At 52.4% G+C, this 115,343-nt stretch carries 102 protein-coding genes, 1 rRNA gene and 3 pseudogenes (1 of these 106 running past the window's edge); 60 read left to right on the plus strand and 46 right to left on the minus strand.

What is annotated here, in order from left to right; genetic code table 11:
• Nucleotides 1–9: 9 nt before the first annotated feature.
• Nucleotides 10–125 (plus strand): 5S ribosomal RNA (gene rrf, locus BZK41_RS16955).
• Nucleotides 126–347: 222 nt separating this feature from the next.
• Here the strand turns inward: rrf and BZK41_RS16960 are convergent.
• The gene (locus BZK41_RS16960; protein WP_003826501.1) at nt 348–785 is read right to left on the minus strand and encodes an acetyltransferase; all 438 of its coding nucleotides are present in this window, start codon (nt 783–785) and stop codon (nt 348–350) included.
• 158 nt (nt 786–943) lie between these two features.
• Between BZK41_RS16960 and metA the strand changes: the two genes are divergently transcribed.
• A complete protein-coding gene (gene metA, locus BZK41_RS16965) occupies nt 944–1,873 on the plus strand; it encodes a homoserine O-succinyltransferase (RefSeq protein WP_079938928.1) in 930 nt (309 codons plus the stop codon).
• 44 nt (nt 1,874–1,917) lie between these two features.
• On the opposite strand, the gene BZK41_RS16970 is transcribed toward metA, so the two are convergent.
• The 6 genes from BZK41_RS16970 to BZK41_RS16995 all read right to left on the minus strand — a co-directional run bounded on the left by BZK41_RS16970 (nt 1,918) and on the right by BZK41_RS16995 (nt 7,341).
• The gene (locus BZK41_RS16970) at nt 1,918–3,105 is read right to left on the minus strand and encodes a UxaA family hydrolase (protein ID WP_172313221.1); all 1,188 of its coding nucleotides are present in this window, start codon (nt 3,103–3,105) and stop codon (nt 1,918–1,920) included.
• Nucleotides 3,105–3,422 (minus strand): UxaA family hydrolase, encoded by a 318-nt coding sequence (locus BZK41_RS16975; protein ID WP_253193773.1) that lies wholly within the window; start codon nt 3,420–3,422, stop codon nt 3,105–3,107. Before BZK41_RS16975 ends, BZK41_RS16970 begins: the two co-directional genes overlap by 1 nt.
• A 49-nt stretch (nt 3,423–3,471) precedes the next feature.
• Nucleotides 3,472–4,236: an SDR family NAD(P)-dependent oxidoreductase gene (locus BZK41_RS16980; RefSeq protein WP_079938930.1), complete on the minus strand. Its 765-nt coding sequence runs from the start codon at nt 4,234–4,236 to the stop codon at nt 3,472–3,474.
• Between the two features lie 18 nt (nt 4,237–4,254).
• Nucleotides 4,255–5,268 carry a zinc-binding alcohol dehydrogenase family protein gene (locus BZK41_RS16985; RefSeq protein ID WP_079938931.1) on the minus strand — a complete coding sequence of 338 codons (1,014 nt, stop codon included), beginning with the start codon at nt 5,266–5,268 and terminating at the stop codon, nt 4,255–4,257.
• Between the two features lie 21 nt (nt 5,269–5,289).
• Nucleotides 5,290–6,588 carry an MFS transporter gene (locus tag BZK41_RS16990; RefSeq protein ID WP_079938932.1) on the minus strand — a complete coding sequence of 433 codons (1,299 nt, stop codon included), beginning with the start codon at nt 6,586–6,588 and terminating at the stop codon, nt 5,290–5,292.
• 66 nt (nt 6,589–6,654) lie between these two features.
• Nucleotides 6,655–7,341 carry an RraA family protein gene (locus tag BZK41_RS16995; protein ID WP_079938933.1) on the minus strand — a complete coding sequence of 229 codons (687 nt, stop codon included), beginning with the start codon at nt 7,339–7,341 and terminating at the stop codon, nt 6,655–6,657.
• Nucleotides 7,342–7,648: 307 nt separating this feature from the next.
• Here BZK41_RS16995 and BZK41_RS17000 point away from each other — a divergent pair, with 307 nt between their 5' ends.
• The 4 genes from BZK41_RS17000 to aceK all read left to right on the plus strand — a co-directional run bounded on the left by BZK41_RS17000 (nt 7,649) and on the right by aceK (nt 13,435).
• The gene (locus BZK41_RS17000) at nt 7,649–8,365 is read left to right on the plus strand and encodes a FadR/GntR family transcriptional regulator (RefSeq protein WP_228100536.1); all 717 of its coding nucleotides are present in this window, start codon (nt 7,649–7,651) and stop codon (nt 8,363–8,365) included.
• 248 nt (nt 8,366–8,613) lie between these two features.
• Nucleotides 8,614–10,215 (plus strand): malate synthase A, encoded by a 1,602-nt coding sequence (gene aceB, locus BZK41_RS17005; RefSeq protein WP_032948287.1) that lies wholly within the window; start codon nt 8,614–8,616, stop codon nt 10,213–10,215.
• A gap of 31 nt (nt 10,216–10,246) precedes the next feature.
• Nucleotides 10,247–11,551, plus strand: coding sequence for an isocitrate lyase (gene aceA / locus BZK41_RS17010; RefSeq protein WP_003826506.1), 1,305 nt, complete (start codon nt 10,247–10,249; stop codon nt 11,549–11,551).
• Nucleotides 11,552–11,653: 102 nt separating this feature from the next.
• Entirely contained in the window at nt 11,654–13,435 is a 1,782-nt protein-coding gene (gene aceK / locus BZK41_RS17015) for a bifunctional isocitrate dehydrogenase kinase/phosphatase (RefSeq protein ID WP_079938934.1), read from the plus strand.
• An 86-nt stretch (nt 13,436–13,521) separates the two neighbouring features.
• On the opposite strand, the gene iclR is transcribed toward aceK, so the two are convergent.
• On the minus strand, nt 13,522–14,346 hold the full coding sequence (gene iclR, locus BZK41_RS17020) for a glyoxylate bypass operon transcriptional repressor IclR (protein WP_079938935.1): 825 nt from the start codon (nt 14,344–14,346) through the stop codon (nt 13,522–13,524).
• A 195-nt stretch (nt 14,347–14,541) separates the two neighbouring features.
• Here iclR and metH point away from each other — a divergent pair, with 195 nt between their 5' ends.
• Nucleotides 14,542–18,225, plus strand: a complete 3,684-nt coding sequence (gene metH / locus BZK41_RS17025) for a methionine synthase (RefSeq protein ID WP_079938936.1) — start codon at nt 14,542–14,544, stop codon at nt 18,223–18,225.
• Nucleotides 18,226–18,438: 213 nt separating this feature from the next.
• Entirely contained in the window at nt 18,439–20,070 is a 1,632-nt protein-coding gene (locus BZK41_RS17030; RefSeq protein WP_079938937.1) for a Na/Pi cotransporter family protein, read from the plus strand.
• A 114-nt stretch (nt 20,071–20,184) separates the two neighbouring features.
• Here the strand turns inward: BZK41_RS17030 and pepE are convergent, their stop codons facing one another.
• Complete coding sequence (pepE, locus tag BZK41_RS17035) at nt 20,185–20,874, minus strand: dipeptidase PepE (protein ID WP_048236375.1); 690 nt, start codon at nt 20,872–20,874, stop codon at nt 20,185–20,187.
• A 213-nt stretch (nt 20,875–21,087) separates the two neighbouring features.
• On the opposite strand from pepE, the pseudogene BZK41_RS17040 reads away from it, so the two are divergent.
• Both BZK41_RS17040 and BZK41_RS17045 read left to right on the plus strand, forming a co-directional pair.
• Nucleotides 21,088–21,448, plus strand: a pseudogene (locus tag BZK41_RS17040) (type II toxin-antitoxin system RelE/ParE family toxin).
• On the plus strand, nt 21,438–21,755 hold the full coding sequence (locus BZK41_RS17045) for a helix-turn-helix transcriptional regulator (RefSeq protein ID WP_079938938.1): 318 nt from the start codon (nt 21,438–21,440) through the stop codon (nt 21,753–21,755). Before BZK41_RS17040 ends, BZK41_RS17045 begins: the two are co-directional and overlap by 11 nt.
• 163 nt (nt 21,756–21,918) lie before the next feature.
• Here BZK41_RS17045 and BZK41_RS17050 read toward each other — a convergent pair whose 3' ends face one another.
• The 10 genes and pseudogenes from BZK41_RS17050 to BZK41_RS17090 form a co-directional block, all read right to left on the minus strand.
• Nucleotides 21,919–22,467, minus strand: a complete 549-nt coding sequence (locus BZK41_RS17050) for an AAA family ATPase (RefSeq protein WP_079938939.1) — start codon at nt 22,465–22,467, stop codon at nt 21,919–21,921.
• A 171-nt stretch (nt 22,468–22,638) separates the two neighbouring features.
• Nucleotides 22,639–22,800, minus strand: a complete 162-nt coding sequence (locus BZK41_RS26975) for a hypothetical protein (RefSeq protein ID WP_139762616.1) — start codon at nt 22,798–22,800, stop codon at nt 22,639–22,641.
• 249 nt (nt 22,801–23,049) lie between these two features.
• Entirely contained in the window at nt 23,050–23,862 is an 813-nt protein-coding gene (locus BZK41_RS17055) for a shikimate 5-dehydrogenase (RefSeq protein ID WP_079938940.1), read from the minus strand.
• Nucleotide 23,863: 1 nt separating this feature from the next.
• Nucleotides 23,864–25,087 carry an L-sorbose 1-phosphate reductase gene (sorE, locus tag BZK41_RS17060; RefSeq protein WP_079938941.1) on the minus strand — a complete coding sequence of 408 codons (1,224 nt, stop codon included), beginning with the start codon at nt 25,085–25,087 and terminating at the stop codon, nt 23,864–23,866.
• A gap of 69 nt (nt 25,088–25,156) precedes the next feature.
• A complete protein-coding gene (locus BZK41_RS17065; protein ID WP_079938942.1) occupies nt 25,157–25,981 on the minus strand; it encodes a PTS system mannose/fructose/sorbose family transporter subunit IID in 825 nt (274 codons plus the stop codon).
• A gap of 11 nt (nt 25,982–25,992) precedes the next feature.
• Nucleotides 25,993–26,790: pseudogene (locus BZK41_RS17070) on the minus strand (PTS mannose/fructose/sorbose transporter subunit IIC).
• A 65-nt stretch (nt 26,791–26,855) separates the two neighbouring features.
• A complete protein-coding gene (locus BZK41_RS17075) occupies nt 26,856–27,350 on the minus strand; it encodes a mannose/fructose/sorbose PTS transporter subunit IIB (RefSeq protein ID WP_079938943.1) in 495 nt (164 codons plus the stop codon).
• A complete protein-coding gene (locus BZK41_RS17080; RefSeq protein ID WP_079938944.1) occupies nt 27,350–27,757 on the minus strand; it encodes a mannose/fructose/sorbose PTS transporter subunit IIA in 408 nt (135 codons plus the stop codon). The genes BZK41_RS17075 and BZK41_RS17080 overlap by 1 nt, the downstream gene beginning before the upstream one ends.
• Before the next feature lie 9 nt (nt 27,758–27,766).
• On the minus strand, nt 27,767–28,573 hold the full coding sequence (locus BZK41_RS17085) for an SDR family oxidoreductase (RefSeq protein ID WP_079938945.1): 807 nt from the start codon (nt 28,571–28,573) through the stop codon (nt 27,767–27,769).
• 70 nt (nt 28,574–28,643) lie between these two features.
• The gene (locus BZK41_RS17090) at nt 28,644–29,597 is read right to left on the minus strand and encodes a sugar-binding transcriptional regulator (RefSeq protein WP_032942077.1); all 954 of its coding nucleotides are present in this window, start codon (nt 29,595–29,597) and stop codon (nt 28,644–28,646) included.
• A gap of 469 nt (nt 29,598–30,066) precedes the next feature.
• Here BZK41_RS17090 and rluF point away from each other — a divergent pair, with 469 nt between their 5' ends.
• Nucleotides 30,067–30,942 (plus strand): 23S rRNA pseudouridine(2604) synthase RluF, encoded by an 876-nt coding sequence (gene rluF / locus BZK41_RS17095; RefSeq protein WP_079938946.1) that lies wholly within the window; start codon nt 30,067–30,069, stop codon nt 30,940–30,942.
• Here rluF and BZK41_RS17100 read toward each other — a convergent pair.
• Nucleotides 30,939–31,211 (minus strand): DUF3811 domain-containing protein, encoded by a 273-nt coding sequence (locus BZK41_RS17100; RefSeq protein WP_003826541.1) that lies wholly within the window; start codon nt 31,209–31,211, stop codon nt 30,939–30,941. The genes rluF and BZK41_RS17100 overlap by 4 nt on opposite strands.
• A 191-nt stretch (nt 31,212–31,402) precedes the next feature.
• On the opposite strand from BZK41_RS17100, the gene BZK41_RS17105 reads away from it, so the two are divergent.
• On the plus strand, nt 31,403–31,759 hold the full coding sequence (locus BZK41_RS17105; protein WP_016149391.1) for a type II toxin-antitoxin system RelE/ParE family toxin: 357 nt from the start codon (nt 31,403–31,405) through the stop codon (nt 31,757–31,759).
• Nucleotides 31,756–32,094, plus strand: coding sequence for an XRE family transcriptional regulator (locus tag BZK41_RS17110; protein ID WP_079938947.1), 339 nt, complete (start codon nt 31,756–31,758; stop codon nt 32,092–32,094). The genes BZK41_RS17105 and BZK41_RS17110 overlap by 4 nt, the downstream gene beginning before the upstream one ends.
• A 12-nt stretch (nt 32,095–32,106) precedes the next feature.
• Here BZK41_RS17110 and rtcR read toward each other — a convergent pair whose 3' ends face one another.
• Nucleotides 32,107–33,693: an RNA repair transcriptional activator RtcR gene (gene rtcR, locus BZK41_RS17115; protein WP_079938948.1), complete on the minus strand. Its 1,587-nt coding sequence runs from the start codon at nt 33,691–33,693 to the stop codon at nt 32,107–32,109.
• A 450-nt stretch (nt 33,694–34,143) separates the two neighbouring features.
• Between rtcR and BZK41_RS17120 the strand changes: the two genes are divergently transcribed.
• Both BZK41_RS17120 and BZK41_RS17125 read left to right on the plus strand, forming a co-directional pair.
• Nucleotides 34,144–35,271 carry a slipin family protein gene (locus BZK41_RS17120; RefSeq protein ID WP_079938949.1) on the plus strand — a complete coding sequence of 376 codons (1,128 nt, stop codon included), beginning with the start codon at nt 34,144–34,146 and terminating at the stop codon, nt 35,269–35,271.
• A gap of 5 nt (nt 35,272–35,276) precedes the next feature.
• Nucleotides 35,277–36,062 (plus strand): nucleotidyltransferase domain-containing protein, encoded by a 786-nt coding sequence (locus BZK41_RS17125; RefSeq protein WP_079938950.1) that lies wholly within the window; start codon nt 35,277–35,279, stop codon nt 36,060–36,062.
• A gap of 42 nt (nt 36,063–36,104) precedes the next feature.
• On the opposite strand, the gene lysC is transcribed toward BZK41_RS17125, so the two are convergent.
• Nucleotides 36,105–37,454 (minus strand): lysine-sensitive aspartokinase 3, encoded by a 1,350-nt coding sequence (gene lysC / locus BZK41_RS17130; RefSeq protein WP_079938951.1) that lies wholly within the window; start codon nt 37,452–37,454, stop codon nt 36,105–36,107.
• Nucleotides 37,455–37,768: 314 nt separating this feature from the next.
• On the opposite strand from lysC, the gene pgi reads away from it, so the two are divergent.
• The 5 genes from pgi to BZK41_RS17160 all read left to right on the plus strand — a co-directional run bounded on the left by pgi (nt 37,769) and on the right by BZK41_RS17160 (nt 43,664).
• Nucleotides 37,769–39,418 carry a glucose-6-phosphate isomerase gene (pgi, locus tag BZK41_RS17140; RefSeq protein WP_079938952.1) on the plus strand — a complete coding sequence of 550 codons (1,650 nt, stop codon included), beginning with the start codon at nt 37,769–37,771 and terminating at the stop codon, nt 39,416–39,418.
• Between the two features lie 416 nt (nt 39,419–39,834).
• Complete coding sequence (yjbE, locus tag BZK41_RS17145; protein ID WP_003826562.1) at nt 39,835–40,077, plus strand: exopolysaccharide production protein YjbE; 243 nt, start codon at nt 39,835–39,837, stop codon at nt 40,075–40,077.
• A gap of 118 nt (nt 40,078–40,195) precedes the next feature.
• On the plus strand, nt 40,196–40,834 hold the full coding sequence (locus BZK41_RS17150; RefSeq protein ID WP_079938953.1) for a YjbF family lipoprotein: 639 nt from the start codon (nt 40,196–40,198) through the stop codon (nt 40,832–40,834).
• The gene (locus BZK41_RS17155; protein ID WP_079938954.1) at nt 40,831–41,568 is read left to right on the plus strand and encodes a capsule biosynthesis GfcC family protein; all 738 of its coding nucleotides are present in this window, start codon (nt 40,831–40,833) and stop codon (nt 41,566–41,568) included. The genes BZK41_RS17150 and BZK41_RS17155 overlap by 4 nt, the downstream gene beginning before the upstream one ends.
• Complete coding sequence (locus BZK41_RS17160) at nt 41,568–43,664, plus strand: YjbH domain-containing protein (RefSeq protein ID WP_079938955.1); 2,097 nt, start codon at nt 41,568–41,570, stop codon at nt 43,662–43,664. The genes BZK41_RS17155 and BZK41_RS17160 overlap by 1 nt, the downstream gene beginning before the upstream one ends.
• A 17-nt stretch (nt 43,665–43,681) precedes the next feature.
• Here the strand turns inward: BZK41_RS17160 and BZK41_RS17165 are convergent, their stop codons facing one another.
• The gene (locus tag BZK41_RS17165; RefSeq protein WP_079938956.1) at nt 43,682–44,134 is read right to left on the minus strand and encodes an acyltransferase; all 453 of its coding nucleotides are present in this window, start codon (nt 44,132–44,134) and stop codon (nt 43,682–43,684) included.
• 138 nt (nt 44,135–44,272) lie between these two features.
• Here BZK41_RS17165 and psiE point away from each other — a divergent pair, with 138 nt between their 5' ends.
• Nucleotides 44,273–44,683, plus strand: a complete 411-nt coding sequence (gene psiE / locus BZK41_RS17170; protein ID WP_003031674.1) for a phosphate-starvation-inducible protein PsiE — start codon at nt 44,273–44,275, stop codon at nt 44,681–44,683.
• Between the two features lie 75 nt (nt 44,684–44,758).
• On the opposite strand, the gene nhaC is transcribed toward psiE, so the two are convergent.
• From nhaC to malE, 5 genes are all read right to left on the minus strand, one after another.
• Nucleotides 44,759–46,210 carry a Na+/H+ antiporter NhaC gene (nhaC, locus tag BZK41_RS17175; RefSeq protein WP_043018068.1) on the minus strand — a complete coding sequence of 484 codons (1,452 nt, stop codon included), beginning with the start codon at nt 46,208–46,210 and terminating at the stop codon, nt 44,759–44,761.
• Nucleotides 46,203–47,381 (minus strand): MalY/PatB family protein, encoded by a 1,179-nt coding sequence (locus BZK41_RS17180; protein WP_079939022.1) that lies wholly within the window; start codon nt 47,379–47,381, stop codon nt 46,203–46,205. The genes nhaC and BZK41_RS17180 overlap by 8 nt, the downstream gene beginning before the upstream one ends.
• Nucleotides 47,382–47,683: 302 nt before the next feature.
• On the minus strand, nt 47,684–48,574 hold the full coding sequence (malG, locus tag BZK41_RS17185; RefSeq protein WP_079938957.1) for a maltose ABC transporter permease MalG: 891 nt from the start codon (nt 48,572–48,574) through the stop codon (nt 47,684–47,686).
• Between the two features lie 156 nt (nt 48,575–48,730).
• Nucleotides 48,731–50,275, minus strand: coding sequence for a maltose ABC transporter permease MalF (gene malF, locus BZK41_RS17195; RefSeq protein ID WP_079938959.1), 1,545 nt, complete (start codon nt 50,273–50,275; stop codon nt 48,731–48,733).
• Between the two features lie 130 nt (nt 50,276–50,405).
• Complete coding sequence (gene malE, locus BZK41_RS17200) at nt 50,406–51,596, minus strand: maltose/maltodextrin ABC transporter substrate-binding protein MalE (RefSeq protein ID WP_057102302.1); 1,191 nt, start codon at nt 51,594–51,596, stop codon at nt 50,406–50,408.
• Nucleotides 51,597–51,956: 360 nt separating this feature from the next.
• On the opposite strand from malE, the gene malK reads away from it, so the two are divergent.
• From malK to ubiA, 5 genes are all read left to right on the plus strand, one after another.
• Complete coding sequence (gene malK / locus BZK41_RS17205) at nt 51,957–53,066, plus strand: maltose/maltodextrin ABC transporter ATP-binding protein MalK (protein ID WP_048215134.1); 1,110 nt, start codon at nt 51,957–51,959, stop codon at nt 53,064–53,066.
• A gap of 77 nt (nt 53,067–53,143) precedes the next feature.
• Entirely contained in the window at nt 53,144–54,484 is a 1,341-nt protein-coding gene (locus tag BZK41_RS17210) for a maltoporin (protein WP_079938960.1), read from the plus strand.
• A 113-nt stretch (nt 54,485–54,597) separates the two neighbouring features.
• Entirely contained in the window at nt 54,598–55,545 is a 948-nt protein-coding gene (malM, locus tag BZK41_RS17215; RefSeq protein WP_079938961.1) for a maltose operon protein MalM, read from the plus strand.
• 180 nt (nt 55,546–55,725) lie between these two features.
• Entirely contained in the window at nt 55,726–56,223 is a 498-nt protein-coding gene (ubiC, locus tag BZK41_RS17220; RefSeq protein WP_003826587.1) for a chorismate lyase, read from the plus strand.
• A 13-nt stretch (nt 56,224–56,236) separates the two neighbouring features.
• A complete protein-coding gene (gene ubiA / locus BZK41_RS17225; RefSeq protein ID WP_003826589.1) occupies nt 56,237–57,109 on the plus strand; it encodes a 4-hydroxybenzoate octaprenyltransferase in 873 nt (290 codons plus the stop codon).
• Nucleotides 57,110–57,164: 55 nt separating this feature from the next.
• On the opposite strand, the gene plsB is transcribed toward ubiA, so the two are convergent.
• A complete protein-coding gene (plsB, locus tag BZK41_RS17230; protein WP_079938962.1) occupies nt 57,165–59,585 on the minus strand; it encodes a glycerol-3-phosphate 1-O-acyltransferase PlsB in 2,421 nt (806 codons plus the stop codon).
• Nucleotides 59,586–59,755: 170 nt separating this feature from the next.
• On the opposite strand from plsB, the gene BZK41_RS17235 reads away from it, so the two are divergent.
• The 4 genes from BZK41_RS17235 to BZK41_RS17250 all read left to right on the plus strand — a co-directional run bounded on the left by BZK41_RS17235 (nt 59,756) and on the right by BZK41_RS17250 (nt 62,639).
• A complete protein-coding gene (locus BZK41_RS17235; protein WP_003826594.1) occupies nt 59,756–60,124 on the plus strand; it encodes a diacylglycerol kinase in 369 nt (122 codons plus the stop codon).
• A gap of 109 nt (nt 60,125–60,233) precedes the next feature.
• Nucleotides 60,234–60,842 (plus strand): transcriptional repressor LexA, encoded by a 609-nt coding sequence (gene lexA / locus BZK41_RS17240; RefSeq protein WP_003826596.1) that lies wholly within the window; start codon nt 60,234–60,236, stop codon nt 60,840–60,842.
• Between the two features lie 131 nt (nt 60,843–60,973).
• Nucleotides 60,974–62,293: an MATE family efflux transporter DinF gene (gene dinF / locus BZK41_RS17245; RefSeq protein ID WP_079938963.1), complete on the plus strand. Its 1,320-nt coding sequence runs from the start codon at nt 60,974–60,976 to the stop codon at nt 62,291–62,293.
• 136 nt (nt 62,294–62,429) lie between these two features.
• Nucleotides 62,430–62,639 carry a CsbD family protein gene (locus tag BZK41_RS17250; protein ID WP_003031706.1) on the plus strand — a complete coding sequence of 70 codons (210 nt, stop codon included), beginning with the start codon at nt 62,430–62,432 and terminating at the stop codon, nt 62,637–62,639.
• 48 nt (nt 62,640–62,687) lie between these two features.
• Here the strand turns inward: BZK41_RS17250 and zur are convergent, their stop codons facing one another.
• Nucleotides 62,688–63,206 carry a zinc uptake transcriptional repressor Zur gene (zur, locus tag BZK41_RS17255; RefSeq protein ID WP_003031709.1) on the minus strand — a complete coding sequence of 173 codons (519 nt, stop codon included), beginning with the start codon at nt 63,204–63,206 and terminating at the stop codon, nt 62,688–62,690.
• A gap of 115 nt (nt 63,207–63,321) precedes the next feature.
• On the opposite strand from zur, the gene BZK41_RS17260 reads away from it, so the two are divergent.
• The 3 genes from BZK41_RS17260 (at nt 63,322) to pspG (ending at nt 65,292) form a co-directional block, all read left to right on the plus strand.
• A complete protein-coding gene (locus BZK41_RS17260; protein WP_079938964.1) occupies nt 63,322–63,810 on the plus strand; it encodes a cupin domain-containing protein in 489 nt (162 codons plus the stop codon).
• 107 nt (nt 63,811–63,917) lie between these two features.
• Nucleotides 63,918–64,916 carry a tRNA dihydrouridine(20/20a) synthase DusA gene (gene dusA, locus BZK41_RS17265; protein WP_020996089.1) on the plus strand — a complete coding sequence of 333 codons (999 nt, stop codon included), beginning with the start codon at nt 63,918–63,920 and terminating at the stop codon, nt 64,914–64,916.
• A gap of 133 nt (nt 64,917–65,049) precedes the next feature.
• Entirely contained in the window at nt 65,050–65,292 is a 243-nt protein-coding gene (gene pspG / locus BZK41_RS17270; protein ID WP_003031713.1) for an envelope stress response protein PspG, read from the plus strand.
• A 179-nt stretch (nt 65,293–65,471) separates the two neighbouring features.
• Here pspG and BZK41_RS17275 read toward each other — a convergent pair whose 3' ends face one another.
• Entirely contained in the window at nt 65,472–66,455 is a 984-nt protein-coding gene (locus BZK41_RS17275; protein ID WP_003826608.1) for a quinone oxidoreductase, read from the minus strand.
• Between the two features lie 64 nt (nt 66,456–66,519).
• Between BZK41_RS17275 and dnaB the strand changes: the two genes are divergently transcribed.
• The 5 genes from dnaB (at nt 66,520) to BZK41_RS17300 (ending at nt 71,864) form a co-directional block, all read left to right on the plus strand.
• Entirely contained in the window at nt 66,520–67,935 is a 1,416-nt protein-coding gene (gene dnaB, locus BZK41_RS17280; RefSeq protein ID WP_003826610.1) for a replicative DNA helicase, read from the plus strand.
• A 145-nt stretch (nt 67,936–68,080) separates the two neighbouring features.
• Nucleotides 68,081–69,160: an alanine racemase gene (alr, locus tag BZK41_RS17285; protein WP_079938965.1), complete on the plus strand. Its 1,080-nt coding sequence runs from the start codon at nt 68,081–68,083 to the stop codon at nt 69,158–69,160.
• Between the two features lie 128 nt (nt 69,161–69,288).
• The gene (gene tyrB / locus BZK41_RS17290; RefSeq protein ID WP_079938966.1) at nt 69,289–70,482 is read left to right on the plus strand and encodes an aromatic amino acid transaminase; all 1,194 of its coding nucleotides are present in this window, start codon (nt 69,289–69,291) and stop codon (nt 70,480–70,482) included.
• A gap of 184 nt (nt 70,483–70,666) precedes the next feature.
• Complete coding sequence (gene aphA, locus BZK41_RS17295) at nt 70,667–71,380, plus strand: acid phosphatase AphA (RefSeq protein WP_079938967.1); 714 nt, start codon at nt 70,667–70,669, stop codon at nt 71,378–71,380.
• Between the two features lie 127 nt (nt 71,381–71,507).
• Entirely contained in the window at nt 71,508–71,864 is a 357-nt protein-coding gene (locus BZK41_RS17300; protein WP_008786927.1) for an MmcQ/YjbR family DNA-binding protein, read from the plus strand.
• Between the two features lie 84 nt (nt 71,865–71,948).
• On the opposite strand, the gene uvrA is transcribed toward BZK41_RS17300, so the two are convergent.
• Nucleotides 71,949–74,771, minus strand: a complete 2,823-nt coding sequence (uvrA, locus tag BZK41_RS17305; RefSeq protein WP_079938968.1) for an excinuclease ABC subunit UvrA — start codon at nt 74,769–74,771, stop codon at nt 71,949–71,951.
• Nucleotides 74,772–75,022: 251 nt separating this feature from the next.
• Here uvrA and ssb1 point away from each other — a divergent pair, with 251 nt between their 5' ends.
• On the plus strand, nt 75,023–75,547 hold the full coding sequence (gene ssb1, locus BZK41_RS17315) for a single-stranded DNA-binding protein SSB1 (protein WP_079938969.1): 525 nt from the start codon (nt 75,023–75,025) through the stop codon (nt 75,545–75,547).
• Between the two features lie 66 nt (nt 75,548–75,613).
• Here ssb1 and BZK41_RS17320 read toward each other — a convergent pair whose 3' ends face one another.
• Nucleotides 75,614–75,895, minus strand: coding sequence for a YjcB family protein (locus BZK41_RS17320; protein ID WP_003826625.1), 282 nt, complete (start codon nt 75,893–75,895; stop codon nt 75,614–75,616).
• 552 nt (nt 75,896–76,447) lie between these two features.
• Here BZK41_RS17320 and BZK41_RS17325 point away from each other — a divergent pair.
• The gene (locus BZK41_RS17325) at nt 76,448–78,034 is read left to right on the plus strand and encodes an EAL domain-containing protein (protein WP_079938970.1); all 1,587 of its coding nucleotides are present in this window, start codon (nt 76,448–76,450) and stop codon (nt 78,032–78,034) included.
• Nucleotides 78,035–78,036: 2 nt separating this feature from the next.
• Here the strand turns inward: BZK41_RS17325 and soxS are convergent, their stop codons facing one another.
• Nucleotides 78,037–78,360, minus strand: a complete 324-nt coding sequence (soxS, locus tag BZK41_RS17330; RefSeq protein WP_079938971.1) for a superoxide response transcriptional regulator SoxS — start codon at nt 78,358–78,360, stop codon at nt 78,037–78,039.
• Between the two features lie 86 nt (nt 78,361–78,446).
• Between soxS and soxR the strand changes: the two genes are divergently transcribed.
• The 3 genes from soxR (at nt 78,447) to BZK41_RS17350 (ending at nt 82,667) form a co-directional block, all read left to right on the plus strand.
• Entirely contained in the window at nt 78,447–78,905 is a 459-nt protein-coding gene (soxR, locus tag BZK41_RS17335) for a redox-sensitive transcriptional activator SoxR (protein WP_003826630.1), read from the plus strand.
• A 608-nt stretch (nt 78,906–79,513) separates the two neighbouring features.
• A complete protein-coding gene (ghxP, locus tag BZK41_RS17340; protein ID WP_079938972.1) occupies nt 79,514–80,863 on the plus strand; it encodes a guanine/hypoxanthine transporter GhxP in 1,350 nt (449 codons plus the stop codon).
• A gap of 157 nt (nt 80,864–81,020) precedes the next feature.
• Nucleotides 81,021–82,667, plus strand: coding sequence for a Na+/H+ antiporter (locus BZK41_RS17350; protein WP_079938973.1), 1,647 nt, complete (start codon nt 81,021–81,023; stop codon nt 82,665–82,667).
• A gap of 46 nt (nt 82,668–82,713) precedes the next feature.
• Here BZK41_RS17350 and BZK41_RS26980 read toward each other — a convergent pair whose 3' ends face one another.
• Nucleotides 82,714–83,097: a hypothetical protein gene (locus tag BZK41_RS26980; RefSeq protein WP_139762617.1), complete on the minus strand. Its 384-nt coding sequence runs from the start codon at nt 83,095–83,097 to the stop codon at nt 82,714–82,716.
• Between the two features lie 129 nt (nt 83,098–83,226).
• On the opposite strand from BZK41_RS26980, the gene BZK41_RS17355 reads away from it, so the two are divergent.
• Complete coding sequence (locus tag BZK41_RS17355; protein ID WP_079938974.1) at nt 83,227–83,718, plus strand: hypothetical protein; 492 nt, start codon at nt 83,227–83,229, stop codon at nt 83,716–83,718.
• Nucleotides 83,719–83,777: 59 nt separating this feature from the next.
• On the opposite strand, the gene BZK41_RS17360 is transcribed toward BZK41_RS17355, so the two are convergent.
• The gene (locus tag BZK41_RS17360; protein WP_003826636.1) at nt 83,778–84,668 is read right to left on the minus strand and encodes a LysR family transcriptional regulator; all 891 of its coding nucleotides are present in this window, start codon (nt 84,666–84,668) and stop codon (nt 83,778–83,780) included.
• 101 nt (nt 84,669–84,769) lie between these two features.
• On the opposite strand from BZK41_RS17360, the gene BZK41_RS17365 reads away from it, so the two are divergent.
• Nucleotides 84,770–85,180: a CidA/LrgA family protein gene (locus BZK41_RS17365; RefSeq protein WP_003031742.1), complete on the plus strand. Its 411-nt coding sequence runs from the start codon at nt 84,770–84,772 to the stop codon at nt 85,178–85,180.
• Nucleotides 85,173–85,862, plus strand: a complete 690-nt coding sequence (locus tag BZK41_RS17370) for an LrgB family protein (RefSeq protein ID WP_003031745.1) — start codon at nt 85,173–85,175, stop codon at nt 85,860–85,862. The genes BZK41_RS17365 and BZK41_RS17370 overlap by 8 nt, the downstream gene beginning before the upstream one ends.
• A 45-nt stretch (nt 85,863–85,907) precedes the next feature.
• Here the strand turns inward: BZK41_RS17370 and actP are convergent, their stop codons facing one another.
• From actP to acs, 3 genes are all read right to left on the minus strand, one after another.
• On the minus strand, nt 85,908–87,557 hold the full coding sequence (gene actP / locus BZK41_RS17375) for a cation/acetate symporter ActP (RefSeq protein ID WP_003826641.1): 1,650 nt from the start codon (nt 87,555–87,557) through the stop codon (nt 85,908–85,910).
• Nucleotides 87,554–87,868, minus strand: a complete 315-nt coding sequence (locus tag BZK41_RS17380) for a DUF485 domain-containing protein (RefSeq protein ID WP_006688274.1) — start codon at nt 87,866–87,868, stop codon at nt 87,554–87,556. The genes actP and BZK41_RS17380 overlap by 4 nt, the downstream gene beginning before the upstream one ends.
• A gap of 192 nt (nt 87,869–88,060) precedes the next feature.
• Nucleotides 88,061–90,019: an acetate--CoA ligase gene (gene acs / locus BZK41_RS17385; protein WP_003826645.1), complete on the minus strand. Its 1,959-nt coding sequence runs from the start codon at nt 90,017–90,019 to the stop codon at nt 88,061–88,063.
• Between the two features lie 434 nt (nt 90,020–90,453).
• On the opposite strand from acs, the gene nrfA reads away from it, so the two are divergent.
• From nrfA to gltP, 7 genes and pseudogenes are all read left to right on the plus strand, one after another.
• Nucleotides 90,454–91,890: an ammonia-forming nitrite reductase cytochrome c552 subunit gene (nrfA, locus tag BZK41_RS17395; protein ID WP_048227482.1), complete on the plus strand. Its 1,437-nt coding sequence runs from the start codon at nt 90,454–90,456 to the stop codon at nt 91,888–91,890.
• 44 nt (nt 91,891–91,934) lie between these two features.
• Complete coding sequence (gene nrfB, locus BZK41_RS17400) at nt 91,935–92,501, plus strand: cytochrome c nitrite reductase pentaheme subunit (RefSeq protein WP_043018095.1); 567 nt, start codon at nt 91,935–91,937, stop codon at nt 92,499–92,501.
• Nucleotides 92,498–93,169, plus strand: a complete 672-nt coding sequence (gene nrfC / locus BZK41_RS17405) for a cytochrome c nitrite reductase Fe-S protein (protein ID WP_003031761.1) — start codon at nt 92,498–92,500, stop codon at nt 93,167–93,169. Before nrfB ends, nrfC begins: the two co-directional genes overlap by 4 nt.
• Nucleotides 93,166–94,122 (plus strand): cytochrome c nitrite reductase subunit NrfD, encoded by a 957-nt coding sequence (gene nrfD / locus BZK41_RS17410; RefSeq protein ID WP_032942109.1) that lies wholly within the window; start codon nt 93,166–93,168, stop codon nt 94,120–94,122. The genes nrfC and nrfD overlap by 4 nt, the downstream gene beginning before the upstream one ends.
• 8 nt (nt 94,123–94,130) lie before the next feature.
• A pseudogene (gene nrfF, locus BZK41_RS17415) lies at nt 94,131–96,360 on the plus strand (heme lyase NrfEFG subunit NrfF).
• Nucleotides 96,357–96,968 carry a heme lyase NrfEFG subunit NrfG gene (nrfG, locus tag BZK41_RS17425; protein WP_079938977.1) on the plus strand — a complete coding sequence of 204 codons (612 nt, stop codon included), beginning with the start codon at nt 96,357–96,359 and terminating at the stop codon, nt 96,966–96,968. Before nrfF ends, nrfG begins: the two are co-directional and overlap by 4 nt.
• Before the next feature lie 344 nt (nt 96,969–97,312).
• Nucleotides 97,313–98,623 (plus strand): glutamate/aspartate:proton symporter GltP, encoded by a 1,311-nt coding sequence (gltP, locus tag BZK41_RS17430; RefSeq protein WP_079938978.1) that lies wholly within the window; start codon nt 97,313–97,315, stop codon nt 98,621–98,623.
• A gap of 50 nt (nt 98,624–98,673) precedes the next feature.
• On the opposite strand, the gene yjcO is transcribed toward gltP, so the two are convergent.
• Entirely contained in the window at nt 98,674–99,357 is a 684-nt protein-coding gene (gene yjcO, locus BZK41_RS17435; RefSeq protein ID WP_079938979.1) for a Sel1 family TPR-like repeat protein YjcO, read from the minus strand.
• Between the two features lie 91 nt (nt 99,358–99,448).
• A complete protein-coding gene (gene fdhF / locus BZK41_RS17440; protein ID WP_079938980.1) occupies nt 99,449–101,596 on the minus strand; it encodes a formate dehydrogenase subunit alpha in 2,148 nt (715 codons plus the stop codon).
• Nucleotides 101,597–101,884: 288 nt separating this feature from the next.
• Here fdhF and BZK41_RS17445 point away from each other — a divergent pair, with 288 nt between their 5' ends.
• The gene (locus tag BZK41_RS17445; RefSeq protein ID WP_079938981.1) at nt 101,885–102,616 is read left to right on the plus strand and encodes a response regulator transcription factor; all 732 of its coding nucleotides are present in this window, start codon (nt 101,885–101,887) and stop codon (nt 102,614–102,616) included.
• Between the two features lie 59 nt (nt 102,617–102,675).
• On the opposite strand, the gene BZK41_RS17450 is transcribed toward BZK41_RS17445, so the two are convergent.
• Genes BZK41_RS17450 through BZK41_RS17460 form a run of 3 tightly spaced genes read right to left on the minus strand, consistent with a single transcriptional unit; the run spans nt 102,676 to nt 105,235 of the window.
• Complete coding sequence (locus BZK41_RS17450; RefSeq protein WP_139762619.1) at nt 102,676–103,680, minus strand: carbohydrate kinase family protein; 1,005 nt, start codon at nt 103,678–103,680, stop codon at nt 102,676–102,678.
• Nucleotides 103,677–104,537: a ketose 1,6-bisphosphate aldolase gene (locus BZK41_RS17455; RefSeq protein ID WP_079938983.1), complete on the minus strand. Its 861-nt coding sequence runs from the start codon at nt 104,535–104,537 to the stop codon at nt 103,677–103,679. Before BZK41_RS17455 ends, BZK41_RS17450 begins: the two co-directional genes overlap by 4 nt.
• Before the next feature lie 14 nt (nt 104,538–104,551).
• Nucleotides 104,552–105,235 carry a D-lyxose/D-mannose family sugar isomerase gene (locus BZK41_RS17460; RefSeq protein ID WP_079938984.1) on the minus strand — a complete coding sequence of 228 codons (684 nt, stop codon included), beginning with the start codon at nt 105,233–105,235 and terminating at the stop codon, nt 104,552–104,554.
• A gap of 550 nt (nt 105,236–105,785) precedes the next feature.
• On the opposite strand from BZK41_RS17460, the gene vgrG reads away from it, so the two are divergent.
• From vgrG to BZK41_RS17490, 6 genes are read left to right on the plus strand one after another with little or no spacing between them, the layout of a single operon-like run.
• On the plus strand, nt 105,786–108,326 hold the full coding sequence (gene vgrG, locus BZK41_RS17465; protein ID WP_079938985.1) for a type VI secretion system Vgr family protein: 2,541 nt from the start codon (nt 105,786–105,788) through the stop codon (nt 108,324–108,326).
• The gene (locus BZK41_RS17470) at nt 108,319–110,415 is read left to right on the plus strand and encodes an alpha/beta hydrolase (RefSeq protein WP_079938986.1); all 2,097 of its coding nucleotides are present in this window, start codon (nt 108,319–108,321) and stop codon (nt 110,413–110,415) included. Before vgrG ends, BZK41_RS17470 begins: the two co-directional genes overlap by 8 nt.
• A gap of 9 nt (nt 110,416–110,424) precedes the next feature.
• A complete protein-coding gene (locus tag BZK41_RS17475) occupies nt 110,425–111,198 on the plus strand; it encodes a hypothetical protein (protein ID WP_079938987.1) in 774 nt (257 codons plus the stop codon).
• 46 nt (nt 111,199–111,244) lie between these two features.
• The gene (locus tag BZK41_RS17480; protein ID WP_079938988.1) at nt 111,245–112,024 is read left to right on the plus strand and encodes a hypothetical protein; all 780 of its coding nucleotides are present in this window, start codon (nt 111,245–111,247) and stop codon (nt 112,022–112,024) included.
• 1 nt (nt 112,025) lies between these two features.
• The gene (locus BZK41_RS17485; RefSeq protein WP_079938989.1) at nt 112,026–112,286 is read left to right on the plus strand and encodes a PAAR domain-containing protein; all 261 of its coding nucleotides are present in this window, start codon (nt 112,026–112,028) and stop codon (nt 112,284–112,286) included.
• A complete protein-coding gene (locus tag BZK41_RS17490) occupies nt 112,283–113,689 on the plus strand; it encodes a hypothetical protein (RefSeq protein WP_079938990.1) in 1,407 nt (468 codons plus the stop codon). Before BZK41_RS17485 ends, BZK41_RS17490 begins: the two co-directional genes overlap by 4 nt.
• Before the next feature lie 73 nt (nt 113,690–113,762).
• On the opposite strand, the gene BZK41_RS17495 is transcribed toward BZK41_RS17490, so the two are convergent.
• A complete protein-coding gene (locus BZK41_RS17495) occupies nt 113,763–114,704 on the minus strand; it encodes an ABC transporter substrate-binding protein (protein ID WP_003826688.1) in 942 nt (313 codons plus the stop codon).
• An 88-nt stretch (nt 114,705–114,792) separates the two neighbouring features.
• Nucleotides 114,793–115,343: the 3' portion of a ribose ABC transporter permease gene (locus tag BZK41_RS17500; protein ID WP_079938991.1), read on the minus strand. Its footprint extends 445 nt past the window's final position; 551 of the gene's 996 nt are visible here — the last part of the coding sequence; its start codon lies beyond the right edge, outside the window; its stop codon occupies nt 114,793–114,795.

Raw genomic sequence — 115,343 nt, forward strand, 5'->3', positions numbered from 1 at the left:
CAGAATTTGCCTGGCGGCTGTAGCGCGGTGGTCCCACCTGACCCCATGCCGAACTCAGAAGTGAAACGCCGTAGCGCCGATGGTAGTGTGGGGTCTCCCCATGCGAGAGTAGGGAACTGCCAGGCATCAAATAAAAGCGAAAGGCTCAGTCGAAAGACTGGGCCTTTTGTTTTATCTGTTGTCTGTCGGTGAGCGCTCTCCTGAGCAGGACAAATTTGCCATAAACTGCCAGACATCAAATAAAATGAAGAAGCCCATCCTGACGGATGGGCTTTTTTGCGTCTGTGCGGGATGAAAACTGCCGGATGCGGCGCATCGCCTTATCCGGCCTACAAAAGCGAGTCCTGCTACCCGCGTACGAGGTTGAGTAACGGATACGGTCGTCCGAGATCGTCCACCTCTGTACGTCCCGTCACGCTAAATCCCATCTTCTTATAGAATCCAACCGCCTGCTCATTCTGCTCGTTAACGTTGGTTGTTAGCGTTGAACTCATTGATAAAGCATGTTCAATCAGCAGTTTACCAACGCCACTACCACGCACATCCGGATCGACAAACAGGGCATCTATATGCTGGTCGGTCAGGAGCATAAAGGCGACGGGCTCATCCTGTTCTGTCACTGCAACCCACAGAGGGGCTTCTGGTAAAAATGAACGTACCAGCTCCTCCAGCTCAATCCGATAATCCGCAGAGAGGAAATGGTGCGTGGCGTCTACTGAGCGACACCAAATAGAAACTAACTTATCTCCTTCGTCCTGACGCGAACGACGAATGGTAAGGTTCATAGCATTCTCCTTTTTTTCTTTACTGCACTATTCTACAGCAAGGAGCCGTGAAACTTTCTCAACTTGAGGATGCAGGCTCGACATTCGCATGATTCCTGGGTATCTTCAGCTATCTGGATGTCTAAACGTTTAAACGTATGTTGTGAGGTTATCAGGTTATGCCAATTCGCGTGCAGGACGAGCTACCCGCCGTCAATTTCTTGCGTGAGGAAAACGTCTTCGTGATGACGACATCCCGCGCTTCCGGTCAGGAAATTCGTCCACTGAAGGTGCTCATCCTTAACCTGATGCCCAAGAAGATTGAAACGGAAAACCAGTTCCTGCGCTTATTGTCTAACTCACCGCTGCAGGTAGATGTTCAGCTATTGCGCATCGATGCCCGCGAGTCACGCAACACCCCAACGGAGCATCTGAATAACTTCTACTGTAATTTCGAGGATATCTGCAATCAGAACTTTGACGGACTAATTGTTACCGGCGCACCGTTGGGCCTGGTTGAATTTAATGATGTGGCTTACTGGCCGCAGATTAAGCAAGTACTTGAATGGGCGAAAGATCATGTTACCTCGACGCTATTTGTCTGTTGGGCGGTGCAAGCCGCGTTGAATATTCTGTACGGAATTCCCAAGCAAACCCGTACGGATAAACTCTCAGGTGTCTATGAGCACCACATTCTGCACCCTCATGCGCTGCTGACGCGTGGATTCGATGATGCGTTCCTGGCCCCGCATTCGCGCTATGCTGATTTCCCTGCTGCGCTTATCCGCGACTACACCGATCTCGAGATTTTTGCTGAAACCGAAGGGGGAGATGCCTATCTGTTTGCCAGCAAAGATAAACGTATTGCTTTTGTGACAGGTCATCCTGAGTATGACGACCACACACTCGGCAGCGAATATTTTCGTGATGTTGAAGCGGGCTTATCGCCGGAAGTACCCTATAACTATTTCCCGAAAGATGACCCGCAAAACAAACCGCGGGCGACCTGGCGTAGCCACGGTAATCTGTTGTTTACCAACTGGCTTAACTATTACGTCTACCAGATCACGCCATATGATCTACGACATATGAATCCAACGCTGGATTGATGATTTATTTACCGCTCCCGAATGCTCTTCGGGAGCGGGGCGTTTCAGGCTATTCGGCAGGGCGTTTGCGTGTAATCAAACGCTTTATAGGTTAGAACGAATTCTTTGTGGCCCAGACGTTCCGCGCTACAGAGTTTTCCATTGCTGGTTGCCGCAATACAGTCGAGAATCTCCGTCGCTACATCATCGAGAGATGCCCCTTCGCTAATAATTCGCCCGGCATTGACGTCCATATCATCAGCCATATTGGCCCAGGTCTGCGGGTTGTTGCAGACTTTAATCACTGGCGCAATGACTGAACCTATGACAGAACCCCGTCCGGTGGTAAATAAAATCATATGGCAGCCGGTGGCAATGAGTTCCATCGCTTCCGAAGAGTCATTGATATTAGGATAACCGAAACGGGCTTCGCCATCGGGAACCACATCCATCAGATACAGACCCGGATAAGGGGCGCGCTCTGTCGGCAGCAGTACCCCCTGAATTGGGCTATCGCCTGACTTGGTATAGGCGCCGAGTGATTTTTCTTCTTGCGTGGTTAACCCCCCCACGGCATTACCGTTGGAAAAACTCCCCAGACCCATTGTTGCGTAATAGCGCTTGGCTTTCTCCATTGCGGCGTCAATGGCTTCTCTGGCGGCGGGCGTAGCTGCACGCGCCATCATATGCCCTTCGCAACCGATAAGTTCACCGCTCTCCTCAAAGATACAGGTCGCTCCTTGAGCGAGAAGACGATCAAATGCCCGGCCCACGGCGGGATTGCCGGTGATCCCACTGGTGCCATCTGATCCACCGCAGATAGTGCCAATCACCAAATCTTTGAAAGCCAGCGGGCGCACCGGCGTTTGCGCAATTTGCGCCAACATCTCTGTCACGCAGTTTTTCCCACGGCGAATAGTTTCTGCTGTTCCGCGATTTTCCTGAATGACCAGCTTATGACATGGACGACCGCTGGCGATAACATCATCATAGAGTTTATCGCGATCGAAGTTCTCGCAGCCCAGGGCGATAATCAACACTGCACCAACGTTGGGATGCGTCGCCAGCCCTTTTACCAGGCGGTAGCCATAGTCGGTCGGATAGCATCCGGAGAAGCCAAAATACTGCACATCGTCATCAGGGAAGGATTCGGCAATGACTTTGGCGACATGACTGGCGCACTCCACCATAAAGATGACCTGGACGCTGTTACGAATACCTGTGCTACCATCTTGTCTGATATAACCACGCATCAGGCATCTCCTGCCGGCTCATAGCCCGCGTTATCATGGTGGAATACGGCGATATAATCACTGCTCAGGTTATGCGAGTGGATATGCTCGCCGATGGCAATAGCCTGACTGGCGGAGCCAATCTCTGCGCCATATTTACGCACTTTATCGCCTGCACTTAGCGCTTCAATTGCCAGCTTATGCCCCAGTGCGACAGAACTTATTGCCGAAAATTCGCCACCGTCGTAGTGGATGCAATCGCCGCTCTGAATGTCCTCCAGCGCGACAACGCAGTTATCCTGTTTATGTAATAGCAGAGCGCGTTTATTCATTTGCATCAGCTCTATCTGTAGTCAATATTTAGGCGGCCCGAAGACCGCCTGATCATTAAAAGCCAATCAGCGCACCGCCGTCGACAACCAATACCTGCCCGCTAACGAACCCGGCGGCGTCAGAAGCCAGATAGGTCGCCGCCCAGCCGATATCTTCTGGCTTACCGAATTTTTTCATCGGCGTGCGGCCAAGGATTTTGTTTTTACGCTCATCGTCGCCTTCAATGGCTTTGCGCAGCATAGGCGTATCAATCCAGCCAGGTGCGACGCCGTTGACGCGAATACCTGCACCGGACAACTCAGTTGCCATGCCGTGAATGAGTCCCAGATAAGCTGATTTCGCCGCGGCATAGCCGGTCACGTAAGGCTGTCCGAGGAAAGAGGTCATTGAAGCGGTAAACAGTACGCAGGCGTTACCGTGCTGCTTCATATGCGGAACCAGGGCGCGGGTCAGAGCGAAAGCGCCAACAACATGGACATCCAGCACGGATTCGAAATCTGCGACGCTCATCTCTTCGATTGGTTTTTTGCAGTGATTTCCTGCGTTATTGACCAGAATATCAATCTGCCCATGCTGACTGAGCAGGCCGTCGACCCAGCTTTCCGTTTCGCCCGTGTTGGCAACATTAAATTGGCTCCAGGAGGCTTTTGCTCCCAGTTCTTCGGCAGCTTTTTTGGCCGCTTCGCCGTTCAGATCGGCAATAATGACCTTTGCGCCGCAGGCGATCATACATTTCGCCATGGCATAGCCCAGACCGCTGGCGGAACCAGTAATAAGCGCCGTTTTGTTTTCCAGTGAAAAAGGATTATTCATTGTCATGATAGTTTTCTCGTCAAATTAGAGATCGATTAAAATTTTGGTGAATGCGCCCGGATCGGCTGCCCAGTCTTGAAACGCTTTATCAGCGGAATCGATTGGGTAGTGCGCAGAAATAATGTGCTCGATGGGGTAGCTGTGCTTTTCCATCAATGACAGCACCGCACGGAAGTCCGCAACGGTGGCATTGCGCGAGCCGCGGATATCCAACTCTTTCATCAGGAAGCGTGCACTTTCGTAATTCACTGGCTTTTTGGCATAACCGACATACACCACGCGCCCACAAAATGCGGCCAGTTCAACGGCCTGTTCGATGGTCTTATCAAGGCCGATGGCTTCAATCACCACTGTCGGGCCGCGGCCTTCATTCAGTTGTCCTAGTATCTCCGCGACGTCTTCACGAGTACTGTTGAGATATCTTTCCGCGCCACAGGCGGTTGCCACGGCCTGTTTGCGATCGTCGATATCAATTGCTATCACGCGACCGCCCATCGCGTTGGCTGCAGCTATTGCGCCTAGCCCGATCACGCCGCAGCCCATAACGGCAACCCACTCACCGACGATGATTTGCGCGCGGCGCGCGGCGTGAAGGCCGACCGCCAGGGGTTCAACCAGCGCCAGCTCGTTGCTGCTCAGCGTATTGCAGACGATAACTTTATTGGCTGGGATCGCCAGCAGCGGTACCATACCGCCCTGCCGCTGAACGCCGAGGGTCTGGTTATTTTGGCAGGCATTCGGACGCCCGCTCAGACAGGAGCTACAATGGCCGCATTCTGTACAGGGGAGGACAACGACTTTATCACCTTCATGGATATGCTTGGCATTACTACCCACTTTCAGGATCGTACCGCCTATTTCATGTCCCGGAATGCAAGGATATTGCGTGAGTGGATTCAGCCCACGCCAGGTGTTTAAATCTGAGCCACATAGACCTACGCGCTCAACGCGAATTAATACATGGTCGGATGGGCAATCTGGTTCGGCGATATCAATAAATCGCGTTACGGAACCTTTATCAATGGCTAATGCTTTCATATAAGAGCCTTATTTATCGGGTTACTGTAATTCGGAGGTGATAACGCTTTCTGCGTTTTTATTTTTTCTCTTAATGGGTTTGACCCCAAATGCCACACCGAGGGCACCGATTACGCCAATAGCACCAGCCAGAATAAAGGCTGCGATAAAACTATTGGTATACTGCACAATAAATCCGGTTAAGATGGGTGCAATAATTCCTGAAGTGTTTGCCAGTAAATGGACAAAACCACCGACGCCACCAACCTTATCGGGTGAAATATTATCGGATACGATTGCCCACGGAGCAGCAGCGGCGAGATACATAAAAAATATCCCCATTGCCATTAACATGACGGCATGAGTAACGGAAACAACCTGACCGGCAAAGCTGATGCAAATGGCAGAGAGAATCAAACCGCCGACGATGATGAGTTTTCTGGCAAGTAGCAGGTTTTTCGTTTTACGATATAACCAGTCGGAAAAAATTCCTCCGATGGCAATACCTACGCTGCCAATAATCCAAGGGATAGCAGAGGCAATACTCATCTCCTGAATATTAAGTCCTTTTTCCATCGATAAATAACTTGGGAACCAGGTTAGAAAGAAATAGAGAATATAGTTGATGGAAAAAAAAGCTAATCCGGTAAACAAAACAATTGGTTGGGTGAGATAAAAGACAAAAGGTACTTTTTCTCCATCACCACCATAGTCTGGCGCTCCTTTTTGTGCCTCATCGTATTCAGCAATCTCTACTTCTGAAGTGTGAGGATTGTTATGAGGACGATCGGTAAAGGCTTTCAGCCAGAAAAAGGTCCAGATAAACCCGAGCGACATCAGAATAATAAATGCAATCCGCCAGTTCCACATGACGACAATAGCGCCGACAATTGGCCCGGCAATCGCACCGCCCAGAGGATTGCCCGCGTTGGCGATACCGACGGCCCTGGCGCGCTGGTCAAGTGGCACCCAGTTGCTGATGCATTTGTTGATAGTGGTACTGATAGGTCCCTCACTCATACCGAATAACACACGGACTATGAACAGAGAAATGTAGCCAAAGGCAAGACCGGTCAGCCCGCAAAACAGTGACCAGGAGAGCATTGCAATGGCGAAAACCTTGCGTGGACCGTAAAGATCGGAGAGATAGCCACCAACAAAGTTAAACAGGGCGTAACCAAAGAAAAAACTACTCAGCATAATTCCGACTTCCGCCGGATTTAAGCCAAAATGGTCTTTGATATAGGGCATCGCCACAGAAAATGCCGCACGATCGAGGTAATTAATTACTCCTGCGATAAACAGCAAGAATAATATTTTTGAATGCTGTCGTTTGAACATAGCGAGTCCTGCATAAATAATTTATGTGAATTGTTGTAGGGTACGATTTGTATAGTGAATAAGTATTTACATCACGCCAAATTTTTCAAAGGCATCAACAGTGCTCATGCCGTTCTTTATTGCGATACGTACATCGCTTTCGGTTGCTACTTTTTCCAGTGCTTCTGTGATAACGTCTTTTTCTATCGATTTAGGAATAATTAACAGACCATCACTGTCTCCGTAGATAATATCTCCGGGGTTAATCGTAATCCCGCAGACTTCAACGGGAACGTTATAATCAATGACTTTTCCCCGCGGTCCCTGATCCTGAGCGTAAGTACCATAGCTGAACGTTGGAAAATTAATATCGAGGATCTCTTTAGAATCACGGACATATCCATCAAGTACTGCGCCTGCTGCTTTCAAATGCAGGGCGCGGGTTGACATTAATCCCCCCCATAATGCATAGCGAAGTGAACTTCCCGTGGCAATATAAACATCATTTTCTTTTAACGAATCCAGGGCCTCAAACATAATACCGAAGGGCTTTTTACCGATCTCAGTATTTCCGGATGACGAATGAAGCTCATAAACATCAGCTTCAAGAACGGGCATTGCCCGACCTGCAATAACCATACTGGAATGTAGTGGTTTAATGGAGGGGGAAACAAATTGATGCAGATACCCTTTAGTATCAAGAATATCACCGACGACGGCAGTGAATAGCTGCGTCCGCATTAACTGAAAAAGTTCCTTGTCGTTTTTCCACATAATTAAACATCCTGATGTACTGGTGAGAAGATATGCATTGAGACTAAAATACAACCTATAAACCTGTCAAACAGGTTTATAGGTTGAGAAGGGTAAACAGCTATACTCTGCGAAGCTCCTCACAGTTCTGCCAACATGGAAGGCGATCGATTTTCAGCCAGGCGTGTCCTATCCCTGGTGAGGCTTTTTCGGTAACATACGACTCAAGTGCGGAAGGAAATTACCTATAACACTATGATTTTTAATATTTAGACATGAATTTTACGGCTGACACAGGCATTACCCGCTCAGTAAATTGATGATAAAAATGATGACAACGAAAATTCAGCTTGAAAGCAATACTCTCTCGGCTCAGGTGCGGGATTACATACTGTCGTTAATTGCCCGGCAGAAATTGACCGTGGGCATGCCCGTGCCCAGTGAAATGCAGCTCACCCAGGAACTTGGCGTCAGTAAAGGAGTGGTACGAGAAGCCTATCGTTCCCTGGCGGCTCTTGGGATCCTTGAAACGAAAAGCGGCAAAGTTCCGCGCATTAAAGCGTTTGATTCCAGCGTATTGCAGCTTATCTTCTCTTTTGCCACGGTAACCGAGCAGGTCACTTCGTCCCAAATCCTCGCTGCCCGACGCTGGCTGGAAGCGGGTTGCGTACAAATGGCGGCACTCAATGGGGATGAAAGCGACTTTGCGGCACTAAAACAAGAAATGTTGCTGATTCGTGAAGAGTTTTCCGATGCTGAACGTTTTTTGCAGCACGATCTGAATTTCCATCTGCTGTTATCACGGGCATCGAAAAATCCATTGTTCAGCATTCTTCTGCAAGCTCTTCATGAGCAGTTGACCCACTCTATGCGTGCCGGTCTGGAAGCGCAAAAAGATCACTATGAATATGAACGCGGAATTATTGCACTACACCAGCGAGTTTGCGATTGCGTCTGTCTCCGGGATGCGGAAGGTGCGATGAAAGCCATGGATGATCACTTCAACCTCGCGTCCACCGCTTTGAACAATCTTTCCTCTCTTTAATTAAGCGTTTCAGCATATTGAATCAGGCACCTTCGGGTGCCTTTTTTATTTCCGAAACGCACCTCACCGTGTAATTAAATTTTATTTATATTGTTATCAACAAGTTAATTGATAATTAAATTAAAAATGGAAATTGTTTTTGATTTTGGAATTTAAATGAGTAGTCTTAGTTGTGCTGAACGAAAAGCGCACAACGATCCTTCGTTCGCATTGGGGATGTGTTTGGATCAATGACGAGGAACTACGCAATGAATCAACAGGCAACGACAACCGATGAACTGGTCTTCACCAGGCCGCGTGGCGAACAGGAACAGCAAATTCTGACCGCTGAAGCGGTGGAGTTTCTGACTGAACTGGTGACAAGATTTACGCCAAAGCGGAATAAACTTCTGGCTGCACGTATCCAGCAACAGCAGGATATTGATGACGGTAAGTTGCCTGATTTTATTTCGGAAACAGCTTCCATTCGAGAAGGTGACTGGAAAATTCGCGGAATTCCTGATGATTTATTGGATCGCCGCGTAGAGATCACCGGACCCGTTGAGCGCAAGATGGTCATCAACGCGCTGAACGCGAACGTCAAAGTCTTTATGGCTGACTTCGAAGATTCACTGGCTCCTGAGTGGAGCAAAGTTATCGACGGGCAGATCAACCTGCGCGATGCGGTCAATGGCACCATTAGCTACACCAACGAAGCGGGTAAAATTTATCAGCTCAAACCTAATCCGGCTCTGTTAGTGTGTCGCGTTCGTGGTCTGCACCTGCCGGAAAAACACGTCACCTGGCGTGGCGAATCTATCCCGGGCAGCCTGTTCGATTTTGCCCTCTACTTCTTCCATAACTACAAAACATTGCTGGCAAAAGGCAGCGGTCCTTATTTCTATCTGCCAAAAACACAGGCCTGGCAAGAAGCGGCATGGTGGAGCGAAGTGTTCAGCTATGCAGAGGATCGTTTTAATCTGCCGCGCGGCACCATTAAAGCGACCCTGCTGATTGAAACGCTGCCAGCCGTCTTCCAGATGGACGAAATTCTGCACGCCCTGCGTGATCACATTGTGGGTCTGAACTGCGGTCGTTGGGATTACATTTTTAGCTATATCAAAACGCTGAAGAACCACCCGGATCGCGTGCTGCCGGACCGTCAGGTGGTGACGATGGATAAGCCATTCCTCAGCGCCTATTCGCGTCTGCTGATTAAAACCTGTCATAAACGTGGCGCGTTCGCGATGGGCGGCATGGCGGCGTTCATTCCCAGCAAAGATGCGGAACGTAACAACCAGGTTTTGACCAAGGTAAAAGCGGACAAAGCACTGGAAGCAAATAACGGTCATGACGGCACCTGGATTGCCCATCCGGGGCTGGCAGATACCGCTATGGCGGTGTTCAACGACGTACTCGGTGAAAACAAAAATCAGCTGTTCGTGACCCGTGAAGAAGATGCCCCGATTACCGCAGAGCAACTGCTGGCACCTTGTGAAGGTGAGCGTACTGAAGAAGGCATGCGCGCCAATATCCGTGTCGCGGTGCAGTACATCGAAGCGTGGATCTCCGGTAACGGCTGCGTACCGATTTACGGTCTGATGGAAGATGCGGCTACCGCAGAAATCTCCCGTACCTCCATCTGGCAGTGGATCCACCATCAGAAGACGCTCAGTAACGGCAAGCCGGTTACCAAACCGCTGTTCCGTCAGATGCTGGCCGAAGAGATGCTGGTGATTCAGGACGAGCTGGGCGAACACCGCTACAGCAGCGGGCGTTTTGACGATGCCGCACGCCTGATGGAGCAAATCACTACCTCTGATGAATTGATCGATTTCTTGACCCTGCCAGGCTACCGCCTGCTGGCGTAATCCACCACATAACAATATGGAGCATCTGCACATGAAAACCCGTACTCAACAAATCGAAGAATTACAGAAAGAATGGACTCAACCGCGCTGGGAAGGCATCACCCGTCCATATAGCGCGGAGGAAGTGGTGAAATTACGTGGCTCGGTCAACCCGGAATGTACGCTGGCGCAGCTTGGCGCGGCGAAAATGTGGCGTCTGCTGCACGGTGAATCGAAGAAAGGTTATATCAACAGCCTCGGTGCGCTGACCGGCGGTCAGGCGCTGCAGCAGGCGAAAGCCGGTATTGAAGCGGTCTACCTTTCAGGCTGGCAGGTGGCGGCAGATGCCAACCTGGCATCCAGCATGTACCCGGACCAGTCGCTGTATCCGGCGAACTCGGTCCCGGCGGTGGTGGATCGGATCAATAACACATTCCGTCGCGCCGATCAGATCCAATGGTCAACCGGTATTGAGCCGAACGATCCGCGCTATGTAGATTACTTCCTGCCGATCGTTGCCGATGCGGAAGCAGGCTTTGGCGGCGTACTGAACGCGTTCGAACTGATGAAATCGATGATTGAGGCTGGTGCAGCGGCCGTTCACTTCGAAGATCAGCTCGCATCGGTGAAAAAATGTGGTCACATGGGCGGTAAAGTGCTGGTGCCGACGCAGGAAGCTATCCAGAAACTGGTGGCAGCCCGTCTGGCGGCTGATGTGATGGGCGTGCCGACGCTGGTGATTGCACGTACCGATGCTGACGCAGCCGATCTGATTACGTCTGATTGCGACCCGTACGACAGCGAGTTCATCACTGGCGAACGTACCAGCGAAGGGTTCTACCGTACGCATGCGGGTATTGAGCAGGCGATCAGTCGTGGCCTGGCCTATGCACCGTATGCGGATCTGGTGTGGTGTGAAACCTCCACGCCGGATCTCGAACTGGCGAAGCGTTTTGCCGATGCAATCCACGCTAAATACCCTGGCAAACTGCTGGCCTACAACTGTTCGCCGTCGTTTAACTGGCAGAAAAACCTGGATGACAAAACTATCGCCAGCTTCCAGCAGCAGCTGTCGGATATGGGTTACAAATACCAGTTCATTACCCTGGCGGGTATCCACAGCATGTGGTTCAACATGTTCGACCTCGCGCACTCTTATGCGCAGGGTGAAGGCATGCGCCACTATGTTGAGAAGGTTCAGCAGCCAGAATTTGCGGCGGCTAAAGACGGTTACACCTTCGTGTCCCATCAGCAGGAAGTGGGTACAGGCTACTTCGACAAAGTTACTACCATCATTCAGGGCGGCGCTTCCTCGGTGACCGCGCTGACCGGCTCGACCGAAGAATCGCAGTTTTGATGAATGCCCGGTGGCGCTACGCTTACCGGGCCTACGAAGGGATGTAGGCCGGACAAGCAAACGCGCCATCCGGCATGACGTTATGCCGGATGGGAGACATTGATGACGCGTGGCCTGGAATTACTGATTGCTCAGACTATCTTGCAGGGTTTCGACGCCCAGTACGGGCGTTTTCTGGAAGTCACCTCCGGCGCGCAGCAGCGTTTTGAACATGCCGACTGGCATGCGGTTCAGCAGGCGATGAAAAGCCGTATTCACCTCTACGACCATCACGTGGGTCTGGTGGTGGAACAGTTGCGCTGCATTACTGACGGCAAAAGTACCGACGCGGATTTTTTACTTCGCGTGAAAGAGCATTACACCCGGCTACTGCCGGATTACCCGCGCTTCGAGATTGCGGAGAGCTTTTTTAACTCCGTTTACTGTCGGTTATTTGACCACCGCTCGCTGACTCCCGAGCGGCTGTTTATTTTCAGTTCTCAGCCAGAGCGCCGTTTTCGCACGATCCCACGCCCATTGGCGAAAGACTTTTTTCCTGATACCGGCTGGGAGTGGCTTCTGACGCGCGTCCTTAGCGATCTGCCCCTGCGTCTGCCGTGGCAGAACAAACATCGTGATATCCACTACATCATCGAACACCTGACCGAAACCCTGGGAGCGGATGTGCTGCCGGGCTGCCATTTACAGGTGGCGAACGAACTGTTTTATCGCAATAAGGCCGCCTGGCTGGTCGGGAAGTTGATTACCCCTTCCGGGACGCTGCCGTTTTTACTGCCAATCCACCGGACTGACGAAGGCGAATTGTTTGTCGATACCTGTCTGACCACGACAGCAGAGGCGAGCATTGTGTTTGGCTTTGCCCGCTCTTACTTTATGGTGTATGCCCCGCTGCCCGCGGCATTAGTGGAGTGGCTGCGCGAGATCCTGCCCGGGAAAACCACCGCCGAACTGTATATGGCGATTGGCTGTCAGAAACACGCGAAGACCGAAAGCTACCGCGAATATCTGCTCTATCTTGCCCATTGCGATGAGCAATTTATTGAAGCGCCGGGGATCCGCGGCATGGTGATGCTGGTGTTTACCCTGCCGGGTTTTGACCGGGTGTTTAAAATCATCAAAGACAAATTTGCCCCGCAAAAAGAGATGTCTGCTGCCCACGTCCGCGCCTGCTATCAACTGGTCAAAGAACACGATCGTGTTGGGCGGATGGCTGACACCCAGGAGTTCGAGAACTTTGTGCTGGAGAAACGGCAAATCGATCCGGCGTTGATGGCGCTGTTATTGCAGGAAGCCCCGGAAAAAATTACCGATCTTGGCGATCAGATTGTCATTCGCCATCTGTATATCGAACGGCGGATGGTGCCGCTGAATATCTGGCTGGAGCAGGTCGAAGGTCAGCAACTGCGCGATGCCATTGAAGAGTACGGTAACGCCATTCGTCAGCTGGCCGCCGCCAATATTTTCCCCGGCGATATGCTGTTTAAGAACTTCGGCGTGACCCGCCACGGGCGCGTGGTGTTCTACGATTACGATGAAATTTGCTATATGACGGAGGTGAATTTCCGCCATATCCCGCCGCCACGTTACCCGGAAGATGAGATGAGCGCTGAGCCGTGGTACAGCGTATCGCCGGGAGATGTCTTCCCGGAAGAGTTTCGTCACTGGCTATGTGCCGACCCGCGTATCGGGCCGCTATTTGAAGAGATGCACGCTGACCTGTTCAGCGCCGACTACTGGCGCGGCCTACAGACGCGGATTAAAAACGGGCATGTGGAAGATGTTTACGCCTACCGGCGTCGACAGCGGTTCAGCGTACGTTATGAAACCGACCGTAGGCCGGATAAGGCGCTTGCGCCGCCATCCGGCAATGTGCGCCGTGCCTGATACGCTACGCTTATCAGGCCTACAAATCTGCCTTAACCTTGGACAGTAGGCCCGGTAAGGCGTAGCCGCCACCCGGCAACCCCATCTTAGCGAAATCCGCCGTATGCCAGCGTCACTTCTTTCGCCGCTTTGATCGCCATGGCGCCAAACTCGGTCACGCGGTCATCAGTAATGCGTGAGATTGGCCCGGAAATGGAAATCGCAGCGAACGGCTCGCGGTGCTCGTCATAAATGCACGACGCCACGCAGCGCAGACCCAGCGCATGTTCCTCATCATCAAAGGAATAGCCGCGCTTGCGCGTCTGGGCCAGATCCTCTTTCAGATGCACTGGCGACACCAGCGTGGCGTGTGTATAAGCATGCAGGCCTTTGCGGTGCAGCAGGCCAGTCACTTGTTCTTCGCTCAGTTGGGATAAAAACGCCTTACCCGCACCTGAGGCGTGCATCGGCAGCTTGCCGCCGATAGGCGCGGACATGCGCATCAGTTGGGTACACTGCACCTGGTCGATAATAATGGCCTGATGATCGCTTTGATCCAGCACGGCCAGGTTTACTGTTTCACCGGAATCTTCCATCAGCTTGCGCAGGATCGGGTGCACAATCGCCAGCAGATTACGGCTTTGCAAAAAGCTGCTGCCGACGATGAACGCATGTGCGCCCACGGCCCAGTGGCCTAATTCACCCACCTGACGGACAAAACCCTGCTGCTGCATGGTGGTCAGCAAACGGTGAGTCGTGGAGTTTGGCAGGCCAGCCTGCTGCGCCAGCTCGGTCAGCGCCACGCTGCCGTTGGATTCCGCAATCCACTCCAGCAGCTTCAGACCGCGGGTCAGAGACTGAACCTGCCCGGTTGCAGGTGCAGTAGTGGCGGCGGGTTTTCTACCGCGTTTCGCGGGGACAGTGGCTACCATGGCAGACTCCTTTTCTGTATCGTGGAAATCATTTTCGTTTTATTCAATTATAATGCAAGAATTCCTGTACTGATCGGATGAGTGAAGCTGAACATGTCTCATGTTGGCCGTTGTTCTCTTTTCCGCCTCTCAGGTTTGTGCCAGTATGACCTGTTGAGTTTTTTTCGGTCTGGTTGAGCGTTGTCGGGAGCGAGTGTGAGCAGCAAAGTAGAACAATTACGTCAGCAGTTAAATGAACGTATTCTGGTGCTGGACGGCGGTATGGGCACCATGATCCAGGGATATCGTCTGAGCGAAGAGGATTTCCGCGGCGAACGCTTTGCCGACTGGCCGTGCGATCTGAAAGGTAACAACGACCTGTTGGTGCTCAGCAAACCGGAGGTCATTGCCGCCATCCATAACGCCTACTTTGAGGCGGGCGCGGATATCATCGAAACCAACACCTTTAACTCCACGACTATCGCCATGGCGGATTACCAGATGGAATCCCTGTCGGCGGAAATCAACTTTGCGGCAGCCAAACTGGCGCGTGCGGCGGCTGACGAATGGACAGCGCGTACACCGGAAAAACCGCGCTATGTCGCTGGCGTGCTCGGCCCAACTAACCGTACGGCGTCTATCTCGCCTGACGTTAACGACCCGGCTTACCGCAACATTACCTTTGATCAGCTGGTGGCCGCCTACCGTGAATCCACCAAAGCGCTGGTGGAAGGCGGCAGTGACCTGATCCTGATTGAAACCGTCTTCGATACCCTGAACGCCAAAGCCGCTATTTTCGCGGTTAAAACTGAATTCGAAGCGCTGGGCGTTGAGCTGCCGATTATGCTCTCCGGCACCATCACCGACGCTTCAGGCCGTACGCTCTCCGGCCAGACTACCGAAGCATTCTACAACTCCCTGCGCCACGCCGATGCGCTGACCTTTGGTCTGAACTGTGCCTTAGGTCCGGACGAGCTGCGCCAGTACGTGCAGGAACTGTCGCGTATTGCCGAATGCTACGTGACTGCGCACCCAAACGCCGGTTTACCAAACGCCTTTGGTGAATACGATCTCGACGCCGATACCATGGCGACGCAGATTCGCGAGTGGGCTGAGGCCGGTTTCCTGAATATCGTCGGCGGTTGCTGCGGCACCACGCCGGAACACATCGCCGCCATGAGCCGCGCGGTGGATGGCTTACCGCCGCGCCACTTGCCGGAAATCCCGGTTGCCTGCCGCCTGTCCGGCCTTGAGCCGCTGAACATCGGTGACGACAGCCTGTTTGTGAACGTCGGCGAGCGTACCAACGTCACCGGTTCGGCGAAATTTAAGCGCCTGATCAAAGAAGAGAAATACAGCGAAGCGCTGGACGTCGCCCGTCAGCAGGTGGAAAGCGGCGCGCAGATCATCGATATCAACATGGATGAGGGGATGCTCGATGCCGAAGCGGCAATGGTGCGTTTCCTCAACCTGATCGCCGGTGAGCCGGATATCGCCCGCGTGCCGATTATGATCGACTCCTCGAAATGGGACGTCATCGAGAAGGGGCTGAAGTGCATTCAGGGTAAAGGCATCGTTAACTCCATCTCGATGAAAGAGGGGGTTGAGACCTTTATCCATCACGCGAAGCTGCTGCGTCGCTACGGTGCTGCGGTGGTGGTGATGGCCTTTGACGAGCAAGGGCAGGCCGACACCCGCGCACGTAAAATCGAAATCTGCCGTCGGGCGTACAAAATTCTTACCGAAGAGGTGGGCTTTCCACCGGAAGACATCATCTTCGACCCGAACATCTTTGCCGTCGCAACCGGGATTGATGAGCACAACAACTACGCGCAGGACTTCATCGGTGCCTGTGAAGACATCAAACGCGAACTGCCGCACGCGCTGATTTCCGGCGGCGTTTCTAACGTTTCATTCTCGTTTCGTGGCAACGACCCGGTACGTGAAGCCATTCACGCGGTATTCCTCTACTACGCTATTCGCAACGGTATGGATATGGGGATCGTCAACGCCGGACAACTGGCAATTTACGACGACCTGCCCTCCGAGCTACGCGATGCGGTTGAGGACGTGATCCTTAACCGCCGTGACGATGGCACCGAACGACTGCTGGAGCTTGCTGAGAAGTATCGCGGCAGTAAAACCGACGACACGGCGAATGCCCAGATGGCGGAGTGGCGCACCTGGGATGTGAAAAAGCGCCTCGAATACTCGCTGGTGAAAGGCATTACCGAGTTTATTGAGCTGGATACCGAAGAAGCGCGCCAGCAGGCTGCGCGTCCGATCGAAGTTATTGAGGGACCGCTGATGGACGGCATGAACGTCGTTGGCGATCTGTTCGGCGAAGGCAAAATGTTCCTGCCGCAGGTGGTGAAATCCGCCCGCGTGATGAAACAGGCGGTGGCCTACCTCGAACCGTACATTGAGGCCAGCAAAGAGAAAGGCTCCAGCAACGGCAAAATGGTCATCGCGACCGTGAAAGGCGACGTACACGACATTGGCAAAAACATTGTCGGCGTGGTGCTGCAATGTAACAACTACGAAATCGTCGATCTTGGCGTGATGGTGCCAGCGGAGAAAATCCTTAGAACGGCGCGTGAAGTGAATGCCGACCTGATTGGCCTTTCCGGGCTGATTACCCCGTCGCTGGACGAAATGGTCAACGTGGCGAAAGAGATGGAGCGTCAGGGTTTTACTATTCCGCTGCTGATTGGTGGCGCGACCACCTCAAAAGCGCACACGGCGGTGAAAATTGAGCAGAACTACAGCGGCCCGACGGTGTACGTGCAGAACGCCTCGCGTACCGTTGGCGTCGTGGCCGCGCTGCTCTCCGACACCCAGCGTGATGACTTTGTCGCCCGTACGCGTAAAGAGTATGAAACCGTGCGTATCCAGCATGCGCGTAAGAAACCGCGTACCCCGCCGGTAACGTTACAGGCTGCCCGCGACAACGATCTGGCCTTCGACTGGGAAAACTACACGCCGCCGGTGGCGCACCGCCTGGGCGTGCAGGAAGTGGAAGCCAGCATCGAAACCCTGCGCAACTACATCGACTGGACGCCGTTCTTTATGACCTGGTCGCTGGCCGGGAAATATCCGCGCATTCTTGAAGATGAGGTGGTAGGAGAAGAGGCGAAGCGCCTGTTCAAAGACGCCAACGACATGCTGGATAAACTCAGCGCTGAGAAGACCCTGAATCCGCGTGGCGTGGTGGGTTTATTCCCGGCCAACCGCGTGGGTGACGACATCGAGATTTACCGTGACGAGACGCGTACGCACGTCATCAACGTGAGTCATCATCTGCGCCAGCAGACGGAAAAAGTCGGTTTCGCCAACTACTGCCTGTCTGACTTTGTTGCGCCGAAACTGAGCGGCAAAGCGGATTACATCGGTGCTTTCGCGGTTACCGGTGGTCTGGAAGAAGATGCGCTGGCGGATGCCTTCGAAGCCCAGCACGACGACTACAACAAGATCATGGTGAAAGCGATAGCCGACCGTCTGGCGGAAGCGTTCGCGGAATATCTGCATGAGCGCGTACGTAAAGTCTACTGGGGCTATGCGGCGAATGAGAACCTCAGTAATGAGGAGCTGATCCGCGAAAACTACCAGGGGATTCGCCCGGCGCCGGGCTATCCGGCGTGCCCGGAACACACCGAAAAAGCCACCATCTGGGAACTGCTGGACGTGGAAGCGCACACCGGAATGAAGCTCACCGAATCCTTCGCCATGTGGCCAGGCGCGTCGGTCTCCGGCTGGTATTTCAGCCATCCGGACAGCAAGTACTACGCCGTGGCGCAAATCCAGCGCGATCAGGTTGAAGATTATGCCTTCCGTAAAGGGATGAGCGTGGCGGAAGTCGAGCGCTGGTTAGCGCCGAACCTCGGCTACGACGCTGACTGATTCACAGAACTGTCATCTTTCTTTACAACAAACAGGGCACTCAATGAGTGTCCTGTCTCTTTATTACGTTTAAACCCTTATACTGAAAGAACGTTCATCGGTAGTGCTTGCCGGATGGCACATTTTTGTCGGCCTGATAAGCGTAGCGCCATCAGGCGGTATGTCATTGCTATGAACCTCAGGAACATATAACGATAAGGAGAACCTGATTCCGTGTTAACTCTGTTACACCTGCTTTCTGCTGTTTCTATGCTGGTTTGGGGTACGCATATTGTGCGTACCGGCGTGATGCGCGTCTTCGGCGCCCGCTTGCGTACCGTACTCAGCCGTAGCGTTGAAAAGAAGCCGCTCGCCTTTTGTGCGGGTATCGGCGTGACGGCGCTGGTGCAAAGCAGCAACGCCACCACCATGCTGGTCACTTCGTTTGTCGCGCAAGATCTCGTGGCGCTCACCCCTGCTCTGGTAATAGTGCTCGGCGCTGACGTGGGGACCGCGCTGATGGCGCGTATCCTGACCTTCGATCTCTCCTGGCTGTCGCCACTGCTGATTTTTATCGGCGTGATCTTCTTTCTCGGACGTAAGCAGTCCCGCGTGGGGCAACTGGGGCGGGTCGGTATTGGGCTGGGGTTGATTTTACTGGCGCTGGAGCTGATTGTGCAGGCGGTAACGCCGATCACTCAGGCGAACGGTGTGCAGGTTATTTTCGCCTCGCTCACCGGCGATATCATGCTCGATGCGCTGATTGGCGCCATGTTTGCGATTATCAGTTACTCCAGCCTGGCGGCAGTTTTGCTGACGGCAACACTAACCGCGGCAGGCATTATCTCGTTCCCGGTGGCGTTGTGTCTGGTGATTGGCGCCAACCTCGGCTCCGGTCTGTTGGCGATGTTGAATAACAGTGCCGCGAACGCCGCAGCCCGTCGCGTGGCGCTCGGCAGCCTGTTGTTTAAGCTGGTGGGGAGCCTGATTATCCTGCCATTTGTTCATCCGCTGGCCAATCTGATGGATGAACTGCCGCTGCCGAAATCTGAACTGGTTATCTACTTCCACGTTTTCTACAACCTGGTGCGCTGCGTGGCGATGGTGCCGTTCGCCGAACCGATGGCACGTTTTTGTAAGCGCATCATCCGCGATGAGCCGGAGCTGGATGCACATCTGAAACCCAAACATCTGGACGTCAGCGCGCTGGATACGCCGACGCTCGCTCTGGCCAATGCTGCCCGTGAAGCCCTGCGTATCGGTGACGCGATGGAGCAGATGATGGACGGGTTGAAGAAAGTAATGCACGGCGAACCGCGCGAAGAGAAAGAGCTGCGCAGGATGGCGGACGACATTAACGTGCTGTATACGGCCATCAAGCTCTATCTGGCGCGGATGCCAAAGGATGAGCTGGCGGAAGAAGAGTCACGCCGTTGGGCAGAGATTATCGAAATGTCGCTCAACCTCGAGCAGGCTTCCGATATTGTCGAACGTATGGGCAGTGAGATAGCTGATAAGTCGCTGGCCGCACGTCGGGCATTCTCTGTCGAAGGGCTGAAAGAGCTGGATGCGCTCTACGATCTGCTGCTCAGCAATCTGCAACTGGCGATGTCGGTGTTCTTCTCAGGTGACGTGACCAGTGCCCGTCGTCTGCGCCGCAGCAAGCACCGTTTCCGTATTCTCAACCGTCGTTATTCGCATGCCCACGTTGACCGTCTGCATCAGCAGAATGTGCAGAGCATCGAGACCAGCTCCTTGCACCTGGCGCTGTTGGGCGATATGCAGCGTCTGAACTCGCTGTTTTGCTCTGTAGCCTATAGCGTGCAGGAACAGCCGGATGAAGACGATGAGCGGGATGATTATTGAGTGAGGTGAAGCGGTAGGCCGGATAAGGCATTTATGCCGCCATCCGGCAATGTTGTCGTCTACTTTGTAGGCCGGATAAGGCGAAGCCGCATCCGGCATAAGACAACCCATCAACTAAAAGCAGTGACCTGCCTCAACGGCAACCGCCTCTTCACCCGCTTTAAAGATATACGTGGTGTTCGGGCCGCCAAGCACCGCCTGACCGTTACTCACTTTGATCCAGTTACCTTCCGGCAATCCAATCACCGTCAGTTCCGGTGCCACAACCAGCAGCTCGCGAATACGCTGTTCACGCGTTTCGCCTTTGTGGCCTTCCGGCAGCGCGTTGGTGAAGTGTGGGTTAATCTGCAGCGGGAACAAACCCAGGGCATCGAAGCCTTTTGGATCGACAATCGGCATGTCGTTGGTGGTGCGGATGGTCTGGCAGGCAAGGTTGGAACCCGCGCTCCAGCCGATGTACAGCGCACCGCGTTTGACGACATCCACAATCGGCGCCAACAGACCGCGTTCGCGGCTTTCTTTCAGTAACTGGAAGGTATTACCCCCGCCGACAATTACCAGCTCTGCATTTTCAATAGCGGCAATCGGATCGGCAACGGTATGAATGCCCGTAACATTGACGCCCATTGGCGCAAAGATGGCTGCCGTTTTCGCCGTGTACTCATCCCAGGTTTGCGTCACGCCAGCGAACGGAATAAACACCGCCGTACGGCGACCATTCAGTTGCTCAGCAATTAGCGGCAGCGCATGTTCCATCCAGCCTTTGCCCGGCAGCGTCGAGTTACTCAATAAAAGCAGTTCCATCATTTCTCCATGTAATCAGAAAATTACCAACCGCAGTCATGTTACCACCGTCAGTATAACGCCTCACTGATATGGCTCACGATGTTGGAAGTGAGGTTCTGGAAAGCGCCTCGCAGACCGGCGTTTTATTTTGGGTGAAAGCGAGATTGTTGATTTATTCTTCTGGCGGGTGATGGTGTTTTATACCTATATGGATATAATCAAGGGGGAGGGATGACGAAACCACTTTACTGGGTTGGGCATGCCAGGAAAGATCTACAGGGAATGCCAGAACATGTTCGGGATACGTTTGGGTTTGCTCTTTGGCTGGCGCAGCAGGGTAAGCAGCATTCACAGACTAAACCGTTAAAAGGATTTGGTGGGGCGGGGGGTTCTGGAAGTTGTAGAGGATTATCACGGCAACACATGGCGGGCGGTTTACACTATCCAGTTGAAAAATGCAGTTTATGTTCTGCATGTTTTTCAGAAAAAATCTGTTTCCGGGAAGGCAACGCCCAAACCCGAAATTAATTTGATTTACCAGCGGCTTAAGGCTGCACAGCGGCATGCGCAGGAGAGTGGATATGTCACATGATGTCGAAACCAGTAGCGGCAACGTTTACGCTGATTTGGGTGAGTATGACGCGGAACAGATGCAGTTGAAGGCGCAACTGGCAATGGTGATTGGTGAGACTTTGCAATGCAAAGGGTTAACGCAGCAGCAGGCTGCACAGATGCTGGGGATGACGCAGCCTAAGCTTTCCAACTTATTACGTGGGCAGTTTCGCGGTATCAGTGAAGCAAAGATGCTGGAGTGTCTGGTGAAACTGGGCCGCGATGTTGAGATTGTGGTAGGAAAAGAGGGTAATGTGCAGGGCACGCTGAAAGTAAGCTTTGGCTGATATCCCCATTCAAGCTTAAATGGTCAATCCAATACCCAGCACCTTTATCACTGCCAGTGTGGTTTTCAGCGTCGGGTTTGTGCCAAGAGCGGAAGTTGTATATTCACTTGGATGCGACAGATTCAGGTATGGTGATTCGCCATTACGCGTAGTTGATATTTTATCAACGTACTATCCTGGAAAGGATAAAATCCACACGTTCCTCTACAGAAACACATGGCAATTCTATCAACTGATAATCATACGTACGGTATGTTTTCACCATTGCCTGATATGTCGCTACGGCGACATCGAAAGATTGTTTACGCTCTGTATCCTGTACATATATGTCACGCCAGGGTGGTGCAATAAATACGGTTCGGTTATAGCGAAATTTCTCGATGGCATTTTCCAAATGCCTCGGTATGGTAAGTTCAGAAAGGCTTAAATAACCTACAACATCAGGAATGCCACGGTCGAATAAGCATGGTTGTGTTTGCCCTTCAGCTTCGTGCCACGAACGCATTTCCCAGGATAGCATGAGCTCTGCAAATGCAGTCTGGTTGGCCCACGGTAATGCATTGCCATCTATGTTCACCTGGTCTTGTATAACGCCTCTTCCCGCTTCTTTAGAGCACCAAAACCCTCGTTTTTTAATCGTATCAATTATCGTGCTTTTGCCTGACCCTGGACCACCTGTAAGAATGAAACGATGTTGAAAAGCTGAAGACATTGAACCCTCCTGTGCATTTATAGACGCGATACAGCAGCAATACTGATGGCGCACGTTTCATGAGTTGCCAGATTACTTGTTGATGGTTTTACTAACTACATTTTATTCCCATCGAATGTCTGCTCCTCGCTCTAAACAGACCTTCAGAAAGGCGATATAAAGTACTGCCTCTTACACTTCAATTCCCTTCTGTTTCAGCTCTTTTCTAATCACACGTTTAATCCAGGCTGCCAACGATTCATCGCCATCCTGCCGCCGTGCTTCTTCCATCGCTTTGCGCAGTTCCGGATCCAGACGGAATTGAAACGGGGGATTGCCTCTTCTTTCGTTCATGTGTGTTGATACCTTAATTACACAAGAGTAGCGTGTGTATGTGTGATGACACATTACTCTCACACACCAAACATGACAACGCCCCGAAAGTGCGGGAACACGATCAGGGCGTCTAACCACAACATTACATCAGCCAGTTGATTCCCTCGCTGGCGCAGTTGGAAGTCAAAGCTGACCAGCAATTGTTTGCTGTTGCATAGTACCTAAAATAAACAGAGCGCCCATCCCTGGCGCTCTGTTCCTGCTCTCTTACCCCGCCCGCGCAAATTTTGCCGCTTCGGCGATCAGCGCGTCATCCGGGCGTACGCCGGTGTACATGGCGAACTGCTCTACGGCCTGTAAGGCAATCACCTCTGCACCGCTGATGGTCTTTTTACCCAACTGCTGTGCCAGCTTAATCACCGGTGTTTCCGGCGGCAGAGCGACGACGTCAAACACCACGCTGGCGGCAGCGACCATCGTTTCGCTGTAGGCCAGCTCATCGCTCTCTTTACCGCCAGCCATACCGACGGGCGTCACGTTGACCAGAATATCGCAGGTAATCCCTTCCGGCTGCGGCTGCCACTGGAAACCGTACTGTTTTGCCAGCGCCGGGCCGCTCTCCCGGTTACGGGCAGCGACGACTACATCGTGAAAACCGGCATCGCGAAATGCGGCAATGACCGCTTTACCCATTCCACCGCTGCCGCGGATCATGACGCGCGCGTTGCTATTGAGCTGGTGGCTGGTAATCAGGCTTTTTACCGCAATGTAGTCGGTGTTAAATCCTGTCAGCGTACCGTTGTCATTGACGATGGTGTTGACGGAGTCAATGACTTTTGCTGAAGGATCGATGGCATCCAGAAACGGCATACAGCTCTCTTTAAACGGCATAGAGACCGCACAGCCGCGAATTCCGAGTGCGCGAACACCTTTCACTGCGGCCTCAATATCCTGCGTAGTAAAGGCTTTGTAGATAAAATTTAACCCTAGCTTTTCATACAGATAGTTGTGAAAGCGCGTGCCAAAATTGCCGGGGCGTCCGGCAAGCGACATGCACAACTGGGTGTCGCGGTTAATCATGTTAAATTTCCTCGGCGTGAGACAATATGTACTGTTCGGCTTCCTGCGACCAGATCCCCTGATGACGCTCCAGGATATCGCGCAAGGCCGGATCGTCAATCTGGGTGAGCGCAGTTAATGGCAATGCTTTTCCGGTGTAAACCAGTTTTTTACCCCCACCGACTTGCGGCAGTTCCAGCGTTGTTTCTCCTGCCGCATTTAATCCCAGAATGTGCGTCACCACTTTTGCCGCCTGAACTTTCTTCTCTTCGATCAGTTTTACCGCCGCGCGCATGTCGTCGGTATTGCCGCCAGATGTCCCAACATAATGGGTGAAGGCGTAGTGCACGTCGTAGAAGTTAATCGGCGCGCTAAACTGCTTATCCTGCGGACCGGCAAAGAAGTTCATGCAGCCATCGGCAGCCAGCAGGGAAGAGGCCAGCGTAACCAACTGTTCGTTGGGCACAAACACAAAGATGTCATCAAACCCGTGCCCGCCGCTCAATGCCATCAAGGTGTCATAAGCTGCATCCTGGGCGTGAAGGTAGTGGATCAACGTTTGTGGTTCTGATGGATAGTGCTTGCGGGCGTAGCTCAGCTTGTCGTTATTGGTGTCGGTTACCACCAGCAGCGCCGGGTTAACCGGGCCATGCAACGCATAGTCGATCGCCAGCAGTCCCATCGGCCCGGTGCCGCCGAGTATCAGTGTACGCCCCTGCGGACGAATGCCCATCTTGTGGTTATAAGTGCCTTCCTGTAGGTGATAGTTGGCGTTGAATGCGCCAATCACGCAGGACAGCGGCTCAACCAGCGAGCCTTCAAAATAGGTTTCACCTTCGTAGGCTAACAGGCAGTCCTGCTCCATGACTTCATCAGGAATGATAACGTGCGTGGCTTCACCGCCTACCCACGGGAAGGAGTAGCCGGGGCAGTCCGGGCGATCCGGCAGTTGCAGGTTAGCCTGAATGACATAGCGTTGGCCGGGCTGAAACTTGTGCTGCCATTTTTTGCCTACGGCAATAATGTCGCCGCAAAACTCGTGACCGATGATGATCGGGTTGGTGGCCACATCGTCCGGCACCTTTTTGTGGTTCTCGCCCTGGTTAGCCTCTTTCCAGGACGAAAGGCACAGGCTGTCGGTTACGACTGAGGCCAGAATTTCATCGTCCTGCATTTCAGGAAGATCGAAGGTTTCCAGGCGCAGATCGCGTTTACCATAAAGGCGTAAAGCTGTTGTTGTTTGCATTGTTACCACCTCTTCCTCTTTCGAGGACTATTTGTTGAAGTTGCCCCGGCATCGCCGGAGCGAAAAAAATCAGGACAGAAAGCCCAGCGCGTTGCCGATAATCCCCAGAGCAAACAGGGCGAAGATCAGCCATACCGGATTAATTTTCTTGTTGAGCAGACGCACCATCAGCAGCGTCAGACCCAGCGCCAGCAGGCCGGGGCAGAGTTGGTCGAGAATGTTCTGCACGGTCATGGTGACGGTGGTGCCGTCTGCGCCAGGCGTTTGTGATACCACCAGCGGCACGTTGATGCTGGTCCATTTGGTGACCAACACCCCCATGACAAACAGGCCGAGAATTGATGCGCCTTCGGTCAACTTTTGCAGCAGGTTGCCGCCCATGTCGCTGACGATATTGACCCCTTTACGAAAGCCAAGCTGTAAGCCGTACCACTTCATTGCCAAACGTACTGCATTGAAAATAAAGAAGAACAATAGTGGGCCGAGAATGTTTCCGGACAGCGCCAGCGATGCGCCGAGCGCGGCGGTAATCGGGCGCAATGTTCCCCAGACCAACGGGTCGCCAACACCGGCCAGCGGACCCATCAGCCCAACTTTGATGCCGTTGATGGCCCCGTCATCAATTTCCGCACCGTTGGCGCGAGCTTCCTCCATCGCGGCGGTCACGCCAATCACCGGGCCGCAAACGGCAGGCGTAGTGTTGAAAAACACCAGGTGGCGTTTGAGTGCCGCAACCTGGTCCTCTTTCAGTGGATACAGGCGCTTAATGGCAGGGATCATGTCGTAGCAAAAGCCCAGCCCATGAATGCGTTCAAAGTTGAATGACGCCTGTTGCAGGTTGGAGCGAACAAATATGCTAAACAGGTCGGATTTGGTCAGTTTTTTCTGTTCCATGGCTGGCTCCATTAGTCATCAAGCTGATCGAGAGCTTGAGAAGAGGCGGGTTGCGCCTGCGGTTCGGCTTTACGCCACTGTGGGTTCAACTGGATGTAGACCAGCGCGATAATCACGCCAACCCCACCGAAAGCCAGCAGGCTCAAATCGAGATAACCCCCAGCGATAAACCCGAGGAAGAAGAAGGGCATCAGGTACTTCACGCCCATCATGCGCAGCACCATGGCGTAGCCGACCACCACGATAAAGCCGCCGGCAATCTGCAATCCGCGGGTGACGAATTCCGGAATGGCGTTGAGCATATTGCTGACCATATCGGCGCTGACAAACAGCGAGACGATTAATGCAGGAATGGCAACGCGCAGCGCCTGTACGCCGAGAGCGGAAACGTGCAGCATGTCGATGGTGCGAAAGCGGGCGTCTTCGGCTGCTTTATCCGCCGCGTGCTGGAACACCACGGTGATGGTACGGGCAAAGACAGTTAGTACCTGACCTGCCGCCGCGACTGGCAGGGCGATAGCGATACCGGTCGCAATACTTTGCTGACCGACGATGACCAGAATGGCGGAGATAATACTGGCGAGCGCCGAATCGGGAGACTGTGCTGCGCCGACGTTCATCCAGCCAAGAGCGATTAACTACAGCGTGCCGCCGAGCATAATCCCGGTTTTTAAATCACCGAGGATCAGGCCGATAATGGTACAAGCAATGAGCGGACGGTGGGTCTGGAACTCATCCAGCACGCTGCCCATTCCGGCAATACAGGAAAATAGGAATATGGCGATAATTTGTAGGGTACTTATTTCCATAATATGTCACCTTGTGAATGTGATCATCCCTGCCTGTTAAAGCATAAGTACACAGGCATTTTTATTTATTCAGCGAACGATTGTTCTTCTATTTTTTCGAGAATATTAATAGATGGATCGGATGCGACGACACGTAAATCCAGCGTGACACCCAGTTTATCTAACTCACGAAACGCATTAATGTCGTCGTTATCTAAAGAAACGGCTTTGGTTAATTGTTTTTTACCTGGCCGCCAGGCCATACCACCAATATTTAACGTGGCGATTTTCACGCCTTGCTTGACCATTGCCAATGCATCCTGCGGGCGGGTAAATAGATAAAAAACGGTTTCGTTCTGGTATTGCGGATTATGGTAAACTGCGACCGCCTTTTCGATATTAACAACGTTCACTTTCATTCCCGGCGGGGCGGCCTGACGTAATAATGTGCGACGTACTTCATCGTTATAAACGTCGTCATTACAGATAATAATCCGTTGGGCATTCGCCACCTTCGACCAGACGGTGGTGACCTGACCGTGGATCAGGCGGTCATCAATACGAGCAAGGGTAATGTTCATCAGAAATCCTCTTCGGTCGTTTCCAGATGTTGCCAGACGACACAGGTTTGTTGAGCAATGGTCGTCAGGTGTTCGCACAGTTCATCCACATTCATACTGCTTTGGTTGTCTACCAGTTCCAGCGCCAACGGCAGTGATAACCCGCTGATGACCCGTATCGCCGGATTGTGCATCGCCAGCGTCGCGGCGGCATTCCAGGGACTGCCACACTGCAAATCGACGGCAATCAGCCATTCATCGCCAGTGTGAATACTTACTAACTTTTTCAGCTTTTCCACAATGTCGCTGGCGTTCTCTCCGGGGACAAATGCCACGGCTTCAACGTTGGCATCACCGTAAACCATCTGTACAGATTCCAGCATGGCGCAGGCCAGTTTGCCGTGAGCACAGAAGATTGCATTGACCATAAATCCTCCTTAGCCGCGCGTTTTCCCGCCCGCAATGTTAGTGGTTACTCCGGTGATGTAACTGGCGCGCTCAGACAAAAGATAACAAACAAAATCAGCTACTTCGCTTAAGCGCCCTGAGCGACCAATCGGGATCGCGTTCCTGGTGTAGCCTTCGCGCAGCTGTTCGACAGTGATGTTGCGAGTCCAGGCCAGCGCTTCTTCATACTCGGGGGTGCGCAGTCCGGTTTTTTCCAGGATGCCAGGCGCAATACCCACCACACGAATGCCGTGTTTGCCCAACTCTTTCGACCAGGAACGGGTAAAGCTATTCAATGCGGCTTTGGTAGCGGCATAACAGCTTTGACCTTCAGAACCTTCCAGTCCGCTTTCGGAAGAGACATTCACAATCACGCCGTTACGCTGTTTTACCATTTGGCGTGCCGCTGCCTGCGACATTAAGAACACACCTTTCTGGTTGATATTAACCATTTTTTCAAAAGCGGCTTCGTTGAGTTCGTATTGTCCGGCGGGGGCTTTTTCATCGACCAGCAGACGCGGAAAATTAACGCCAGCATTATTTACCAGCCCATCAATACGTCCGTAGCGTTGGATAATTTCAGCGACAGTATGATTAACCTCTTTGGCGCTGGAAATATCCGTTGGCCAGAAATGATACCCGTCATGACTATCGTATTTACCTTCTCCGCCATGAATATCTGCCATTTGCACATTAGCGCCTTGCGCTAATAACTCCTCGACAATCGCCAGACCAATTCCGGATGCACCACCGGTAACAATAATGACTTTGCCCTGCAAGTTTAACCACGTTTGCATAATAAACTCCCGATTTCAGATAAGGGGATCCCACATAAAATTAATTATGGCAGGACCAATTAGAATTTATTTACTTCAACAATAATTCAGCGGTATGGCTGTTGGTGACTAAACAGTTAATATAATTCCCACGTAATGCGCCTAATATCCCACTGTATTTTTCTTCACCCATTGCAATGCCAATGGAGTAACGCGCCTGTTTTAATTTATTGGTTTCGATGGAAAGCGTCTTTTCACTCATATTGGTTTCTACGGTTACACCGTTGATATCGTAAAAGCGCGAGCAAATGTCTCCAGCGACCTGGCGGGCATGCAGGTCATCACTCTCTTCACTGCCGTAAAAAGCGTGCCAGTTGGCGCCATCACGTATCGCCGGAGATCCAATCCCGACCAGCGCGATGTCCAGATTATCCCAGTACGCGGAAATCGATTTAAAATGTCGTGACTGCATGATCCCGTTACGGATCAGCGGGTTTTCCAGCAGTGCCGGAAAATCTGCCAGGTGTGATTCCCCTTTGAGCTTTGCCGCTGCGCCGTAGGTCAGTGTATTGACGTGGTAGCGGCTTTCAAGTTTGCCGGATGGTCCGCCGATAATCGGTACGCAGATCAGCTGGCGCGACTGGCTGGCAGGAGATAACCCTTCCACCAGTCCCCGAACCGCGCGACCCCATGAGAACCCGATAATGTCCCCAGGTTCCAGTAAGCGTTCCAGCAACTGTGCGCCATGTACGCCCATCATATTAAGTTGTTCATCTTCCTGCTCGCTGTCGCAGGAGACTACGACCGCCTCTTTCAGGCCAAATTTTTGTTTTAGTTGCTGTTCCAGCCACAGATTTTCGTTGTAGTCGTAATTAATGGCGATGGTGACGATACCCTGCTCGCGGCCACGTTTTAGTAAACGGCTGATCGTGGTGCGATAAATCCCCAGCTCGCGGGCGATTTGCGCTTGTGTCATATCCTGCTCGTAATAAAGCTGCGCTATTTTTACGATCAGGCGGATATCATCGCTGTTTTCCGTCGCCATTTTTGAACTCCTGCACATTTGTGCAAATCACGAAATTGCCTTCTTGATCTGATATAACCCCATCTGTTCTCCATCTCAAAGCTATTTTCACTTATTTCAGCGCGCTAAACTGGCCGATTATGTTGCACATTTGATGTGGCGATAGCGCGTTGTTGGCACAGATGTGCTTGCATCTCTAATGTATTGATTCTGCTTGTTTTCACTCAACAAAATTGCAGGGATGGATCGCTGACACTTTTGTGTCAAAAGGTGTGACGGATCACAAATAGCGCGTGGGCAGTCGAACACGATTATTTTTTATCGTCCGCAAGGTAGGGTATATTTCGCTTTTAATACACAAAGTCATGCAAGTTGTATCAAGGCGGCAAGGGAGCGAATCCCTGGGAGCATAGATTGCTATGTGACCTGGGTGAGTGAGGGCAGCCAACGCAGAGACAGCTTGAAGGATGAAGTGTATACAGGAGAAACTATGCTGCCCGACTCATCCATCCGATTAAATAAATACATCAGTGAAAGCGGAATCTGCTCGCGTCGCGAGGCGGATCGCTTTATCGAACAAGGGAATGTCTTCCTGAATGGTAAACGCGCCACCATCGGCGATCAGGTGATGCCTGGCGACGTCGTAAAAGTAAATGGTCGGTTGATTGAGCCGCGTGAAGCGGAAGATCTGGTTTTTATCGCGCTGAACAAGCCGGTAGGGATTGTCAGCACCACCGAAGACAGCGAACGCGACAACATTGTTGATTTCGTGAATCACAGCAAGCGCGTGTTTCCAATTGGTCGTCTGGACAAAGATTCTCAGGGACTTATCTTTCTGACCAACCACGGCGACCTGGTGAATAAAATCCTGCGTGCCGGTAACGATCACGAAAAAGAGTATCTGGTGACGGTAGATAAGCCGGTCACTGATGATTTTATCCGTGGGATGGGGGCAGGTGTGCCAATCCTCGGCACCGTCACCAAAAAATGTAAGGTGAAGAAAGAAGCTCCGTTTGTGTTTCGCATCACGCTGATTCAGGGGCTGAACCGTCAAATCCGTCGTATGTGCGAACACTTTGGTTATGAAGTTACCAAACTTGAGCGTACGCGTATCATGAACGTTGGTTTGTCCGGCCTGCCGCTGGGTGAATGGCGCGACCTGACAGATGACGAACTGATTGATCTGTTCAAGCTGATTGAGAACTCGTCCTCAGAAGCCAAACCGAAGGTGAAAGCGAAGCCAAAAACCGCAGGCATTAAGCGCCCGGTGGTGAAAATCGAAAAAGCCGCGGAGAAAGAGAAATCGCGCCCGGCGGCAAACGGTAAGCGTTTTACTTCGCCGGGGCGTAAGAAGAAAGGGCGTTAACGTCTGCCGCGCGTTGGCGTATTCGCTGACCATGAAAACGATGCTTCCGCATCCGGTTTATAAGCCTGCTTTTTCTTCAACTGGCGGGCTTTTTTAGCTTCTGCCTCGCGCAAGGCCATCAGCTTATCGATGTACTCTTTCTTGATGCTGTTGGTCTCTGCGTTGGTCAGCAGACGACCATGCGCAATGCGCGCGCGGTCGAGCAGCGTTTTCAGTTCACGCTGTTCGCGCTCGGTCATCTCTTTTTGGGTAATGCGGGGGAGTGCCATAAGGGTGCCCTCTGTTAGCCGATAACCTCAGTGTACGGTAATTCGTGCAGAATAAAACTAATCCTGAAAGAGCCTCGCAAAATATAGCTTGTTGAAGTGACGGAATTTCTATTCTGATTTAGCGTAATGACAGGAAAACGTGTGGGTTACACATTTTATTGTTTGTATAAAATTTTATACAAGGATGTGTTATGCTTTCAATAAGGCGGGCCTTAAAGCCCATTGTCTGGATTGGCAGTTCATTTGATGATTTACGAAGCTTTCCTGAGGATATACGTAAAACCGCTGGTTTTCAGTTACATCGTTTACAGGCGGGATTAGAAGCTGCTGACTGGAAGCCGATGCCAGAGATAGGTCGCGGTGTTGAGGAGGTAAGGCTCAGGTATGAATCTGGCGCATACCGAATCATCTACATTGCTCGCTATGCTAACGCGGTCTATGTACTGCATTGCTTCAATAAAAAGACAAAACGTACTTCTGAGCACGATAAACACATTGCTAAAGTTAGATATCGAACGGCTTTGCAAGAAGACAGGAATCAGAAATGAACAATACCGTTGATAATAAGGTTCGCCATGTAACCTCTCCGGATGTCAATATTTTTGCCGAACTGGGGTTTGCAGAAGCGGAAGCGAAGAGCTTAAAGCATGATGCTGAATGCGAGGTTGAACAACTCATTCACCTGAAGCAGCAGTTGATGCAAGAAATTTCCGGATGGATTGATGAAAACCATCTGAAACAAGCGGAAGCTGCTGCGAAACTGAATATTTCCCGGCCCCGTGTTTCAGATGTTGTTAATCAAAAAACCAACAAATTTACCCTTGATGCTCTGGTCATGATGCTGGTGAAGTTAGGAAAACCAGTAAAAGTACAGATTGGGTAATGTTAGATATCGTTATTGTATCTGATCGCTGCGAACGCTTTCCCAGCTCAGCCCGAAGCGGGCGAGATATTTGCGCAGGCGGTCTGCATCGTTAGGATTGGCTTTTTTCTGCCGTGAGACGGCAAACAGTTCGCGTCCGGCTTCCGATAGCGACGCGCTGCGGCGGCACACTTCCAGCACCGTTTCTAACTGGCGGCGATCGAAAAGGTCAATGTCCATGTTCAGTTCCGGTTGCGAAGCGGTAATCTGCCAACTCTCCTTTAACAGCGCAATTTCTTCTTCGACAAGGGATAAGGTGATGCGCCCCTGTTCGGCAAGCGTCGCCATTCGCGCGATGGATGAACTTAGCTCGCGAAAATTGCCGCGCCACTGCGCCTGTGGGGAGCAGGCAAATGCCAGATAACAAGCACGAGCCTCTTTGTCGAAACGGATCTGCATCTGTTTGCTGCTGGAAAAACGGTGTAGCTCATACTCGACGTTCGGGGCGATATCTTCCCGCCGCTGCGCCAGACCGGGCAGGGCGAAGCTCCACATGTTGATACGCGCATAGAGATCTTCGCGAAAACGGCCCTCGGCGACCCATTGCTGCATATCACGATGGGTTCCGGCAATCAGCTGAAAATCGCTGTGTACCTCTTTGTCCGATCCAAACGGGAAAAAGGTTTTTTCTTCTATCGCTTTTAGCAGCATAGCCTGCTCATCCAACCCCAGTTCGGCTATCTCATCAAGAAACAGCACGCCGCCATCTGCTTCTCGCAGTAGTCCGCTGCGTGCCGTGAGTGCGCCGGTAAACGCTCCTTTCACGTGACCGAACAACGTAGACATCGCGTTGTCGCCACGCAGGGTTGCGCAGTTGACGGCGACCAGTTTTCCCGCCACCAGATGCCTCGACTGGCGTAGCTGAAAAATACGTTTCGCCAGGAAGGATTTACCCGCGCCGGTGGGGCCGGTGAGCAGGATCGGGTCGGTCGAACGTAGAGCCACACGCTCAATGCGATCGATAAGTTTATTGAAGGTGGCGTTGCGCGTATCAATACCGGCCTTCAGGAAAGAGACCGACTGCTGCTGTTCGCGCTGAAAACGACTGGTGAGCGTGGCGTAGCGGCTTAAATCGAGATCGATTACCGAGCAAACGCCAGCGGCGACGGCCTCATCCGATGAACCGGCTGGTGCCGGACTGGTTTGCAGCAGGCTGGCGGGCAGGTAGCGGGCTTCCGTTAGCAGAAACCAGCAGATCTGCGCGACGTGCGTTCCGGTGGTGATGTGCACCAGATACTCTTCGTTTTCCGTATCAAAGCTGTAGTGGGTGGCGAAGTCGAGAAAGGCGGCGTAGACCTCTTCAAAATCCCAGGGGTCGTTAATGGTCACGGCATGTGGGCGTACTTCGGTGTCAGGTGAGAGCAGCGCGACGTCTTCAATCAACCTTTGCGCCATGCCCTCATCGCGTGGCTGGTGGAGCAGTTCCAGTCTGTCGACAGGGAAATCAGGCTGTTGGCACAATCCAACCGTGGGTCGCCACTTTTTAAATCGATTAGCGCGTTTACCGCGCTTGTCCAGCACCGTACCCAGTACGCCAATTACAACCCGCCGCTTTTTCATGGTTTATCCAAAAAGATAAATTAAGAGATTAAAAGATAAAAAAATTAACCGAGTGAGACAACTGCCAATATTGGCAACAATAATTAAATTTATATAAATCAATAAATTAAAAATAACCCATGACGATTTTCATTTCTGGCACGCTTCTGGCAATAACTATTACGTCAATCACGCTGAAAACGCAGGGGGTTAAACCCCGCCGGCACGTCAGGAACGGTACAGGCTGTTTTCCGGGAGTGTTCCGTCAGCCGATGACACACAGTGGGTTCGATTCCCAATTTCATCCTCCAAATGAAAACTGGTTGTTAATCATAGGAATAAAGCGGAGCAATGCGCAGTTAGCACGCTCCAGAACAGGCTGCCGGTAATGATGCCGTGCGACAGGCAAAAGGGAATTCCCCTGTCGCTTCGCCCCTGCACCCGCACCTGACTCACAATAAGGAATAAAAAATGATGAAAAAAATCACTATTCGTAAAGGCCAGCTTGGCCTGTTATCCCGACAGGGTGATTACTATCAGGTACTGGATGCAGGTGAACACCGTTTGCCATGGTTTAACACACCGGACGTTCTGGTGATCAATACCGATGGCAGCGAGATTCCGGAAGCGCTGGCGGAGTATTTACGCCGCTTCCAGCCTGGATGGGTGGAGCAGTACTGTGTGGTGGCTGATTTAACCGATACCGAAGCGGGTGCGCTGTATGTGAACGGCGTCTTGCAGGAAATTTTGCCACCGGCCACGCGCCGTTTGTACTGGCGCGCAGAGGAAGCACTGAAACTGGTGCGCATGGATACGCGTCAGGTTTTAGTACCGGTTGAGGTGATGAATGCGGTGTTACAGCCACGACGTAACGGTACGGTGAAAGGTCGTGAAGCCATCTTAACGGTGCAGGTTCCTGCGTGGCACGTTGGCGTGCTGAAAATTGATGGCGAAACCCAGGCGCTGTTGCCGCCGGGGTTGACCGCATACTGGAAGGTAAACCATCTGATTGAAGCCGAAGTTGTTGATACCCGCTTACAGGTGCTGGAAGTCGGTGGGCAAGAGATCCTGACCAAAGATAAGGTCAATCTGCGTTTAAATCTGGCCGCAAACTGGCGTTATGGCGATGTGTTGCTCGCTTTTGGTCAACTGACCAAACCGTTGGATCATCTTTACCGCGAGTTGCAGTTTGCCCTGCGTGAAGCGGTGGGAACGCGCACGCTGGACGAGCTGTTGGAAGATAAGCAGGTGATCGATGAGGTGGTGAGCGCGCAGGTGAAAGCCCGAATGACGCCGTTTGGTATCGAGGTCGCTTCGCTCGGCGTGAAAGATATAGTCCTGCCGGGGGATATGAAGGCCATCCTGTCCCAACTGGTTGAAGCCGAGAAATCCGCCCAGGCCAACGTGATCCGCCGTCGTGAAGAGACTGCCGCGACGCGATCGCTGTTAAATACCGCGAAAGTGATGGAAAACAACCCGGTGGCGCTGCGCTTAAAAGAGCTGGAAACCCTCGAAAGAGTCGCTGAACGTATCGATAAAATCTCGGTGTTCGGGGGCCTCGACCAGGTGCTGCACGGCCTCGTGAACATAAAAGGATAAGAATAATGAGCTACAACACAGTGGACGGCGCGATGCGTGAAAGGGTATTGCGCCAGCTAAAAGAGGTTGAGCAGCGCTATGAAGTCAGGGTGCTGTATGCCTGTGAATCCGGCAGCCGTGGCTGGGGATTTGCCTCGCCGGACAGCGACTACGACGTGCGATTTCTCTATGTTCATCCGCCTGAGTGGTATCTGCGGGTCGAAGCGCCACGAGATGTTATCGAGTTGCCGATAGATGATGAGCTGGACGTGTGTGGCTGGGAATGGCGCAAGGCGCTGGGGTTACTGAAAGGCGCGAACCCTACGCTTATCGAGTGGCTGGACTCGCCAGTGGTCTATCGGCAGGATGAAGTGACCGTGTCGGCGCTGAAAGCGTTGGTGCCCAAATGGTTTTCCCCGCTACGTGCCCGCTGGCACTACTACTCGATGGCGCGAAAAAACTTCCGTGGCTATCTGCAAGGTGACGACGTGCGATTGAAAAAGTACTTTTACGTCATTCGGCCGCTGCTGGCGGTGCGTTGGGTGGAAGCGGGGAAAGGCGTGCCGCCAATGCGTTTTGCCGACCTGCTGGCGGGAAGTGAACTGGATGCGCCGTTGCGTCAGGAAATTGATGAACTGCTGGAACGCAAGCAGTGTGCAGGTGAAGCGGAATACGGCCCGCGACGTCCACTGTTGCATGCGTTTATCCGCGCCGAACTGGAAAGAGGAGAGATTCCGCCGACGTTACCGGATTGCCGGGAAGGCGATGTCAGGGAGCTGGACAGATTGTTATATGAAACGGTGATGCGGTGAAAATGCCCGATGGTACAAGAGCCATCGGGCGTTGGAATCTACTCACTCAAACAAATTATGGTGCAGCTTCTGTACCACTTGTTCGGCTTCAGTACCGGGCACCAGGAAGCACAGGTTATGGCTGGATGCGCCGTAGCAAATCATGCGGATATTGAACGGTTCCAGTACGCCGAACACCTCTTTACCCACGCCACAGGCTTTGGACAGGTCGTTGCCAATCAGTGCCACCAGCGCCAGGCCTTCTTCCACTTCAACCCGACACAGGGCAGACAGTTCCATCAGCAGAGACTGTGTTAACAGTGTATCGCCGGTGGAGGTGGAGCCTGTAGTATCCAGCGTCAGCGCCACGCTGACTTCGGATGTGGTAATCAAATCTACCGAGATATTGTGGCGCGCCAGGATGCCGAACACTTCCGCTAAAAAGCCGCGAGAGTGCAGCATATTCAGGCTATGCAGCGTTAGCAGCGTTTGCTTACGGCGCAGTGCCAGCGCCCGGAACAGCGGTGGATTCGCGGTTTTATTGCATACCAGCGTACCGCCTGCTTTTGGATCCTTACTGGAGCCAACAAACACCGGGATATCGCTACGTACGGCAGGTAACAACGTTGCCGGGTGCAACACTTTTGCGCCGAAGGTCGCCATTTCTGCGGCCTCTTCAAAGGCGATTTCATCAATACGCTGCGCCGCCGGAACAACGCGCGGATCGGTCGTGTAAATGCCGGGAACATCGGTCCAGATATCGACGCGCGTGGCGTGCAGCGCTTCGGCCAGCAGGGCAGCCGTATAATCGCTCCCGCCGCGCCCCAGCGTGGTGGTGCGGCCTTTGCCTTCACTGCCGATAAAGCCCTGAGTAATCACCAGACCTTCGCTCAGACGCGGGGCTAACTGGAGCGTTGCCAGTTCGGCCAGCGCCACGACATCGGGTTCTGCGCGGCCAAAACGATCGTTGGTGCGCATCACTTTACGTACGTCAAACCACTGCGCCTGCACGTTGCGTTCACGCAGGATCTCGACGAACAGCAGGGTAGACATCAGTTCACCGTGGCTGACCAGTTCGTCGGTCAGCGCGGTTGAGGTCGCCAGTGACGCCGCCTCAGCCAGCGTGGTGATGTTTTCCAGCAGACGTTCGATCTCTTCACGGATCACGTTTGGATAACGCAGGCGCTCCAGAATATTGAACTGAGTTTGACGAATGGCGTCGAGTTTTTCGAAGCGCGCGGTTGGCTCCAGCCCTTCAGCCAGTGCGACCAGCAGGTTGGTGATCCCCGCAGAAGCGGAAAGTACCACTACACGGACGTTAGCATCAGAAAGCACTACATCAGCGCTGCGATTCATGGCATCAAAATCCGCCACGCTGGTACCGCCAAACTTGGAGACAACTACATCAGTCATAACTACCTCGTGTCAGGGAATGAATAGAGCGACCATGGCACATAAGGCAGAACAGAAACCGGTGCAGGCGCAAATGCAAATACCGTATTTATAAATAAAATGTGTAGCTTGCACTGTCAACGCTGGGATTATGCGGATTTTTCATGCTGCAACTGCGTTGAGTAACGGTACTAATAACAACGCTGATAACCGCTATACTTTTTAGCCACGTTTGGCGGATGCCCTGGCAATGGCATTAAAACAATCACACTTTTCTGTGACTGGCGTTACAATCGATCTCAGTCACAATTCTCAAAATCAGAAGAGTATTGCTAATGAAAAACATCAATCCAACGCAGACCTCAGCCTGGCAGGCACTACAAAAACACTTTGAAGAAATGAAAGACGTTACTATCGCGGATCTTTTCGCGAAAGATAGCGATCGTTTCACTAAGTTTTCCGCGACGTTTGACGATTTGATGCTGGTGGATTTCTCCAAAAACCGCATCACTGAAGAGACGCTGGCTAAACTGCAGGATCTGGCGAAAGAAACCGATTTGGCAGGCGCCATCAAGTCCATGTTCTCCGGTGAGAAAATCAACCGCACTGAAGACCGTGCCGTGCTGCACGTGGCGCTGCGCAACCGTAGCAATACGCCAATCATTGTTGATGGCAAAGATGTCATGCCGGAAGTGAACGCAGTGCTGGAGAAGATGAAATCTTTCTCTGAAGCGATCATCTCCGGAAGCTGGAAAGGCTATACAGGTAAAGCCATCACTGATGTAGTAAACATCGGTATCGGCGGTTCTGACCTTGGCCCGTTCATGGTGACCGAAGCGCTGCGTCCGTATAAAAATCACCTGAACATGCACTTTGTGTCTAACGTCGATGGTACGCACATTGCCGAAGTGCTGAAAAAAGTGAACCCGGAAACCACGCTGTTCCTAGTCGCTTCCAAAACCTTCACTACCCAGGAAACCATGACCAACGCCCACAGCGCGCGCGACTGGTTCCTGGCGACCGCAGGCGACAACAAGCACGTTGCCAAACACTTCGCTGCGCTCTCCACTAACGGTAAAGCGGTTGGCGAGTTCGGTATTGATACTGCCAATATGTTCGAGTTCTGGGACTGGGTTGGCGGTCGTTACTCCCTGTGGTCTGCAATCGGTCTGTCCATCATCCTGTCCGTGGGCTTCGATAACTTTGTTGAGCTGCTCTCCGGCGCGCATGCGATGGACAAACACTTCTCCACCACTCCGGCTGAGAAAAACCTGCCGGTGCTGCTGGCGCTGATCGGTATCTGGTACAACAACTTCTTCGGTGCCGAAACCGAAGCGATTCTGCCTTATGACCAGTATATGCACCGTTTCGCGGCTTACTTCCAGCAGGGCAACATGGAATCCAACGGTAAATATGTTGACCGTAACGGCAATGCGGTGGATTACCAGACAGGCCCAATCATCTGGGGTGAGCCGGGTACTAACGGCCAGCATGCGTTCTACCAGCTGATTCACCAGGGCACCAAAATGGTTCCGTGCGATTTCATCGCGCCGGCAATCACCCACAACCCGCTGTCGGATCACCATCCGAAACTGCTGTCTAACTTCTTCGCGCAAACCGAAGCGCTGGCATTCGGTAAATCTCGTGAAGTGGTTGAGCAGGAATACCGCGACCAGGGTAAAGATCCGGCAACGCTGGACCACGTTGTGCCGTTCAAAGTGTTCGAAGGTAACCGTCCAACGAACTCCATCCTGCTGCGCGAAATCACGCCGTTCAGCCTGGGTGCGCTGATTGCACTGTACGAACACAAAATCTTCACTCAGGGCGCTATCCTGAACATCTTCACCTTTGACCAGTGGGGCGTTGAGCTGGGCAAACAGCTGGCAAACCGCATTCTGCCAGAGCTGAAAGATGGTTCTGAAGTGAGCAGCCACGACAGTTCCACCAACGGTTTGATTAACCGTTATAAGTCCTGGCGTGGCTGATGGCGCTACGCTTATCAGGCCTACAGGCACACACTTGTAGGCCGGATAAGGCGTTTAGCCGCATCCGGCATTAATGAAATAAAAAGCCGATATTAATATCGGCTTTTTTTATAAGAATGCTACAGGATATCTACGTTTTATCTTCACACCTTAATTGAGTTTAATCCTAAAATAATTTTCTTAATGTTGTTTAATTTCTGATGTTTTCGGATTTACCGGATATTGCATTTAAATTTTTATATTTTAATTTATTGATTTATTTGTATTTGTTGTATTTTTTAAATATTTATACTTTCATTATCTAATTATCCTAAATTCCCGCGTGGCGTAATTTGCACACTTTGGCTTGTGTATACTCGATCTCGCCCGAAATTCTTTTGGGTAAATCTCCATTCATACAATGAAGGGAATTTGTGATGAAAAAAGTTCTGTATGGCCTGTGGGCTATATCTGCGCTTGCGGCGACTTCTGTCTATGCCGCCCCCGTTCAGGTGGGTGAGGCTGCAGGGTCGGCTGCCGCGTCGGTTTCGGCAGGAAGTTCCTCCGCAACCAGCGTGAGCACCGTAAGTTCTGCGGTGGGGGTTGCCCTGGCGGCGACCGGTGGCGGCGATGGTTCTAATACCGGAACCACAACCACCACAACCACCAGTACCCAGTAATAAAGGTACGTTTAATTCTAACCACACTTCGGTGTGGTTATTTTGAATTGCCAAAAGTCTGTGGGATTTGTAGGCCGGGTAAGCGTTGCGCCACCCGGCAATAATGCGGAGAAACGTCGTGAAGCGACCAGCGCTCATAATGGTTTGCCTGTTACTGCAGGCGTGCTCAGCCACCACCGAAGGGTTGGGGCATTCGCTGTGGGATAGCGTGTTTGGTACTCCCGGCGTACAGATGACGGACGATGAAATCCAAAATATGCCCTACGCCAGCCAGTATATGCAGCTAAACGGCGGCCCCCAGTTGTTTGTGGTACTCGCATTTGCGGAAAACGGACAGCAGAAATGGGTGACTCAGGATCGGGCTATTCTCGTCACGCAGCATGGGCGCATTGTGAAAACGCATCTCGGCGGGGATAACCTAATCGAGGTGAATAATCTGGCGGCAGACCCACTCATCAAACCCAATCAGATAGTTGATGGCGCAACATGGACCCGCACGATGGGCTGGACCGAGCATCAGCAGGTACGCTATGCCACCGCACGCTCGGTTTTCACATGGGATGGCGCAGACACCATCAAGGTCGGCAACGATGACACGCCGGTACGGATCCTCGATGAAGAGGTAACCACCGATCAAACGCGCTGGCATAACCGCTACTGGATCGACAGTGAAGGGCAGATTCGCCAGTCGGTACAGTATCTTGGCGCGCATTACTTCCCGGTGAAAACCACGCTGATTAAGGCGGCAAAATCATGATCAAACGAGCCGTTATGGCGCTGCTGTTGAGCCTGAGCGCTGCGTCTGTTTTTGCTGCGGGCAGCGTTAAGGTCTTTACCTCCGCCAGCGAAGAGCCAAAAACGCTGACCGGGGCCGAACACCTGCTCGACCTGGTCGGACAGCCGCGGTTGAGCAATAGCTGGTGGCCAGGCGCGGTTATCAGCGAAGAGCGGGCGACGACGGAGGCGGAACGTCAGCAGCAGGCGTTACTGGCTCGCCTGGCGACGCTGGGGGCCGAAGAAAGCGGTGACGATGCTGCCGCTATCAACGCATTACGCCAGCAAATTCAGGCGTTGAAGGTGACCGGAAGGCAGATGATTAATCTTGACCCGGATGTTGTGCGCGTTAGCGAGCGAGGCAACCCGCCGTTGCAGGGCAATTACACGCTATGGGTCGGAGCGCAGCCAACGCATATCACGCTGTTTGGCCTGCTAAGCCATCCGGGTAAACAACCGTTTATGCCCGGGCGTGATGTTGCCAGTTATCTCGATGGACAAAGTCGGCTCAGCGGTGCGGATCGTAGCTTCGCCTGGGTTATCTATCCCGACGGGCGCACGCAAAAAGTACCGGTCGCTTACTGGAACAAACGTCACGTTGAGCCGATGCCCGGCAGCATCATTTATGTCGGACTCTCTGATGCTGTCTGGAGCAGCACCCCGGATGAAATCAATGCCGACATTCTTCGCACCCTGACCCAGCGGATACCCGAATAATGAGAAAAACTTACCTGCTCAGCTTACTGGCGCTGGGCGTAAGCGTTGCCTGCCATGGTGAAACCTGGCCCGCGCCCATTGGGCCTTCCCAGTCCGATTTTGGTGGCGTGGGGCTGCTGCAAACCCCAACCGCACGCATGGCGCGCGAGGGCGAAATGAGCCTCAACTACCGCGATAACGATCAGTACCGCTACTACTCTGCGTCAGTGCAGCTCTTCCCGTGGCTGGAAACCACGCTGCGCTACACCGATGTGCGTACCAAACAATACAGTAGCGTGGAGTCGTTTTCTGGCGATCAGACTTACAAGGATAAAGCTTTTGATCTCAAACTGCGGCTGTGGGAAGAGAGCTACTGGATGCCACAGGTGGCTGTTGGCGCACGAGATATTGGCGGGACTGGCCTGTTCGATGCGGAGTATATTGTGGCGAATAAAGCCTGGGGACCGTTTGATTTCTCGCTTGGTCTGGGTTGGGGATATCTCGGTACCAGCGGCAACGTCAGCAATCCGTTTTGCTCATACAGCGATAAATTCTGCTATCGCGATAACAGCTACAAGCAGGCCGGTTCTATTGACGGCAGCCAGATGTTCCACGGCCCGGCATCGCTTTTTGGTGGCGTCGAATATCAGACGCCCTGGCAGCCGTTGCGTCTGAAACTGGAGTATGAGGGAAACAATTACCAGCAGGATTTTGCGGGCAAGCTGGATCAGAAGAGCAAGTTTAACGTCGGCGCTATTTATCGCGTCACCGATTGGGCCGACGTTAACCTCAGCTATGAGCGCGGGAACACCTTTATGTTTGGGGTCACGCTGCGGACTAACTTCAACGATCTGCGGCCAAACTATAACGACAATGCCCGCCCGAAATACCAGCCACAGCCGCAGGATGCCATCCTGCAACACTCGGTGGTGGCGAATCAGCTAACGCTGCTGAAATATAACGCCGGACTGGCCGATCCTAAAATTCAGGTGCAGGGAGATACGCTGTATGTGACCGGTGAACAGGTGAAATACCGTGATTCGCGCGAAGGGATCGGACGTGCCAACCGGATCGTGATGAACGATCTTCCCGACGGGATCCGCACGATCCGTATTACGGAAAATCGTCTTAACTTACCGCAGGTGACGACCGAAACGGAGGTTTCCAGCCTCAAGCGCCATCTGGAAGGCGAACCGTTGGGCCATGAAACCCAGCTGGCGCAAAAACGCGTTGAGCCCGTGGTGCCGAAAACGACCGAGCAGGGTTGGTATATCGATAAGTCACGCTTCGATTTCCACATTGATCCGGTGCTTAACCAGTCCGTGGGCGGCCCGGAAAACTTCTATATGTATCAGTTGGGCGTGATGGGAACGGCGGATTGGTGGGTTACCGATCACCTGCTGACCACCGGGAGTTTGTTCGCCAACCTCGCCAATAACTATGACAAATTTAACTACACCAACCCGCCGCAGGATTCGCATTTACCACGAGTGCGTACCCACGTGCGCGAGTATGTGCAAAACGATGTCTACGTGAATAACCTGCAGGCCAACTACTTCCAGTCACTCGGAAACGGGTTCTACGGACAGGTTTACGGTGGCTATCTGGAAACCATGTACGGCGGAGCGGGGGTGGAAGTGCTGTATCGTCCGCTGGACAGCAACTGGGCGTTTGGTGTTGATGCCAACTACGTGAAACAGCGTGACTGGCGTAGCGCGCAGGACATGATGAAATTCACCGACTACAGCGTGAAGACCGGGCATTTGACGGCTTACTGGAATCCTTCATTCGCCCAGGATGTACTGGTGAAAGCCAGCGTGGGTCAGTATCTGGCGGGGGATAAGGGCGGAACGCTGGAAGTGGCGAAACGCTTTGACAGCGGTGTGGTGGTAGGCGGCTATGCGACCATCACTGACGCCTCGCCGGATGAGTACGGAGAGGGTGATTTTACCAAAGGGGTATACGTTTCCGTGCCACTGGACCTGTTCTCGTCAGGTCCGACCCGCAGCCGCGCGGCGATTGGCTGGACGCCGCTAACGCGTGATGGCGGCCAGCAGCTTGGACGTAAGTTTGGTCTGTACGACATGACCAGCGATCGCAGCGTGAATTTCCGTTAATCGAGCTAACCGGCAAGTTATATGCGACGCAATAATTTTGCCGGGTTTCCCGCATACACGCCTTTCTCGGTGATCGATTTAGTCACCACGCTCCCTGCGCCGATGACCGCGCCATCGCAAATAGTGACCGCCAGAATGGTCGCGCCACTGCCGATCGAAACATCGTCGCCAATGATAATTCTTCCCCAACTGTTGCGGTCGGCGTTGGGTTTTCCTTCGCGAAACATATCGTTGGCGAACATCACGCCATGACCGATAAAACAGCGGGCTCCGAGGGTGACATATTCGCAGATGAAGGTGTGCGACTGAATTTTGCTGTCTGCACCAATCTGCGTATTGCCCTGGATTTCAACAAATGGTCCGACAAAAACGTTGTCACCCAATGTGCAGTCGTAGAGATTGGCGGGTTCATAAATCACCACGTTCTCACCGCAGGTAACGTTGCGGACAGCGGATTGTCTTAGCTGCATACTTCATCCTGTGAAATGTGTCGTGACATTCATCATTCCCCACTGACCTTTCTTGCACAAAACATAAACAAAAAATGTAGATCTCTGTCACATTTTTGCGTTATACAGGAACCCTGTCACTGAGTAAGAGGTGCTGTTATGACGTCGCTATCTCGTCCGCGCGTGGAGTTTATCTCCACCATCTTACAGACCGTGTTGAATCTGGGGCTGCTGAGTCTGGGTCTGATCCTGGTTGTATTCCTCGGGAAAGAAACGCTGCATCTGGCAGATGTGCTGTTCGCGCCGGAACAAACCAGCAAGTATGAGCTGGTGGAAGGGCTGGTGGTTTACTTCCTCTACTTTGAATTTATCGCGCTGATTGTGAAGTACTTTCAGTCAGGGTTTCACTTTCCGTTGCGCTATTTTGTCTATATTGGGATCACCGCGATTGTGCGGTTGATCATCGTCGATCATAAAGCGCCGATGGATGTGCTGATCTATTCCGCGGCGATCCTGCTGCTGGTGATCACCCTGTGGCTGTGTAATTCTAAACGGCTGAAGCGAGAGTAACAGACAACACGCCGCAATCGGGCTGCGGCGTGTAGATGTGGTTAATTACTGGCGAATATCTTAATCAGGCCGATTCTATTTGCTTTCATTTACGGTTTCCATCATGAGCTGTTGCTGCTTTTCTTTGGACAGGCGAGCGATGCCAAATCCAGTGAAACCCCATAGCGTCGCAAAGAAAATGCCACTCCAGCAGAGAATAGCCCACGGAAGATAGCTTAATGTAGCAACACCAAGCGTACCAGCCATGTAGGCACCCGCGGCAGTCCAGGGCAGAATCGGTTCAAATATGGTGGCAGAGTCTTCTACAGTCCTCGCCAGATTTTTTGGGTGTAGACCGCGCTCAATATAAGCACTTCGTAACATTTCAATCGGGATCAGGATTGAGATCTGACCATTACAGGTCACGCTAATCATTGTTAAACCACAGGCAATAGTCGCAAGAATCATGGTTCCTGTGGAATGAACTAATTTGAGCAGATTATGGACGATGACTTCTAAAGCGCCGCTCAAGGCCAATGTTCCCGCGAATGAAAGGGCGCAGAAACAAATAAGCAACGTACTCATCATCGAGTTCATGCCACCGCGGTTAAGCAAATTACCTAATAGCGGATTAACATCTTTATCGGTAAGCATTGAAACGTTAAATCCGTCTACTGCACTTTTTACAATGTCGTGTAGTGCGAAACCCTGAATGACGCTGGCGTTGATCATGGCTACCAGTGCCGAAACAAGCATAATTGGAATAGTTGGTTTCTTGGTAATCGAACCGTACAGGACAATGGCAATGGGTAGCAATAACAACAAATTAAAATGATAAATTCCCTTTAATCCTTCTGTAATTAGCTGAACTTTGTCGGGAACGGTTGAGCCGCCGAGATCGCCATTCATTCCATAGAGGGTCATAACAACGGCTGACAGAATCAATGAAGGAAGGGTTGTGTAAAGTAAATGAGCGATGTGTTCATAGAGATCTATCTGGGCTGCCATCGCGGCCAGGTTAGTGTCGCCAGAAAGGGGAGACAGTTTGTCCCCGAAATAAGCTCCCGCCACAATAGCGCCAGCAGTTGCTGCCAGATTAGCCTCCATTCCGATGGCCACACCCATAAACGCTACACCGACGGTGCCTGCCGATCCCCAGGATGTCCCTGTGCATACAGAGACGACGGCAGTAACGAGCAGTGCCGTCACATAGATCATTGAAGGATTTATCAGATTAAGGCCGTAATAAATCATCAGCGGAATAGTACCGCCTATCATCCATGTCCCAATCAGGAGACCCACGCTGATCAAAATTAGCAGAGCAGGCATTGTTTTGGCGATTTTCTGCGATATTGATTCAAGGATTGCATTGTAGCCGTACCCCAACCGCTTAACTAACAGCGCAGCAATGACGGTTGAAAGAACCATTAATGGCTCAGGTGGCAGATCGAAAGCTGCATAGCCAACTCCCAGCAATAGAACCATCGCTAGTATTGGTAACAATGATTCCACCAGAGTTGGTGTTCTTGGAGTATTGTTATTATTCATGGAGGGAAACTCCTGTAGTGAAGGGTATGCTCTGATAAATCCGTTCAAATGCTTGTGTAAGAATGGTTCTCGGCGTGGCGATGTTCACACGGAAAAAACCAAGTCCTTCATCGCCAAAATCTGATCCCCAACTCATCTCAACACCTGCGAGCGAGACAAACCAATGACGTAGTTGCTCTTCGCTGATGTTCATCGCTCGGTAGTCGATCCACAACATGTAAGTTCCACCACCAGAGGCGACAACCCAGTCTGGAAAGTGAGCCTGGCAGAATGATTGAACCCATCTCCTGTTTTCGTCCAGATAATCTTTTAGTGCTGCTAACCAAGAATCGCCATGCCGGTATGCGGAGAGAAATGCAGGAACAGAGAAATAACCAGGATTATGAATACCTGCTGCAATAAGTGCTGATTTAAACTTTTCTCGGTACTTATCATTAGCAATAACAATATTGGCGATTTCAAGACCGGCCATATTGAATGTTTTTGCTGGAGATGTACAAATAAATGAGTTTTGTGCAACGTATGAGCTTATCGAAGAAATGGTTTGATGTTTTTTATTATTAAAATTGAAATCGGCATGAACATCATCAGAAATAATAAAAATATTATATTTTTCTGCTAATAATGCTATTTTTCTTAAATTATGTTCTGACCAGATTGTTCCGGTTGGATTATGCGGAGATATTAGAATGAAACAACAAGCTATTTTAAATTTTTCTTCGAGATCTGCAAAGTCTATTTCATAGTGGCGGTCACGATAAAGCAACGCACTTTCCAGCAATACTCTATGGTTGACTTCAACTGCATGACTAATAGGGTGATAGGCCGGTGCCAGGCTGACAATGGCATCTCCCGGCTGGGTAAAATTTTGGATATATAATGAGACGGCTTGTACCACACGTGGGCAAAAAACAATGTGTTCAGGATTAACCGTCCAGGTATAATGGCGTTGGTACCACTGCGCCGTAACCTGCTGCCAGTCATCACTTAATAATGTATAACCGTAGATACCTTTCTGGTTTGCGGCTGATAATTCAGAAATTATAAAATCAGCTACGGGGATATCCATATCAGCTACAGATAGAGGGATGATGTCCCGTCTCTTGTTATTATATTTGGCGCTATAAGTTTCGTCGCGTGAAATAACCTTATCAAAATTATAAACTTTCATATTTGTTACCCGCCCGATTTTATCGTTAGGGTAATGTAATATTTCACGAGTGGAACTGTTATTCTGTATTTTGTTTTCGTCATTATGAAAATTTGCATATGTGATGCTTATCACAAAGATGTTAACTATCTGTCAATAAAAATAATCCAGTGAGTGTAAACGTTTTACATCGCATAAGCGTATGGAATTTACATAAAAAAAGGGCGCTCCGTAGAGCGCCGAATAACAGTCACAGGTTGGGATAACATAAGTTGAGGGTTGCAGTGGCATTGCCCGTTGCCGGGCAGGTACTTCGGTAAAACTTAACCTTTCACACCGCCCGCTGTCAGCCCGTTGACCAGCCAGCGCTGTGCCAGCAGGAACACCAGAGTGATCGGAATGGCGGAAAGTACAGCTGCGGCGGCAAAGTCGCCCCACAAATAGTTCTGTGGATTGAGGTACTGCTGCATACCTACCGCAAGGGTATAGCTGTCCACATCACGCAGCAGCAGTGACGCGACCGGTACTTCGGTAATAGCGGCAATGAAAGACAGAATAAACACGACCGCCAGAATTGGTACGGAAAGCGGCAGCAGCACCAGGCGGAATGCCTGCCACGGCGTAGCGCCATCCAGCGCGGCCGCTTCTTCCAGCGAACCGTCGATGGTTTCGAAATAGCCCTTAATCGTCCACACATGCAGCGCGATACCGCCGAGATAAGCGAAGATCACGCCACCGTGTGTGTTCAGACCAATAAACGGAATGTACTGGCCCAGGCGGTCAAACAAGGCATACAGCGCGACCAGAGACAGCACCGCCGGGAACATCTGGAAAATCAGCATCCCTTTCAGCAGGGTTGCTTTGCCCGGGAAACGCATACGGGCAAAGGCGTAAGCACAGGTGGTGGAAAGCGTCACGATACCGATCGCGGTAATGCTGGCCACTTTCACCGAGTTCCACAGCCATAACAGTACCGGGAACGGCGGTGGCGTCACGCGGCCATCCGCGTGCTCAACACTAAAGCCCAGCGCCAGTTTCCAGTGTTCCCAGGAGATGTTTTCCGGGATCAGGCTGCCGGTGGCAAAGTTACCTTCGCGCAGCGAGATAGCGATAACCATCAGCAGCGGGAACATGATTGCTGCGATAAAAATCAGCAACCCTAAGTGCGTTGCGAATAAACGTAACTTCTGAGATTTGGGTTGAACCATAGCCATAATATTTTTACTCCCCTTGATACCGCTCCAGGCTATTTTGCTTGCCATTTTGAACTCGGGCAGTGCTCAGAATCCTCACGTACTACGTGTACGCTCCGGTTCTTCCGCGCTGGCCGAGCTCAAACTGCCCGCGCCAATGACGCCTGGTTATTCCAATTAATCAAACTTCATACGTGTGGCTTTCAGGTTCACAATCGCCAGAGCGCCGACCAGCAGGAAGATCAGTGTGGCAATTGCTGCTGCCAGACCGAAGTCCTGACCACCGCCGCCTTCAAAGGCGATACGGTAGGTGTAGCTCACGAGCAGATCGGTATAGCCTGCTGGAGTGGTGGTGCCAAGACGGTCCGGGCCACCGTTGGTCAACAGCTGGATCAGCACGAAGTTGTTAAAGTTAAAGGCGAAGCTGGCGATCATCAGCGGCGTCAGCGGCTTAATCAGCAGCGGTAGCGTAATCTTAAAGAAGTTCTGGAACGGGCCTGCGCCATCCATCGCCGAGGCTTCATACAGGTCGTCAGGGATCGCTTTCAGCAGACCCATGCACAGGATCATCATGTACGGATAGCCCAGCCAGGTGTTGACGATAATAATCATCGAACGCGCGGTGGTTGGATCGCTGAACCAGGCCGGTTTGATGCCAAACAGAGCGCTCAGCATCATGTTGATTTCACCAAAGCTCTGGTTGAACAGCCCTTTGAAAATCAGAATCGAGATAAACGACGGTACGGCATACGGCAGAATCAGCAGCACACGGTAAATCGCTTTGCCTTTAAGAGATTCCCACTGTACGAGACAGGCCAGCACCATACCCACGGCAACGGTCAAAATAACGGTCAGTACCGAGAAGACCACCGTCCAGACGAAGATGGCGAAGAACGGTTTCTGGATACCTTCGTCGGTAAACACGCGAGTGAAGTTATCCCAGCCAATGGTAACGGTATAGCCTGGGCTGAGTTTTTCGCTGCCCCAGCTACCGTCAGCGTTAATCGCCTGATAATAGCCAATATCGTTGTTGGCGCGGTATTTTACACCGCTCTGGCTGTTGGTGAGCGTACCGTCATCCGCGAGCGTATAGAGTGGCTGTGTGCCGGAAAACTGGCGTAGCGAACTCATGGTAACTTTGCTTTCATCCGGCAGGATGGCGGTCAGTTGGGTAAGCGCCTGTCGATTCTGCGTGATGATACGCAGCGTTGCACGTTCGCCCGCCGGCAGCGCCTCGGCTTCTTTCAGTTGCAGTTTCTGCTCGCCGCCAAATTTAAAGGTGTCGGAGAGATAATTCTTGCCAGTTTCACCGTCGGTGAGGGCCAGTTGCCACTCATCACCCGCCGGATACAGGCCAAAGTTGTAGGTTTTACCTGCCTGATAAGAACGATCCATCAGGACTTCCTGAGCACGTTCAAAGGTTAACTGGTTGGTGCTGCTGTAGTTGGTAAAGGCAATCGCGATAGTACAAATCAGCGGAAAAAGGACAAACAGCCCCATACCGGCAACGCCAGGGTAAACATAGCGCCAGGCATAGGCTTTACGGTTAGCGAAAATATACAGGCCAGCAGAGCTTAAAATCAGCGTCATGATGGCAAACAGGTACTCCCCCTGAGCGTACATCAAAACAACAAGGTAACCGACCAGCAGCCCAAGCAGACCCATCACTGACCATTTCAGCGTGTCGCTTTGCCACCAGTGTTTCTTTTTAATGACATCCATGGGGTTCAATCCTCAACAACAATGAAAACCTGTTGGTCAGCATGCCTGATGGCGCTGCGCTTATCAGGCCTACAGGGTATGTAGGCCGGATAAGGCATTTATGCCGCCATCCGGCACGTTCACAACTGCATTACTTGGTGATACGACCCTGCGCGTCTTTCAGCGCGGCATCGACGGTCTGACGGCCGCTGGCTGCGTTGATCACTGCGGTACGAACGGCATACCAGAATGCGGACATCTGCGGGATGTTCGGCATGATTTCGCCTTTCTGGGCGTTATCCATGGTGGCGGCGATACGTGGATCTTTCGCTAACTGCTCCTGGAAGGATTTCAGCGCAACGGCGCCCAGCGGTTTATCCTTGTTCACTTCATCCAGACCCTGATCGGTCAGCAGGTAGTTTTCGAGGAACTCTTTCGCCAGTTCTTTGTTCGGGCTGGCGGCGTTGATACCGGCGCTCAGAACGCCAACAAACGGTTTAGACGCTTTGCCTTTGAAGGTTGGCAGCAGCGTGACGCCGTAGTTGATTTTGCTCTTGTCGATGTTGGACCACGCCCACGGACCGTTAATGGTCATCGCGGTATCGCCTTTGTTAAAGGCCGCTTCGGCGATGGAGTAGTCGGTATCCGCGTTCATGTGTTTGTTCTTGATCAGATCAACCAGGAAGGTCAGACCCGCTTTCGCGCCAGCGTTATCCACGCCCACGTCTTTCACATCGTACTTACCGTTCTCAAACTTGAACGCGTAACCACCGTCGGCAGCAATCAGCGGCCAGGTGAAGTACGGTTCTTGCAGGTTAAACATCAGCGCGGATTTACCTTTCGCCTTCAGCTCTTTATCCAGCGCAGGAATTTCTTCCCAGGTCTTCGGTGGGTTTGGAACGAGGTCTTTGTTGTAAATCAGCGACAGCGCTTCAACCGCGATCGGGTAGGCAATCAGTTTGCCGTTATAGCGTACGGCATCCCAGGTGAACGGGTAGAGTTTGTCCTGGAACGCTTTATCAGGCGTGATTTCAGCCAGCAGGCCAGACTGAGCGTAGCCGCCAAAGCGGTCATGTGCCCAGAAGATGATGTCCGGGCCGTCGCCGGTCGCGGCAACCTGTGGGAATTTCTCTTCCAGTTTGTCCGGATGCTCAATAGTGACTTTGATACCGGTGTCTTTCTCGAATTTTTTGCCCACTTCAGCGAGGCCGTTATAGCCTTTGTCGCCGTTAATCCAGATAACCAGCTTACCTTCTTCAATCTTGGCGAGAGCCGAGGCGGAAAACATCATCGTCGTTAATGCAGACAATGCGAGGATGCGTGCGCCAGTTTTGATTTTCATAGTTCCCATCCTGTTTGGTGATTTTGCAGAGGTGGCTTAACGGTTACTAGTTTCTTTATACGACAACCTCTTTCCATCCTCCTTACCCCTACGCCCCACCCGCTCTTTATGTGATCTGTGTTACATAAATGTGAGTATTGCGCACTGGCGCACATAAAAACCCACTGATTTTTGCAGGCTGCATCACGAAATTCCTCCGCTGCGTACGGCCCGGGTCTCAGACGCTGCTCTCTCATCCTCCCGCCTCCTCCCCCATAAAAAAGCCGGGGGGTGGAGGATTCACACAGTCAAGGGATCGCGCATAGTCAGCCCATCATGAATGTTGCTGTCGATGACAGGTTGTAACGAAGGGAGAAGGGCATGGCGAGCGTACAGCTACGAAATGTAACGAAAGCCTGGGGTGACGTGGTGGTATCGAAAGATATCAATCTCGACATTCACGAAGGGGAATTCGTGGTGTTTGTCGGACCGTCAGGCTGCGGTAAGTCGACCTTGCTGCGTATGATCGCCGGACTTGAAACCATCACCAGTGGTGACCTGTTTATCGGGGAGACCCGGATGAACGACATTCCGCCCGCCGAACGCGGTGTGGGCATGGTCTTTCAGTCCTACGCGTTGTATCCCCATTTGTCCGTCGCGGAAAACATGTCGTTCGGCCTCAAACTGGCCGGGGCGAAAAAAGAGGTGATGAACCAGCGCGTGAATCAGGTTGCGGAAGTTCTGCAACTGGCGCACCTGCTGGAGCGTAAACCAAAAGCGCTTTCCGGCGGACAACGTCAGCGTGTGGCGATTGGCCGAACGCTGGTCGCCGAACCGCGCGTTTTCCTGCTGGATGAACCGCTTTCAAACCTCGACGCCGCTCTGCGCGTGCAGATGCGCATTGAAATCTCCCGCCTGCATAAACGTCTTGGCCGCACGATGATTTACGTCACCCACGATCAGGTCGAAGCGATGACGCTGGCCGACAAAATTGTGGTGCTGGATGCCGGTCGCGTAGCGCAGGTTGGTAAGCCTCTGGAGCTGTATCACTACCCGGCTGACCGCTTTGTGGCGGGCTTCATTGGTTCCCCGAAGATGAACTTCCTGCCGGTGAAAGTCACGGCAACGGCTATCGATCAGGTGCAGGTTGAACTGCCCAACCGCCAGCAAATATGGCTCCCGGTAGACAGCCATGCGGTACAGGTTGGCGCCAACATGTCTTTAGGTATCCGCCCGGAACATCTGCTGCCCAGCGATATCGCCGATGTCACCCTCGAAGGTGAAGTGCAGGTGGTCGAGCAGCTTGGTCACGAAACACAAATTCATATCCAGATCCCCGCCATCCGTCAAAACCTGGTTTACCGCCAGAACGACGTGGTGTTGGTAGAAGAGGGTGCCACATTCGCTATCGGCCTGCCGCCAGAGCGTTGCCATCTGTTCCGTGAGGATGGCACTGCATGTCGTCGGTTGCACCAAGAGCCGGGCGTTTAAGGTGTCCCATTAAAAAAAACGCAAATCCGTCAAGGTGAAGCGTTCAAAGAAAAGCAATGATCTCAGGAGATAGAACGATGATTACTCTGCGCAAACTCCCTCTGGCGGTTGCTGTAGCAGCAGGCATTATGTCTGTTCAGGCAATGGCTGTGGATTTCCATGGTTATGCTCGTTCCGGCATTGGCTGGACAGGTAGCGGCGGTGAACAACAGTGTTTCCAGGCAACAGGTGCACAAAGTAAATACCGTCTTGGTAACGAATGTGAAACCTATGCGGAAATTAAATTAGGTCAGGAAGTGTGGAAAGAGGGCGATAAGAGCTTCTACTTCGATACTAACGTTGCCTATTCCGTTGCACAGCAAAATGACTGGGAAGCGACCGATCCTGCTTTCCGCGAAGCCAACGTGCAGGGTAAAAACCTGATTGAATGGCTGCCGGGTTCCACCATCTGGGCCGGTAAACGTTTCTATCAGCGTCATGACGTCCACATGATCGACTTCTACTACTGGGATATTTCAGGTCCTGGTGCGGGTCTGGAAAACATCGATGTAGGCTTCGGTAAACTGTCTCTGGCTGCAACCCGTTCTTCTGAAGCGGGCGGTTCTTCCTCCTTCGCCAGCAACAGCATTTATGATTACACCACCCGTACCGCGAACGACGTGTTTGACGTTCGTTTAGCGCAGATGGAAATTAACCCAGGCGGTACGCTGGAACTGGGCGTTGACTACGGTCGTGCAAACCCGCGCGATGATTATCGCCTGGTTGACGGCGCATCTAAAGATGGCTGGATGTTCACCGCTGAACACACCCAAAGCATGCTGAAAGGCTACAACAAGTTTGTGGTTCAGTACGCTACCGACTCCATGACCTCTCAGGGTAAAGGCTTGTCTCAGGGCTCTGGCGTGGGCATTGATAGCAACTCCAACTTTGCTTACGACATTAACAATAACGGCAGCCTGCTGCGTATCCTCGACCACGGCGCAATCTCTCTGGGCGATCGTTGGGACCTGATGTACGTCGGTATGTACCAGGATATCGACTGGGATAACAACAACGGCACCAAGTGGTGGACCGTGGGCGTTCGTCCAATGTTCAAATGGACGCCAATCATGAGCACCTTGTTGGAAGTGGGCTACGACAACGTCAAATCCCAGGAAACAGGCGATACCAACAACCAGTATAAAATTACTCTGGCACAACAGTGGCAGGCTGGCGACAGCATCTGGTCTCGTCCGGCTATCCGCGTCTTCGCAACCTATGCTAAGTGGGATGAGAAGTGGGGCTACGACTACAACGGTAACCCATCTAATAACGCGAACTTCGGTAAAGCAGTTAAAGACGGCTTTAACGGCGGCTCCTTTGGCCGTGGCGACAGCGATGAATGGACCTTCGGTGCCCAGATGGAAATCTGGTGGTAATCCAGCACTAACCTGACGTAAAGACCGAAAGAGGGGCGCAAGCCCCTCTTGATTACGGTTTAGCGCGCTATTGCCTGGCCACCGCTGAACCCATGCTATCTGAGGTGATAACAATGAAAATGAAGAAAAGTCTCGTTGCCCTTTGTTTATCTGCAGGGTTATTTGCCAGCGCGCCTGGCATCAGCCTGGCCGATGTAAATATTGTTCCGCAGAACACCACCGCGGCCCCGGCTATTCCCACCGCTGCGCTGCAACAGTTAACCTGGACGCCGGTTGATCAATCCAAAACCCAATCGACACAGCTTGCGACAGCGGGCCAGCGTCTGGATATTGCTGGTATTTCCGGCCCTGTAGCGGCCTATAGCGTACCGGCGAATATCGGCGAGCTGACCCTGACGCTGTCCAGTGAAGTGAACAAACAAACCAGCGTATTTGCGCCAAACGTCTTAATTCTCGATCAGAATATGACGCCATCTGCATTCTTTCCCAGTAGTTACTTTACCTATCAGGCTCCGGGTGTGATGAGTGCCGATCGTCTGGAAGGGGTCATGCGTTTAACACCAGCGCTGGGCCAGCAAAAACTCTATGTTCTGGTCTTTACCACTGATAACGATCTCCAGCAGACCACGACCCTGCTTGACCCGGCAAAAGCCTACGCCAAGGGGGTAGGTAACGCTGTTCCGGATATTCCAGACCCGATTGCCCGTCATACTACCGATGGTCTGGTGAAGCTACAGGTGAAAACGAACAGCACCTCCAGCGTTCTTGTCGGCCCGCTGTTTGGTTCCTCCGGCCCTGGCCCTGTCACGGTTGGCAATACCGCCGCGCCTGCAGTGGCTTATGCGGCTCCGGCAGCAGCCGTTGCCGCTCCGGCACCACAACCCGTGAAGAAAAGCGAGCCAATGCTGAACGACACGGAAAGTTATTTTAATCAGGCGATTAAGGATGCCGTGGCGAAAGGCGATGTTGATAAAGCGCTGAAGCTGCTTGATGAAGCGGAACGTCTGGGATCCAAATCTGCCCGATCCACCTTTATCAGCAGTGTAAAAGGCAAGGGGTAAACATTTCCCCACATTGTTGATTTTGCAACAACTGGTGCGTCTCCTGGCGCACCTTTTTTTATCCTTCGGTGCTAATTGTTACACTTATGTTGCCCTACCGATCACTTAATCGTGTTTGCTCACCCCGTAATGCCTTTTCTGCGATACAATGCCTTCAGGTTATAAATCGGAGAGTAAGGCATGCCACACCCTGCGTTAACGCAACTGCGTGCGCTGCGTTATTTTGATGCGATCCCGGCGCTGGACGCCCAACTGCTCGACTGGTTGTTACTGGAAGATTCCATGACCAAACGTTTTGAGCAGCAGGGGAAAAAGGTCACCGTAACGTTGATTCGCGAAGAATTCGTTGGGCAAAATGAGGTGGCTGAAGAACTGACGCTGCTGCCTAAAGAGTCTCGCTATTGGTTACGTGAAATCCTGTTATGCGCGGATGGTGAACCCTGGCTTGCCGGGCGGACCGTGGTGCCTGAATCAACCTTGTGCGGCCCTGAACTGGCCTTACAGAACCTGGGGAAAACCCCGCTCGGACGCTACCTGTTTACGTCATCGACATTGACCCGAGATTTTATTGAGATTGGCCGCGATGCAGCGCTGTGGGGGCGTCGTTCCCGCCTGCGGCTGAGCGGTAAGCCGCTGATGCTTACCGAGCTTTTTTTGCCTGCATCGCCGTTGTACTGAGAGGAAGATAAAGATGGAGTGGAGTCTGACGCAGAATAAGCTGCTGGCGTTTCACCGCTTGATGCGTACGGATAAGCCAATCGGCGCCTTACTGCTGCTCTGGCCTACGCTGTGGGCACTGTGGGTGGCGACCCCAGGCATGCCGCAACTGTGGATCCTGGCGGTTTTTGTTGCCGGCGTATGGTTAATGCGCGCCGCCGGATGTGTGGTGAATGATTATGCCGACAGGAAATTTGACGGGCACGTCAAACGCACCGCGAATCGACCGCTGCCGAGCGGGGCTGTCACCGAGAAAGAAGCCCGAACACTGTTTGTTGTATTGGTGCTGCTGGCCTTCCTGCTGGTTTTGACCCTTAACACGATGACCATTTTGTTATCCGTTGCGGCATTAGCATTGGCGTGGGTTTACCCGTTTATGAAGCGCTATACGCATCTGCCGCAGGTGGTGCTGGGGGCGGCGTTTGGCTGGTCGATCCCGATGGCGTTCGCCGCCGTGAGTGAATCCGTACCGCTGAGCTGCTGGCTAATGTTCCTTGCGAATATTCTCTGGGCGGTGGCTTATGACACGCAGTACGCCATGGTTGACCGGGATGATGACCTAAAGATCGGCATTAAATCGACCGCGATCCTGTTCGGCCAGAACGACAAGCTGATTATTGGTATTTTGCAGGTAGGCGTGCTGGTACTGATGGCGCTGGTGGGCTGGCTAAACGGGTTGGGACTGGGCTATTACTGGTCTCTGCTGGTGGCGGGCGCGCTGTTTGTCTATCAGCAGAAACTGATCGTTAACCGTGAACGTGATGCCTGCTTTAAAGCGTTTATGAACAATAACTACGTCGGTCTGGTGCTGTTCTTAGGGCTGGCAATGAGCTACTGGCATTTTTGATTTTGGCTTAGCCTGCGAAATAAAAAACCGGTCATTGTGACCGGTTTTTTTATGCTTACTCGCCCTGAGTGGCGCTCTCGATGGTCAGACGCACATCTGACGTGACCAGTTCGGCCAGCATCTGATAGATCTTCATCGTCTCTTCCGGTTCGGCATCTCCGGTATCGCTGATGAATCCCTCGTCACGCAGCGTCAGCACCAGAGAGCTGAACACGGCTTTATCGAAGAATTCCGGTGCGTTAATGCCGTGCAGCACGGAGAGGCGTTGCGCCACGGTGCGGCTCTCTTTCTCCAGTGTGCCACGGTTGATGGACGGGTTCGCGCTCAGCAGCCAGAAGGTAATGGCGTAGCGCTGCAACGTCTCGCGAGCACCTGCCGCCAGCAGCTGTAGCGTGCGGGAGCGGGCTGGATTGATATGCAGTTCGTCATCGGTCAGGGTGATGAGTCCCTGGCGCTGCATTTCGCTCGCCAGTTCGTCAATCACTCCAGCAAGCTCATCACGCTCCCAACGTAAGAACAGCTCCGCTTTTAACATTGGGTACAGCGCGTCGATATGCTGTTGCAACGCGGCGCGTGAAATACGACGATGCTGAGTCACGATGGCTGCCATCAACGAAGGCAGAACCAGCATATGCGCGATGTTGTTGCGGTAGTAGGTCATCAATACCGCCTGCTCGCGCGGCAGAATAATGATGTCACCGATGGTGTCTTTCTCGACCTCAAACTTGTTCATCTGCAAGGCGTGGTCGATCAGTTCACTGGCGCTCTGTGCCGGCACCGTCGAATCCGCAGCATACGGCACGTTGCGCAGCAGGCTCAGGTAGCAGTCAAGCTGCTCGGTCAGCTGTTCACGGGTCAGAGAGCGCTGGCGGGAAGCCAGTAACGCAGTACAGCACAGGTTCATAGCGTTGGCCGCGCCTGCGTTGTTAATACGAACCATCAAATCGGCGGCAATGTTATTCACCGTCGGCGTCAGCCAGGCCGGTCGGATAGACTCGATAGGATCAATCGATTCACGCCACTCCGGCACATGCTGGTTGAGGTAAGTCATCAATGGCATTGGTTCACCAAAGTTGACGTAGCCCTGACCCAGGTTACGCAGCTTACTTAAGCCACGCAGCATTTGCGGCAGGCTCTCTTTTTCTTTCGTCGCGCCACGCAGCTCTTTGGCGTAGGTTCCCACTTCCATTACGTGCTCATAGCCGATATAGATCGGTACGAGGGTAATCGGACGCGTACCACCGCGCAGCATCGCCTGAATAGTCATCGACAGCGTGCCGGTTTTCGGGTCGAGCAGACGACCGGTACGTGAACGGCCCCCTTCGACAAAGTACTCAACCGAGTAACCGCGGCTGAACAGCTCGCCAAGGTATTCGCGGAATACGGTGGAATAGAGCTTGTTGCCCTTGAAAGTACGACGGATAAAGAACGCGCCCAGACGGCGGAAAATCGGACCCGCTGGCCAGAAGTTCAGGTTGATACCGGCTGCGATGTGCGGCGGCACCAGACCCTGGTGGTACAGAACGTACGACAGCAGCATATAGTCCATATGGCTGCGGTGGCACGGAACATACACGATTTCATGCCCATCGTGCGCCAACTGGCGTACACGTTCAGCATTGTGAACGTTAATCCCCTGATACAGACGGTTCCAGGTAAAGCCCAGAATACGGTCCGTCAAACGGATCATTTCGTAGGAGAAGTTGGCGGCAATCTCTTCCATCAGCGCAATGGCATTTTGCTGCGCTTTTTCGTGGGAGATTTTTTTACTGCGCGCTTCATCTTCTACCGCTCGCGCGATCGCTTTTGAAGCTAACAGCTTATTAAACAGATCCTGGCGAGCAGGAAGGCGCGGGCCGACTGCGGCCAGACGCTGGCGAGCAAAGTGCATACGTGCCACGCGCGCCAGCTTCTGAGCGATGATCTTATCCGTACCGTGTTCATCCGCCATACGACGCAGAGAAACTGACGGGGAGAAGCGGACAAAACTGTCGCGGCCCAGCCAGGACACCGCAAAGAATTTTTGAACGCCGTTCAGCATACGCAGCGGCGGATTAGCCTCGCCTTTTTCACGCCCTGGCGCACGGCCAAACATCACCGAAACCGGCACCATCTGCACATCCAGATCCGGATTGCTGCGATGCAAGTCGAGGTAGTTATGAAACAGCTTGATGGACTCTTCTTTCGGCGTGTAATAGGTGAACACGCGCGGGCCGCCGTGAATAAACACGTAGCGCGGCAACAGAGTTCCGTCTATCTCCAGCGGTTCCAGGGGATCGGGGAGATCGTGCACCAGACATTGGGCACGCAGCGTCAGCAAGTCTGCTTTCGAATTGTACGGTAGGACGTACATAATGGGACGCGAAGTATCGAGCCCCAATTCCGGAGCAGGTTCTGCTGGAATAGACTTGCTTTTTACCAGGACGCTTAATGGTAAATTCAGTAATTTGTAGTAAATTCGTGGCCAGCCGGACATAAACGATGTAAAGCCTCTGGTTAATAATGCAAATGCGCTGCAAGGATATCAGAAAGTTTAGTGAATTTCTGTGGTATCCCGTCATACTTCGCGCTGCTTTTCCACACCCTGAACAAACGGGGTAACGTTACAATGACATTGACGCTAATAATGTAAAAAGGTTCTTTTTGATGGCTAATAATACCACTGGATTCACCCGAATTATCAAAGCAGCAGGTTATTCCTGGAAAGGTTTTCGCGCCGCATGGATTAATGAGGCGGCATTCCGTCAGGAAAGCGTTGCCGTCCTGCTGGGCGTCGCCATCGCCTGCTGGCTGGATGTTGATGCAATTACCCGCGTGTTGTTGATTGGTTCCGTGATGCTGGTGATGATTGTAGAAATCCTCAACAGTGCGATTGAAGCGGTAGTTGATCGTATTGGTTCTGAGTACCACGAACTTTCTGGTCGGGCGAAGGACATGGGGTCGGCTGCGGTATTGCTGTCTATTTTTGTCGCGCTGATCACCTGGGGCATCCTGTTGTGGTCGCATTTGCGATAAGGGTTCCACAACTGCATAAATCTCCTGTTTTTTGTGCAGTTTGCGGTTCCAAAATCGCCTTTAGCTGTATATACTCACAGCATAACTGTATATACACCCAGGGGGCGGAATGAAAGCGTTAACGGCCAGGCAACAAGAGGTGTTTGATCTCATTAGAGATCACATCAGCCAGACAGGTATGCCACCGACGCGTGCGGAGATCGCGCAGCGTTTGGGGTTCCGTTCCCCAAACGCAGCTGAAGAACATCTGAAAGCGCTGGCGCGTAAAGGTGTACTGGAAATTGTATCCGGCGCATCGCGCGGTATTCGACTGCTGCAGGAAGAAGAAGAAGGGTTACCGCTTGTCGGTCGCGTTGCGGCAGGTGAGCCACTTCTGGCGCAGCAGCACATCGAAGGCCATTATCAGGTCGACCCTTCACTGTTTAAACCGAACGCCGATTTTCTGCTGCGCGTTAGCGGTATGTCGATGAAAGATATCGGGATTATGGACGGTGATTTACTCGCTGTGCATAAAACTCAGGACGTGCGTAACGGCCAGGTTGTTGTTGCCCGTATTGATGACGAAGTTACGGTTAAACGTCTGAAAAAGCAGGGCAACAAGGTTGAACTCTTACCAGAAAACAGCGAATTCAAACCCATCGTTGTCGACCTGCGCGAACAAAACTTCACTATTGAAGGGCTGGCAGTAGGCGTCATCCGTAACGGTGAATGGCTGTAATTTTCTGTTGAATCCCTGTAGGCCGGATAAGACGATGACGTCGCCATCCGGCAACGTGCCCGGTAGCGCTGTGCTTGCCGGGCCTGCATCACATTGTTCAGTACGTCTAACTTCTTCTCAGGCCCTCCTGTATGCCTTTCTTTACCTCTTCTGATAAAGCACTCTGGCACCTCGCCTTACCCATGATCTTCTCCAATATCACCGTTCCCCTGCTGGGACTGGTGGATACCGCGGTGATTGGTCATCTGGATAGTCCGGTCTATCTTGGCGGTGTTGCGGTTGGTGCCACGGCAACCAGTTTTCTTTTTATGCTGCTGCTTTTTTTGCGCATGAGCACTACCGGTCTGACCGCCCAGGCATTTGGTGCGAAAAATCCGCAGGCGCTGGCGCGCGCGCTGGTGCAGCCGCTAATGCTGGCGCTGGGAGCGGGGTTGCTTATCGCACTTTTTCGTACGCCGATTATCGATCTGGCTCTGCACATTGTTGGCGGAAGTGAAGCGGTATTGGAGCAGGCCCGAAGGTTCCTGGAAATTCGCTGGTTAAGCGCACCCGCCTCGCTGGCAAATCTGGTTCTGCTCGGCTGGCTGCTTGGCGTTCAGTATGCGCGTGCGCCAGTTATCCTGTTGATTGTCGGTAATATTCTCAACATTGTGCTCGATTTATGGCTGGTGATGGGCCTGCATATGAACGTGCAAGGCGCGGCACTGGCAACGGTGATTGCTGAATATGCCACCTTGCTGATCGGCCTGATGATGGTGCGCAAAGTCCTGCATATGCGCGGAATTTCGCTGGCAATGCTGAAGCAGGCGTGGCGTGGCAACTTCCGCCGTTTATTGGCGCTTAACCGTGACATCATGCTGCGCTCGCTGCTGCTGCAGCTCTGTTTTGGCGCTATCACGGTGCTGGGTGCGCGTCTGGGGGGCGATATAATTGCGGTTAATGCCGTTCTGATGACCCTGCTGACCTTTACCGCCTACGCGCTGGATGGATTTGCCTATGCCGTGGAAGCGCATTCGGGCCAGGCCTATGGGGCGCGAGATGGTAGCCAGTTACTGGACGTCTGGCGGGCAGCCTGTCGGCAGTCCGGTATTGTGGCGATTTTGTTTTCGCTGGTTTATGCCCTGTTTGGCGAGCACATTGTTGCGCTGCTGACCTCGTTGCCGCAGATCCAACTGCTGGCCGATCGTTATCTTTTTTGGCAGGTGGTGTTACCGCTGGTGGGTGTCTGGTGTTATCTGCTCGACGGAATGTTTATTGGCGCGACGCGCGCGGCAGAAATGCGCAACAGTATGGCCGTTGCCGCCACAGGATTCGCATTAACGCTGCTGACTCTGCCGTGGCTGGGAAATCATGGCTTGTGGTTGGCGTTAACCGTTTTCCTGGCGTTGCGCGGGCTTTCACTGGCCTTTATCTGGCGGCGTCACTGGCGTAATGGAACCTGGTTTGCCTGAGCGGGATGGTTAAAAATTCCGAATAGTAAATAAAACCCAGAATCCCTGACTACACTTATTCTCACGTCCAGCAAAAACAGCATGTGTCTGGACATGGCACTCTCGCTATTCACAACCTAACGATGAGGACTTGATGATGAATAAAGACGAAGTCGGCGGCAACTGGAAGCAGTTTAAAGGTAAAGTGAAAGAGCAATGGGGCAAACTGACCGATGATGATATGACGGTCATTGAAGGTAAACGTGATCAACTGGTCGGTAAAGTCCAGGAGCGTTACGGTTACGCGAAAGATCAGGCGGAGAAAGAAGTTAACGATTGGGAAAAACGTAATGATTACCGCTGGTAATTAACCCCTCCCTCCTGAGAGTACAAGGATGTACGCTCTCTCGCTTAGCTATCGCCCAACTTTCTTCTTCACCTGAATCGTATGGTCATGCTGGCACTCGCCAGGATGGCGACATGACTCAACTTCCACACAGGCCGGACACAGCCCGTGGGCTTCAATAACGTTATGCCGCAGTGCAAAGCCCATTTTTGCCGCCAGTGTATGCATGATGTCTTCCACGCCTTCCGCACACTCTTCTTTTACCACGCCACAGCGGTCGCAAATGAACATCGCTGAGCTGTGGGTTGGCTGATCGAACAGATGACAAAGCACATAGCTGTTGGTGGATTCCACCTTGTGCACGAAACCTTGTTCCAGCAGAAAATCGAGCGCACGATATACGGTAGGTGGCTTAGCCTGCGGCTCAGTTTCCCGCAACAGGTCGAGCAGGTCATAGGCGCTGATCGCACCTTCCTGCAGGCTCATCAGGCGCAGAACTTCGAGGCGTTGTGGCGTAAGCCGCACGTTGCGTTGCGCACAGAGTTTTTCAGCTTGAGCCAATAACTCTTGCGTAGTGGTTTTGTCCATTTGGCGCCTCGATTTGCATGGAAGGTTAATCCCTTACTTTAACATGTTCTGCTTAAAACACCGAGATCCACCGCGGTGTGCTATACCTGACGCATCGCAATACTGGAAAATAACCATGAAAAGACCCGATTGTATTCGCCACTGGCGTGAGGTTGAGGGGGCTGATGACTCCACTTATCCTGACAGCGATGAGCTATTTGCTATTGGCGCGCCGCTTTCCCGCAAGTTGGGGTTAGGACGACTCGGCATTCATCATGAACGCCTGCCACCGGGTCGGCGCACGTCGTACCCACACGCTGAAAGCGATGAGGAAGAGTTTATTTACGTGCTGGAAGGTTATCCTGAGGCCTGGATTAACGGGTATTTATGGAAGCTGGAACCGGGAGACAGCGTCGGTTTCCCGGCAGGTACAGGCGTATGCCATACCTTTATCAATAACACCAGTGAAGAGGTGCGCCTGTTAGTGGTGGGTGAGGCGAACAAAAAATACAATCGCATTTATTATCCGCTTAACCCGGTCTATGCCGCTACACGCGAGGATCGCTGGGTCGACCATCCGCCGCAGTTTTTTGGATCTCACGACGGAAAACCGGGGCGTAAATAGCGTTTGTTGAGGGGCTGGGGGAGTGAGCCGCGAGGATGTGGCTCACTATCGCAACGGTCTATGCTATAGTAGCGCCCCTTTTTTAACCGGATGCTTGAATATTCGCCATGCTGCCTGAATCTCAGTCTACCGCTTTTCCCGCTCATCGTTTTTCTATCGCGCCGATGCTCGACTGGACGGACAGACACTGCCGTTACTTTTTGCGCTTACTGTCCAGCCAGACGCTGCTCTATACGGAGATGGTAACCACTGGCGCAATCATTCATGGTAAAGGCGATTATCTGGCATATAGCGAAGAAGAGCATCCGGTCGCATTACAACTGGGCGGGAGCGATCCTGCGGCGCTGGCGCAGTGTGCGAAGCTCGCTGAACAGCGGGGCTATGACGAAATCAATCTCAACGTGGGTTGTCCTTCCGACCGCGTGCAGAATGGCATGTTTGGCGCCTGCCTGATGGGGAATGCGCAACTGGTCGCCGATTGCGTCAAAGCGATGCGCGACGTGGTGTCGATTCCGGTTACGGTGAAAACCCGTATCGGCATTGATGACCAGGATAGTTACGAATTCCTCTGCGATTTCATCAACACGGTATCTGGCAAAGGCGAATGTGAGATGTTTATCATTCACGCTCGCAAGGCCTGGCTGTCCGGGTTAAGCCCGAAAGAAAACCGCGAAATTCCACCGCTGGATTATGACCGTGTTTATCAGCTAAAGCGTGATTTCCCGCATCTGACGATGTCGATCAACGGCGGCATTAAATCGTTGGAAGAAGCGAAAATTCATCTGCAACATATGGATGGCGTGATGGTGGGGCGTGAAGCTTATCAAAACCCAGGCATTCTGGCGTCCGTTGACCGCGAGATTTTTGCAGCTACCACCGAAGATACCGATCCGGTCGCCGTGGTGCGTGCCATGTACCCGTATATTGAACGTGAACTGAGTAAGGGAACCTATTTGGGACATGTGACACGCCATATGTTGGGGCTGTTTCAGGGGATCCCTGGTGCCCGTCAGTGGCGCCGCTATCTGAGCGAGAATGCACATAAAGCCGGGGCTGATATTAACGTTCTGGAACACGCGCTGAAGCTGGTGGCAGACAAGCGTTAAGTTTTCACCAAAAGTTAGTTAATTTCACCACGCCCTGCGCTTTGTTGCGGGGCGTTTTCTTTATAAATCAACGCATTATTTTTGGCATGTTTCTTGTAAAGCAATGGAGAGAATTTCATTTCGGGAGAGAGCCATGCTGGAACTACTTTTTGTGATTGGATTTTTTATCATGCTGATGGTCACCGGCGTTTCTTTGCTGGGCGTTCTGGCCGCATTGGTCGTAGCCACCGCAGTGATGTTTCTGGGCGGACTATTTGCCTTGATGATTAAACTGTTGCCCTGGCTGCTACTGGCTGTTGCCGTGGTGTGGGTTATCAAGGCGATAAAAGCGCCAAAAGTCCCACAGTATCAGCGCAATAACCGCCGGTTTTACTAAGGTATTGAGCGGTACGTCACAACCTGCAACATTGCCTTTAGAACCAAATAGGAATTGATTATCAAATCTGTCACTATTGCCAAGTTAACGAATTCATCGAGCTGTACCCTACATACAGCCGAACTAAAAAAAGAAAGGGCTTCCTACGGGAAGCCCTAATTCTTTCTTTCCTCGTCATCTTAAGGAATCAGCAAACTCGATCCCTGCGTGGCCCGGCTTTCCAGTACTTCATGAGCACGCTGTGCATCGTGCAGTGCGAACGTCTGACCAGGCGCGACATCCACTTTGATCACTCCACTGGCAATTAGCGAGAATAGCTCATTGCTGGCCTCGGTTAATTCGCGGTGATTGGTGACATACCCCTGGAGTGAAGGACGGGTCACGTATAGCGAACCTTTCTGGTTCAGAATACCTAAGTTCACGCCAGTAACCGGCCCGGAAGCATTACCAAAGCTGACCATTAGTCCCCGGCGCTGTAAACAATCCAGCGAGGCTTCCCAGGTATCTTTCCCCACCGAGTCATACACCACCCGCACTTTTTTACCGCCGGTTATCTCTTTCACTCGCTCAACAATGCTCTCTTCACGATAGTTAATGACCTGCCATGCGCCAGCCTGCAGCGCAATTTGCGCTTTTTGCGCACTGCCGACGGTACCTATCAGCTTCGCACCCAATGCTTTTGCCCACTGGCAGGCAATCATGCCGACGCCGCCCGCAGCCGCATGGAACAAAAACGGCTCATCAGGCTGAATTTCATAGGTTTTACGTAACAGATAAAAAACGGTTAGCCCTTTAAGAAATGAGGCGGCAGCTTGTTCAAACGAGATAGCGTTAGGCAGGATAGCGGCTTTATCGGCCGGAACGTTATGCACTGAGCTGTACGCACCAAGGGCGGACTGGGCGTACACCACGCGATCGCCGGCTTTAATGTGCGTCACTTTGCTGCCGACTTTGCTGACCACGCCTGCGGCTTCGGTACCCAGACCGCTGGGCAGAGATGGTGGCGGGTAAAGACCACTGCGGATGTAGGTGTCGATATAGTTGATCCCAATCGCTTTGTTCTCGACCTGGATTTCGTTTTCCGCCGGGTCTACGGGCGTAAACTCCACAGCCTTGAGTACATCAGGGCCACCATGCTTGTGAAATTCAATACGTGTTGCCATGCTTCCTCCAAAAGAAATGTGGTAATCTTTCGACCCAATCATTATCTCGGTAACTCCATTCACTATGGCAGGAAATAAACCCTTCAACAAACAACAGACTGATGCTCGTGAGCGCGATCCCCAGGTCGCCGGGCTGAAAGTACCGCCGCACTCGATTGAAGCGGAACAGTCGGTGTTGGGCGGTTTAATGCTGGATAACGAACGCTGGGACGATGTCGCCGAGCGTGTGGTGGCGGAAGATTTTTATACCCGACCGCATCGGCATATCTTCACGGAAATGCATCGCTTGCAGGAGATGGGCAAACCCATCGATCTGATCACGCTCGCAGAGTCGCTGGAGGTTCAGGGACAACTGGACAGCGTCGGCGGTTTTGCTTACCTGGCTGAGTTATCCAAAAATACGCCAAGTGCGGCGAACATTAGCGCTTATGCGGATATCGTCCGCGAACGTGCCGTTGTTCGTGACATGATTTCAGTTGCGAACGAAATCGCGGAAGCCGGTTTTGATCCGCAAGGACGCTCCAGTGAAGATCTGTTGGACCTTGCGGAATCCCGCGTCTTTAAAATCGCGGAAAGCCGCGCTAATAAAGACGAAGGCCCGAAAAATATCACCGATGTGCTCGACGCAACCGTCGCGCGTATCGAGCAGCTGTTCCAGCAGCCGCACGACGGCGTCACCGGGGTGAACACCGGTTATGACGACCTCAATAAAAAGACGGCTGGTTTGCAGCCGTCAGACTTAATTATCGTTGCCGCGCGTCCGTCGATGGGTAAAACGACATTTGCAATGAACCTCGTCGAAAATGCGGCGATGTTGCAGGATAAGCCGGTTCTTATCTTTAGTCTTGAAATGCCCTCAGAACAGATCATGATGCGTTCCCTGGCCTCGCTCTCACGCGTAGACCAAACTAAAATCCGTACCGGTCAACTGGATGATGAGGACTGGGCGCGAATTTCCGGAACAATGGGTATTTTGCTGGAGAAACGAAACATCTATATTGATGACTCCTCCGGCCTGACGCCAACGGAAGTGCGCTCGCGTGCCCGTCGTATCGCCCGTGAACATGGCGGTATCGGACTTATCATGATCGACTACCTGCAGCTGATGCGCGTGCCGTCGCTCTCTGACAACCGTACGCTGGAAATTGCAGAAATCTCCCGCTCGCTGAAAGCGTTAGCGAAAGAACTGCATGTGCCGGTGGTGGCGCTGTCGCAGCTTAACCGCTCTCTGGAACAACGTGCCGACAAGCGTCCGGTCAACTCGGATCTGCGTGAGTCTGGCTCCATTGAGCAGGATGCCGACTTAATCATGTTTATCTATCGTGATGAGGTTTATCACGAAAACAGCGACCTGAAAGGGATCGCAGAAATCATTATTGGTAAGCAACGTAACGGTCCGATCGGTACGGTGCGCCTGACGTTTAACGGTCAGTGGTCGCGCTTCGATAACTATGCGGGCCCACAATACGACGACGAATAAATCTCCGTCATCCTTCATGCTGCAGATGTGTTGACTACGCCCGTTCACCCCGATCACTTAGTTTACTAAGCTTCCGGGGATTCTCAGGCTTGTCGCCCTCCAGCAACACGAATGATTTAGAAGATTCTTTTATAAAGGAATACAAATGCAAGCGGCAACTGTAGTCATTAACCGCCGCGCTCTGCGACACAACCTGCAACGTCTGCGTGAACTGGCTCCTGCCAGTAAACTGGTTGCGGTCGTGAAAGCGAACGCCTACGGCCATGGTCTGTTAGAGACCGCGCGAACGCTCCCCGATGCGGACGCTTTTGGTGTCGCTCGTCTTGAAGAAGCCCTGCGGTTGCGAGCGGGAGGGATCACGCAGCCCATCCTGCTGCTGGAGGGTTTTTTTGATGCCTCCGATCTGCCGACTATTTCCGCGCAGCGTCTGCATACAGCCGTCCATAATCAGGAGCAGCTCGAAGCCCTGGAAGCAGCAAAACTGGCTGAACCCGTTACCGTCTGGATGAAGCTTGACACCGGTATGCACCGTCTGGGCGTACGCCCAGAGCAGGCTGAGGCGTTTTATCAGCGCTTAACACAGTGTGAAAACGTGCGCCAGCCGGTCAATATCGTCAGCCACTTTGCTCGCGCGGACGAGCCTGAGTGTGGCGCGACCGAAAAACAACTCGATATCTTCAACAGTTTTTGTGAAGGCAAACCGGGGCAGCGTTCGATTGCCGCGTCGGGTGGTATTTTGCTGTGGCCGCAGTCTCACTTCGACTGGGCGCGTCCGGGGCTGATTCTGTATGGCGTATCACCACTGGAAAATCACTCCATCGGCGCTGATTTTGGCTGCCAGCCGGTGATGTCGCTGACCTCAAGCCTGATTGCGGTGCGTGAACACAAGGCGGGCGAGCCGGTTGGCTATGGTGGAACATGGCTGAGCGAGCGCGACACGCGTCTTGGCGTGGTAGCGATGGGCTATGGCGATGGTTATCCGCGCGCAGCGCCTTCGGGGACGCCAGTACTGGTCAATGGCCGTGAAGTGCCGATCGTCGGTCGCGTTGCGATGGATATGATCTGCGTCGATTTAGGGCCCGAAGCGCGGGATAAAGCCGGCGATTCGGTGATTCTGTGGGGCGAGGGCCTGCCCGTTGAACGCATTGCTGAAATGACGAAAGTAAGTGCTTACGAACTTATTACGCGCCTGACCTCAAGGGTGGCGATGAAGTATATCGATTAGCAGCATGATGTGCCGGACTGGTGGTTACGCCGCCTTCCGGCAATATTCCTCTCAACATACTCTCGATCTTCTCCCACTTCCGGTTTATTGTGTTCTTAACCCCTGCCTGTAAACCCGGAGAACCACACGTGTTTCAAAAAGTTGACGCCTACGCTGGCGACCCGATTTTATCGCTCATGGAGCGCTTCAAAGAAGATTCACGTAGCGACAAAGTGAATCTCAGCATCGGCCTGTATTACAACGAAGACGGTATTATTCCTCAGCTTAGAGCGGTGGCGGAAGCGGAAGCTCGACTTAATGCCAAACCGCATGGTGCTTCGCTGTATCTGCCGATGGAAGGTCTGAACACGTATCGCCATACCATTGCGCCGCTGCTGTTTGGCGCAGAACATCCGGTTCTCCAGCAGCAGCGCGTCGCAACCATTCAGACGCTGGGCGGCTCTGGTGCGTTAAAGGTTGGCGCAGATTTCCTGAAACGTTATTTCCCTGATTCTGGTGTGTGGGTCAGCGATCCGACCTGGGAAAACCATATCGCGATTTTTGAAGGTGCTGGATTCGAAGTAAACACTTACCCGTGGTATGACAGCGCGACCAACGGTGTGCGTTTCAATGATCTGCTGGCCACGCTGAAAACCTTACCAGCGCGCAGCATCGTGCTGCTACATCCGTGCTGCCATAACCCGACAGGGGCGGATTTAACGCCTGCGCAGTGGGATAGCGTTATTGAAATCCTGAAAGCACGCGATCTGATTCCGTTCCTGGACATTGCTTATCAGGGCTTCGGCGGTGGAATGGAAGACGACGCCTACGCGATTCGCGCCATTGCCAGCGCTGGATTGCCTGCTCTGATCAGCAATTCATTCTCGAAGATTTTTTCCTTATATGGTGAGCGTGTCGGCGGACTGTCAGTGGTATGTGAAGACGCTGATGCCGCCAGCCGTGTTCTGGGGCAGCTAAAAGCGACGGTGCGTCGTAACTACTCCAGCCCGCCAAACTTTGGCGCGCAGGTAGTTGCCGCGGTGCTGGGTGATGACATGCTGAAAGCCAGCTGGCTGGCGGAAGTTGAAGAGATGCGTACTCGCATTCTGGCGATGCGTCAGGAGCTGGTTAACGTATTAAATGCGGAGATCCCAGGCCGTAACTTTGACTACCTGCTGCAACAGCGCGGTATGTTCAGCTATACCGGGCTTAGCGCAGCCCAGGTTGATCGTCTGCGTGATGAGTTCGGTGTATACCTGATCGCCAGCGGTCGCATGTGCGTGGCTGGGTTAAATCACGGTAACGTCCAGCGCGTGGCGAAGGCATTTGCCGCCGTCATGTAACCGACTTTGTAGGCCTGATAAGCATCGTGCTATCAGGCCTGTTTTCCAATGTGATCGTGCTCCTTTTCCAGGACAAAACCAGAGAAAATCCTTCCTTTCCCTCCCCCTAAGGGGTAAGGTCAGATAGTTTTTTGACCAGTTGTTAATAAAAAAATGATAACTAACTGACTACTTAGGGAAAAATATGCGCAAGTTTACGTTGGCACTGAGTGCCGTTTGTTTATTGTTCACGCTAAATCAGCCTGCTCAGGCACTCGTTTCTTCTCCCTCTCAGCTCAATCCAGGCACTAACGTTGCAAAGCTCGCTGAGCAGGCTCCCATTCACTGGGTCTCCGTGGCACAAATTGAAAATAGCCTGACCGGACGTCCGCCGATGTCCGTCGGGTTTGATATCGATGATACCGTCCTCTTTTCCAGCCCTGGCTTTTGGCGCGGTAAAAAAACGTATTCTCCGGACAGTGAGGATTACCTGAAGAATCCGGCCTTCTGGGAAAAAATGAACAATGGCTGGGACGAATTCAGCATTCCAAAAGAAGTTGCGCGCCAGCTAATTGATATGCACGTGCGTCGCGGCGACAGCATCTTTTTCGTGACCGGGCGTAGCCAGACGAAGACTGAAACGGTGTCGAAAACGTTGTCTGATAACTTTCACATCCCGGCTGGCAATATGAATCCGGTCATTTTTGCCGGCGACAAGCCGGGTCAGAACACCAAAACGCAGTGGTTACAGGATAAAAATATCCGCATGTTCTATGGTGACTCCGATAATGACATCACCGCCGCTCGCGACGTGGGTATTCGCGGTATTCGCATTTTGCGTGCCTCTAACTCCACTTATAAACCGCTGCCACAGGCCGGTGCGTTTGGTGAAGAGGTGATCGTCAACTCAGAATATTGAGGACGCTGGCTGCGGGGTGCTGTTTTTTTAAACAAATTTACATTGCTGGCTTTTACCTTTTGCGGACTTGCTGCACACTGAATAAAAGATGTTCTCATGAGGCAATATGCTGGTAAGGGGAATAAAGATGACGAATTCGGAGTTGCTGCAATACTGCATGGCAAAAACGGGCGCGGAGCAGAGCGTTCACAGTGACTGGAAGGCCACGCAAATCAAAGTCGAAGATGTGCTTTTTGCCATGGTAAAAGAGGTGGAAGAACGCCCGGCGGTGTCTCTGAAAACCAGCCCCGAACTGGCAGAACTGTTGCGCCAGCAGCATAGTGATGTTCGGCCAAGCAGGCATCTCAATAAGGCGCACTGGAGTACGGTGTATCTGGACGGCTCGCTGCCGGATTCACAGATTTATTATCTGGTCGATGCCTCTTATCAGCAGGCTGTGAACACGCTGCCGGAAGACAAACGCCGGATACTGACGCAGCCCTGATCCGTTTCGCCGGATGCGACGCAAGCGCCTTATCCGGCCTACAGGCTTTATGCATATTCTGTAGACCAGACAAGTGTTGCGTAATTACAACAGCGGTTTGAGGAAACGGGCCGTGTGTGAGGCTTCACACTCAGCGACCGTTTCTGGTGTGCCGGAGACAAGAATTTCGCCGCCGCCGCTGCCGCCTTCCGGACCGAGATCGACAATCCAGTCAGCGGTCTTAATCACGTCCAGATTGTGCTCAATCACCACGATGGTGTTGCCCTGATCCCGGAGCTGATGCAGCACGTCCAGCAGTTGCTGAATATCCGCAAAATGCAGACCGGTGGTCGGCTCATCGAGAATATACAGCGTTTGCCCGGTACCGCGTTTTGACAGCTCGCGCGCCAGCTTCACGCGCTGTGCCTCACCGCCCGAGAGTGTGGTAGCGGACTGACCCAGTCGGATGTACGTCAGGCCCACGTCCATCAGCGTTTGCAGCTTACGCGCCAGCGCCGGAACGGCATCGAAGAACTCGCGTGCTTCTTCAATCGTCATATCCAGCACTTCGTGGATGGTCTTGCCCTTGTACTTAATCTCCAGCGTTTCGCGGTTATAGCGCTTGCCTTTACACTGATCGCACGGCACGTAGATATCCGGCAGGAAGTGCATTTCGACTTTGATCACGCCGTCGCCCTGACAGGCTTCACAGCGTCCGCCGCGGACGTTAAAGCTGAAACGCCCCGGCGTGTAACCGCGTGCACGTGACTCCGGTACACCAGCAAACAGTTCGCGCACTGGCGTAAACACGCCGGTGTAGGTTGCCGGGTTAGAGCGCGGTGTACGGCCAATCGGGCTTTGGTCAATGTCGATCACTTTGTCGAAATGTTCCAGGCCCTGAACGTCGCGATACGGCGCAGGTTCAGCTAGCGTCGCACCGTTTAGCGCTGTCTGCGCAATCGGGAACAGTGTGTCGTTAATCAGCGTCGATTTACCCGAACCGGAAACACCGGTAATGCAGGTAAATAAACCTACCGGCAGCGTCAGGGTGACATCTTTCAGGTTGTTGCCGCGTGCGCCGGTGAGCTTCAGCACTTTCTCTGGGTCAGCCGCAACGCGATTTTTAGGCACTTCAATCTTGCGTTTACCGCTCATGTACTGGCCGGTCAGCGACTCAGGCACCGCCATGATGTCGTCGAGCGTCCCTTCGGCGACGACCTGACCGCCGTGAACACCCGCGCCCGGACCGATATCGATAACGTGGTCAGCGGCGCGAATCGCATCTTCATCGTGCTCGACCACAATGACGGTATTACCCAGATTACGCAGGTGGATAAGCGTACCCAGCAGACGTTCGTTATCGCGCTGATGCAGACCGATAGACGGTTCATCCAGCACGTACATTACGCCGACCAGACCCGCGCCGATCTGGCTTGCCAGACGAATACGCTGGGCCTCACCGCCGGAGAGCGTTTCCGCCGAACGCGATAGCGTCAGGTAGTTGAGGCCGACGTTGACCAGGAACTTCAGACGATCGCCAATCTCTTTAAGAATTTTCTCGGCAATCTTCGCCCGCTGACCTGCGAGCTTCAGATTGTTGAAGAAATCCATTGCATGACCGATGCTCATGTCAGAAATCGCAGGTAGCGGCGTATTTTCAACAAATACGTGACGGGCTTCCCGGCGCAAACGCGTCCCCTCACAGCTGGCGCAAGGACGGTTACTGATGAACTTGGCTAATTCTTCACGTACCGCACTGGATTCCGTCTCTTTATAGCGGCGCTCCATATTGTGCAATACACCTTCGAACGGATGGCGACGTACGGACGTATCGCCGCGATCGTTCATGTATTTAAATTCGATATTCTCTTTACCAGAACCGTACAGTACCACTTTATGCACGGTCGGGTTCAGGCTGGCCCACGGGGCTTCAACGTCGAATTTATAGTGTTCCGCCAGAGACTTAAGCATCTGGAAGTAATAGAAGTTACGGCGATCCCAACCACGGATAGCACCACCGGCCAGCGACAGTTCCGGGTTTTGGATCACCCGATCAGGATCGAAATACTGCTGCACGCCGAGACCGTCACAGGTTGGACACGCGCCCGCTGGGTTGTTAAACGAGAACAGCCGCGGTTCCAGTTCGCGCATGCTATAGCCGCAGATAGGGCAGGCGAAGTTGGCGGAGAACAGCAGCTCTTCCGCTTTCGGATCGTCCATATCGGCAACGACCGCCGTGCCGCCGGACAGCTCCAGCGCGGTTTCAAAGGATTCCGCCAGTCGTTGGGTGAGATCGTCACGGACTTTAAAGCGGTCAATCACCACTTCAATGGTGTGTTTCTTTTGCAGCTCAAGCTTGGGTGGATCGGACAGGTCACAGACTTCACCGTCGATACGGGCGCGGATATAGCCCTGGCCAGCCAGGTTTTCCAGCGTTTTGGTGTGCTCGCCTTTACGCTCTTTGATCACCGGCGCCAGCAGCATCAGACGCTTACCTTCCGGCTGCGACAGGACGTTATCCACCATCTGGCTTACGGTCTGCGCTGCCAGGGGAACGTCGTGATCCGGACAGCGCGGCTCGCCAACGCGGGCAAACAGCAGACGCAGATAGTCGTGAATTTCGGTAATTGTACCTACCGTGGATCGCGGGTTATGGGACGTCGATTTTTGTTCAATTGAGATGGCAGGAGAGAGCCCCTCAATGTGGTCGACGTCCGGTTTTTCCATCAGCGACAGAAATTGACGCGCGTACGCGGAAAGGGATTCAACGTAACGACGCTGCCCTTCGGCATATAAGGTGTCGAAAGCGAGCGAAGATTTGCCTGAGCCCGAAAGCCCGGTGACGACAATCAGCTTGTCGCGCGGGATGACGAGGTTGATGTTTTTGAGATTATGGGTGCGGGCGCCCCGAACTTCGATCTTATCCATTCATCTTTCCCGGATTAAACGCTTTTTTGCCTGGCTGCATGGTGCTACCGGCGATCACAAACGGTTAATTATGACACAACCTAACCTGAATGGATATACAGTATTGGAATGCAAAACGCAGACGTCTGTGCAACAATGTCTGGCTGGGGTTGTTTACTGGAATCAACTTCGCAACGTAGTAAAAGCGCTATTGGAAATGCTACAATCCCGCGCTTACACTTATTCAGTAACGTTTTTCAGGAGACACGATCATGGCCAGCAGAGGCGTAAACAAGGTGATTCTCGTCGGTAATCTGGGCCAGGACCCGGAAGTACGCTATATGCCGAATGGTGGCGCAGTTGCCAACATTACGCTGGCTACTTCCGAATCCTGGCGTGATAAAGCGACCGGTGAAATGAAAGAGCAGACTGAATGGCACCGTGTTGTGCTGTTTGGCAAACTGGCGGAAGTGGCCAGCGAATATCTGCGTAAAGGTTCTCAGGTTTATATCGAAGGTCAGCTGCGTACCCGCAAATGGACCGATCAGTCCGGCGTAGAAAAGTACACCACAGAAGTTGTGGTTAACGTTGGCGGCACCATGCAAATGCTGGGTGGTCGTCAGGGTGGTGGTGCTCCGGCAGGTGGCGGTCAGCAGCAGGGCGGTTGGGGTCAACCTCAGCAGCCGCAGGGTAGCAACCAGTTTAGCGGCGGCGCGCAGTCTCGCCCGCAACAGTCAGCTCCGGCTGCGCCGTCTAACGAGCCGCCGATGGATTTCGACGACGATATTCCGTTCTAATCCCACTGCGTTACGCTGAAAATAATGGCTACCTCAAGACTGGGGTAGCCATATGCAATTTTGTTATCAGTTCAACACCATTGGCCAGTCTGGCGGTGTGTGACTCATCACGTCAACCATCACGGTTTCAATGTTCTTCCAGATAGCGGACATATCCACCAGGGTTATGCCGAGCAATCCAGTCGCAAACCAGCAGGCAAAAACCAGCCCCAAACCGCTGCTAATGACGGCCAGGCCAATATAATCTGATTTACGAAAACGGATATTGAGCGTACTGGCTAAAAACATCAGCACCGCGCTGAGTAGTTGCCACCGCAGAAGAACCACGCCAGTTGTTATTGTCGCCATGAAAAACGTCCTCAGAAAGTCTGGATGCCCAGGACAGCGCGGGGGTGTTCACCGAGGGTGTGATACTCTGGCTATCGACGGGCAATAACATGAATGAAACATTGTTTCTGTTACATTATTTCTGTGAACTATATCACATTTGGTTGTTTGTTCACCACTATTGGACGTTATTTTTGTAGGTCTATAACCACTCTAAGTATGTGGCTTTGTTTAATGAAAGGCTGATAATAAATAACCATGTTTTAAACATGTATTTAGTCTGCTTGTTATATTTATCCTAAATTAAACGTTAAAAAACTTTAATGAATTTCTTAAATGCAGCCAGGATAATGCCCATCAAAAATTACTCCGTGGGGATAATAACGTTATGAAATAAGCATAACTTTAAGTTTGCCTTACGGAAAAATAATATCATCATCAACTATTATCAGACTTTTACATAGAGAAGTCTGTTGCTAATACTGATAGATTCATGCAACTTAATCAGTCGGTGTTTATAGCATCCTGCCTTGATGGGTTCTGGCATATACGAAACAGGGAAATAGGGCTGACATGAATCACAGTGCGCGACGCAAGATGCTGAAGTTCCTGGGAACATTCATGGTGGTATTGTTCCCCGTGGTGCTGGCGATATGGTTTGCGCACATCCGGGCGATGACCGAAACCCATAACCAACTCCGCTCTTTTGCTCAACTGGTGTTAAATAAAACAGAATTGGTGATCCTACAAGCCGATTTGGCGCGTGATATGGCCCAGTTGTATCAGGGTAAGATGTGTACCCCGGCACATCAGAAAAGTATGCTGAATATTATTCGCGGTCGTTTATATATCAGTGAGCTAATTTATGCGCAGGGCGATCATTTTTTGTGCTCTACGTCTATGGCGCCGCCTGTTACTTATATTATGCCGACACCCGACTATAAACGTACGCCGGATATCGCCATCTATTACTACCGCGATACCCCTTTTTTCGCTGGCTACAGAATGACGTACATGCAACGCGGGAACTACGTCGCAGTCATCAATCCATTGTCCTACAGCGAAGTCATGTCAGATGATCCGGATCTCTCCTGGGGCGTGTATGACACAGTAACAGATACGTTTTTCTCTGCCAGCGAAGCGGCAAATATTGCGCAATTCGCGCCGCTGGTACGTGGTGAAGCCTCGACCTTTCAACAAGACGATCGCTTCTACACCATCGTGCACTCTGAAAAACGCCCAATTGCGATTATTGTGTCGACCTCAGACAACCGCGTGAGTCAGATTTTCTATCACGAGGCGGCGTTAACTATTCCCTTCGGGATTATCTGTAGCATCCTGATACTGCTAATGTGGTGGCGCACGCGCCAGGAATACTTATCTCCCCGGCGCTTGCTAAAGCGCGCGATCAAAAAACGTCAGCTTTGCCTGCATTACCAGCCGATCATTGATATCAAAAATGGACAATGTGTTGGAGCTGAAGCTCTGCTGCGCTGGCCGGGTTGTAAAGGTGAGGTGATGAGCCCGACGGAGTTTATTCCGCTGGCTGAAAAAGAGGGAATGATTGAACGGATAACGGATTATGTCGTTGAAGAGGTGTTCAACGATTTGGGGTATTTTCTTTCGGCGCATCCTCAGCTTTCTATCTCGATTAACCTTTCCGCTTCTGACTTTCATTCATCCCGATTGATTGCTCTGATTAACGACAAAAATCGTGAGTACTCCGTGGCGGCCCAACAAATTAAAGTTGAAGTGACGGAACGTGGGTTCATAGATGTACATAAAATGACCCCAGTCATTCAGGCGTTTCGCAAGGCGGGTTATGAAGTGGCGTTTGATGACTTTGGCACGGGATATTCCAATCTGCATAATTTGTCAGCGCTGAATGTCGATATCCTGAAGATCGACAAATCGTTTATTAGCACATTGTCCACTAACAGCACCAGTCACTTGATTGCCGAACATATTATTGAGATGGCGCAAAGCTTACACCTGAAGACGATCGCGGAAGGGGTGGAAACGAAGGAGCAAATCGAATGGCTGCTTGAACGCGGCGTACAGTATTGTCAGGGCTGGTATTTTGCGAAGGCGCTGCCGCCGCAGGAGTTTATGCACTGGATACAACGGTCGCCCGCTATACTGACGCAGAGCGGGCAATAATCCTACAGACGATGGCGGTAGTCGCTGGGAGTACGATCAAACTCGCGGCGAAACACGCGCGAGAAGGTTTGTTGCGACACATAGCCAAGATCCATCGCGATATCAAAAATAGGTCGCTCAGTTGTCCGCAGTTCAACGGCGGCCAGCAAAAGTCGACGCTGGCGGATGTAGTCACCCAAAGTCTGGCGCGTCACCGTGCGGAACATTCTTTGTAAATACCACTTCGAGTAACCTGATTTTCTCGCCACCGCCTCAATGTTCAGCGGTTGATCGATATGTTCATCAATCCATTCAATAAGGGTCTGAATAATCTGCTGATGGGACATAGGGCTGCCTCTTTCTCAGTATTCGATTCGTCGTTTTGTCTGTGGGCGAGTATAATTCCTCAAGTTAACTTGAGGTAAAGCGATTTATGGAAAAGAAATTACCCCGGATAAAAGCGCTGCTTACGCCTGGTGAAGTCGCTAAGCGTAGCGGCGTGGCGGTATCAACCCTGCATTTCTATGAAAGCAAAGGGTTAATCAGTAGTATGCGCAACAGCGGCAATCAGCGCCGATACAAACGTGATGTGTTGCGTTACGTCGCGATAATCAAGATTGCTCAACGCATCGGGATCCCACTGGCCACGATCGGTGACGCGTTAGGCGTATTACCTGAGGGGCATTCGCTTAGTGCCAAAGAGTGGAAGCAACTCTCTTCGCAATGGCGTGAAGAACTGGACCGACGTATTCATACTTTGGTGGCGCTACGCGATGAGCTGGATGGGTGTATTGGTTGCGGTTGTTTATCGCGCAGCGATTGCCCGTTGCGTAACCCGGGCGATCAGCTTGGCGAGCAGGGGACCGGAGCGCGCCTGCTGGAAGATGATTAATTGGCTTAAAATATATGACGGATATGACGAGTATAAAACTAAAGCGCCACAGAGGGCGCTTTAGTTTGGTTCCGGTCTTTGTCTTTCACTCTATCCCGCTGGTTCACGGGAGGGTTTCCCCCGACATCAACACCCCTCAGTCGAGCACATTAGGGGAGGTTCCGGTCTGTGTTGATAATGTAAGTGTAAGCCACCTCTCTCTATTTGCCAGTGAAATGGTGATTTTTTAGCCAAAAAATTTTCCGCATCTTCACCTGTTTTCTTGCGCGAGTTGCGCGAAATAGACACTCTGATGTTGTAATAACTCCGCGAAATTTGTTGCCAGATTGCGCATTGACGATAACGTTTGCGCATCGACTGGTTATTAATTGTGCGTTATAAGAAGAAATGAGTAAAAAGCGGCAAAGTTCAGTTGAAAAGCTGCGTATGATCGCTGGATAATCGTTTGCTTTTTTTTACCACCCGTTTTTTATGCGCGGAGCTAAACGTTTGCTTTTTTGCGACACCCCTATTGACGCAAACCTGGCACATGGAGAAAACGTTTAGCAGGCAGTGGATTGTCCAGCACGCATAATGACGAAAAAATAAACTCTCAGGGGATGTTTTCTATGTCTACGCCTTCAGCGCGTACCGGCGGTTCACTTGACGCCTGGTTTAAAATTTCGCTTCGCGGCAGTACCGTTCGTCAGGAAGTCGTTGCCGGATTAACGACCTTCCTGGCTATGGTCTACTCCGTTATCGTGGTTCCGGGGATGCTGGGTAAAGCCGGTTTCCCGCCAGCAGCTGTATTTGTGGCGACTTGTCTGGTCGCGGGCGTCGGTTCTATTGTGATGGGCCTGTGGGCAAACCTGCCGCTGGCAATTGGCTGCGCCATTTCTCTGACCGCATTTACCGCATTCAGCCTGGTGCTGGGCCAACATATTAGCGTGCCCGTTGCGCTGGGTGCGGTGTTCCTGATGGGTGTCCTGTTTACCATCATTTCCGCGACCGGTATCCGTAGCTGGATCCTGCGCAATTTGCCGCAGGGCGTTGCGCACGGTACGGGGATTGGTATCGGCCTGTTCCTGCTGCTGATTGCGGCAAACGGTGTTGGTCTGGTGATTAAGAACCCGCTGGACGGTCTGCCGGTTGCGCTGGGCGACTTCGATACCTTCCCAGTGATTATGTCGCTGGTTGGTCTGGCGGTGATTCTTGGCCTCGAAAAACTGAAAGTACCGGGCGGCATCCTGCTGACCATTATCGGTATTTCCGTGATTGGCCTGATTTTTGACCCGGCCGTGCATTTCTCCGGCATTTTTGCCATGCCGTCTCTGAGTGACGAAAACGGCAACTCGCTGATCGGCAGCCTGGATATCATGGGTGCACTGAATCCGATCGTCCTGCCGAGCGTGCTGGCGCTGGTGATGACCGCTGTGTTCGATGCAACCGGAACCATCCGCGCGGTAGCCGGACAGGCGAATCTACTGGATAAAGACGGACAGATTATCGACGGTGGTAAAGCGCTGACCACTGACTCCCTGAGCAGCGTGTTCTCTGGTCTGGTGGGTGCAGCTCCGGCGGCGGTTTACATTGAATCTGCAGCGGGTACGGCGGCAGGTGGTAAAACTGGCCTGACAGCGATCACCGTTGGCGTGTTGTTCCTGCTGATTCTGTTCCTCTCTCCGCTCTCTTATCTTGTTCCTGTGTACGCAACGGCGCCTGCGCTGATGTATGTGGGTCTGTTGATGCTGAGCAACGTTGCGAAAATCGACTTTGCTGACTTTGTCGACGCGATGGCGGGACTGGTTACGGCCGTATTTATCGTGCTGACCTGTAACATCGTTACCGGCATCATGATTGGTTTTGCTACCCTGGTAATTGGACGCATCGTCTCTGGCGAATGGCGCAAACTGAACATCGGCACTGTGGTGATCGCCATCGCGCTGGTGGCCTTCTACGCTGGCGGTTGGGCTATCTGATTCTGCTTTCCTGATGATCCTAAAAACGGGTGGCTTTGGCCGCCCGTTTTCATTTTCAGAACACACTCGTTGTCTTTTGCGTTACTCTCAATTAGATAGAATTGAGGCACGACGCCTCTCATTAGCAATCATAAGAAACATCGCAAACAGGGAACGCATGGAAATCTTTTTCACCATACTCATCATGACCCTTGTGGTCTCGCTGTCGGGGGTATTTACTCGCGTATTGCCCTTCCAACTTCCTTTACCCCTTATGCAGATCGCCATCGGCGCCTTGCTGGCGTGGCCGACGTTTGGTTTGCATGTGGAATTCGATCCTGAGCTGTTTCTGGTCCTGTTCATCCCGCCATTGCTGTTTGCCGATGGCTGGAAGACGCCAACGCGTGAGTTTCTCGAACACGGGCGAGAGATCTTCGGCCTTGCGCTGGCGCTGGTTCTGGTCACGGTGGTCGGCATTGGATTTATGATTTACTGGCTGGTACCGGGGATCCCTCTCATCCCAGCCTTTGCGTTGGCCGCTGTGCTATCGCCAACCGATGCCGTTGCCCTTTCCGGCATTGTGGGAGAGGGACGCATACCGAAGAAAATCATGGGCATCCTGCAGGGCGAAGCGTTGATGAACGACGCCTCCGGTCTGGTCTCTCTGAAGTTTGCCGTCGCTGTGGCGATGGGGACGATGGTATTCACCGTTGGTGGCGCAACGCTTGAGTTCTTCAAGGTAGCGATTGGCGGCATCCTGGCCGGTTTTGTCGTCAGTTGGCTGTACGGGCGCTCCCTGCGCTTCCTCAGCCGCTGGGGTGGCGATGAGCCGGCAACGCAAATCGTCCTGCTGTTCCTGCTGCCATTTGCGTCTTACCTGATTGCGGAACACATCGGCGTTTCCGGTATCCTCGCGGCAGTCGCTGCCGGGATGACGATCACCCGTTCCGGGGTGATGCGCCGCGCGCCGCTGGCGATGCGCTTACGTGCTAACAGTACCTGGGCAATGCTGGAGTTTGTGTTTAACGGCATGGTCTTCTTGCTGTTAGGGCTGCAACTGCCGGGGATTCTGGAGTCTTCTTTGGCGGCGGCAGAGGTCGACCCGAACGTTGAAATCTGGATGCTGTTTACCGATATCGTGCTGATTTACGTGGCGCTGATGTTGGTACGTTTTGGCTGGCTGTGGACCATGAAGAAGTTCAGTCTGCGCTTCCTGAAGAAAAAGCCGATGGAGTTTGGATCCTGGACGACGCGTGAAATCCTGATCGCCTCTTTTGCAGGCGTGCGTGGGGCAATTACCCTCGCCGGTGTGCTCTCCATTCCGCTGTTGTTACCGGACGGTAGCGGCTTCCCCGCGCGATATGAGCTGATCTTCCTTGCCGCTGGTGTGATTCTGTTTTCGCTGTTTGTTGGCGTGGTGATGCTGCCGATTCTGCTACAACATCTGGAAGTGGCTGACCACTCGCAGCAGCAGAAAGAGGAACGAATTGCCCGTGCCGCCACGGCGGAAGTGGCGATTGTCGCCATCCAGAAAATGGAAGAGCGTCTGGCTGCGGACAGCGAAGAGAACATCGACAACCAGTTGCTCACCGAGGTGAGTTCACGCGTGATTGGTAACTTGCGTCGACGCGCCGACGGACGCAACGATGTGGAAAGCTCGATGCAGGAAGAAAACCTCGAACGACGTTTCCGCCTGGCAGCGCTGCGTTCAGAACGCGCGGAGCTTTATCACCTGCGAGCCACACGTGAAATCAGCAATGAAACGCTGCAAAAACTACTGCACGACCTGGATTTGCTGGAAGCGCTGTTGATTGAGAATCAGTAAACGGTAGTGCCTGATGCGCTACGCTTATCAGGCCCACAAGACCGGCCTACCGATGTAGGCCGGATAAGGCGTTAGCCGCATCCGGCGAGGGGTGTGCCTGATGCGCTACGCTTATCAGGCCTACAAGGCCAGCATACCGATGTAGGCCGGATAAGGCGTTAGCCGCATCCGGCGAAGGGTGTGCCTGATGCACTACGCTTATCAGGCCTACAAGACCAGCATATCGATGTAGGCCGGATAAGGCGCTGGCCGCATCCGGCGAAGGGTGTGCCTGATGTACTACGCTTATCAGGCCTACAAGACCAGCATATCGATGTAGGCCGGATAAGGCGTTAGCCGCATCCGGCGAAGGGTGTGCCTGATGCGCTACGCTTATCAGGCCTACAAGACCGGCAATAGCGATGTAGGCCGGATAAGGCGCTGTCCGCATCCGGCGAAGGGTGTGCCAAATGGCGGCAAGAAATTATTCATCGTGTAATTTGCGAGCGACTTTCCTGAACGAATCCATCCCTCTTGTCGATCCCCTCTTTTCTCCATACGGTTGAGGAAAGGGGGGAACATGTCCAACTATCGACGAAATTACATCAATGGGGGAACTTGGTTTTTTACGGTAAATTTGCAGGACCGTCGAAGCCACCTTCTGACTGCCAACATTTACGCGCTTCGGTGTGCAATCGCTGCGGTCAAAAAGATTAGGCCTTTTCGCATCAATGCGTGGGTCGTTTTACCCGAGCATATGCATTGCATATGGACGTTACCTGGCAATGATGCGGATTATTCCTCTCGCTGGCGGGAAATTAAGAAGCATTTCACCCACTCGATGTCTGCGCGACATATCTGGCAATCTCGTTTTTGGGAGCACACCATCCGTGATGAACATGATTATCGCCAGCATGTTGATTATATTTACATAAACCCGGTGAAGCACGGGTGGGTAAAGCAGGTACAGACATGGCCTTTTTCAACATTTCATCGTGATGTGAGGCATGGTTTGTACCCGCAAAATTGGGCAGGTGAAATAATGGATTTTAATGCGGGTGAACGTGCCTGATGCGCTACGCTTATCAGGCCTACAAGACCGGCATACCGATGTAGGCCGCATCCGGCATTTTACGACGCTTGCGGTAGCCAAAACCCTTCACAGCACTTGAGCCACGCCTGGGCGCTGTGCGACAGATACACGCCTTCGCGCCAAATCATGCCCAACTGCCAGCGTAAATCACTCTCCAGAGGGATCCAGCGCAACGTTTGCTTATCCAGCCGCTGGCAAATCGGTTCCGGTAAAATGGCAATCCCGACTCCGGCTTGTACCATTGCCGCCAGAAAATCCCACTGCCCGCTGCGCACCGCGATGCGGGGCTTGACGTTGTGTTGGCTAAACAGCTCAAGCAATTGGCGGCTCAACGCGAAATCTTCGTTGTAGATAAGCAGCGGATGTTCCGCCAGCGCCTCGGGGGGAATGGATTCGCATGTTGTCCACTGACCGGATCGGGGGACCAGTACGCAGAGTGGATGGCTAAAAAGCGGTAAGGTCGCCAGACCGCTCTCTTCTTCAACCGGCAGCGCGGTCATTGCAACATCCAGGTCACCGTTCATCACCGCTTGCTGAACGGTTAAGCCGCCAAATTCAGAGACCTTCAGCTCAACGCCGGGATAGCGCTGGCGAAACAGGCCGATCGGCCCGGCCATCAACATCCCCACCATGGGCGGGATTCCCAGGCGCAGCACGCCCTTGTTGAGGTGATTAATATCACTGAGTTCTGCTTCAAGCTGGCGAAACTCGGCAAGGATCGCCAGGCCGCGTTCGAAAACGACCTGCCCGGTGTCGGTTAACAGCAGTCGCCGACCGTCACGGATTAACAGCGTGCAGTTAAGCTCGTCTTCAAGGTTCTTCAACATCTTGCTGATGGTGGGCTGGGTGACAAAAAGCTTCTCCGCTGCGCGGGTAAAGCTCTGCTGACGAACCACCTCAACAAAATATCGCAGCGTTCTGATATCCATGATTATTCCTTAAGACTATGCCTGCAATGAGTTTAATTCATTTCAGTCCTCGACGGGGGCTCTCTATACTGGCGCTCTCTATTTTTTAAGGACATACCCTCATGGCTGTGGCGATAAGCCGCGTGACGCCTGCCGTTATTCACCGACTCCAGATCCCCGTTCAGGTTCTGTTGTACGCAGGTCTCTTTGTATTTGCTCAATATCTTGTCTCCTGGCTGCATCTGCCGCTTCCTGCCAATCTGGTTGGGATGGTGCTGATGCTGGCGTTAATTGTCTGCCGGGTTATCCCGTTGAACTGGATTCGCGCAGGTGCTCGCTGGTTACTGGCTGAAATGCTGCTGTTTTTTGTCCCGGCGGTGGTCGCCGTTGTGAACTACACGCAGCTGTTGCTGGTTGATGGCTGGCGTATATTTGCCGTCATTGCGATCAGTACGCTGATGGTGCTCGGCGCAACGGCGTGGGTGGTGGATAAAGTGTATCGCTATGAAATGAGCAGGCTAAACCGTGAGTAATTTCCAGCTAAGCGTGTTGTGTCTGGTGATTACGCTGGGTATCTACTTTGCCAATAAGCGCCTGTATCGCCGTTTTCGTAAATTACCCCTGATGCCATTAGTTCTCACCCCGGCCCTGCTGGTGCTGATGCTGGTCTTCGGCCATATCTCCTGGCAAAACTATATTGGTGAATCGCACTGGTTGCTGTGGCTGTTAGGCCCGGCGACCATCGCCTTTGCCGTTCCGGTGTATGACAACCTTGCCGTGATTAAGCGTCACTGGATGTCGCTGACGGCGGGCGTGGTAACGGCAACGCTGGTAGCCGTCACCAGTTCCGTGTGGCTGGCGCGCCTGTTTATGTTGCCTGATGAGATCCAACGCAGTCTGGCGGTGCGCTCCGTCACCACGCCGTTTGCGCTGGCGGCGGCAGAGCCATTGGGCGGGCAGCCGGACCTGGTGGCATTATTCGTGGTGGTGACAGGCGTATTTGGTATGGCGGTCGGCGATGTGCTGTTTTTACGGCTTTCTATTCGTGAAGGGATGGCGAAAGGCGCAGGATTTGGCGCAGCATCGCACGGCGCAGGCACGGCTCGCTCTTATGAACTCGGTCAGCAAGAGGGGGTCGTTGCCAGCCTGGTGATGATGCTTTCCGGCGTGGTGATGGTGCTGGTGGCACCGCTGGTGGCGAGGCTGATGTTCTGAGAAAGGATATAATCCTCCGGCCCGAAAGCCGGAGGAGAAGGGAAGTTAGTGCGCGCGACCTTGTTCTACGCCGTACCCGGTCTGGGAACGGATGAACTGAGCACGGAACTGCTCGCGTTCGCGGTTGCCTTCTTCTGAGTTGTCGGTGGCAGAGAAGAACCAGATCCCGAGGAATGCTACGCTGATGGAGAACAGCGCCGGGTACTCATACGGGAAAATGGCTTTTTCGTGACCGAGGATCTGGACCCAAATCGTTGGGCCAAGAACCATCAGCACCACTGCCGTCAGCAGGCCTAACCAACCACCCAGCATTGCGCCACGCGTGGTCAGTTTTGACCAGTACATGGAGAGCAGAATGATAGGGAAGTTACAGCTGGCCGCGATAGCAAACGCCAGGCCCACCATGAAGGCGATGTTCTGGTTCTCAAACAGCACGCCGAGCAGAATAGCGATCACACCTAACACCAGTACGGTGATCTTCGATACTCGCAGCTCTTCACGTTCAGTTGCGCCTTTACGGAACACGTTGGCATACAGGTCATGAGAAACCGCCGATGCACCCGCCAGCGTCAGGCCGGCAACCACCGCCAGGATGGTGGCAAAGGCCACTGCCGAGATGAAGCCGAGGAACAGGTTACCGCCCACCGCATTTGCCAGGTGAACCGCCGCCATGTTGTTACCGCCAATCAGCGCGCCAGCAGCATCTTTGTACGCCGGATTAGCCCCTACCAGCATGATCGCGCCAAAGCCGATGATAAAGGTCAGGATGTAGAAATAACCCATAAAACCGGTGGCATAGAACACGCTCTTACGCGCTTCACGAGCATCGCTAACCGTGAAGAAGCGCATCAGGATGTGCGGCAAGCCTGCCGTACCAAACATCAGGCCGAGACCTAACGACAGCGCGGATATTGGGTCTTTTACCAACCCGCCCGGGCTCATAATGGCAGAACCTTTCGGGTGTACCGCCATTGCTTCGGTAAACAGATTATTGAAGCTAAAGCCGACGTGCTTCATCACCATAAAGGCCATAAAGCTGGCGCCGAACAGCAGCAATACAGCTTTGATAATCTGTACCCAGGTGGTTGCCAGCATGCCGCCGAACAGCACGTACATCATCATCAGCACGCCAACCAGTACGACAGCGATGTGATAGTTCAGACCAAACAGCAGCTCAATCAGTTTACCTGCGCCGACCATCTGGGCGATCAGATACAGTGCGACCACCACCAGAGATCCACAGGCCGACAGAATACGGATTGGCCCTTGCTTCAGACGATAAGACGCAACGTCTGCAAAGGTGTAACGACCGAGGTTACGTAGACGCTCAGCAATCAGAAACAGGATAATTGGCCAGCCAACCAGGAAGCCGAGTGAATAGATCAGCCCGTCATAACCTGAGGTAAACACCAGCGCGGAAATCCCGAGGAACGATGCCGCAGACATATAGTCGCCCGCAATCGCCAGCCCGTTCTGGAAACCGGTGATGTTACCGCCGGCGGTGTAGTAGTCATTACGCGAACGCACGCGCTTAGACGCCCAGTAGGTAATACCGAGCGTAAAAATGACGAAAATCAGGAACATGATAATCGCCTGCCAGTTGGTTGGCTGGCGCTGGACTGCACCGCTAATAGCATCCGCCGCGTTTGCGGCGAAGGGCAGCGTGGCGGCAAGCGCCGTCAGGACTCTCTTCATGATGCTTTAACCTCGTGCAGAACCGCATTGTTCAGGCGATCGAATTCACCGTTTGCCCGCCAGATGTAGATCCCGGTCAGGATGAAGGAGATGAGGATCACACCGACCCCAATCGGAATACCGCGGGTGACGCTGGTTCCCGCGTGTAGCGGAGTACCCAGCCAGCCCGGCGCAAAGGCAATCAATAAAATAAAGCTGATATAAACTGCCAGCATGATGATGGAAAGAATGGTGGCAAACCGTTGCCGTTTTTCGACTAACTCCCTGAAACGCGCACTGTCTTCTATCCGCTGATAAATATTGTCATTCATCACAGAGCTCTCCAGAGGTCCCCTTCGTCTTTCGCGCAGCAGGCATGACCTGGCTGCTGTCGCAGTCCTGCAACGCGAAATCCTTTGGGGGAGGTTTTTTTATATTTCCCTCCCGGTGAAGAGAGGGTAGGGTCAGATTTGTAGGCCGGATAAGATGCTTTCGCGTCGCCATCCGGCATTTTCAGGACTTTGTTATGATGGCATCGCGATGGCCTGCTTCTCTTCGAGCAGTTTCTCAACGACGCCAGGATCGGCGAGGGTCGAGGTATCGCCCAGATTGCTGGTATCGCCCGCCGCGATTTTACGCAGGATACGGCGCATGATTTTGCCGGAGCGGGTTTTCGGCAGTGAGTCGGTCCAGTGCAGCACGTCTGGCGTTGCCAGCGGGCCAATTTCTTTACGCACCCAGTTGCGAACCTCGGCGTACAACTCAGGTGACGGCTCTTCGCCGTGATTCAGCGTGACGTAGGCGTAGATCGCCTGACCTTTAATGTTATGCGGGATACCGACCACTGCGGCTTCAGCAATCTTCGGATGCGATACCAGCGCTGATTCGATTTCAGCCGTTCCCAGACGGTGGCCGGAGACGTTCAGCACATCGTCCACACGTCCGGTGATCCAGTAATAGCCATCTTCGTCACGGCGCGCGCCGTCACCGCTGAAGTACATATTCTTGAAGGTAGAGAAGTAGGTTTGCTCAAAGCGTTCATGATCGCCAAACAGGGTTCTCGCCTGGCCTGGCCATGAGTCGGTAATCACCAGGTTGCCTTCGGTCGCGCCTTCCAGCGGATTACCTTCGTTATCGACAATCGCAGGTTGTACGCCAAAGAACGGACGGGTTGCAGAACCGGCTTTCAGCTCGGTAGCGCCCGGCAGTGGGGTGATCATGAATCCCCCGGTTTCGGTCTGCCACCAGGTATCGACGACCGGGCATTTTTCGTTGCCGATCTTCTTCCAGTACCACTCCCACGCTTCCGGGTTGATCGGCTCGCCAACGGAACCCAGGATACGCAGCGACGAACGGTCAGTACCTTCAATCGCTTTGTCGCCTTCTGCCATCAGTGCGCGAATGGCGGTCGGTGCGGTATACAGAATATTGACCTGGTGCTTGTCCACAACCTGCGACATACGCGCCGGGGTAGGCCAGTTTGGCACGCCTTCGAACATCAGCGTGGTTGCGCCGCAGGCCAGCGGACCGTACAGCAGGTAGCTGTGTCCGGTTACCCAACCCACGTCAGCGGTACACCAATAGATATCGCCCTGATGGTAATCAAACACGTACTTAAAGGTGGTTGCGGCGTAGACCAGATACCCGCCGGTAGTGTGCAACACACCTTTCGGCTTGCCGGTTGAACCGGAGGTATACAGGATAAACAGTGGATCTTCCGCGTTCATCTCTTCCGGTTGGTGTTCTGAGCTGGCCTTCTCGATAAGATCGGACCACCACAGGTCACGGCCTTCCTGCCACTCCGTTTTACCTCCGGTACGTTTGAGGACGACCACATGTTCAACGGTTTTCACGTTTGGGTTTTTCAGCGCATCATCCACGTTCTTTTTCAGTGGGATAGCGCGCCCGGCGCGTACGCCTTCGTCGGCGGTGATCACCAGGCGTGAATTGGAGTCGATAATACGTCCGGCGACGGCTTCCGGTGAGAAACCGCCGAAGATGACAGAATGCACTGCCCCAATGCGGGCACAGGCCAGCATGGCAACCGCAGCTTCTGGCACCATCGGCATATAAATGGCCACTACGTCACCTTTTTTAATGCCTAAATCCAGTAGCGTATTGGCGAAACGGCAGACATCGCGATGCAACTCGCGATAGGTAATGTTTTTGCTTTGGGTAGCGTCATCGCCTTCCCAGATGATGGCGGTACGATCGCCATTTGCCTGCAGGTGACGGTCAAGGCAGTTTGCGGCCAGGTTCAGGGTGCCGTCTTCGTACCATTTAATAGACACGTTGCCTGGTGCGAAGGAGGTGTTCTTCACCTGGCTGTACGGCTTGATCCAATCAAGAATCTTTCCCTGCTCGCCCCAAAATGTGTCGGGTTCGTTAACGGATTGCTGGTATTTCTCTGCGTACTGCTCCGGATTTATCAGGCAACGATCCGCAATGTTTGCGGGAATAGCGTGTTTATGTATTTGGCTCATGGCTTTTGTTCTCCTTGTAGGATGTTAATAATATGTCTCATAAACGTTAAATGTAGGGGCTTTGAGAGTTTTGTTTAGTATTTGCGCGGCAGATCACGCAATAAACGAATTGTGCAAATTAGCGACAAACTGAATTTTGAAGGGAACTAGCAAAAATTGATTAAATCTCGCGATAACATGCAGTTATCTAAAGGATTGTTGAAAAGGTGATCTGTCTCTGAATTAGACCAAAGAGTGAGAGGTTAGAGGGGTGTTATAACTCTAAAGTGGTATTTTACATACACTTACAATTGATTAAAAACAACATTTTCAGTGTGGTTTCTTGTTACAAATAGGGTGGAGCAATGTCATGACAGTATTCGTGTGGTTGCTGTTGTGGAAAACAATAAAAGAACCGCCATTGCAGATAATGGCGTCATCTGGATGAGACCCCTATGGCAAGGATAAAATCACGCGTACGCCGTTTCTTCAGCCTGTTATTACCTTTATTATTTATTTCTGCTGTTCACGCTGAACAAACTTCTGTACCTGCAAAAACCGTCACCGTTGAAGCGAAGAATGAAACCTTCGCGCCTCAGCATCCCGATCAATATCTCTCCTGGAAAGCCACGTCTGAGCAATCAGCCCGTGAAGATGCGCTGGCAGAAGATCCGCGTCTGGTGATCCTGTGGGCGGGATACCCATTCTCGCGCGATTACAACAAACCGCGGGGACACGCGTATGCCGTGACCGATGTCCGTGAAACCTTACGCACAGGCGCACCAAAAACGGCAGAAGATGGTCCGTTGCCGATGGCCTGCTGGAGCTGTAAAAGCCCGGACGTAGCGCGTCTTATCCAGAAAGATGGTGAAGATGGCTACTTCCACGGTAAATGGGCGCGCGGCGGTCCGGAAATTGTTAACAACCTCGGTTGTGCGGATTGTCATAATACCGCGTCACCAGACTTCGCCAAAGGCAAGCCAGAACTGACCCTGTCGCGTCCTTATGCAGAACGCGCGATGGAAGCCATCGGTAAACCGTTTGAGAAAGCCGGTCGCTTTGACCAGCAATCCATGGTCTGTGGCCAGTGCCACGTGGAATACTACTTCGACGGTAAAAACAAAGCCGTTAAGTTCCCGTGGGACGACGGCATGAAAGTCGAGAACATGGAGAAATACTACGACAACATTGCTTTCTCTGACTGGACCAACTCCCTGTCTAAAACGCCGATGCTGAAAGCGCAGCACCCGGAGTATGAAACCTGGAGTGCGGGCATTCACGGCAAGAACAACGTGACCTGTATCGACTGCCACATGCCGAAAGTGCAAAACGCGGAAGGCAAGATCTACACCGACCATAAGATTGGTAACCCGTTCGATAACTTCCCTCAGACCTGCGCGAACTGCCACACCCAGGACAAAGCGTCCCTGCAAAAAGTGGTCGCCGAGCGTAAACAGGCCATTCATGACCTGAAAATCAAGGTTGAAGATCAGCTGGTTCATGCGCACTTCGAAGCGAAAGCCGCATGGGATGCTGGCGCGACTGAAGCGGAAATGAAGCCGATTCTGGAAGATATCCGTCACGCACAATGGCGCTGGGACCTGTCTATCGCCTCACACGGTATTCATATGCACGCCCCGGAAGAAGGTCTGCGGATGCTGGGTAGCGCAATGGATAAAGCCGCCGACGCGCGTACCAAACTGGTCCGTCTGCTGGCGACCAAAGGCATCACGCATGAAATTCCGTTGCCGGATATCTCGACCAAAGAGAAAGCCCAGGCGGCGATTGGTCTGAACATGCAGCAAATCAATGCTGAGAAGCAGGACTTCATCAAAACGGTGATTCCGCAGTGGGAAGAACAGGCACGTAAAAACGGTCTGTTAAGCCAATAACCCCATTCCGCCCCGCAAGGGGCGGATAACTCAACGGAGTGAATATGAGCGTATTACGTTCGTTATTAACTGCTGGGGTGCTGGCGTCAGGCTTGTTATGGAGCCTGAGTGGAATCACTGCCACGCCAACGCCGCAGGAGTCGGATCAACGCTGGACGGTTACCCAACAGCGTAATCCGGATGCCGCCTGTCTGGACTGTCACAAGCCGGATACCGAAGGCATGCATGGTAAGCATGCGGAAGTCATCAACCCGAATAACAAACTGCCGGTCACCTGCACCAACTGTCACGGCCAGCCGTCACCTAACCACCGTGAAGGGGTGAAAGATGTGATGCGCTTTAATGAGCCGATGTACAACGTGGAGCAGCAGAACAGCGTCTGTATGTCCTGTCATCTGCCTGAGCAGCTGCAAAAAGCGTTCTGGCCGCACGATGTCCACGTAACCAAAGTGGCGTGTGCCAGCTGTCACTCACTGCATCCGAAGCAAGACACGATGCAGACGCTGAGCGATAAAGGACGGATCAAGATTTGCGTCGATTGCCACAGCGATCAGCGTAACAATCCGAACTTTAACCCGGCGTCGGTACCGTTGCTTAAGGAGCATCCATGAGTTGCTCTCGTCGCCAGTTTATCACCGGCGTCGGCGCGCTGGTGGCAGTGAGCGGGACGGCGGGGCGCGTTGTGGCGAAGACGCTGAACATCAACGGCGTGCGTTACGGTATGGTACATGATGAGTCATTATGCATCGGCTGTACGGCCTGCATGGATGCTTGTCGCGAAGTCAACAACGTGCCGGAAGGCGTATCGCGTCTGACGATTATTCGCAGTGAGCCGCAAGGAACGTTTCCTGATGTGAAGTATCGCTTCTTCCGTCACTCGTGCCAGCACTGCGACCACGCTCCCTGCGTCGACGTCTGCCCGACGGGGGCATCGTATCGCGATGCCGCCAGCGGCATTGTGGATGTGAACCCGGACCTTTGCGTTGGCTGCCAGTACTGCATCGCCGCGTGTCCTTATCGCGTGCGCTTTATCCATCCGGTGAGCAAAACGGCGGATAAATGCGATTTCTGCCGGAAAACCAACCTGAAAGCGGGTAAACAGCCCGCCTGCGTTGAGTCATGCCCGACGAAGGCGCTGACGTTTGGTAATCTGGACGATCCTAACAGCGATATCTCCCGTTTGTTGCAGCAGAAAACGACCTACCGTTACAAGCTGGCGTTGGGTACAAAACCGAAGGTCTACCGCGTTCCCTTTAAATTTGGGGAGGTGAGCCAATGACATCCGCTTCTGCATTTCATTTTGAATCCCTGGTGTGGGACTGGCCCATTGCCATCTATCTGTTCCTGATTGGCATCTCAGCAGGACTGGTTACGCTGGCAATTCTGCTGCGTCGTTTCCATCCGGAGGCGGGCGGTTCGGACAGCACGCTGCTGCGCACTACGCTGGTGTTAGGGCCAGGGGCAATTATCCTCGGTCTGTTAATTCTGGTGTTCCACCTGACGCGTCCATGGACTTTCTGGAAACTGATGTTCCACTACAGCTTCACTTCGGTGATGTCGATGGGGGTCATGCTGTTCCAGTTGTACATGGTGGTGCTGGTGCTGTGGCTGGCAAAAATCTTTGAAAAAGAGGTGATTGCTCTGCAACAGCGCTGGCTGCCGCGGTTAGGTATCGTGCAGAAAGTGCTAACGCTGATCGCGCCGTTCCATCGTGCGCTTGAGACGTTAATGCTGGTGCTGGCGGTCCTGCTCGGGGCGTACACCGGCTTCCTGCTGTCGGCGCTGAAATCCTACCCGTTCCTGAATAACCCGATCCTGCCGGTGCTGTTCCTGTTCTCCGGGATCTCCTCCGGGGCAGCGGTGGCGCTGATCGCCATGGCGTTACGCCATCGTAGCAACCCGCACAGCACCGAAGCGCACTTTGTGCATCGCATGGAAGTCCCGGTGGTGTGGCTGGAGATCTTCCTGCTGGCGGCGTTCTTCGTCGGTCTGGCGCTGGGCGATGACGGCAAAATGCGCGCGCTGGCGGCGGCACTGGGCGGCGGTTTCTGGACCTGGTGGTTCTGGCTTGGCGTGGCTGGGCTTGGGCTGATACTACCGATGCTGCTAAAACCCTGGGCCAACCGCAGTTCGACGTTTCATGGCGTGCTGGCAGTCTGCGGCGCCAGCCTGACCGGCGTACTGCTGCTGCGCTTTTTTATACTCTATGCGGGTCAGCTAACCGTTGCGTAAGGTGATATCTGGACGTTCTCCTTCCTGAAGCCGGTTTTCTGGCGCTGTTATTAAGCCTCGGGGTCAACGTGTTGACCCCGCTTGCCGTGTTGGTGGGTGTCCGCCAGCGCTGGCAAGGGGTGATGCGCCTGGCAAGCGTGGGTGTGTGGGCGCAATTTGCCCTGCTGCTGCTGGCTTTTGTCATTCTGGTATTCTGCTTTTTGACCAGCGATTTTTCGGTGGTCTACGTTGCTCAACACAGCTATAGCCTGCTGCCGTGGGGATTAAAACTGGCGGCGGTGTGGGGCGGTCATGAAGGATCGCTGCTGCTGTGGGTGCTGTTTCTTTCCGGCTGGAGCGCGCTGTTTGCTCTTCGCTATCGGCGTGATACCGACGCGCTGTTTCCGCTGACGCTCAGCGTCCTTTCAATGATAACGGCCCTGCTGCTGCTGTTTGTGGTGGTATGGTCCGATCCGTTCGCGCGTATCTTCCCGCCAGCCATTGAAGGGCGCGACCTTAACCCGATGCTGCAACATCTCGGGTTAATCCTCCATCCACCGCTACTGTATCTGGGTTACGGTGGTTTGATGGTGGCGGCAGGCGTGGCGCTGGCCTCGCTGCTGCGCGGTGACTTTAATGCGCAAGGTGCCTGGGTGTGCTGGCGCTGGGCGCTGCCCGGCTGGTGCGCGCTGACGCTGGGGATTATCCTCGGCTCCTGGTGGGCCTATTGCGAGCTGGGCTGGGGCGGCTGGTGGTTCTGGGACCCGGTTGAAAATGCCTCCTTATTACCCTGGCTTTCCGCCAGCGCGTTGCTGCATAGCCTGTATATCACGCGCCAGCGCGGAATCTTCCGCCACTGGTCGCTGCTGCTGGCGATCGTCACGCTGATTTTATCGCTGCTGGGGACGCTGATTGTGCGTTCCGGCATACTCGTTTCGGTACACGCTTTTGCGCTGGATAACGTCCGCGCCGCGCCGCTGTTTGCGCTGTTTACCGTGTTGAGTCTGGCGTCACTCGGGCTATACGCCTGGCGGGGCCAGCAAGTCCGGCAGAATGCGCGTTTTGGCGGTTGGTCACGCGAGATGCTGATTCTGGTTGCGCTGCTGCTTTTTAGTGCGGTGCTGCTGATTGTGTTGATTGGCACGCTCTACCCGATGATTTACGGGCTGTTCGGCTGGGGACGGCTCTCCGTGGGCGCACCGTACTTTAACCGCGCTACGCTGCCTTTTGGCCTGCTGATGCTGCTGGTTATCGTGCTGGCAACGGTCAGAAGCCGTAAAGTGTCTTTCCGCATCCAGCTTCCGGCACTGTTGGCACATGCCGGGGTGCTGGTCTTTGCGGCGGGGATCGTCTTTTCCAGCGGTAGCCGTCAGGAGATAAGCCTGAACCTGAGCCCTGGGCAGCAGGTTGAACTGGCGGGTTACATTTTCCGTTTTGAGCGTCTCGACCTGGAAGCCAAAGGTAACTACACCAGTGAAAAAGCGCAGATCACGCTGTGGCACAATGAGAAACGTATTGGCAGCCTGCAACCTGAAAGGCGCTTCTATGCCGCGCGTCGTCAACAGATGATGGAACCGGGTATCCGCTGGAACCTGATGCATGACTGGTACGCGGTAATCGGCGAAAAAACCGGACCAGACCGTTATGCCATGCGCTTGTACGTGCAGACCGGCGTGCGCTGGATTTGGGGTGGGGGACTGTTAATGGTCTTTGGCGCGCTGCTGAGCGGATGGCGAGGGAGAAAGCGCGATGCGTAAATTAATTACAACGTTGCCGGATGGCGGCGTAAACGCCTTATACGGCCTACAGGGGGCGCGAACCATAGGCCAGATAAGCGCAGCGCCATCCGGCAAAAAGTTTTTACTCTTAACGCTCGTCCTGTTTTTCATCACTTTCGCTACACATGCCCAGGTTGTGGACACATGGACGTTTGCCAACCCGCAACAGCAGGAACAAGCGTTGTCTATTGCCAGCCAACTGCGCTGTCCACAGTGTCAAAACCAAAACTTGCTTGAATCCAATGCGCCGGTAGCGGTCAGTATGCGCCATCAGGTTTATAGCATGGTGGCAGAAGGGAAAAGCGAAGCCGAGATAACGACGTGGATGACCGAGCGTTATGGTGATTTCGTGCGCTACAATCCGCCGTTGAATGAGCAAACGTTGCTGCTGTGGGCGTTGCCGTGCCTGTTGTTATTGCTGGTTGGTGTGGTGGTCTGGCGAGTGAGAAGACGTCAGCATACGGAGGAAGGTGAACAATGAGCCAGTGCGAACCGCCGTTACGCCCAATGCCTGTGAAGCGACTGACTGCTGCGGCGGTGCTGATGGTTGTGGCCTGCATTGGAGGCTACCTGTTGACGCCAAAATGGCAGGCGGTTCGTCAGGAGCAGACGCGACTGGCGGACCCTTTACATGCTTTCTCTGATGAAAATATTCAGGAAAAACAGTTGCTTTTGCTGCAATCGCAGATTCGCGCCAATCCACAGGACAGCGTGAAATGGGCGCAACTCGGGGAGTACTATCTTTGGCAAAACGCGTATCATAATGCGCTGCTGGCCTACGAGCAGGCGCTGCGTGTCGGCGGTGAAAATGCTGAGATCTATTCAGCGATGGCAACGGTATTGTATTACCAGGCCGGGCAACATATGACGCCGCCCACTCGCGAGATGATTGATAAGGCTCTGGCGCTGGACCCGGCAGAAGTCACCGCGCTGATGCTGTTAGCCTCAGATGCGTTTATGCAGGCAGACTACGCCCAGGCTATTTCAGTGTGGCAAAAGGTTATGGATTTAAACTCGCCGAGAGTGAACCGGGCACAGCTCATTGACTCTATTAATATGGCGAAGTTGTTGCAGAATCGGCAAAAATAAATTTGTTTTTTTTGTGATTTGTATCATTTTGCCTGTTTAAAAAACAGGCAAACGAACAAGTGGGCAAAAAAAACTCACGTCATGACTTCTTCATTTTTGAACATATTAAAATTCTTTTATAACAAAAAGTTATTCATCATTATCGCGACAAAATTGCATTTTTATGCATAAATTCAGCCAAAAGCCCTGTTCTTAGAGGGTTGCGCGGAATGCCATGCAGATGATAATGATAATAAGCGTTAAAAAACTCCATAAACGAACGCAACACAAATCATACCCTTTCAGTATGTACTATTCCCACACACCGCATGTGGAATAGCGCTCCATCGAGGAAGTCCGTTGTTATGAAAAATTTGAAAGTCAGCCTGGCATGGCAGATTCTAATCGCCATGGTGCTGGGTATTCTGCTAGGGAGTTACCTGCATTACCATAGTGACAGCCGTGAATGGCTGGTTGTAAACCTGCTGTCACCGGCGGGCGATATCTTTATCCATCTGATCAAAATGATCGTTGTGCCCATTGTCATCTCTACGCTTGTTGTCGGTATCGCCGGAGTTGGTGATGCAAAACAGCTGGGCCGCATTGGCGCCAAAACTATTCTCTATTTCGAAGTGATCACCACCGTGGCGATTATCCTTGGGATCACGCTGGCGAATGTGTTCCAGCCGGGTTCCGGGATTGATATGTCGCAACTGGCGACCGTGGATATTTCGAAATATCAAAGCACGACTGCAGAAGTACAAAGCCACGCGCATGGTCTGATGGGCACCATTTTGTCACTGGTGCCGACCAATATCGTCGCCTCGATGGCAAAAGGCGATATGCTGCCGATTATCTTCTTCTCGGTGTTGTTCGGTTTAGGTTTGTCTTCCCTGCCAGCCACTCACCGCGAGCCGCTGGTTACCGTGTTCCGCTCTATTTCCGAAACCATGTTTAAAGTGACCCACATGGTTATGCGCTACGCGCCAGTCGGTGTTTTCGCGCTGATTGCCGTTACCGTTGCGAACTTCGGTTTTGCCTCCCTGTGGCCGCTGGCGAAGCTGGTGCTGTTGGTGCACTTTGCCATCCTGTTCTTCGCGCTGGTGGTGCTGGGGATTGTCGCGCGTATCTGTGGTTTGAGCATCTGGATCCTGATCCGCATTCTGAAAGACGAGCTGATTCTGGCTTACTCGACCGCCAGCTCCGAGAGCGTACTGCCGCGTATTATCGAGAAGATGGAAGCCTATGGCGCACCGGCTTCAATCACCAGCTTTGTGGTGCCGACCGGTTACTCATTCAACCTTGATGGTTCAACGCTGTACCAGAGTATTGCCGCTATCTTTATCGCGCAGCTGTACGGTATCGACCTGTCGCTGTGGCAGGAAATCGTGCTGGTGTTGACGCTGATGGTGACCTCGAAAGGGATTGCTGGCGTGCCGGGCGTATCATTCGTGGTGCTGCTGGCAACGCTGGGCAGCGTGGGGATCCCGCTGGAAGGCCTGGCGTTTATTGCCGGTGTTGACCGTATCCTCGACATGGCGCGTACTGCGCTGAACGTGGTGGGTAACGCGCTGGCGGTGCTGGTTATCGCCAAGTGGGAACACAAATTTGACCGCAAAAAAGCGCTGGCCTATGAGCGCGAAGTATTGGGTAAATTTGATAAGACCGCGCAGTAATCAATGACCGATTGCCGGATGGCGCTACGTTCATCCGGCAATGCAAACCATTATCCGTTGGTTAACTTATCAAACTCTTCGCAGCCGGTATCGAATCCTTCCGTACAGCTCAGATTCAGCCAGTGCAGTGCCTTCTGTTTATTCTTCACGATAAAACCCTGCTCACCGTTTAAGAACATCATCCCGGCCCAGTATTCGGAATAACCGGTGCGGGAAATGGCTGAGCTACGTTTGAAATACCACGTCGCTTTCTCATCGTCTGCGGGAATACCCACGCCGTTGGCGTAAATCAGCCCAAGCAGCATTTGCGCGTCGACGGCGGAGTCGTTTTCCAGGTTCTCGGAGGCGTTTTGCAGCAAGGTAATGGCTTTGGGGTAATCGGTGTGTCCAGCCTGAGTGTTGACCAGAATACGCGCCAGCGTAATTTCCCCGGTCTTACTGCCTGCCTGGGTCGCTTTTTCCGCCAGCGTTTTGGCCTCGGGGTAATCCAGACTGACCGGATTGGTAATCTTAATCTGTGCCAGCAATGCGTAAGCATCGGCATCACCATTGTCGGCGGCTTTTTGCGCCCAATATTCCGCTTTACCCAAATCGCCTGAGCTAAACCAGGTATCAGCGAGGAAATATTGTGCGCGTCGGTCTCCGGACTCGGCGGCTTTTAAAAACTGACTACCGGGCTCTTCGGCATGGACAAAGCATGTCATTAACACCATCAAGGCGAAAAGTCGTTTCATCTTATATTTAGATTTAGTGTAGGGAATGAACAGTATAGAGAGATTATATGCATAAAAAAACGGCCTCCGAATGGAGGCCGTCAGGGGAAGCTTAACCCATCGCGCTTTCGCGCAGGCTGGCTTTCAGCTTGGTGTACTCATCAATGACATACTGCTCGGCAGCGCGCTGATCGGCAATGCGTTCAACGTTTACAGCACAGTACTTGTACTCCGGCGTTTTGGTAATCGGGCTTAAGTTCTCGGTTACCAGTTCATTACATGCGCCAATCCACCACTGGTAGGTCATGTAAATCGCGCCTTTGTTTGGACGATCGCTGACTGCCGCACGGGTAATGACCCGGCCTTTACGCGAGTTCACCCACACCAGCTCTTCATCCTGGATGCCCAGGCGTTCTGCGTCGGCGGTGTTGATCTGGGCATAGCCCGGTTCATCCGCCAGCGCGGCCAGCGCCGCACAGTTACCGGTCATCGAACGGCAAGAGTAGTGGCCGACTTCACGCACTGTAGACAGTACCATCGGGTACTCCTCAGTGAGTTTGTCGATTGGCGCTACCCAGTCGCAGGTGAAGAACTGCGCCAGGCCGTTCGGGGTATCAAACTTCTCTTTGAAGAGATAAGACGTACCCTGGTCGGCTTCTGAGGTGTCGCGGCAAGGCCACTGGATATAACCCAGTTCGCCCATTTTCTCGTAAGTGGCACCGTAGAAATCCGGGCACAGATGACGCAACTCGTCCCAGATTTCCTGGGTGTTGTTGTAGTGCATCGGGTAGCCCATACGGGTGGCGATTTCACTGATAATCTGCCAGTCCGTTTTCAGATCCCACTTCGGCTCAACGGCTTTAAAGAAGCGCTGGAAGCCACGGTCAGCCGCGGAGAATACGCCTTCATGCTCACCCCATGACGTAGACGGTAAAATAACGTCTGCGGCAGCGGCAGTTTTGGTCATGAAGATATCCTGCACGATGACCAGTTCCAGATCCTCAAAGCCTTTGCGTACTGCGGAGAGTTCAGCATCGGTCTGTAATGGATCTTCACCCATGATGTACACCGCGCGTACTTCGCCATGCGCTGCACGGTGCGGCAGTTCGCTGATGCGATAGCCGGTATGAGCAGGCAGACTTTCCACGCCCCAGGCTTTAGCGAACTTCTCGCGGTTAGCCGGATCTTTCACATACTGATAGCCCGGATAAGTATCCGGCAGCGCGCCCATGTCACATGCGCCCTGAACGTTGTTCTGCCCGCGAACCGGGTTAACGCCCACGCTCGGCTTACCGAGGTTGCCGGTCAGCATTGCGAGGCTGGTCAGTGAACGCACGGTTTCCACGCCCTGATAGAACTGGGTAACACCCATGCCCCACAGGATGGCCGCGCTTTTCGCTGAGGCATACATACGCGCAGCCTGACGGATATCCTGCGCGCTAACGCCAGTGATATCTTCGACGGACTCCGGCGTGTAGCCTTCGACGATCTTGCTGTACTCTTCGAATCCTTCCGTACGGGAGGCAACGAACGCCTGGTCGTACAGTTTTTCTTCGATGATGACATGACCCATAGCGTTGAGCAGCGCGATGTTCGAGCCGTTTTTCAACGCGATGTGCATGTCGGCAATACGCGCAGTTTCAATTTTGCGCGGATCGCAGACGATGATTTTCGCCCCGTTACGTTTAGCATTAATCACGTGATTCGCCACGATCGGGTGGGAATCCGCCGGGTTGTACCCGAAGATGAACACTAAATCTGTGTTATCAATTTCATTGATAGCATTACTCATTGCGCCGTTACCGACCGATTGGTGCAGACCTGCAACCGATGGGCCGTGTCAGACGCGAGCGCAGCAGTCAACGTTATTGGTACCAATAACGGCGCGCGCGAATTTTTGCATTACATAGTTGGTTTCGTTACCCGTACCGCGAGATGAACCGGTCGTCTGAATAGCGTCCGGGCCATACTTCGCTTTGATGGCGCTCAGACGACTGGCGACGTAATCAAGCGCTTCATCCCAGGAAACGGATTCCAGTTTGCCGCCACGCTGGCGACGGATCATAGGGGTTTTCAGACGAGGGGTCAGGATCTGGGTATCATTGATAAAATCCCAGCCATAGTAGCCCTTCAGACACAGGGTACCCTGGTTGGTTTTCCCCTGCGCCGCTTCAGCCCGGACGATTTTGCCGTTATCGACCACCAGGTTGATTTTGCAACCTGATGCGCAATATGGGCAAACCGTGACGACTTTTTTCATCGGTCTCGCTCCAGTTAATCAAATCGCGCATACGCGCTTGTCGCTTTTGTTATGCATCTTTTATGCCATGTTTTTATCAGGGGCATTAGTCGATATTACGGGCGAATTTTGCGCAAAACCCTGACGAAAAACAGGCTGTCGTCATATTTGACGTGACGAATCTCCAATACGTGACGCCCCGGCAGTGTGACCGAGGTTATGTTTCCCGCACATCCTTGTGCCTTATCGCTGTCACTCTGCGCAGAATCAATCACACTCATTTAAGTTGGCCAGAAATGGGGAAAAACAATGAAGCCAGCCATACTGGTTGTGGATGATGACATCGCTGTCTGCACGCTTTTACAGGATGTGCTGAGCGAACACGTCTTTGCGGTGACCGCCTGTCACTCCGGGCAGGAGGCGCTGCGCTGCATTGCGACTCAGCCGGAAATCGCTCTGGTATTACTGGACATGATGTTGCCCGATATTAACGGTCTGATGGTGCTACAACAGGTGCAAAAGTTGAGACCTGGATTACCGGTGGTGATGCTGACCGGGCTTGGCAGCGAGTCGGATGTGGTTGTCGGGCTGGAAATGGGCGCTGATGACTATATCGGTAAACCATTCAATGCGCGGGTGCTGGTGGCGCGGGTAAAGGCGGTGCTCAGGCGCGTCGGCGTGTTAACGGCGGAAAGCGGCGGCCCGCAAACCACGGGGCTTTCTTTTAATGGCTGGCATCTCGATACCTCTGGTTGCCAGCTGCATAATCCCCAACAACTGAAGGTGGAGTTGACGCAGGGGGAATACAGCCTGCTGTTGGCGCTGGCGCAAAACGCCCGCCGGGTGCTGAGCCGGGAACAACTGCTGGAGCTGACACGCAGCGACAGCGTTGAGGTGTTTGACCGCACTATTGACGTATTAATCATGCGATTGCGGCGAAAAATAGAGAACAACCCGCACCAGCCAATGTTGATCAAAACCCTGCGCGGGCTGGGTTATGTGTTTGCCGCCGACGTGCAGCATCACGATAAGGCGGCGTAAACGCCTTATCCGGCCTACAAAAGCGATAACGACCCCGTAGGCCTGATAAGCGCAGCGCATCAGGCGTCAGCCATTTCTGCTTTTAACTCTGCCAGCGTCTTCGCACCGTCTATCGCATTCGCGCACAGCAGGCTTGCCCGCGCGCAGGCGTGCGCCAGCCTGACGCTGTCCGTCAGCGACCAGCGCTCATGACAGCCATACAAAAATCCAGCGCAAAACGCATCTCCCGCCCCGACGCTGCCAACGATCTCCTCCTGCGCCAGGTACTGCGACGGGATCCAGACGCCCGGCAGATCCGGTGCTTCACCCCAGGCACCTTCCGGACAGTGAATAACCACCCGCAGGCGTACGCCTGCATCCAATAATTCGCGTGCGGCGGTGGCGATGTGCGCAATATGCAGTTCGCCGTTGGGCTGGCGGATCTCCAGCCCGCTGAACTCCCCGGCTTCCAGCTCGTTAATCACCAGATAGTCGAGATGGCGCAGGGCTGGCATCACCAGTGGTTGGTAGCGCGGGTCGCCCTTGCGTGAAACCAGATCCAGCGATGTTTCAAAGCCGTCGTCGCGCATTTGCGCCAGCAGCCGTGCGCTACGCGTCCCGTACTCCTCATCCGGCATGTCCAGACTGTCGAGCAGCAGCAGATATCCCAGATGGAAGATTTTCATCGAGGTATCCAGTTGCTCAAACGCAGGTAGATCGAGTAGCCGATTGGCACCCGGTGAGTGGAAAAAGGTGCGCTGACCGCTGGGATCGGTCATCACCTGCGACATCGATGTGGGGGCGAATGTGGTGCGCTGCACGTGTTGGCGATTAACGTGATACTGCTCCAGCATCGCCATGATGTAGTCGCCGTCGCTGTCCTGACCGATTAACCCCACCGCCTGCAATGGCAGTCCGGTGTGCATTTTTGCCAGCGTTAGCAGCACATTAAGCGGCGCACCGCCCGTGGCGCGTTCGCTACGGGTGATTTCCGCCAGCCAGCCGCGTTCCGGCCACTGCACAATTTGATGCACGTGATCGACCAGCATGTTGCCTGCGGCGATAACGCCTTTGCGTTCCATCAGACCCGTCCCGCGCTGCCAAAAATGCGCATCTGTTCCGAAACGGTATCGGTAATGGCCTCTTCAATGCCGAGCAGCAGTTCGGCGAATTCGTCGTACAGCGGCTGGCGATTCGCCATCCGTGTTTCTACCGCCGACAGCGCCGCCTGCGACATGCCGGTATAGAAGTTGATTTTGTGAATGCCGAGTTCAATTGCGCGTCTGAAATCTTCGTCGCTGATGCCGGAGCCGCCGTGCAGTACCAGCGGGATTGCCGCCTGCTGGCGAATGGCGTCCAGACGCGGGAAGTCGAGCAGCGGTTCGCCTTTATATTTGCCGTGGGCATTGCCAATGGCGACCGCCAACGCGTCAATCCCGGTTCTGTCGACGAAATCACGCGCCATCATTGGGTCGGTAAATAGCGACTCGTCGGCATGACCGTACAGCGCGCCGCCCTCATCACCGCCCACCGCACCTAGTTCGGCTTCCACCGACACGCCGACGGCATGGCACATCTTCACCACTTCGCGAGTCTGGCGGATATTTTCCTCATACTCCAGCGTGGAGCCATCGAACATTACTGAACTGAACCCTAAGCGTAGTGCCCGAACCACCGACTCAAAGTGCAGGCCGTGGTCAAGGTTCAACACCACCGGAATGTCATGCCGCGCGGCTTCGAATTTGACCGCTTCGACCAGTGAATCCAGCGAGATATATTTAAAGTGCACCTCGGCGATGTTGATGATAAACGGCGAACGTTCCTGCTTTGCCGCGGCAAACAGCGCGCGCAGGAAGTGTGAGTCCAGAACGTTAAACGCCCCTAAGGCATAGCGATGCTCACGGGCATGGGCAAGGCCATCAGCAAGAGATATCAACGGCATAATGCGCTCCTTGGTTAGCGGAACAGGCGATATTCGTTACACAGCACCAACTGCGCCGGTTCGTCTTCTTCAATGTCGTTATAGCGGGCGATCGGTTGCAGAAAGTGGTTATCGTGGTCGTCGTCATTAACAGAAGAAACCTCGCCGACCAGCACGTCGCCAAAACCTTCTTCCGCCCAGAAGCTGTGATACAGGCCTGGCGGCAGGCAGATGCTTTCACCCGGCGTCAGGCGCAACTGACTGCCCGCTGCATGGGTTTGCCGACAGCCGTCAATCACCACGCTCACGTCGGTCTCCTCCGTTTGCTCCCGGACTCCCGCATTCCACAGTTCCACAATTAAATTGCCGCCACCGCGATTGATAATGTCTTCGCGTTTGCGCCAGTGAAAATGCATCGGTGTGACCTGTGCATCGCGCACATGCATGATTTTCTCGGCGTAGCATTTCTCGTAAGGCATGCCTTTCGGCGAGCCATTACGCAGGGTGAACAGCGTTAACCCTTGCGCGGCAAAATTGTTGCCGCCAAACGCGGTAACATCCCAACCGAGCTTAAGGTCGAACACTTCGCTCCAGGCAGCGGCATCAAGCTTGCGCCATTGGGTCGGAGGGAAGCTGGCAAAAGGGGGGAGATGCACGTCGTGCTGAGAGAAAAACTGGCGCGTGTGGCCAAGGATCTCGTTTATTGCGGAGCGTTTCATTGATTCTCCTGTGACAGATAAGATGACCTTTATGCGGCCCTCTCTCAAAGGGAGAGGGAGAAAACCAAAATCTTTCCTGGGAACACATGGGCATAATCCAGTTACCTCTCCCCTCACAGCAGAATAGGGAATAGTTATATTTTATTGTGTTTTTTTATGGGAGGATGTGATTTATTCAATAAAAAAATAAATAAAAAGAATATTTCTATAAATGTTATTGTAAATCATTGGGTTAATGCTTTGTTTTTTTAGTTCTCTCTCAGTTTTTGGAACCATTTGGATGTGACTGCTTGATTTTTCACTCACGGTGAAAAAACGAATGCAGCGTAATATAAATCGTTTTGTTAAAAAATTATTTCATTGAATCTAAAATCGTGCCAGTTAATCGTTTATTTATATGTCAGGATTATATTAAGCGTTTGGTTAATAATAATTACTTCACTTTCCAGATTTGTTTCCAGTAAAAAAATAACCTTTTTTTTATTATTGTTGATATGCTGACTGGACTTTATTTCTTATGTATTACTTTCTTTTGGTAAGGGATGCGATAATGAAAAAAGGTTCGGGTTTCTATAATCTTGAAGGTATAGTTTCAGAGGAGAGTATCAATAAGTATTTATTCTCCGTAAGGGGCGAGAGTAAGTTAGGGTTGCTTGATGTTGAAACAATTGAAGGTCATGAAAATTTAAGTAAACCATATAGTTATAAAATCACATTCACATCAAAACTAAAAAGCATCCCTCCTGATTCACTTCTAAATATTGAAGGCTCGCTACAAATCAGAGCACCTAATCATAAATGGAATAAATATATTCAGGGTTCTGAGATGTGGCTATATGAACGGCAAATTGAAGGCGTCATTACGTCATTTTCGCTTATTAGCACATCAGCAGATGAATCACTGTACGAAATCAGGCTGGAGCACAAGCTGGCATTACTCTCACGACGCAAGCGATCGGCTATTTACCTGAACATAAATGTGCCGAAACTGGTCACGCAGATCCTCAAAGAACATGCTTTTGCCGATTATGAAATCGACTTTGATAATCTTATTTGCATGTATCCCAACCGGGAAATGATTGTTCAGTGGGAGGAGTCAGATTTAGCGTTTATCAGCCGCATCCTGTCAGAAGTTGGGATCTGGTTCAGGATCGCAAATCATCATGCTGTTTCGCACATTATGGTGGTTATCTTCAGTGATTCACAATGCCAGTACATTTTTGATCAAAAGATTATGCACTCATCCCACGCCGGGCTGACATCAAATGATTATTCGATCGATAACTTGGTATCAAAGCACAATGTTGTCTCGGCAGACGTTAGGGCGAAGAACTTTGATTACAGGCTGGCAAACTCGCTGATGCTAAATGCTGACGCCGATGTGTCTGCGGAAAGGGCTACGACATATGGCACAGAGTATCGCTATGCGGATATCCATCATCAGCCGGGATCGCAATTTGCCGAGGCGCAGCCAGGTGAATCCAGCTGGTTTTACGCCAAACTGCATCACGAAATTATTCTTAATAATCAGTCCATTTTAAACGGTGTGACCACCAGTCCGTCGATCGTGCCGGGGATGGTGCTGGAAATCGACGGTACCATTCCACATGCTTTCGCCTCTGGATTTGTGGTAACGGCAATGCGGGTGACGGGGAGGCGCGATGCAGCGCTCCAGTCCCGGCTTATCGGTATTCCCTATAGCCAGAACGTCTGTTTTCGACCTCAGCCGCTACCCCGGCCACGTATTGCAGGTACTGTTCCCGCTATCGTTTCATCATCAATAGACCATGACAAATATGCTCACATCGATGTGCAGGGGCGTTATTGGGTGAAGTTTGATTTTGACCTCGACCAGCACAGGCAAGGTTATGAAAGCATGCCCGTTCGTCTGGCGCGGGTTTATGCCGGTGATACTTATGGTCATCACTTTCCGCTCATCCAGGGCACAGAGGTCGCCATTGCATTTGAAGGCGGCGATCCGGAAAGACCTTTCATTGCTCATGCCTTGCATCATGCTCCAAAGCCTGACCCCGTCACCAGCCGCAACAATACCCGCAACGTCATCCGCACTGCGGGTCTTAATAAGCTGCGGATGGAGGATCGGCGCGGGCAGGAACACGTCAAACTGAGTACCGAGTACGGTAAAACGCAGTTGAATATGGGCCATCTTGTTGATGCTGGTGGTAAACCGCGCGGCGAAGGCGCAGAACTGCGCACCGATGACCGGGCGGTCCTGAGGGCGGCAAAGGGGATATTACTCACGACCGAGGCGCAGCCAAAAGCCCAGGGCAAGCAGCTTGATATGAGCGCAGTGGTTCAGCAGCTTCAGGCCGCGCTTACGTTGGCAACGTCGCTTCAGCAGAGCGCGCTGACGGCGCAGGCGTTAAATGTCGAACCTGGACCGCAGCAGCAGCTTAACGCCGCACTTGAACAGCTCACCCGTTCGGGACTGGTGGCCTACGCCGATCATGGTATGGCCCTGCTTACGCCACAAACGATGGCAATATCAGCAGACAAAGATTTGTCGCTAAACGCCGCCAGCAATGGCAGTTTTAACGTCTTTAAAAAACTCTCAATGGCCGTTGGACAGGGCCTGTCACTTTTCAGCAGAGCTATCGGAATCAAAATCATCGCCGCAAAAGATGATATTTCCGTCCAGGCGCAGCGCGGCGAAATGGGCCTGCTTTCTGATAAGCATTTTCATATTCAGAGTATGAACGGCAACGTAACCATCAGCGCCAGGAAGAATATCCAGCTTTTGTGCGGTGGTGGCGGTATCAGAATAAATGAAGACGGCTCTGTAAAAATATTCTCCCCCGCAAAAGTGCAGTTGAAAGGCACCACTCTTGACTGGAGCGGACCGGAGTCGGCGAAAGATAAAACCCCTGTCTTTCAGGAGGAGCAGTTTCATCGCCGTATTAAATTACATGGCTCTGGCAACCCGGACGATGTTCTGAAAAAGACAAAATTCAGACTGACTAAGGCATCAGGCGAAACCATTGAAGGCGTCACAGACGATGAAGGAATGACGCCGTTATTGGATATGACTGAAATGGACGAAATGAAAATGGAGATTTTGCCAAATGAGTAACAGTCCCTTTAATCCGCGGGTGGTGGCGACCGGTGTACAGGGCGTGCCTAAATCAACGGGCGGAAAAATGGCTGTCTGCGACGTGCCCGTTAAGTATCCCATGCCCTGTATTGTGATCCTTGTGCACGGTGTCAACGATGTTGGCGAGGCCTATCAGAATCAGGAGCAGGGGATCATTGCCGGCCTGAATGAACGTCTGGGCCGCACGGATATGTATCCGCATGAATGGCATCAGTACAAAATGGATATGGGCGATGGCGAGCAGCAGCAGGTGAAAATGCCCGGACGCAGCCCGGTCATTCCATTTTATTGGGGATATAAACCCGTCGATCATGCGACGTATATAGAAGACCAGCGGCGTTATCGCGAAGAACGGGCAAAATCAGGAGACGCCGCAAAACTGCCTTACAACGCCTATCAGGAAGATGACAACACAAAGCTGGAAAAGCTGGGGCATATTCCCCAAACCACCTTGAAATATCAGAATGATAATTTCGGCAACGTGCTGGACGATGTGTATGCCAAAGGCGGGGGTACCTTTGCCAATGCGACAACCACTATTCCGGATATGTTAGGCCCTGGCTCCGGTGGCCCTGCGAACGCTACGGCAGGATTTGCTTCATTTCATCTGAATGCTGGGGATTTTACGCACCCTATTTATGATAATCCGCACCGTATTTATCAGTTTTTTGCCGCGCAGCGGCTGGCTGATTTAATCCTGATGATTCGAAAAAATAAACCTACTGAAAACGACCCAATTAATATCATTGCGCACTCCCAGGGAACGATAATTACCATGCTGGCCAATATGCTGGTCAAAGCAGCAGGTGCCGATCCTGCCGATTGTGTGATCCTGAATCACTCTCCCTACGCACTGGAAAAAACGGCTGCTGAAGGTATGACGCCCGGACATCATCAAACGGATCGCGCCCGACAGCAGACGTTTAAAAATTTCTGTCATTTAATGGCGACCAACGCCAGATATGGCAAGGGGGAATATCACACGCAGGCCGAGATCGATGAATTAGAAGGCGCGCTGTGCCTGAGTAAAACCAATTCACAGTGGCGCAAGAATAAACTCTATACGCGTAATAACTTTGGCAAGGTATATAACTATTTTTGCCCCAATGACAGTATAGTTTCATTACTTAACGTCCAGGGGTTGGGCTGGCGGGGAGTCCCCCATAACATTGCCAGCGGCATAGATAATCTGCGCCAGCGGGTTTTCTGCGAAAATGGTCCGGAAATAGGCGGCAGCCCACTGAGCGTGCCTTTTGAAATGCCGGCGTTAAAAAAGGGTTGTTTTGATCAGGATACGCTGGCGACCAGACAATATACATTTGCGGATGTTGTTGTGAATGGTGAGCAACTCCCCGTCACCTTCAGACACCAGTTACAGGGTGCGGGAAGTCAGTATAAATATTCGATAGCGCCGGGTTCACCCGATCAGGACATCTCATTTTCTGCAAAAGCCACGGTTATTGCGCGCACTGAGACAGATTTCAAAAATCTCAGCGGCGCAGGTTTCGATTATTTACAGCCGGGCCAGGCATTAACGCCCACTGAACTTGCGATGTTCTCCAGAAAATATGGTAAGCCATATACCAAAGGCGTTGTTCTGGGTGGGGGATACAATAAAACCGTGCAGCTAATCTATGAAAAAACGCCGGATGAGCTGCAAAAAGAATGGCTGCAATCAGAGCAGGTTGGTTACAGCCAGCATTCCTCTATTGTTATGTCGAAAGATGCCCCCGTAAAAGCGATGGCCTTCGATCTGGCGGTGGGGATATGCGGGGCATTCGATCACCGCTGCGGAGAATTCTGGACCGAGCTACTCCTGCGCGGAGACTGGCGTATGAAGCGTAATGGTTTTCAGGATACAGTTAATTATTATAACTCGGGGGTATTGAATAAAGCAGATACAAAAGAACATATGAATAGACCGGATGATATTTTACCGACAGGCGAGTTTGGCGTGGTTAACGAATATTGTCATTCAACAACGGTTAAACCTGCCAGACACAATGAAATATACAATACCGAGACTCCCAATCTGCAATGGGATATGCCTAAGCCGCTTAACGTTTAAGGATAAATTATGAAACTGGGAAATACGGTAGGAATAATAATCGGCGCAGTTTTACTATGCGCTATCACTGCCTGTACAAAAAAAATACCCTCACAGGTAATTTACCGGTTTGATGATAATCGCTACCTGGAGTTGATCGGTTATGATTGTGAAGGATATGTTGTTTACCATGACATAAAAAGAAAGATCCACAAATCAATTTATGGCAATCCAATCTATAGGGTTTTCTCGGGTGAGTTTATCCATCCCTCAGAACAGTACATACTTGTGCCTGAGTGGGAGCCAGGGGCATATAAAATATCTAAAGATTACGGACAAACGTGGCAGGTCGCAAAATATATGGCTCCTTTCCCGGCACTGGAGAGAAACTCAGATGGTGTTATGCGCGACAGACCGGAAGGAAAAGAAATAAAAAGAGTGGTGGTGGTCAATAACCAGGCGTTTATTTCCACAGCCCAGGACCATTTGTATATGAGTTCATATCCTTTTGACGACCCGCGTCTGGCGCCGGGTGGTCCGGGTATAGATTATCAATACTTTGATGACACATATTATCTCTACAGGCCAGGCAAGCATAAATCCGGTGGCGAGTATGTGAATGCCCACATCAGACCTGAATCTCCAGGATATGCGTGGGGTATGGTTATTTTTATGAAACAAGGACTGGATAATCTTGTTGAGTCAGAAAAAGCGAATTATCAAAATCTGCCGGACAAAGAACCGGAGGTGGTGGGCTATAAGGGCTGGACCCGGATGTACTGCGATATGGATGCAGGGAAATAATCTGCAATGGGATATGCCAAAACCGCTTAACGTTTAAGGATGAATTATGAAACCAGGAATTATGGTAAGAGTATTAATCGGCGCAGTTTCACTATTCTCTATCACTGCCTGTACAAAAAAAATACCCTCGCAGGTTATTTATCGTTACGACGATAATCGTTATCTGGAGTTAAAAGGCTATTATTGTGAGGGAGCACTTTGGTATCACGATGGTAAAAAAAATATTCACAAAGAGTTAATTGATGGAAGATTTGCCTCCTTCAGACTTTTCTCGGGAAACTATATTCATCCTTCTGATAAATATATACTTATCCCAAACTGGGAGCCGACTGCTTATCTGATATCGAAAGATTATGGACAAACGTGGCAGGTGGCAACATATATGGCCTCTTTCCCGGCGCTGGAGAGAAACTCAGATGGTATTATGCGCGACTATCCTGAAGGAAAAGAAATAAAAAGAGTGGTGGTGGTCAATAACCAGGCGTTTATTTCCACAGCGCAGGGCCATTTGTATATGAGTTCATATCCTTTTGACGACCCGCGTCTGGCGCCGGGTGGTCCGGGTATAGATTATCAATACTTTGATGACACCTATTATCTCTACAGACCTGGCAAGCATAAATCCGGTGGCAAGTATGTGGACGGCCATACCAGTCCTGAGTTTCCTGGTGCTGCGTGGGGAACGGTGGTGTTTATGAAAGCATCCTTAGCCAATTTAACGGAAGGTTATAAGGCTAACTATCAAAACCTGCCGGACAAAGAACCGGAGGTGGTGGGCTATAAGGGCTGGACCCGGATGTACTGCGATATGGATGCAGGGAGATAATATGAAAGGTGTAATCAGGCTAAACGATCCGCTGGAAAATGGCGGATATGTTAATAAAGCTTCAGGTAGCAAGTTTATGGGAATTCCTGTCGCTTTACAGGGGGATACTGTCGTTTGTATACCGCACAAAGGAATCTTTCCCATACTTGATTTTGAGCCTGACTGGACAATGGATGGCAAAGGTGTCGTTGTGGATGGTTGTAGGGCCGCATGTGGTTGCGCAATTAAAACCACTCTGCCAACGGCGGGGACAAGCAAATGAGGAAATGGAAGATACCAAACAAGAATCCCTATCAGGAACCAGAAAAATTCCCGCTTAATATTATGCTGATCATTAGCTTTGCTATATTTCTGTTTTTTATAACGTACAATATATTCAGCTGGTTGCAGGACAAGAAAGTTCCTGATGATCTGATATGGAATACAATAGGTATCCCGTCGCTAATAGTGTTAGCAATCTGGTGTGTGGTGGTAATCACTTCCGGTGTTATATCTTTTCCATGTTACTATGCGGGTTATCTTGAGCAGTATGGTATGAACCAGTGGAAAAACTGGGCAATACGGGCATTGCCTCTTTTAGACTATTCATCCATTCTCCCGGTGTCTGAACTGGCATTAAAAATTCAGAAACTAGAGGGTGAAGCGCCAGCAGGTTCTGCAACGCCGTTACGCATTGATATTGAAGTTGACTCAATGGATGACACCAGAGTTGATAAAGTACTAAGGCAGTTGATAGAGCCCCTCAAATGTTCTCTTGTCAGGGATTATCGGCCTTTTACTACCTGGCTGTACGTTAAGGGAGCGGATGGCACTATCGGCAATAGTTTCAAGGCGGTGCTGGCAAGTCTGAGCATCCCCAACGATAAGGTCGGAAAAATTAATATTCTTCACAAATGTCCTGATTATTTTTTAATAAATGACTGGGTTGATTTAAACATCTCTGAAAATAACCTGGTTATTACCGTTGAATTGCATGATGAAAATAATTCTGATTTTTTTGAAAGTGCTAATGCCTTTATTTTTACCAATACACAACTGCTTAAAGATAAAGACACACCTTTATATTTATTACGCATGATGGACAGTACCCCTTACTATCTTGATGAAATCGTAAGTACATATCTTTCTGCACAGCAAGTTGATGTCAGTAAAATTAAAAAACTATGGTTCAACTCACTGGATAAGCAGTCAAAGTTCGTATTATTTAGTGGGATAGAAAACGCAAAAACGAGCATTTTGGCCGATGGTCGATATGAACTGGAGGCCGTCACTGGGCAAAGCACAGAGGTTCAGCGCTGGGTTGTATTAGCGTTGGCTGCGGATGCTGCAAAATATGGTCAAGGCCATCAGTTATTCGCCAGTACATCCGCAGATACTATTCAATCCGGCATAATAGCTGCTAAATATCCAGGATCTTATCCGGCACTTGATAAGCTGGATTTCCATGATTATTGGAGAGTCATAAAATTGTGCGCAATTATTTTATGGTGTATGGGATTTGTAAGTCTCGTACCACTGGAACTGTTCCAAAGTCACCCATGGTATACGTTTACACCTTTGGTTATTGGTATTCCGGTTATTTACACGGCGGTTATGATTTTTTCTTTTATGCTGAGTCATAATATAGAGGAGGAAATGAATATTTATTACTCTCAGTTTTTATGAGGTAAGCGCCCTGACGGGCGCTCTTGCTTCTTTGACTCTCTTTGTGACAGGAGAGCATTAGTCGGTTCAGGATTTATTTAACCGTCCAACCCTTATAACTGCCGACGTTGTTTTTATCGATCATCGTCACCGGGATTAGCACGGGTTCTTTCGGGGCGGGTTTCCCCTGCAATATGTCATAGCCGATTTCGACCGCTTTGGCAGCCATCACCTGCGGATCTTGTGCCGGAGTCGCCACAAATAGTGAGTTTTCGCGCTTCAGCGCTTCTTCACCGTCCGGGGATCCATCTACGCCGACAATAAAGAATTCGCTACGCTGCGCCTGTTTTGCCGCCAGATCGGCACCGATCGCAGTCGGATCGTTAATGGCGAATACGCCGTCGATCTTCGGATTTGCCGCCAGCAGCGCGGTCATGATCTCCAGCCCGCCTTCGCGACTGCCTTTGGCGTTTTGGTTATGCGACAGCACCTTGATGTCCGGGTGGCGTTTAAACTCAGTCTGGCAGCCTTCCACGCGGTTCTGGACGGCGGAAACCGGCGGCCCGTTGATGATGACGACGTTGCCTTTGCCTTTCAGGCGGTCGGTAATGTATTTACAGGCCATTTCACCTGCCTGGGTGTTATCGGAGGTAATGGTTGCATCTGCGCCCTCCGCCGCCACGTCAACGGCAACCACCACAATCCCCGCGTCTTTCGCGCGTTTTACCGCCGGGCCGATGCCTTTGGAGTCGGCGGCGTTAAGGATAATCATGTCGACTTTGGCGGCAATAAAGTTGTCGATTTGCGATACCTGTTGTCCCAGATCGTAGCCGCTGGAAACCAGCGTTACTTTAACGCTATCACCTGCCAGCTTGCGTGCTTCCAGTTCTGCGCCTTTGGTGATCTGCACGAAGAACGGGTTGGCCAGATCGCCCACCGTAACGCCGATCGATTTCAGTTCTTTTGCCTGCACAAACGGAGCTGCAGCAAGTAGGGCGCCAGCACAGAGCGCGGTCACTAATGGCTTCAAACGCATACTCGTTTCCTCACGTAGGGTATTGTTGTTATACGCCTGATGGCGCTGCGCTTATCAGGCCTACGAATGAGTAGGCCAGTAAGCTTGTCTATGCACTTTGATGGTGTCGGGTACGGTATTTGTCGATTAGCACCGCTATGATGATCACCGCCCCTTTGATCACCAGTTGCCAGAAATAGGAGACGCCCATTAGCGTCATGCCGTTATTGAGCGTGGCGATTATCAATGCCCCCACCAGCGTGCCGGTGATGGTGCCGATCCCGCCAACAAAGCTGGTGCCGCCGAGGATCACCGCCGCGATGGCATCAAGCTCGTAACCCATGCCTAAGTTGCCGTTGGCGCTATACAGCCGCGAGGCGCTCATCACCCCGCCAAGACCAGAGAGCAAACCGCTCATGCCGTAGACGAACAGCAGCACCAGCCACACTTTGATACCGGTTAAACGTGCGGCCTGCATATTGCCGCCGACCGCGTAGATATGAACGCCGAGCGTGGTGCGGCGCAGAATGAACCAGCACACCACCACCACCGCCAGCGCAATGACCACCAGCCACGGAACCGGGCCGAGATAGTTGTTACCGATCCACTCAAAGCTGATATTGGAGTTAATCACCGTTGTACCGTCAGCCAGCAGATAGG

The organism is Citrobacter sp. A316, from assembly GCF_002042945.1.
GTDB classification, from domain to species: Bacteria; Pseudomonadota; Gammaproteobacteria; order Enterobacterales; family Enterobacteriaceae; genus Citrobacter; species Citrobacter portucalensis.

What these genes read in the sequence shown, in the direction of transcription:
- BZK41_RS17105 (WP_016149391.1), top strand. Translation starts at nt 31,403, where the DNA reads ATGCTTTCAATAAGGCGGGCCTTAAAGCCCATTGTCTGGATTGGCAGT.
- lysC (WP_079938951.1), bottom strand. Translation starts at nt 37,454, where the DNA reads ATGACTGATGTAGTTGTCTCCAAGTTTGGCGGTACCAGCGTGGCGGAT.
- BZK41_RS17355 (WP_079938974.1), top strand. Translation starts at nt 83,227, where the DNA reads ATGTCCAACTATCGACGAAATTACATCAATGGGGGAACTTGGTTTTTT.
- BZK41_RS17300 (WP_008786927.1), top strand. Translation starts at nt 71,508, where the DNA reads ATGACGAATTCGGAGTTGCTGCAATACTGCATGGCAAAAACGGGCGCG.
- BZK41_RS16990 (WP_079938932.1), bottom strand. Translation starts at nt 6,588, where the DNA reads ATGTTCAAACGACAGCATTCAAAAATATTATTCTTGCTGTTTATCGCA.
- BZK41_RS17485 (WP_079938989.1), top strand. Translation starts at nt 112,026, where the DNA reads ATGAAAGGTGTAATCAGGCTAAACGATCCGCTGGAAAATGGCGGATAT.
- BZK41_RS17445 (WP_079938981.1), top strand. Translation starts at nt 101,885, where the DNA reads ATGAAGCCAGCCATACTGGTTGTGGATGATGACATCGCTGTCTGCACG.
- BZK41_RS17470 (WP_079938986.1), top strand. Translation starts at nt 108,319, where the DNA reads ATGAGTAACAGTCCCTTTAATCCGCGGGTGGTGGCGACCGGTGTACAG.
- BZK41_RS17325 (WP_079938970.1), top strand. Translation starts at nt 76,448, where the DNA reads ATGAATCACAGTGCGCGACGCAAGATGCTGAAGTTCCTGGGAACATTC.
- BZK41_RS17360 (WP_003826636.1), bottom strand. Translation starts at nt 84,668, where the DNA reads ATGGATATCAGAACGCTGCGATATTTTGTTGAGGTGGTTCGTCAGCAG.
- BZK41_RS16970 (WP_172313221.1), bottom strand. Translation starts at nt 3,105, where the DNA reads ATGCGTGGTTATATCAGACAAGATGGTAGCACAGGTATTCGTAACAGC.
- BZK41_RS17475 (WP_079938987.1), top strand. Translation starts at nt 110,425, where the DNA reads ATGAAACTGGGAAATACGGTAGGAATAATAATCGGCGCAGTTTTACTA.
- malM (WP_079938961.1), top strand. Translation starts at nt 54,598, where the DNA reads ATGAAAATGAAGAAAAGTCTCGTTGCCCTTTGTTTATCTGCAGGGTTA.
- BZK41_RS17000 (WP_228100536.1), top strand. Translation starts at nt 7,649, where the DNA reads ATGATGACAACGAAAATTCAGCTTGAAAGCAATACTCTCTCGGCTCAG.
- pspG (WP_003031713.1), top strand. Translation starts at nt 65,050, where the DNA reads ATGCTGGAACTACTTTTTGTGATTGGATTTTTTATCATGCTGATGGTC.
- BZK41_RS17120 (WP_079938949.1), top strand. Translation starts at nt 34,144, where the DNA reads ATGATGAAAAAAATCACTATTCGTAAAGGCCAGCTTGGCCTGTTATCC.
- BZK41_RS17480 (WP_079938988.1), top strand. Translation starts at nt 111,245, where the DNA reads ATGAAACCAGGAATTATGGTAAGAGTATTAATCGGCGCAGTTTCACTA.
- acs (WP_003826645.1), bottom strand. Translation starts at nt 90,019, where the DNA reads ATGAGCCAAATACATAAACACGCTATTCCCGCAAACATTGCGGATCGT.
- malF (WP_079938959.1), bottom strand. Translation starts at nt 50,275, where the DNA reads ATGGATGTCATTAAAAAGAAACACTGGTGGCAAAGCGACACGCTGAAA.
- BZK41_RS26975 (WP_139762616.1), bottom strand. Translation starts at nt 22,800, where the DNA reads ATGAACGAAAGAAGAGGCAATCCCCCGTTTCAATTCCGTCTGGATCCG.
- alr (WP_079938965.1), top strand. Translation starts at nt 68,081, where the DNA reads ATGCAAGCGGCAACTGTAGTCATTAACCGCCGCGCTCTGCGACACAAC.
- nhaC (WP_043018068.1), bottom strand. Translation starts at nt 46,210, where the DNA reads ATGAATAATAACAATACTCCAAGAACACCAACTCTGGTGGAATCATTG.
- aceB (WP_032948287.1), top strand. Translation starts at nt 8,614, where the DNA reads ATGAATCAACAGGCAACGACAACCGATGAACTGGTCTTCACCAGGCCG.
- BZK41_RS17180 (WP_079939022.1), bottom strand. Translation starts at nt 47,381, where the DNA reads ATGAAAGTTTATAATTTTGATAAGGTTATTTCACGCGACGAAACTTAT.
- sorE (WP_079938941.1), bottom strand. Translation starts at nt 25,087, where the DNA reads ATGCAAACAACAACAGCTTTACGCCTTTATGGTAAACGCGATCTGCGC.
- soxS (WP_079938971.1), bottom strand. Translation starts at nt 78,360, where the DNA reads ATGTCCCATCAGCAGATTATTCAGACCCTTATTGAATGGATTGATGAA.
- BZK41_RS17260 (WP_079938964.1), top strand. Translation starts at nt 63,322, where the DNA reads ATGAAAAGACCCGATTGTATTCGCCACTGGCGTGAGGTTGAGGGGGCT.
- BZK41_RS26980 (WP_139762617.1), bottom strand. Translation starts at nt 83,097, where the DNA reads ATGCGGACAGCGCCTTATCCGGCCTACATCGCTATTGCCGGTCTTGTA.
- BZK41_RS17365 (WP_003031742.1), top strand. Translation starts at nt 84,770, where the DNA reads ATGGCTGTGGCGATAAGCCGCGTGACGCCTGCCGTTATTCACCGACTC.
- malG (WP_079938957.1), bottom strand. Translation starts at nt 48,574, where the DNA reads ATGGCTATGGTTCAACCCAAATCTCAGAAGTTACGTTTATTCGCAACG.
- rtcR (WP_079938948.1), bottom strand. Translation starts at nt 33,693, where the DNA reads ATGAAAAAGCGGCGGGTTGTAATTGGCGTACTGGGTACGGTGCTGGAC.
- yjcO (WP_079938979.1), bottom strand. Translation starts at nt 99,357, where the DNA reads ATGAAACGACTTTTCGCCTTGATGGTGTTAATGACATGCTTTGTCCAT.
- BZK41_RS17275 (WP_003826608.1), bottom strand. Translation starts at nt 66,455, where the DNA reads ATGGCAACACGTATTGAATTTCACAAGCATGGTGGCCCTGATGTACTC.
- gltP (WP_079938978.1), top strand. Translation starts at nt 97,313, where the DNA reads ATGAAAAATTTGAAAGTCAGCCTGGCATGGCAGATTCTAATCGCCATG.
- BZK41_RS17050 (WP_079938939.1), bottom strand. Translation starts at nt 22,467, where the DNA reads ATGTCTTCAGCTTTTCAACATCGTTTCATTCTTACAGGTGGTCCAGGG.
- ubiA (WP_003826589.1), top strand. Translation starts at nt 56,237, where the DNA reads ATGGAGTGGAGTCTGACGCAGAATAAGCTGCTGGCGTTTCACCGCTTG.
- ssb1 (WP_079938969.1), top strand. Translation starts at nt 75,023, where the DNA reads ATGGCCAGCAGAGGCGTAAACAAGGTGATTCTCGTCGGTAATCTGGGC.
- BZK41_RS17155 (WP_079938954.1), top strand. Translation starts at nt 40,831, where the DNA reads ATGATCAAACGAGCCGTTATGGCGCTGCTGTTGAGCCTGAGCGCTGCG.
- BZK41_RS17090 (WP_032942077.1), bottom strand. Translation starts at nt 29,597, where the DNA reads ATGGCGACGGAAAACAGCGATGATATCCGCCTGATCGTAAAAATAGCG.
- BZK41_RS17080 (WP_079938944.1), bottom strand. Translation starts at nt 27,757, where the DNA reads ATGGTCAATGCAATCTTCTGTGCTCACGGCAAACTGGCCTGCGCCATG.
- BZK41_RS17460 (WP_079938984.1), bottom strand. Translation starts at nt 105,235, where the DNA reads ATGAAACGCTCCGCAATAAACGAGATCCTTGGCCACACGCGCCAGTTT.
- ghxP (WP_079938972.1), top strand. Translation starts at nt 79,514, where the DNA reads ATGTCTACGCCTTCAGCGCGTACCGGCGGTTCACTTGACGCCTGGTTT.
- dinF (WP_079938963.1), top strand. Translation starts at nt 60,974, where the DNA reads ATGCCTTTCTTTACCTCTTCTGATAAAGCACTCTGGCACCTCGCCTTA.
- pepE (WP_048236375.1), bottom strand. Translation starts at nt 20,874, where the DNA reads ATGGAACTGCTTTTATTGAGTAACTCGACGCTGCCGGGCAAAGGCTGG.
- BZK41_RS17125 (WP_079938950.1), top strand. Translation starts at nt 35,277, where the DNA reads ATGAGCTACAACACAGTGGACGGCGCGATGCGTGAAAGGGTATTGCGC.
- BZK41_RS17250 (WP_003031706.1), top strand. Translation starts at nt 62,430, where the DNA reads ATGAATAAAGACGAAGTCGGCGGCAACTGGAAGCAGTTTAAAGGTAAA.
- BZK41_RS17455 (WP_079938983.1), bottom strand. Translation starts at nt 104,537, where the DNA reads ATGCCGTTGATATCTCTTGCTGATGGCCTTGCCCATGCCCGTGAGCAT.
- plsB (WP_079938962.1), bottom strand. Translation starts at nt 59,585, where the DNA reads ATGTCCGGCTGGCCACGAATTTACTACAAATTACTGAATTTACCATTA.
- psiE (WP_003031674.1), top strand. Translation starts at nt 44,273, where the DNA reads ATGACGTCGCTATCTCGTCCGCGCGTGGAGTTTATCTCCACCATCTTA.
- actP (WP_003826641.1), bottom strand. Translation starts at nt 87,557, where the DNA reads ATGAAGAGAGTCCTGACGGCGCTTGCCGCCACGCTGCCCTTCGCCGCA.
- BZK41_RS17065 (WP_079938942.1), bottom strand. Translation starts at nt 25,981, where the DNA reads ATGGAACAGAAAAAACTGACCAAATCCGACCTGTTTAGCATATTTGTT.
- BZK41_RS17110 (WP_079938947.1), top strand. Translation starts at nt 31,756, where the DNA reads ATGAACAATACCGTTGATAATAAGGTTCGCCATGTAACCTCTCCGGAT.
- aphA (WP_079938967.1), top strand. Translation starts at nt 70,667, where the DNA reads ATGCGCAAGTTTACGTTGGCACTGAGTGCCGTTTGTTTATTGTTCACG.
- soxR (WP_003826630.1), top strand. Translation starts at nt 78,447, where the DNA reads ATGGAAAAGAAATTACCCCGGATAAAAGCGCTGCTTACGCCTGGTGAA.
- nrfG (WP_079938977.1), top strand. Translation starts at nt 96,357, where the DNA reads ATGAGCCAGTGCGAACCGCCGTTACGCCCAATGCCTGTGAAGCGACTG.
- pgi (WP_079938952.1), top strand. Translation starts at nt 37,769, where the DNA reads ATGAAAAACATCAATCCAACGCAGACCTCAGCCTGGCAGGCACTACAA.
- BZK41_RS17495 (WP_003826688.1), bottom strand. Translation starts at nt 114,704, where the DNA reads ATGCGTTTGAAGCCATTAGTGACCGCGCTCTGTGCTGGCGCCCTACTT.
- BZK41_RS16995 (WP_079938933.1), bottom strand. Translation starts at nt 7,341, where the DNA reads ATGTGGAAAAACGACAAGGAACTTTTTCAGTTAATGCGGACGCAGCTA.
- nrfA (WP_048227482.1), top strand. Translation starts at nt 90,454, where the DNA reads ATGGCAAGGATAAAATCACGCGTACGCCGTTTCTTCAGCCTGTTATTA.
- nrfC (WP_003031761.1), top strand. Translation starts at nt 92,498, where the DNA reads ATGAGTTGCTCTCGTCGCCAGTTTATCACCGGCGTCGGCGCGCTGGTG.
- BZK41_RS17045 (WP_079938938.1), top strand. Translation starts at nt 21,438, where the DNA reads ATGTCACATGATGTCGAAACCAGTAGCGGCAACGTTTACGCTGATTTG.
- yjbE (WP_003826562.1), top strand. Translation starts at nt 39,835, where the DNA reads ATGAAAAAAGTTCTGTATGGCCTGTGGGCTATATCTGCGCTTGCGGCG.
- iclR (WP_079938935.1), bottom strand. Translation starts at nt 14,346, where the DNA reads ATGGTAGCCACTGTCCCCGCGAAACGCGGTAGAAAACCCGCCGCCACT.
- rluF (WP_079938946.1), top strand. Translation starts at nt 30,067, where the DNA reads ATGCTGCCCGACTCATCCATCCGATTAAATAAATACATCAGTGAAAGC.
- lexA (WP_003826596.1), top strand. Translation starts at nt 60,234, where the DNA reads ATGAAAGCGTTAACGGCCAGGCAACAAGAGGTGTTTGATCTCATTAGA.
- aceK (WP_079938934.1), top strand. Translation starts at nt 11,654, where the DNA reads ATGACGCGTGGCCTGGAATTACTGATTGCTCAGACTATCTTGCAGGGT.
- zur (WP_003031709.1), bottom strand. Translation starts at nt 63,206, where the DNA reads ATGGACAAAACCACTACGCAAGAGTTATTGGCTCAAGCTGAAAAACTC.
- nrfB (WP_043018095.1), top strand. Translation starts at nt 91,935, where the DNA reads ATGAGCGTATTACGTTCGTTATTAACTGCTGGGGTGCTGGCGTCAGGC.
- malK (WP_048215134.1), top strand. Translation starts at nt 51,957, where the DNA reads ATGGCGAGCGTACAGCTACGAAATGTAACGAAAGCCTGGGGTGACGTG.
- dnaB (WP_003826610.1), top strand. Translation starts at nt 66,520, where the DNA reads ATGGCAGGAAATAAACCCTTCAACAAACAACAGACTGATGCTCGTGAG.
- dusA (WP_020996089.1), top strand. Translation starts at nt 63,918, where the DNA reads ATGCTGCCTGAATCTCAGTCTACCGCTTTTCCCGCTCATCGTTTTTCT.
- BZK41_RS17100 (WP_003826541.1), bottom strand. Translation starts at nt 31,211, where the DNA reads ATGGCACTCCCCCGCATTACCCAAAAAGAGATGACCGAGCGCGAACAG.
- BZK41_RS17075 (WP_079938943.1), bottom strand. Translation starts at nt 27,350, where the DNA reads ATGAACATTACCCTTGCTCGTATTGATGACCGCCTGATCCACGGTCAG.
- ubiC (WP_003826587.1), top strand. Translation starts at nt 55,726, where the DNA reads ATGCCACACCCTGCGTTAACGCAACTGCGTGCGCTGCGTTATTTTGAT.
- vgrG (WP_079938985.1), top strand. Translation starts at nt 105,786, where the DNA reads ATGAAAAAAGGTTCGGGTTTCTATAATCTTGAAGGTATAGTTTCAGAG.
- BZK41_RS17165 (WP_079938956.1), bottom strand. Translation starts at nt 44,134, where the DNA reads ATGCAGCTAAGACAATCCGCTGTCCGCAACGTTACCTGCGGTGAGAAC.
- BZK41_RS17085 (WP_079938945.1), bottom strand. Translation starts at nt 28,573, where the DNA reads ATGCAAACGTGGTTAAACTTGCAGGGCAAAGTCATTATTGTTACCGGT.
- malE (WP_057102302.1), bottom strand. Translation starts at nt 51,596, where the DNA reads ATGAAAATCAAAACTGGCGCACGCATCCTCGCATTGTCTGCATTAACG.
- uvrA (WP_079938968.1), bottom strand. Translation starts at nt 74,771, where the DNA reads ATGGATAAGATCGAAGTTCGGGGCGCCCGCACCCATAATCTCAAAAAC.
- BZK41_RS17210 (WP_079938960.1), top strand. Translation starts at nt 53,144, where the DNA reads ATGATTACTCTGCGCAAACTCCCTCTGGCGGTTGCTGTAGCAGCAGGC.
- BZK41_RS17320 (WP_003826625.1), bottom strand. Translation starts at nt 75,895, where the DNA reads ATGGCGACAATAACAACTGGCGTGGTTCTTCTGCGGTGGCAACTACTC.
- BZK41_RS17160 (WP_079938955.1), top strand. Translation starts at nt 41,568, where the DNA reads ATGAGAAAAACTTACCTGCTCAGCTTACTGGCGCTGGGCGTAAGCGTT.
- BZK41_RS17380 (WP_006688274.1), bottom strand. Translation starts at nt 87,868, where the DNA reads ATGAATGACAATATTTATCAGCGGATAGAAGACAGTGCGCGTTTCAGG.
- nrfD (WP_032942109.1), top strand. Translation starts at nt 93,166, where the DNA reads ATGACATCCGCTTCTGCATTTCATTTTGAATCCCTGGTGTGGGACTGG.
- BZK41_RS16960 (WP_003826501.1), bottom strand. Translation starts at nt 785, where the DNA reads ATGAACCTTACCATTCGTCGTTCGCGTCAGGACGAAGGAGATAAGTTA.
- BZK41_RS17350 (WP_079938973.1), top strand. Translation starts at nt 81,021, where the DNA reads ATGGAAATCTTTTTCACCATACTCATCATGACCCTTGTGGTCTCGCTG.
- aceA (WP_003826506.1), top strand. Translation starts at nt 10,247, where the DNA reads ATGAAAACCCGTACTCAACAAATCGAAGAATTACAGAAAGAATGGACT.
- BZK41_RS17490 (WP_079938990.1), top strand. Translation starts at nt 112,283, where the DNA reads ATGAGGAAATGGAAGATACCAAACAAGAATCCCTATCAGGAACCAGAA.
- BZK41_RS16975 (WP_253193773.1), bottom strand. Translation starts at nt 3,422, where the DNA reads ATGCAAATGAATAAACGCGCTCTGCTATTACATAAACAGGATAACTGC.
- BZK41_RS17235 (WP_003826594.1), top strand. Translation starts at nt 59,756, where the DNA reads ATGGCTAATAATACCACTGGATTCACCCGAATTATCAAAGCAGCAGGT.
- BZK41_RS17055 (WP_079938940.1), bottom strand. Translation starts at nt 23,862, where the DNA reads ATGATTAACCGCGACACCCAGTTGTGCATGTCGCTTGCCGGACGCCCC.
- BZK41_RS16980 (WP_079938930.1), bottom strand. Translation starts at nt 4,236, where the DNA reads ATGACAATGAATAATCCTTTTTCACTGGAAAACAAAACGGCGCTTATT.
- BZK41_RS16985 (WP_079938931.1), bottom strand. Translation starts at nt 5,268, where the DNA reads ATGAAAGCATTAGCCATTGATAAAGGTTCCGTAACGCGATTTATTGAT.
- metA (WP_079938928.1), top strand. Translation starts at nt 944, where the DNA reads ATGCCAATTCGCGTGCAGGACGAGCTACCCGCCGTCAATTTCTTGCGT.